The sequence below is a fragment of the Arthrobacter sp. THG-b23 genome (genome assembly GCF_059091265.1).
Map to the genome: position 1 here is coordinate 1 of NZ_JBNHGM010000004.1, position 115,343 is coordinate 115,343.

94 protein-coding genes, 2 tRNA genes and 1 pseudogene (1 of these 97 running past the window's edge) are annotated in these 115,343 nt (G+C 67.8%); 38 read left to right on the forward strand and 59 right to left on the reverse strand.

The features are described from left to right. The 4 genes and pseudogenes from AC5RVD_RS08970 to AC5RVD_RS08985 all read right to left on the reverse strand — a co-directional run. A pseudogene (locus AC5RVD_RS08970) lies at positions 1-903 on the reverse strand (hypothetical protein); the annotation flags it as partial. Positions 904-1,038: 135 nt separating this feature from the next. Continuing rightward, positions 1,039-1,115: transfer RNA gene (locus tag AC5RVD_RS08975), tRNA-Met, on the reverse strand. 45 nt (positions 1,116-1,160) lie between these two features. Further along, the gene (locus AC5RVD_RS08980; RefSeq protein WP_494113541.1) at positions 1,161-4,085 is read right to left on the reverse strand and encodes a UPF0182 family membrane protein; all 2,925 of its coding nucleotides are present in this window, start codon (positions 4,083-4,085) and stop codon (positions 1,161-1,163) included. Between the two features lie 272 nt (positions 4,086-4,357). Further along, positions 4,358-5,491, reverse strand: a complete 1,134-nt coding sequence (locus AC5RVD_RS08985; RefSeq protein ID WP_494126743.1) for a YlbL family protein — start codon at positions 5,489-5,491, stop codon at positions 4,358-4,360. Positions 5,492-5,765: 274 nt separating this feature from the next. Between AC5RVD_RS08985 and AC5RVD_RS08990 the strand changes: the two genes are divergently transcribed. After that, positions 5,766-7,223: a zinc-dependent metalloprotease gene (locus AC5RVD_RS08990; RefSeq protein ID WP_494126744.1), complete on the forward strand. Its 1,458-nt coding sequence runs from the start codon at positions 5,766-5,768 to the stop codon at positions 7,221-7,223. On the opposite strand, the gene AC5RVD_RS08995 is transcribed toward AC5RVD_RS08990, so the two are convergent. Further along, positions 7,220-7,894, reverse strand: coding sequence for a M48 family metallopeptidase (locus AC5RVD_RS08995; RefSeq protein WP_494126745.1), 675 nt, complete (start codon positions 7,892-7,894; stop codon positions 7,220-7,222). The two genes, AC5RVD_RS08990 and AC5RVD_RS08995, sit on opposite strands and share 4 nt — an antisense overlap. A gap of 152 nt (positions 7,895-8,046) precedes the next feature. On the opposite strand from AC5RVD_RS08995, the gene AC5RVD_RS09000 reads away from it, so the two are divergent. Then, complete coding sequence (locus AC5RVD_RS09000) at positions 8,047-9,123, forward strand: TOMM precursor leader peptide-binding protein (RefSeq protein ID WP_494126746.1); 1,077 nt, start codon at positions 8,047-8,049, stop codon at positions 9,121-9,123. Between the two features lie 28 nt (positions 9,124-9,151). Here the strand turns inward: AC5RVD_RS09000 and AC5RVD_RS09005 are convergent, their stop codons facing one another. Next, positions 9,152-11,281: an ATP-dependent DNA helicase UvrD2 gene (locus AC5RVD_RS09005; protein ID WP_494126747.1), complete on the reverse strand. Its 2,130-nt coding sequence runs from the start codon at positions 11,279-11,281 to the stop codon at positions 9,152-9,154. After that, positions 11,278-12,225 (reverse strand): NAD(+) diphosphatase, encoded by a 948-nt coding sequence (gene nudC / locus AC5RVD_RS09010; RefSeq protein WP_494126748.1) that lies wholly within the window; start codon positions 12,223-12,225, stop codon positions 11,278-11,280. Before nudC ends, AC5RVD_RS09005 begins: the two co-directional genes overlap by 4 nt. A 163-nt stretch (positions 12,226-12,388) precedes the next feature. Between nudC and AC5RVD_RS09015 the strand changes: the two genes are divergently transcribed. After that, positions 12,389-13,801 (forward strand): macrolide 2'-phosphotransferase, encoded by a 1,413-nt coding sequence (locus tag AC5RVD_RS09015; protein ID WP_494113440.1) that lies wholly within the window; start codon positions 12,389-12,391, stop codon positions 13,799-13,801. A 34-nt stretch (positions 13,802-13,835) separates the two neighbouring features. Here the strand turns inward: AC5RVD_RS09015 and AC5RVD_RS09020 are convergent, their stop codons facing one another. From AC5RVD_RS09020 to AC5RVD_RS09030, 3 genes are read right to left on the reverse strand one after another with little or no spacing between them, the layout of a single operon-like run. After that, positions 13,836-17,189, reverse strand: coding sequence for an ATP-dependent helicase (locus AC5RVD_RS09020; RefSeq protein WP_494126749.1), 3,354 nt, complete (start codon positions 17,187-17,189; stop codon positions 13,836-13,838). Continuing rightward, complete coding sequence (locus AC5RVD_RS09025) at positions 17,186-20,446, reverse strand: ATP-dependent helicase (RefSeq protein ID WP_494126750.1); 3,261 nt, start codon at positions 20,444-20,446, stop codon at positions 17,186-17,188. Before AC5RVD_RS09025 ends, AC5RVD_RS09020 begins: the two co-directional genes overlap by 4 nt. Further along, a complete protein-coding gene (locus AC5RVD_RS09030) occupies positions 20,443-20,817 on the reverse strand; it encodes an MGMT family protein (protein ID WP_494126751.1) in 375 nt (124 codons plus the stop codon). Before AC5RVD_RS09030 ends, AC5RVD_RS09025 begins: the two co-directional genes overlap by 4 nt. Before the next feature lie 116 nt (positions 20,818-20,933). On the opposite strand from AC5RVD_RS09030, the gene AC5RVD_RS09035 reads away from it, so the two are divergent. From AC5RVD_RS09035 to AC5RVD_RS09050, 4 genes are all read left to right on the forward strand, one after another. After that, entirely contained in the window at positions 20,934-21,632 is a 699-nt protein-coding gene (locus tag AC5RVD_RS09035; protein WP_494113444.1) for a 3'-5' exonuclease, read from the forward strand. 184 nt (positions 21,633-21,816) lie between these two features. Then, the gene (locus AC5RVD_RS09040; protein WP_494113445.1) at positions 21,817-22,809 is read left to right on the forward strand and encodes a methionine ABC transporter ATP-binding protein; all 993 of its coding nucleotides are present in this window, start codon (positions 21,817-21,819) and stop codon (positions 22,807-22,809) included. Continuing rightward, positions 22,806-23,543, forward strand: a complete 738-nt coding sequence (locus tag AC5RVD_RS09045) for a methionine ABC transporter permease (RefSeq protein ID WP_494049678.1) — start codon at positions 22,806-22,808, stop codon at positions 23,541-23,543. The genes AC5RVD_RS09040 and AC5RVD_RS09045 overlap by 4 nt, the downstream gene beginning before the upstream one ends. Positions 23,544-23,705: 162 nt before the next feature. Then, positions 23,706-24,545 carry a MetQ/NlpA family ABC transporter substrate-binding protein gene (locus AC5RVD_RS09050; RefSeq protein WP_494126752.1) on the forward strand — a complete coding sequence of 280 codons (840 nt, stop codon included), beginning with the start codon at positions 23,706-23,708 and terminating at the stop codon, positions 24,543-24,545. A gap of 162 nt (positions 24,546-24,707) precedes the next feature. Here AC5RVD_RS09050 and AC5RVD_RS09055 read toward each other — a convergent pair whose 3' ends face one another. The 9 genes from AC5RVD_RS09055 to hemE all read right to left on the reverse strand — a co-directional run bounded on the left by AC5RVD_RS09055 (position 24,708) and on the right by hemE (position 34,864). Further along, on the reverse strand, positions 24,708-25,958 hold the full coding sequence (locus AC5RVD_RS09055; RefSeq protein ID WP_494126753.1) for an AI-2E family transporter: 1,251 nt from the start codon (positions 25,956-25,958) through the stop codon (positions 24,708-24,710). Positions 25,959-26,084: 126 nt separating this feature from the next. Beyond that, complete coding sequence (hemL, locus tag AC5RVD_RS09060; RefSeq protein WP_494126754.1) at positions 26,085-27,419, reverse strand: glutamate-1-semialdehyde 2,1-aminomutase; 1,335 nt, start codon at positions 27,417-27,419, stop codon at positions 26,085-26,087. An 81-nt stretch (positions 27,420-27,500) separates the two neighbouring features. Next, positions 27,501-28,475, reverse strand: coding sequence for a porphobilinogen synthase (hemB, locus tag AC5RVD_RS09065; RefSeq protein WP_494049675.1), 975 nt, complete (start codon positions 28,473-28,475; stop codon positions 27,501-27,503). Then, entirely contained in the window at positions 28,472-29,392 is a 921-nt protein-coding gene (locus AC5RVD_RS09070; protein ID WP_494049674.1) for a uroporphyrinogen-III synthase, read from the reverse strand. The genes hemB and AC5RVD_RS09070 overlap by 4 nt, the downstream gene beginning before the upstream one ends. A 2-nt stretch (positions 29,393-29,394) precedes the next feature. Next, positions 29,395-30,366 carry a hydroxymethylbilane synthase gene (gene hemC, locus AC5RVD_RS09075; RefSeq protein WP_494049673.1) on the reverse strand — a complete coding sequence of 324 codons (972 nt, stop codon included), beginning with the start codon at positions 30,364-30,366 and terminating at the stop codon, positions 29,395-29,397. After that, a complete protein-coding gene (locus tag AC5RVD_RS09080; RefSeq protein WP_494126884.1) occupies positions 30,363-31,496 on the reverse strand; it encodes a ferrochelatase in 1,134 nt (377 codons plus the stop codon). Before AC5RVD_RS09080 ends, hemC begins: the two co-directional genes overlap by 4 nt. Positions 31,497-31,552: 56 nt before the next feature. Further along, positions 31,553-32,260, reverse strand: a complete 708-nt coding sequence (gene hemQ, locus AC5RVD_RS09085) for a hydrogen peroxide-dependent heme synthase (RefSeq protein ID WP_493989102.1) — start codon at positions 32,258-32,260, stop codon at positions 31,553-31,555. Positions 32,261-32,324: 64 nt separating this feature from the next. Then, on the reverse strand, positions 32,325-33,800 hold the full coding sequence (gene hemG, locus AC5RVD_RS09090) for a protoporphyrinogen oxidase (protein WP_494126755.1): 1,476 nt from the start codon (positions 33,798-33,800) through the stop codon (positions 32,325-32,327). 2 nt (positions 33,801-33,802) lie between these two features. Next, positions 33,803-34,864, reverse strand: a complete 1,062-nt coding sequence (hemE, locus tag AC5RVD_RS09095; RefSeq protein WP_494126756.1) for a uroporphyrinogen decarboxylase — start codon at positions 34,862-34,864, stop codon at positions 33,803-33,805. A 193-nt stretch (positions 34,865-35,057) separates the two neighbouring features. Here hemE and AC5RVD_RS09100 point away from each other — a divergent pair, with 193 nt between their 5' ends. After that, positions 35,058-36,386 (forward strand): glutamyl-tRNA reductase, encoded by a 1,329-nt coding sequence (locus tag AC5RVD_RS09100; RefSeq protein ID WP_494126757.1) that lies wholly within the window; start codon positions 35,058-35,060, stop codon positions 36,384-36,386. Positions 36,387-36,431: 45 nt separating this feature from the next. Here AC5RVD_RS09100 and moeB read toward each other — a convergent pair whose 3' ends face one another. Continuing rightward, the gene (gene moeB, locus AC5RVD_RS09105; protein ID WP_494126758.1) at positions 36,432-37,616 is read right to left on the reverse strand and encodes a molybdopterin-synthase adenylyltransferase MoeB; all 1,185 of its coding nucleotides are present in this window, start codon (positions 37,614-37,616) and stop codon (positions 36,432-36,434) included. Between the two features lie 117 nt (positions 37,617-37,733). Between moeB and AC5RVD_RS09110 the strand changes: the two genes are divergently transcribed. Genes AC5RVD_RS09110 through AC5RVD_RS09120 form a run of 3 tightly spaced genes read left to right on the forward strand, consistent with a single transcriptional unit; the run spans position 37,734 to position 38,943 of the window. Further along, positions 37,734-38,354 carry a TetR/AcrR family transcriptional regulator gene (locus tag AC5RVD_RS09110; RefSeq protein WP_493989097.1) on the forward strand — a complete coding sequence of 207 codons (621 nt, stop codon included), beginning with the start codon at positions 37,734-37,736 and terminating at the stop codon, positions 38,352-38,354. 58 nt (positions 38,355-38,412) lie between these two features. Beyond that, entirely contained in the window at positions 38,413-38,637 is a 225-nt protein-coding gene (locus AC5RVD_RS09115) for a DUF3107 domain-containing protein (protein ID WP_494113450.1), read from the forward strand. A 6-nt stretch (positions 38,638-38,643) separates the two neighbouring features. Next, positions 38,644-38,943 (forward strand): hypothetical protein, encoded by a 300-nt coding sequence (locus tag AC5RVD_RS09120; RefSeq protein ID WP_494113451.1) that lies wholly within the window; start codon positions 38,644-38,646, stop codon positions 38,941-38,943. 19 nt (positions 38,944-38,962) lie between these two features. Here AC5RVD_RS09120 and AC5RVD_RS09125 read toward each other — a convergent pair whose 3' ends face one another. Continuing rightward, entirely contained in the window at positions 38,963-39,286 is a 324-nt protein-coding gene (locus AC5RVD_RS09125) for a 4a-hydroxytetrahydrobiopterin dehydratase (RefSeq protein WP_494126759.1), read from the reverse strand. A 99-nt stretch (positions 39,287-39,385) separates the two neighbouring features. Beyond that, entirely contained in the window at positions 39,386-40,081 is a 696-nt protein-coding gene (locus AC5RVD_RS09130; RefSeq protein ID WP_494113453.1) for a ferritin-like fold-containing protein, read from the reverse strand. Positions 40,082-40,132: 51 nt separating this feature from the next. On the opposite strand from AC5RVD_RS09130, the gene AC5RVD_RS09135 reads away from it, so the two are divergent. The 3 genes from AC5RVD_RS09135 (at position 40,133) to AC5RVD_RS09145 (ending at position 44,575) form a co-directional block, all read left to right on the forward strand. Further along, entirely contained in the window at positions 40,133-41,692 is a 1,560-nt protein-coding gene (locus AC5RVD_RS09135) for an RNB domain-containing ribonuclease (protein ID WP_494126760.1), read from the forward strand. A gap of 307 nt (positions 41,693-41,999) precedes the next feature. Then, positions 42,000-43,637, forward strand: a complete 1,638-nt coding sequence (locus AC5RVD_RS09140; protein WP_494126761.1) for a DEAD/DEAH box helicase — start codon at positions 42,000-42,002, stop codon at positions 43,635-43,637. Further along, a complete protein-coding gene (locus tag AC5RVD_RS09145; RefSeq protein WP_494126762.1) occupies positions 43,637-44,575 on the forward strand; it encodes a DNA-methyltransferase in 939 nt (312 codons plus the stop codon). The genes AC5RVD_RS09140 and AC5RVD_RS09145 overlap by 1 nt, the downstream gene beginning before the upstream one ends. 34 nt (positions 44,576-44,609) lie before the next feature. Here AC5RVD_RS09145 and AC5RVD_RS09150 read toward each other — a convergent pair whose 3' ends face one another. Further along, on the reverse strand, positions 44,610-45,473 hold the full coding sequence (locus AC5RVD_RS09150) for a PHP domain-containing protein (RefSeq protein ID WP_494113457.1): 864 nt from the start codon (positions 45,471-45,473) through the stop codon (positions 44,610-44,612). A 72-nt stretch (positions 45,474-45,545) separates the two neighbouring features. Between AC5RVD_RS09150 and AC5RVD_RS09155 the strand changes: the two genes are divergently transcribed. Beyond that, positions 45,546-47,111, forward strand: coding sequence for an aminopeptidase P family protein (locus AC5RVD_RS09155; protein WP_494113458.1), 1,566 nt, complete (start codon positions 45,546-45,548; stop codon positions 47,109-47,111). A 111-nt stretch (positions 47,112-47,222) separates the two neighbouring features. Here AC5RVD_RS09155 and AC5RVD_RS09160 read toward each other — a convergent pair whose 3' ends face one another. After that, positions 47,223-48,149 carry a YflT domain-containing protein gene (locus tag AC5RVD_RS09160; RefSeq protein ID WP_494126763.1) on the reverse strand — a complete coding sequence of 309 codons (927 nt, stop codon included), beginning with the start codon at positions 48,147-48,149 and terminating at the stop codon, positions 47,223-47,225. Between the two features lie 162 nt (positions 48,150-48,311). On the opposite strand from AC5RVD_RS09160, the gene AC5RVD_RS09165 reads away from it, so the two are divergent. Genes AC5RVD_RS09165 through AC5RVD_RS09175 form a run of 3 tightly spaced genes read left to right on the forward strand, consistent with a single transcriptional unit; the run spans position 48,312 to position 51,336 of the window. Next, a complete protein-coding gene (locus AC5RVD_RS09165; protein WP_494113854.1) occupies positions 48,312-49,589 on the forward strand; it encodes a magnesium transporter MgtE N-terminal domain-containing protein in 1,278 nt (425 codons plus the stop codon). Beyond that, complete coding sequence (locus tag AC5RVD_RS09170) at positions 49,582-50,181, forward strand: DUF1003 domain-containing protein (protein WP_494113855.1); 600 nt, start codon at positions 49,582-49,584, stop codon at positions 50,179-50,181. The genes AC5RVD_RS09165 and AC5RVD_RS09170 overlap by 8 nt, the downstream gene beginning before the upstream one ends. 3 nt (positions 50,182-50,184) lie before the next feature. Beyond that, positions 50,185-51,336 carry an Mrp/NBP35 family ATP-binding protein gene (locus AC5RVD_RS09175; RefSeq protein WP_494113856.1) on the forward strand — a complete coding sequence of 384 codons (1,152 nt, stop codon included), beginning with the start codon at positions 50,185-50,187 and terminating at the stop codon, positions 51,334-51,336. A 61-nt stretch (positions 51,337-51,397) separates the two neighbouring features. Here the strand turns inward: AC5RVD_RS09175 and AC5RVD_RS09180 are convergent, their stop codons facing one another. Genes AC5RVD_RS09180 through sigE form a run of 3 tightly spaced genes read right to left on the reverse strand, consistent with a single transcriptional unit; the run spans position 51,398 to position 53,534 of the window. Further along, a complete protein-coding gene (locus AC5RVD_RS09180; protein WP_494113857.1) occupies positions 51,398-51,820 on the reverse strand; it encodes a twin-arginine translocase TatA/TatE family subunit in 423 nt (140 codons plus the stop codon). Between the two features lie 29 nt (positions 51,821-51,849). Continuing rightward, a complete protein-coding gene (locus AC5RVD_RS09185; RefSeq protein ID WP_494126764.1) occupies positions 51,850-52,920 on the reverse strand; it encodes an anti-sigma factor family protein in 1,071 nt (356 codons plus the stop codon). A gap of 8 nt (positions 52,921-52,928) precedes the next feature. After that, the gene (sigE, locus tag AC5RVD_RS09190) at positions 52,929-53,534 is read right to left on the reverse strand and encodes an RNA polymerase sigma factor SigE (protein WP_494113004.1); all 606 of its coding nucleotides are present in this window, start codon (positions 53,532-53,534) and stop codon (positions 52,929-52,931) included. A 300-nt stretch (positions 53,535-53,834) separates the two neighbouring features. On the opposite strand from sigE, the gene AC5RVD_RS09195 reads away from it, so the two are divergent. Then, on the forward strand, positions 53,835-54,467 hold the full coding sequence (locus AC5RVD_RS09195) for an O-methyltransferase (RefSeq protein WP_494113003.1): 633 nt from the start codon (positions 53,835-53,837) through the stop codon (positions 54,465-54,467). A gap of 51 nt (positions 54,468-54,518) precedes the next feature. On the opposite strand, the gene AC5RVD_RS09200 is transcribed toward AC5RVD_RS09195, so the two are convergent. The 5 genes from AC5RVD_RS09200 to AC5RVD_RS09220 form a co-directional block, all read right to left on the reverse strand. After that, the gene (locus tag AC5RVD_RS09200) at positions 54,519-56,120 is read right to left on the reverse strand and encodes a leucyl aminopeptidase family protein (protein ID WP_494126765.1); all 1,602 of its coding nucleotides are present in this window, start codon (positions 56,118-56,120) and stop codon (positions 54,519-54,521) included. A 12-nt stretch (positions 56,121-56,132) separates the two neighbouring features. Continuing rightward, complete coding sequence (locus AC5RVD_RS09205; protein WP_127511285.1) at positions 56,133-56,312, reverse strand: DUF3117 domain-containing protein; 180 nt, start codon at positions 56,310-56,312, stop codon at positions 56,133-56,135. A gap of 173 nt (positions 56,313-56,485) precedes the next feature. After that, positions 56,486-57,730 (reverse strand): hypothetical protein, encoded by a 1,245-nt coding sequence (locus AC5RVD_RS09210; RefSeq protein WP_494126766.1) that lies wholly within the window; start codon positions 57,728-57,730, stop codon positions 56,486-56,488. Further along, positions 57,727-58,119: a DivIVA domain-containing protein gene (locus AC5RVD_RS09215; protein WP_494126767.1), complete on the reverse strand. Its 393-nt coding sequence runs from the start codon at positions 58,117-58,119 to the stop codon at positions 57,727-57,729. The genes AC5RVD_RS09210 and AC5RVD_RS09215 overlap by 4 nt, the downstream gene beginning before the upstream one ends. Positions 58,120-58,153: 34 nt before the next feature. Further along, on the reverse strand, positions 58,154-58,936 hold the full coding sequence (locus AC5RVD_RS09220) for an LOG family protein (protein WP_494112999.1): 783 nt from the start codon (positions 58,934-58,936) through the stop codon (positions 58,154-58,156). A 163-nt stretch (positions 58,937-59,099) separates the two neighbouring features. Here AC5RVD_RS09220 and AC5RVD_RS09225 point away from each other — a divergent pair, with 163 nt between their 5' ends. The 4 genes from AC5RVD_RS09225 to AC5RVD_RS09240 all read left to right on the forward strand — a co-directional run bounded on the left by AC5RVD_RS09225 (position 59,100) and on the right by AC5RVD_RS09240 (position 62,466). Continuing rightward, positions 59,100-59,918, forward strand: coding sequence for an amino acid ABC transporter ATP-binding protein (locus AC5RVD_RS09225; protein WP_494112998.1), 819 nt, complete (start codon positions 59,100-59,102; stop codon positions 59,916-59,918). A 52-nt stretch (positions 59,919-59,970) separates the two neighbouring features. Continuing rightward, positions 59,971-60,843, forward strand: a complete 873-nt coding sequence (locus tag AC5RVD_RS09230) for a glutamate ABC transporter substrate-binding protein (RefSeq protein WP_494121705.1) — start codon at positions 59,971-59,973, stop codon at positions 60,841-60,843. A 67-nt stretch (positions 60,844-60,910) separates the two neighbouring features. Further along, positions 60,911-61,606: an amino acid ABC transporter permease gene (locus tag AC5RVD_RS09235; RefSeq protein WP_494121706.1), complete on the forward strand. Its 696-nt coding sequence runs from the start codon at positions 60,911-60,913 to the stop codon at positions 61,604-61,606. Beyond that, on the forward strand, positions 61,603-62,466 hold the full coding sequence (locus AC5RVD_RS09240) for an amino acid ABC transporter permease (protein ID WP_494049653.1): 864 nt from the start codon (positions 61,603-61,605) through the stop codon (positions 62,464-62,466). The genes AC5RVD_RS09235 and AC5RVD_RS09240 overlap by 4 nt, the downstream gene beginning before the upstream one ends. A gap of 96 nt (positions 62,467-62,562) precedes the next feature. Here AC5RVD_RS09240 and dapE read toward each other — a convergent pair whose 3' ends face one another. Beyond that, the gene (gene dapE, locus AC5RVD_RS09245; protein WP_494126768.1) at positions 62,563-63,651 is read right to left on the reverse strand and encodes a succinyl-diaminopimelate desuccinylase; all 1,089 of its coding nucleotides are present in this window, start codon (positions 63,649-63,651) and stop codon (positions 62,563-62,565) included. A gap of 79 nt (positions 63,652-63,730) precedes the next feature. Here dapE and dapD point away from each other — a divergent pair, with 79 nt between their 5' ends. Together dapD and AC5RVD_RS09255 are read left to right on the forward strand one after the other, a co-directional pair. Then, positions 63,731-64,702, forward strand: a complete 972-nt coding sequence (gene dapD / locus AC5RVD_RS09250; RefSeq protein WP_494126769.1) for a 2,3,4,5-tetrahydropyridine-2,6-dicarboxylate N-succinyltransferase — start codon at positions 63,731-63,733, stop codon at positions 64,700-64,702. A gap of 15 nt (positions 64,703-64,717) precedes the next feature. Then, a complete protein-coding gene (locus AC5RVD_RS09255; protein WP_494126770.1) occupies positions 64,718-65,578 on the forward strand; it encodes a hypothetical protein in 861 nt (286 codons plus the stop codon). 13 nt (positions 65,579-65,591) lie between these two features. Here AC5RVD_RS09255 and AC5RVD_RS09260 read toward each other — a convergent pair whose 3' ends face one another. Further along, positions 65,592-66,203: a hypothetical protein gene (locus AC5RVD_RS09260; protein ID WP_494112992.1), complete on the reverse strand. Its 612-nt coding sequence runs from the start codon at positions 66,201-66,203 to the stop codon at positions 65,592-65,594. A 185-nt stretch (positions 66,204-66,388) separates the two neighbouring features. Between AC5RVD_RS09260 and galE the strand changes: the two genes are divergently transcribed. Next, the gene (galE, locus tag AC5RVD_RS09265) at positions 66,389-67,402 is read left to right on the forward strand and encodes a UDP-glucose 4-epimerase GalE (protein ID WP_494126771.1); all 1,014 of its coding nucleotides are present in this window, start codon (positions 66,389-66,391) and stop codon (positions 67,400-67,402) included. A gap of 85 nt (positions 67,403-67,487) precedes the next feature. On the opposite strand, the gene AC5RVD_RS09270 is transcribed toward galE, so the two are convergent. From AC5RVD_RS09270 to fdxA, 3 genes are all read right to left on the reverse strand, one after another. Beyond that, positions 67,488-68,771, reverse strand: coding sequence for a citrate synthase (locus AC5RVD_RS09270; protein WP_493989068.1), 1,284 nt, complete (start codon positions 68,769-68,771; stop codon positions 67,488-67,490). 161 nt (positions 68,772-68,932) lie between these two features. Continuing rightward, entirely contained in the window at positions 68,933-70,060 is a 1,128-nt protein-coding gene (dapC, locus tag AC5RVD_RS09275) for a succinyldiaminopimelate transaminase (RefSeq protein WP_494126772.1), read from the reverse strand. 5 nt (positions 70,061-70,065) lie between these two features. After that, positions 70,066-70,389, reverse strand: a complete 324-nt coding sequence (fdxA, locus tag AC5RVD_RS09280) for a ferredoxin (RefSeq protein ID WP_127511272.1) — start codon at positions 70,387-70,389, stop codon at positions 70,066-70,068. A 91-nt stretch (positions 70,390-70,480) separates the two neighbouring features. Here fdxA and AC5RVD_RS09285 point away from each other — a divergent pair, with 91 nt between their 5' ends. Further along, positions 70,481-70,729: a putative acetyltransferase gene (locus AC5RVD_RS09285; RefSeq protein ID WP_494126773.1), complete on the forward strand. Its 249-nt coding sequence runs from the start codon at positions 70,481-70,483 to the stop codon at positions 70,727-70,729. Here AC5RVD_RS09285 and AC5RVD_RS09290 read toward each other — a convergent pair. Beyond that, on the reverse strand, positions 70,717-72,033 hold the full coding sequence (locus tag AC5RVD_RS09290) for an MFS transporter (RefSeq protein ID WP_494126774.1): 1,317 nt from the start codon (positions 72,031-72,033) through the stop codon (positions 70,717-70,719). The genes AC5RVD_RS09285 and AC5RVD_RS09290 overlap by 13 nt on opposite strands. Before the next feature lie 68 nt (positions 72,034-72,101). On the opposite strand from AC5RVD_RS09290, the gene AC5RVD_RS09295 reads away from it, so the two are divergent. Then, a complete protein-coding gene (locus AC5RVD_RS09295) occupies positions 72,102-72,596 on the forward strand; it encodes an ArsR/SmtB family transcription factor (RefSeq protein ID WP_494112988.1) in 495 nt (164 codons plus the stop codon). A 24-nt stretch (positions 72,597-72,620) separates the two neighbouring features. Here the strand turns inward: AC5RVD_RS09295 and AC5RVD_RS09300 are convergent, their stop codons facing one another. The 8 genes from AC5RVD_RS09300 to AC5RVD_RS09335 all read right to left on the reverse strand — a co-directional run bounded on the left by AC5RVD_RS09300 (position 72,621) and on the right by AC5RVD_RS09335 (position 83,293). Further along, entirely contained in the window at positions 72,621-73,115 is a 495-nt protein-coding gene (locus tag AC5RVD_RS09300; protein WP_494126775.1) for a hypothetical protein, read from the reverse strand. A gap of 9 nt (positions 73,116-73,124) precedes the next feature. Further along, positions 73,125-75,047, reverse strand: coding sequence for a translational GTPase TypA (gene typA / locus AC5RVD_RS09305; RefSeq protein WP_493989062.1), 1,923 nt, complete (start codon positions 75,045-75,047; stop codon positions 73,125-73,127). Positions 75,048-75,206: 159 nt separating this feature from the next. After that, entirely contained in the window at positions 75,207-76,898 is a 1,692-nt protein-coding gene (locus AC5RVD_RS09310; RefSeq protein WP_494126776.1) for a dipeptide ABC transporter ATP-binding protein, read from the reverse strand. Next, on the reverse strand, positions 76,895-77,863 hold the full coding sequence (locus AC5RVD_RS09315) for an ABC transporter permease (protein ID WP_494112984.1): 969 nt from the start codon (positions 77,861-77,863) through the stop codon (positions 76,895-76,897). Before AC5RVD_RS09315 ends, AC5RVD_RS09310 begins: the two co-directional genes overlap by 4 nt. Beyond that, positions 77,856-78,782: an ABC transporter permease gene (locus tag AC5RVD_RS09320; protein ID WP_494112983.1), complete on the reverse strand. Its 927-nt coding sequence runs from the start codon at positions 78,780-78,782 to the stop codon at positions 77,856-77,858. Before AC5RVD_RS09320 ends, AC5RVD_RS09315 begins: the two co-directional genes overlap by 8 nt. A 123-nt stretch (positions 78,783-78,905) precedes the next feature. Beyond that, entirely contained in the window at positions 78,906-80,552 is a 1,647-nt protein-coding gene (locus tag AC5RVD_RS09325; protein ID WP_494112982.1) for a peptide ABC transporter substrate-binding protein, read from the reverse strand. A 255-nt stretch (positions 80,553-80,807) separates the two neighbouring features. Further along, positions 80,808-81,344: a hypothetical protein gene (locus tag AC5RVD_RS09330; protein WP_494126777.1), complete on the reverse strand. Its 537-nt coding sequence runs from the start codon at positions 81,342-81,344 to the stop codon at positions 80,808-80,810. A 128-nt stretch (positions 81,345-81,472) separates the two neighbouring features. Next, positions 81,473-83,293 carry an ABC transporter ATP-binding protein gene (locus tag AC5RVD_RS09335; protein WP_494126778.1) on the reverse strand — a complete coding sequence of 607 codons (1,821 nt, stop codon included), beginning with the start codon at positions 83,291-83,293 and terminating at the stop codon, positions 81,473-81,475. Between the two features lie 80 nt (positions 83,294-83,373). Here AC5RVD_RS09335 and AC5RVD_RS09340 point away from each other — a divergent pair, with 80 nt between their 5' ends. Continuing rightward, positions 83,374-83,997, forward strand: a complete 624-nt coding sequence (locus tag AC5RVD_RS09340; RefSeq protein WP_494126779.1) for a PH domain-containing protein — start codon at positions 83,374-83,376, stop codon at positions 83,995-83,997. A 40-nt stretch (positions 83,998-84,037) separates the two neighbouring features. Here AC5RVD_RS09340 and AC5RVD_RS09345 read toward each other — a convergent pair whose 3' ends face one another. From AC5RVD_RS09345 to AC5RVD_RS09370, 6 genes are all read right to left on the reverse strand, one after another. Beyond that, positions 84,038-85,066, reverse strand: a complete 1,029-nt coding sequence (locus AC5RVD_RS09345) for an ABC transporter permease (RefSeq protein WP_494112978.1) — start codon at positions 85,064-85,066, stop codon at positions 84,038-84,040. Further along, on the reverse strand, positions 85,063-86,604 hold the full coding sequence (locus tag AC5RVD_RS09350) for an ABC transporter permease (protein WP_494126780.1): 1,542 nt from the start codon (positions 86,602-86,604) through the stop codon (positions 85,063-85,065). Before AC5RVD_RS09350 ends, AC5RVD_RS09345 begins: the two co-directional genes overlap by 4 nt. A gap of 211 nt (positions 86,605-86,815) precedes the next feature. Next, positions 86,816-88,603, reverse strand: a complete 1,788-nt coding sequence (locus AC5RVD_RS09355; protein ID WP_494126781.1) for an ABC transporter family substrate-binding protein — start codon at positions 88,601-88,603, stop codon at positions 86,816-86,818. Between the two features lie 332 nt (positions 88,604-88,935). After that, on the reverse strand, positions 88,936-90,789 hold the full coding sequence (gene selB, locus AC5RVD_RS09360; RefSeq protein ID WP_494126782.1) for a selenocysteine-specific translation elongation factor: 1,854 nt from the start codon (positions 90,787-90,789) through the stop codon (positions 88,936-88,938). A gap of 1 nt (position 90,790) precedes the next feature. After that, positions 90,791-92,122: an L-seryl-tRNA(Sec) selenium transferase gene (gene selA / locus AC5RVD_RS09365; protein WP_494126783.1), complete on the reverse strand. Its 1,332-nt coding sequence runs from the start codon at positions 92,120-92,122 to the stop codon at positions 90,791-90,793. Positions 92,123-92,158: 36 nt separating this feature from the next. Then, a tRNA-Sec gene (locus AC5RVD_RS09370) sits at positions 92,159-92,253 on the reverse strand. A gap of 42 nt (positions 92,254-92,295) precedes the next feature. Here AC5RVD_RS09370 and selD point away from each other — a divergent pair. After that, on the forward strand, positions 92,296-93,309 hold the full coding sequence (gene selD / locus AC5RVD_RS09375; RefSeq protein WP_494126784.1) for a selenide, water dikinase SelD: 1,014 nt from the start codon (positions 92,296-92,298) through the stop codon (positions 93,307-93,309). A 17-nt stretch (positions 93,310-93,326) separates the two neighbouring features. Here selD and nrfD read toward each other — a convergent pair whose 3' ends face one another. The 4 genes from nrfD to AC5RVD_RS09395 all read right to left on the reverse strand — a co-directional run bounded on the left by nrfD (position 93,327) and on the right by AC5RVD_RS09395 (position 99,175). Next, a complete protein-coding gene (nrfD, locus tag AC5RVD_RS09380; RefSeq protein WP_494126785.1) occupies positions 93,327-94,409 on the reverse strand; it encodes an NrfD/PsrC family molybdoenzyme membrane anchor subunit in 1,083 nt (360 codons plus the stop codon). Further along, positions 94,406-95,404: a 4Fe-4S dicluster domain-containing protein gene (locus AC5RVD_RS09385; RefSeq protein ID WP_494126786.1), complete on the reverse strand. Its 999-nt coding sequence runs from the start codon at positions 95,402-95,404 to the stop codon at positions 94,406-94,408. Before AC5RVD_RS09385 ends, nrfD begins: the two co-directional genes overlap by 4 nt. Beyond that, a complete protein-coding gene (gene fdh, locus AC5RVD_RS09390; RefSeq protein ID WP_494126787.1) occupies positions 95,405-98,704 on the reverse strand; it encodes a formate dehydrogenase in 3,300 nt (1,099 codons plus the stop codon). Positions 98,705-98,806: 102 nt separating this feature from the next. Beyond that, a complete protein-coding gene (locus AC5RVD_RS09395) occupies positions 98,807-99,175 on the reverse strand; it encodes an iron chaperone (protein ID WP_494126788.1) in 369 nt (122 codons plus the stop codon). A 190-nt stretch (positions 99,176-99,365) separates the two neighbouring features. Here AC5RVD_RS09395 and AC5RVD_RS09400 point away from each other — a divergent pair, with 190 nt between their 5' ends. Next, on the forward strand, positions 99,366-100,808 hold the full coding sequence (locus AC5RVD_RS09400; protein ID WP_494126789.1) for an amino acid permease: 1,443 nt from the start codon (positions 99,366-99,368) through the stop codon (positions 100,806-100,808). 26 nt (positions 100,809-100,834) lie between these two features. Here the strand turns inward: AC5RVD_RS09400 and AC5RVD_RS09405 are convergent, their stop codons facing one another. The 3 genes from AC5RVD_RS09405 to AC5RVD_RS09415 all read right to left on the reverse strand — a co-directional run bounded on the left by AC5RVD_RS09405 (position 100,835) and on the right by AC5RVD_RS09415 (position 104,053). After that, positions 100,835-101,122 (reverse strand): hypothetical protein, encoded by a 288-nt coding sequence (locus tag AC5RVD_RS09405; protein ID WP_494112967.1) that lies wholly within the window; start codon positions 101,120-101,122, stop codon positions 100,835-100,837. 242 nt (positions 101,123-101,364) lie between these two features. After that, positions 101,365-103,053: an alpha-amylase family protein gene (locus AC5RVD_RS09410; protein WP_494126790.1), complete on the reverse strand. Its 1,689-nt coding sequence runs from the start codon at positions 103,051-103,053 to the stop codon at positions 101,365-101,367. Between the two features lie 43 nt (positions 103,054-103,096). Beyond that, on the reverse strand, positions 103,097-104,053 hold the full coding sequence (locus tag AC5RVD_RS09415) for a TIGR03885 family FMN-dependent LLM class oxidoreductase (RefSeq protein WP_494126791.1): 957 nt from the start codon (positions 104,051-104,053) through the stop codon (positions 103,097-103,099). Between the two features lie 284 nt (positions 104,054-104,337). Between AC5RVD_RS09415 and AC5RVD_RS09420 the strand changes: the two genes are divergently transcribed. The 7 genes from AC5RVD_RS09420 to AC5RVD_RS09450 form a co-directional block, all read left to right on the forward strand. Then, a complete protein-coding gene (locus AC5RVD_RS09420) occupies positions 104,338-105,615 on the forward strand; it encodes an aspartate aminotransferase family protein (RefSeq protein ID WP_494112964.1) in 1,278 nt (425 codons plus the stop codon). Positions 105,616-105,622: 7 nt separating this feature from the next. Next, a complete protein-coding gene (locus tag AC5RVD_RS09425) occupies positions 105,623-108,703 on the forward strand; it encodes an FAD-binding and (Fe-S)-binding domain-containing protein (RefSeq protein ID WP_494126792.1) in 3,081 nt (1,026 codons plus the stop codon). Further along, entirely contained in the window at positions 108,700-110,190 is a 1,491-nt protein-coding gene (locus AC5RVD_RS09430; RefSeq protein ID WP_494126793.1) for an NAD-dependent succinate-semialdehyde dehydrogenase, read from the forward strand. Before AC5RVD_RS09425 ends, AC5RVD_RS09430 begins: the two co-directional genes overlap by 4 nt. 331 nt (positions 110,191-110,521) lie before the next feature. Further along, positions 110,522-111,175: a GntR family transcriptional regulator gene (locus AC5RVD_RS09435; RefSeq protein ID WP_494113006.1), complete on the forward strand. Its 654-nt coding sequence runs from the start codon at positions 110,522-110,524 to the stop codon at positions 111,173-111,175. Between the two features lie 493 nt (positions 111,176-111,668). Next, positions 111,669-112,814, forward strand: coding sequence for a TMAO reductase system periplasmic protein TorT (gene torT, locus AC5RVD_RS09440; RefSeq protein WP_494126794.1), 1,146 nt, complete (start codon positions 111,669-111,671; stop codon positions 112,812-112,814). Between the two features lie 71 nt (positions 112,815-112,885). Continuing rightward, positions 112,886-114,400, forward strand: coding sequence for a sugar ABC transporter ATP-binding protein (locus tag AC5RVD_RS09445; RefSeq protein WP_494112960.1), 1,515 nt, complete (start codon positions 112,886-112,888; stop codon positions 114,398-114,400). A gap of 7 nt (positions 114,401-114,407) precedes the next feature. Next, positions 114,408-115,343 carry the 5' portion of an ABC transporter permease gene (locus AC5RVD_RS09450; RefSeq protein ID WP_494112959.1) on the forward strand. 123 nt of this gene lie beyond the right edge of the window, so only the first 936 of its 1,059 coding nucleotides appear in the window; its start codon is at positions 114,408-114,410; its stop codon lies off the right edge, out of view.

Sequence of the window (115,343 nt, forward strand, 5' to 3'; positions counted from 1 at the left end):
CCGCGCCTGGGGGACCGCCGGCGCCGGCTGCGCGGCCGGCGCCACGGCAGGAGCAGGGGTGGCGGCCTGGCCACGCCCGGACCCGGGTTCCTGCGGAGCGGGACGCCGCCTGCGCAGCAGGAGCCAGCCGGCCAGTGCAAGGTAGGCGGCCGGAACCAGCCAGGCGGGGACGGCCTGCAGCGCGTCGGTGAGCAACCCATGGACGCCGTGCGCGGCGTCGATCAGCCGGTCCTCCACCTCGTGCCCTGCGGCATTCCGGACAGCGAAAAAGGCGTAGTAGGCGGTGCCCAGCCCGGCGAGCAGCAGCAGGTAACCCTGGGCTTTTTCCAGCAGTGTCCAGGCCTCGGGCCACCGGCGGCCGGCGGCGGCCCCAAGCGACGACGCGGCGGCGCACAGCAGCCCGAAACTGGCAAACAGGCCCAGAACGTAGGCGGCCATGCCGGCGGCAGGGGCTTCGGCTGCGCCCTGCTCCCCGGCCCCGGCCAGCAATTCCGGCAGCTGTGGCGCGAGCGATGCCAGCCCGACCACCGCACCGGCAACAGCCATCCCGCCGAGCCGGACCAGTGATCCGACTCCCGCCGCTGCTGCCTGCAACAGCCGGACACGCCCGCCTGCCACCAGGAAGGACGCCAGCAGGACCAACAGCATGCCGGTCCCGGCCGAAATGTAGGCCAGGACGCCGGCTGCGGTTGCCGGATTTCCTGCCGCCAGCAGCGCAGACGAGAACGACGTCGTGTAGCCGCCGGTCAACACAAGCGCGGACAGTGCGGACCGGCGCACGGCGGCAGCGGGCGGGGCGCGCCAGCTGCCGACGGCGACCATCAGGAGCCATACCGGCAACAGGAGCAGGCTGCATGGATTGAACAGGGCTGCCACTCCGGCGGCCAGGGCGTAGCTGCTCACTGATTCCAGCATGGGACAACAACGATCTTTCCGAGGGAAAATCGGGGACAGGTGAAACCATTCTACCGGTCCGGGTTGTGATCCCGGACACGCAAAAGCCCCGCCCGATGTGACATCGGACGGGGCCTTGGCTCTTGGTTGCGGGGAGAGGATTTGAACCTCTGACCTCTGGGTTATGAGCCCAGCGAGCTACCGAACTGCTCCACCCCGCGGCGCAGTGAATACATTACCGGCCGCGGGGTAGCGAAGCAAATCGGTCAGTTGCCCTCGGTCGCCTCCGGAGAAGGCTGCTCCGTTGCCCCGTCGGCGCCGCCTTCGGGGGTGGCGCCGGAGATCGCTGCCTCGGCGTCGATGGCGTCCTGCAGCGCCGCTTGGAGCCGCTCCTGGGCTTCGCCGTAGGCTGCGAAGTCGCCCTCCGCCAGCGCGGCCTGTCCCTCCTGGATCGCGGTGCGCGCCGCCTGCAGGGCCGCCTGCAGATCCTCCTCGGCACTGGTCTCCGGAGCGTCCGGCGTCGCCGGTGTCTCGCCGACGTTCTCTTCGTCGCCGGTGGTGGCGCCCGAGTCGCCTTGGAACACCTGATCCAATGCTTCCGACAGCGTCGGGGCGAAGCCGACTTCCTCACCGAAGCTCACCAGCACCCGGCGCAGGATCGGGTAGGAGGAAGCGCCCGAGGACTGGACGTAGACCGGCTGGACGTACAGCATGCCCCCGCCGACCGGCAGGCTGAGCAGGTTGCCGTTCTTCACCTCGGAAGCGCCCTGGCGCAGCAGGTTCAGCGCCTGCGATACTTCGGTGTCCGAGTTGAACAGGTTCTGCGCCTGGCCCGGGCCGGGCACCGTGATGTCGCGCGGCAGTTCGAGCAACCGCAGCGTGCCGTAGTCCTCGGACTTCACGCCATCCTCGCCGGTGCCGGCGTCCGCGTTGGCGGACAGGAACCCGTACAGCACGTTGCGTGCCTGCTCGCCGGGAACGGCAAACGGGATGAACGGCGTGGTCAGCGAGAAGGACGCCGCGTCCTGGTTAGGCATCTGCAGTGACAGGTAGTACGGCGGCTGCTTGACGGTCGATCCCTCGCCCAGCGTCGGATCCGTGGGAACACTCCAGGCATCGGAGTTTTCGTAGAAGCGGTTGACGTTGGTCACGTGGTACCTGGTGAGCAGTTCCCGCTGCACCTTGAACAGGTCCTCCGGGTAGCGCACGTGTGCCATCAGGTCGGCCGACATTTCGCTGTACGGCTTGATCGTCGTCGGGAACACGTTCGTCCAGGCCTTGAGCAGCGGATCCTGGTCGTCCCACGCGTACAGGTTCACGGACCCGTCGTAAGCGTCCACGGTCGCCTTGACGGCATTGCGGATGTAGTTGACTTCCTCAGCCGGCAGCGCCACGGTGGCGCCCCCGGTGGTCCCGGAGTCGATGGTGGCCGACTCCAGCTGCTGGGGAGTCGAGTACGGGAAGTGCTCGCTGGTGGTGTAGGCGTCCACGATCCACTTCACGCGGCCGTCAACAATGGCGGGGTAGGCGTTGCCGTCCACCGTCAGGTACGGAGCGACTTTTTCGATGCGCTGGCGCGGGTCCCGGTCGTAGAGGATCTGCGACTCCGAATTGACCGCGTCCGACAGCATCAGGTCGGTCGACTGGAATTTCAGGGCGTAGACCAACCGGTTGAACCAGTTGCCGATGTTGGGTCCGCCGTCACCGTCGAAAGTGTTCCGGGTATCGGTTTCGGCATTGGCACTCTGCGGCCGGTCGATTTCGATCGGAGTGCTGCCCTCGGGCGCACCGACGATCGAGTAGTCCGGAGATGCTTCGCCGAAGTAGATCCTGGGTTCGTAGGTCGAGTCGTCGCCCAACACGCCCTGCGACGGGATCCCGGAGAGCATGAAGGACGGCTTGCCGTCCGGCTCCACGCGGGAGCCGGCGGCCGCAACCACACCGTAGCCATGGGTGTAGAGCAGGTGCTCGTTGACCCAGCCGGCCGGCACGCCCGCGGTGTTCAGTTCGCGGACGGCAATGACGGTGTCCTGCACCTCGCCGTCGACCGTGTAGCGGTCCACGTTGAGCGTCTCGTCGAACTGGTAGTACTGGCGGAACTGTTCCAGCTGCGCGAACGCGTCCGACACCAGGTTTGGATCCAGCAGGCGGATATTGGCCGTCGTTTCGGCGTCCTCGCGCAGCGCGCCGGCTTCCGCGTCCACCGTGGCTTCGTAGTTCATGGTCTGGACGTCGTCCAGTCCGTACGCCAGGCGCGTCAGGGCGATGTTGCGTTCGATGTATTGGGCCTCGACGTCCTGCTCATTCGGGATCACCTGGAAGCGCTGGACGATCCACGGGTAGACCCCGCCGGCGAGGATGGCGGTGACGATCAGCATGGCGGTACCGACGATCGGCAGCCGCCAGCGGCCGATGAAGGCCGAGACGATGAAGAGGATGGCCACCAGCACGGCGGCGACGGCCAGGATGGCCTTGGTGGGAATCACGGCGTTGACGTCGGTGTACAGCGCACCGGTCCAGTTTCCGGCGTCGGACTGCACGGTGGCGTAGCGGTCCAGCCAGTAGTTGACGCCCTGCAGGATGAGGAACAGCGCGGCAAAGACGGCCACATGGATCTTCGCCGCGGTGGAGGCGAAGAACCCCTTGTCCTCCAGCCGGATCCCGCCGTAGAGGTAGTGGGTCAGCAGCCCGGCGATGCCGGCAATCAGCACCACGCTGATCAGGAAGCCGTTGATGAAGCCCAGGAACGGCAGGGTGTTCATGTAGAAGCTGTAGTCCAGGCCGAACTGCGGATCGGTCTGGCCGAACGGCTGCTGGTTGAAGAACAGCAGGACGGTCTGCCACGCCGAGGCGGCGGCGGTGCCGGCGAAACCGGCCAGGACTACCGGGATGCCGATCATCAGCAAACGCCGCACCGGCTCCAGCTGCTGCTGGTAACGGTTCAGGTTGTCCTGCAACGAGCTGTCCGGCGCGTACACCGGGCGCGAACGGTAGGCCATCCGCAGGCTGAAGTAGACCGCAAGGCCCATGATCAGGAAGGCAATCAGGAAGATGGCAATCTTGGTGCCGGTTTCCTTGAGCATGACTTCCAGGTAGCCCAGCTGGTTGTACCAGAGGATGTCTGCGTAGATTTGGGAGAAGAAGACGAAGCCCACTACCAGGACGGCCACCACGATCAGGGTGGGCACCAATGCGGAACGTTTCTTGCCAGGACTGTTAAGCGGTGTTGGCCGGTCGCCGTAAGACCGGTCTTGTCCGAACGTCACTCGTTACCTCGTTGTCTGCATGCGTGGCATCACGGCGAAACCGCCGCTGCTGGGGACACTCCCCCTAGATGCCACGAACGGACGCCTCGGAGGGTTCCGTTCCCATTCTGCCTTGTCAACACCGGCCCCGGCGAACCGCGGCACCGGGACGGGTCGGCACTGTTGCCGGAATGTGACCGCGCCGCTGCTTAAACGAATCAGCTGCAGCCGGGGAGGGCGGATGCGTCTCCGCCCTCCCCGATCGAGGTGACGGCCTCGACGGCGTCGTCCAGCGTCGCCACCGAGACGACCTGCAGCCCTTCCGGGACGTGGCCGGCCACCTGCGCGCAATTTGCTTCCGGCGCCAGGAACACGGTGGCCCCGGCTTCCCGGGCACCGATCATTTTCTGCCGGATCCCGCCGATCGGCCCGACGGTGCCCTCGGCGTCGATGGTACCGGTCCCGGCAAAGTGCTTCCCGCCGGTCATTTCCCCTTCCGTCAGGGTGTCGATGATGCCCAGCGCGAACATCATGCCGGCGCTGGGGCCGCCCACGTTGTCCAGTTGGATCTTCACCTCGAACGGGAAGTCGAATTCGGTGCCCAGCAGGACGCCCAGCTGGTAGTCGCCTTGGTCGTTGGCTTGCGGTGCCACATCCACGGTTTCCTCGCGGCCGTCGCGCGCGATGCCCAGTTCCACCGGGGTGCCCGCACTGGCGTTGAGCTCCTCGCGGAGCACCTCGATACCGGTGACCGGCCGGCCGTTGATGGTCCGGATCGCGTCCTGCAGCTCCAACACTCCTGCCGCCGCCGCGTCCGGGGTGAAGTCGGCGACCGAGAGGGTCTGCGAGTACTCCACGTCCAACTGGGTCAGGGCAGCCGCGACCGACGACTCCTGCGACGACGCCATCAACGCCGCATTTTGCTGCTGGATGTCGTCCTGCGTCACGTCCGGCGGATAGACCAGGTCCGCCGGCGCCACGCTGCGCTGGGGGTGGAGCCAGGCGGCCAGGACCTGCAGCATGTTGACGTTCGAGTTGGGGCCGCCCTCCACGTACACCGTCGTCAGGTCCAGGGCGCCGGAGGTTTTGTAGGTCGGGCGGTCCGGCACCTCGATCAGCGGGGTGCCGGAGACCTCACCGATGGTGTTGATGGCAGGACCGGGTGTTTCGATGACGTAGCCTGCCGGCAGCGCCAGCCCTGCCGCGCCGGCCACGACGGCAACGACGGCGGCGGTCGCCATGACCGGCTGCCTGCGGTTTCGGGCCCGCGGCGCGGCCGGCTGCGGACCGGGAGCGTTGCCGGCCCAGCCGTCCGTGCCGTGCTCGGTGCCGTTGTTGGTGGACTGTGTCACCTGCTGGTTTCCCTCTCGCTGCTGTCCGGGTCGCACACCTCACGCGCTGCCGCCCGACGGCGCTCGCGGCGCCTGCTCTAGCGTACGCCGTCGGCCCGGCATGGGTGGTGCTGCGCCTGCTCGGCCTTGAGCGAACTGCCCTTCTCCGGCGCGACAAGGAATCCCGGCTGCCGGTAACGTGGGACTCACGCAACATCCCGGGCACAGCCCCCGCCGCCTCCCCGGCAGCCGCTCGACCCGTGCCCGCTCCAACCCTCAAGGACCGGTGGTAGTGATGACCCCCAAGCAGCCCGACGACGACCCGCAGGATCCGCTGGCGGAGATGTTCGCCAAGCTCTTCGGTGGCCAGGCCGGGGCAATGGATCCCGCGGAAATTGCCAAGGCGGCAGGACTGCCCTCCGACCCGAATGCCCTGGCGCAGATGTTCCAGCAGGTCCAGGCGATGATGAGTGCCCCCGCCGAAGGTCCGGTCAACTGGAAACTGGCCCATGAAAGCGCCCGCAAGGTGGCGGCATCGGACAGCGATCCGTCGGTCTCTTCGGCACAGGGCCGCGCCGTCGACGAAGCGCTCCGGTTGGCCGAGATGTGGCTTGATCCGGTGACGAGCATGCCCGGCACCGGCCTGATCGGCAGGGCCTGGTCCCGTGCCGAGTGGGTTGAGGCAACGCTGCCGACCTGGAAGCGGTTGACGGAGCCGGTCGCCAACAGCATCGCCTTCGCGCTGACCAGTGCGCTGACCGAGCAGGTGCCGGAGGAGATGAAGCAGATGCTGGGCGGGGCGCATTCCATGCTGCAGAACCTCGGCGGCGCGATGTTCGGCATGCAGCTGGGCCAGGCCGTCGGGGCCTTGGCCAAGGACGTGGTCAATTCCAGCGATATCGGTGTCCCGCTGGTGGAGGGCAAGATGGCCCTGCTGCCGGCCAACGTTAAGTCCTTCGGCGAGGGCCTGGACATCCCCGGGCAGGACGTGCTGCTCTTCCTGGCGATCCGGGAAGCTGCGCACACCCGCCTGTTCACCCATGTCCCGTGGCTGTCCGGCTATCTGCTGGGCGCGATCGAAAGCTATGCCCGCGGCATCCACATCGACATGGGGCGGATCGAGGAAGTGGCCCGCGATCTGGATCCCACCAACCCCGAATCCATGCAGCAGGCACTCTCGCAGGGGGTGTTCATGCCGAAGCGCACGCCGGAACAGGAGGCCGCCCTGGCCAAGCTGGAAACGGCGCTCGCGCTGGTCGAGGGCTGGGTGGACGAGCTCACCGCCAGCGCGGCGGCCAACCTGCCCTCCGCCCCGGCGCTGCGCGAAACGGTCCGTCGGCGGCGCGCCACCGGCGGCCCGTCGGAACACGCCTTCGCGGCCTTGGTCGGCCTTGAGCTGCGGCCCCGCCGTTTGCGGGATGCGGCCGCCCTGTGGTCCGCCCTTACGGAGGAACGCGGGGTCGAGGGGCGCGATGCGATCTGGAACCACCCCGACCTGCTGCCGACCGCGGAGGATCTGGACGATCCTGCCGGCTTCAGCGCCCGCCGGAAACTGCTTGACGCCTCCGAGGCAGAAGTCGACGAGGCCCTGCAGAAGCTCCTGAGCGGCGGATTCGAAGGGCAGCCCGGCGAGGGCGACACCCGGAAGCCGGACGGTACCTCCGACGGCGGCCCGGAAGGTCCCGCCGAGGGTGAGGACTCCGGTACCGCTGACGGCGGTCCGGAAGGTACCGGAGACGGAGACCGGAGCTAGCTGTCGCTGTCGGCGGCGCCGGCGCCGGCGCCGTCCACATCGTCCTCGTCCTGTAGGCCGCGGCCCATGGCAAACGCGGCGCCGGAGAGGAAGGCCTTGGCCCGTTCCAGCTGCGGATAGGCCTGCAGCAGTTGCCAGAAGCGCGGGCCGTGGCCTGCCTCCAGCAGGTGTGCGAGCTCGTGCAGGATCACATAGTCGATGACCCAGGCGGGCATGTCCTTGATCTTGTCCGAGATGCGGATGGTGCCCCGCGCCGGCGTCGCCGACCCCCAGCGGTCGTTCTGGTTGGAAACCCACCGGATGCTGGTCGGGATGGCGTTGCCGGCCAGATACCGCTGCGACAGCTCCGCTGCATGCCGGGCCAGGTCAGTGTCGCTCGCAGCGGTCCGTCCCGCCGGACGGGAGCTGCGCGTTTCGAGCTTGGCGAGCATCCGCTGCACCCACTCCCGTTCCTGCGCCTGCGAAAAATGGCCGGGAATCGAAATCACGGCGGCTCCGTCCCGCCACGCGGCCGAGACGGTCCGGCGCCGGCGCGCGGACCGTTTGACCACCACGGGGGCGCCGTTGGATGTGGTCAGGGCCACCCGCTCCCCCGTGCCGGCCACGAGTGGCACCGGCCGCGAAGGCGTTGCGGTGCCGCGGGATTCCTGGGTCAGTTCTGCTCGGGACATGCGATGAGGTTACCGGGTGGATCCGACCGTCCGCATCCGCGAAGGCCCGCTGCCCGTTTTCTGTGGATAACCGTTCGGCGCCTGCCACCGCCGTGCCAGCATGGAGAACCGGGACGCGCCCGGACCACGGGCCGGCGGCGAGGAGGGTTGCGGTGGCACAGTTGAGGATCAATCCCGGCCTGCGCATGCTCGAAGGCGCCGCGGGCAGCGTCCAGTTCGGCCTGGGCGCCGGCGGACTGGTGATCGACGGAACCGGGGAAGCAGACCTGCGCTTCCTGCGCCGGCTGTGCCAGGGCATCGAATCGGCCGATCTGAACGAGGTGCGGGCAAGCTGCGGCCTGGATAAGGAGCGGGCCGCGACGCTGCTGGCGGCGCTGGCACCGGTCCTGTTGCCGCACTCCGGCGGGGAACGCTTGTCCGGGTTGCGCGCGGACCGGCTCGCGCCGGATGCGCGCCGTTGGTCGGCGGTCTACTCGGCCGATGGTGAAGGACCGCTCGCCGCCCGCGGCCGCTGCATTGTTCAACTGATCGGGCTGGGACGCACCGGCGCAGCGTTGGCCACCGCCTTGGCGGCGGCCGGCGTCGGCACGCTTCTGCTGGAGGACCCGGCGGTGGCCGGCCCCTCAGATGTCGGTTCCGGGGCCTTCCGGGTCGCCGACATCGGCCTGGGGCGCGGGCAGGCCGTGCGGCGGGCGGTGCACCAGATCGATCCCACGGTCTCCTGCCACCTCTTGCCCGGCGCGACCGGGGAGCAGGGCGCTGCCGGCATCTTTCCGCGGGCGCTCAGCCTTGCCGTCTACGTGGAGGGCGACGTGCCCGACCCCCGGGTCGCCGCGGCGCTCATGAGCCGGGGCCACCCCCACCTGAGCGTCCTGGTGCGCGAGCAGGACACCCTGATCGGGCCGTTGGTGGTTCCCGGCCAGACAAGCTGCCTTGGCTGCGTGGAACTGCACCGCGCCGACGCCGATCCGGCGTGGCCCGACGTCGTTGCCCGGTTGACCAGCCGTCCGTTCGCGCCGGCAGCTGACCGGGGCCCTGTCGACGAAGTGTCGCAGTCGGTAGCCGCGGCCGGACTGGCGGCGATGCAGGCCCTGCTGTTCCTGGACGGACGGAACCAGCCCGGCAGTTTTTCCGCCGTGCTCAAACTCGACAGCGGCGATGGCACCGTGTCGCGCCACGCCTATCCGCCGCACCCGGCCTGCGGCTGCGTGCTGGCCCCGGCGTCCTGAGCGCACACTTGCCCCGGCGCCAGCAGGTTCAGTTCGCAGCCAGGACGCGCAGCACATCCTCGCCGTAGCGCTCCAGCTTGGACGGCCCCACTCCGGCCAGCCTGGACAGCTCCTGCAATGACTGCGGCCGGGCTTCGGCGATGGCCACCAAGGTGGCGTCGGTGAAGATCACGAAGGCGGGCATTGAGGCTTCGCTGGCCGTGTCCTTGCGCCATTCGCGCAGCGCCTCAAACGTCGACTCCTCGTAGGTGGGAGGACAACTGTTGCACCGGCCGACCTTGCGTTCCGCCCCGCTGCCGAGCAGGCTGCCGCAGACGCGGCAAACCGCCGGCGCGGCCTGCTTGCGCCGCGCCGGGCGCTGGCCCGGCGCGCTGCGGACGGAGGAGGAAGAGGCCGGCCGCAGCCCGTCCAGGAACCGCGACGGCTTGCGGTTGGCGCGGCCGCCCGGCGTCCGGGCCAGCGACCAGGACAGGGCCAGGTGCTGGCGGGCACGGGTGATGCCCACATAGAGCAGCCGGCGTTCCTCATCCACGGCCTCGTCAGTGTCGGCGAAGGAGATCGGCATCAGCCCCTCGCTCAAACCGACCAGGAAGACTGCGTCCCATTCCAGGCCCTTCGCCGAGTGCAGCGAGGCGAGTGTGACACCTTGCACCGTGGGGGCATGCTGCGAGGCCGCCCGTTCGTCGAGCTCCGCCACGAAGTCGAGCATGGTGAACACACCGCCCGCTGCGGAACCGCGGGCGGTGTCCATCTCATCGGCCAGTCCCACCAGCGCGGCCAGCGATTCCCAGCGTTCCCGGACTGCTCCGCCGGCCTGCGGAGCCTCCCGGGTGTAGCCCAGGTTCGCCAGGACGTCCCGGACCAGCTGGGGCACGGGCTCAGTTCCCGCGGCACGGGACGAGGCCCGCAGCTGAAGGATCGCGTCGCGGACCTCCCGGCGCTGGAAGAACCGCTCTCCGCCGCGCAGCTGATAGCCGATACCGGCGCTGGCCAGCGCCTGTTCGTAGGCCTGGGACTGGCCGTTGGTGCGGAACAGCACCGCTATCTGGGCAGCGGCCACGCCGTCGTCCAGCAGTCCGCGGATGCGGGTGGCCACCTGCGATGCCTCCGCCTCGTCGTCGGCACATTCGGTGAACGAGGGCTCGGGCCCTGCCGGACGCTGGGCGATGAGCTCCAGCGGCGTCGGCCAGCTGTCCGTGCCCCGCGACGGCTGCCGGGTGCGGGCGGCCAGCAGCGAGTTGGCCAGCTGCACGACCTGCGGCGAGGAGCGGTAGTCCCGGACGAGTTTCACGACGTCGGCTCCGGGGAAGCGTTTGGTGAACTCGAGCAGGTGGCGGGAGGTCGCTCCCGTGAAGGAGTAGATGGTCTGGCTGGCGTCCCCGACAACGCAAAGTTCTTCGCGGTCCCCCAGCCAGAGGTCCAGGAGCCGCTGCTGGAGCGGCGAGACGTCCTGGTATTCATCCACCACGAAGTGCCGGTACTGGTCCCGTACGGCGGCCGCCACCTTGGAGTCCTCCTCGAGGATCCCCACGGTGATGAGCAGGACGTCCTCGAAGTCGATGATGTTCCGGTCCGTCTTCACGTCCTCGTACGCCTGGTACAGCCGCGCCACCGTCGTCAGGTCGTAGCCTGCCGGTGCGGCACGGCCGGCCGCCCGGCGGACGTAGCTGTCGGGCGTGAGCATGGAAACCTTGGCCCACTCGATCTCGGCCGCAAGGTCACGGATGGCGGCACGGTCGGTGGTCAGCCGCAGGCGCCGGGCAGATTCGGCGATCACGCTGGCCTTGTGGTCCAGCAGGCCGGGCAACGGACCGCCGACCGCCTGCGGCCAGAAGAACTGCAGCTGGCGCAGCGCCGCGGCGTGGAACGTGCGCGCCTGCACCCCGCCAACACCAAGGTCGCGCAGCCGCGTCCGCATTTCGGCGGCTGCGCGGGCGGTGAACGTCACGGCCAGCACCCGCTGCGGCGTGTACACCCCGGTGTGGACGCCGTAGGCGATCCGATGGGTGATCGCGCGGGTCTTGCCGGTGCCCGCTCCGGCGAGGACACACAGCGGTCCGGCCAGGTTGGTGGCCACCTGCCGCTGTTCGTCGTCCAGCCCGGCCAGGATCTGGTCTTCGAGGCTGCTGTCCGGGAGGGGCCCGGCGGCTGCGCTCATCGTCCGGCCCGCGGCAGCTCGCCGCCGTACCAGTGCTCGATCAGCGCCCGCGCAATCGAAATGCCGCTGGCCACCTGGATCTCGTCGGCCCTCAGCGCCGCGGCCAGTTCCTCCCGGCTGAACCACCGTGTGTCCAAGATCTCCACGCCGTCGGGCACCGACGCCGCGTCGGTCGCCACGGCGGTGAAGCCAATCATCAGCGATGCGGGGAACGGCCACGGCTGCGAACCGAGGTATCGGGGCGAGTGAACCACGACGCCGGACTCCTCCTCGATCTCCCGCACCACCGCGGCCTCGAGCGACTCTCCCGGCTCGACGAAGCCGGCCAGGGTCGAATACCGGCTGGCCGGCCATGCGCTGTTGCGGCCGAGCAGCAGGCGGTCGTCCTCGTCGATGACCGAAACGATGACCGCGGGATCCGTGCGTGGGAAATGCTGGCTTCCGTCGGCGGGACAGCTGCGCACCCATCCGCCCTGCTCGATCTCCGTGCGGTGGCCGCAACGCGGGCAATGGGTGTGGGTCAGGTGCCAATTGGAAATCGCCGCGGCCTCCACAAACAGCCCCGCGTCCTGGGCAGAGAGCTCCCCCGCCACATCGCGCAGGCCCAGCCATTCGCCGTCGTACTCTGCCGCGTCTGCACCGTCCGCCAACACCGACAGCACAATGTCCGTCCCGACGGGCACATCCGCACCTTCCACGGCCCGTCCGAGGTAGATGGACAACGTTGTTGCGGCCCGTTCACTGCTCGGAAGCAACACGATCCTTCCGCCGCGTACCAGCGTCTTGCCGTCGGAAATGAGCATCACGTGCGTGGTGTTCCTGCCCCAGATGCCCTCCACCAGGCCGGGATGGCTGCGTCGCTCACAGCCGCGGTCCATGGTGGTGCGCGCCAACATCAGCTGGCCCAGCGGCGGGAACCCTGCAGCGGCGGTGCTAAGACTCATGCTCTCTACCGTACTCACCACAGCGCCCGGACTGTTATTCGCGCAGCCGCCGCTGTGGACTGCGCGACGGCGGCGCCTGCCGGTGCGGCCTGCGTCACCCTTCCGGCGACTCGCCGCGGCCGTGGCCGGGCTGCCGGTACCGGTTGCACGTACGGTGGACTACGTGAGAAAGACACCTCTGGAGCTGGCGGCGATAGCCAGCGCGGCCGTACCCGGGTTGACGCCCACGGGCGTCGCCGGTTTGCCAGACGATGCGGCGGATTTCCAGTCCGCCGTACTCACCGATGCGGCCGGCAAGCGGTGGCGCGTGCGTTCCCCGAAACACGCCGAGGCCAGCATGCGGCTGGAAACCGAACTGCTGGTGCTCCGCGCCTTTTCCCCGGCCATCCGCGCGGAGCTGCCTTTCCAGGTGCCCACCGTCGCCGGGACCGTCCAGCAGTCCGAGCTGCGCACCTTCGTTTACAACCACGTGCCGGGGAACATGCTGGCGCTGGAAGCGCTGGTCGCCGCCGGCGCCGCCGTTCCGGTATCCATCGGACGGGCAACGGCCGGCATCCACGACCTTCCCCAGCGCATGGTCGATGCCGCGGACCTGCCCAGCTACACCGCCGACCAGTTCCGCCAGCGCAAGCTCAACGAACTGGACCAGGCTGCCACCACCGGCAAGATACCGCCGGCCCTGCTGCGGCGCTGGGAACATGCCCTGGAGGACGTGGCCCTCTGGAAGTTCAACCCGTGCGTGGTTCACGGCGACCTGCACGAAGACAACCTGCTGGTCCATGACGGCAGCGTCAGCTCCGTGACCGGCTGGACCGACCTGCGCATCGGCGACCCGGCCGACGACTTTGCGTGGCTGGTGGCCGTGCACGAACAGTCATTCGCCGACGTCGTGCTGGAGTCCTACCGGAAATACCGCAAGGACCCGGTCGATCCCCACCTGATGCGCCGGGCAGCCCTGTCCGCCGAATTCGCGCTCGCCCAATGGCTGGTCCGCGGACTGGCAGCCGGCGACCAGACCATGGTCGACGAAGCAGTCGACATGCTGAACGAGCTCGAAGCCGACGTCGCCGAACACGGCGGCCAGCCCATCAGTGTGACCGCTCCCCCGCCGCCTGCCGTTCCCCCCACGGTGTCCGCGGCTGCGCCTGCGGCGCCGGCCCGGGAACCGGCAGCGGGTTCCGAGGTCCGGAACCGTGCCGCGGAGCCCGCTCCCGCCGACCAGCCGGCAGGGGACGAGCCGGCGGACGGCGGGCAGGACGGCGCCGACGGGGCGGTTTCCGCGAACGGGAACGGTTCGCCACAGCAGGCGCAGCGGCCCGACGGCACCGCCCGCGTCCATCTCGCCAGCCGATCCGGGAGTTCCAAGGTCACGCTGCTCCCGATTGGGGATCCGGCCGGCGATCCCGCATCTGCGGCATCCCCCACAGCCGGGCAGGACGCCGCGGCGCCTGCGCCGCCGGAGGACAGCAGCGCTGAAGGCGCCGCGCCCGCCGGGAACGAGGCCCGGCCGGCCAAGGAAGCCGACCCCGCGTCCGCGGACACCACCGCGATTCCGATCATCAACCAGCGGCGCTGACCGCTGCTGCCGCGCGGCCTTCTTGTGGCCGGCCCTAGGCGTAGGCCCGCAACACCGCCGCTTCCAGTTCCGCTTCGCCGGCCAGATCGTGCGGGCGCACCAGTTTGTCCTGCCCAACGTAGTAAAAGGCAGCCTTGACCCGGTCCAGGCCGATGCCGTGCAGGCGTGCCCACGCCAGCCGGTAGACGGCCAACTGCACCGACTTCACCGACATTTGCCTGCCCGTCGGCGCCGTACCCGTCTTCCAGTCGATCAGGTCCCAGCTGCCGTCGGCGTCGCGGAACACGGCGTCGATGCGTCCGCGCACCACGACACCGCCGACGCGGGTCTCGACGGGCACCTCAATGGCTGCCGGGACCCGGTCGGCCCATTCGGAGGCCTTGAACGTCTCGACCAGGCCGGCCAGTTCATAGGCCTCGTCGACGTAGGCGTCCGCCGCATCCGGGTAGTCCTCGAGATCGAACATCCCTGTGGTGCCGAAGTATTCCTCGATCCAGCTGTGGAACGCGGTGCCCTTTCGGGCGGCCATGCCGGGTTTCCGGGGCACCGGACGCCGCAGGCGCCGCGTGACTTCGTCCGGCTCGTCGGCCAAGTCGACCAGCAGCGACGCGGAGATATGCGCCGGCAGCTCCACCTCGCCGGCGGTGGGGGCGGCATTGTGCCGTTCCAGGAGCAACCTGGCTTCATGGGCCCACGCGGAGTCCGGGGCCGGCTGCCGGTCCTGTGCCAGCGACTCGAGCACTGCCTGCGCGGCCTGTTCCATGGCCGCGCGGCGGCCTGCACGGCGCCGCTGCGGGATGCCGCTGCGGTAGACCTGCGGTCCTTCCAACGGATCGAAGGGCCACAAGGCTGTTTCCACTTCGGCCCGAAACGGATTCTCCGGCCCGAGTTCCTCGTCCCCTACCCATTGCCACACCTGCACTGCGGTGGGTTCGCCGTCTGACATCTCGTGCAGTTCGGCCAGGAAGGCCGACGCCGCGGTCGGCTTGACCTTGCTGCCGGTCCAGCCGGCTGAACTGCAGACCAGCAGGTGCTTGGCCCGGGTGTAGGCGACGTATGCCAGCCGGCGCTCTTCGTCTTCACCGTGTGCCTGGACTTCCGACTTGTAGTCCGCTTCCGCGTTGAGCCAGGACAACTGGTCCGGCTGGTCGGTATCCCACTGGGGAAGGTCGGACCGGTCTCCGCGCAGCGGCCAGGGCAGGGCGGCGTGGCCGCTGCTCCACCGGTTGTCCGAGGAGGAGGGGAAGGCGCCGTCGTTGAGTCCCGGGACGAAGACCGCGTCCCACTCCAGCCCCTTGGAAGCGTGGACCGTCAGCAGCTGCACGGCATCGTGCCGCACGTCCACTTGGGCCATGTCCAGGCCTCCCTCTTCGGCGGCAGCTGCTTCCAGCCACGCCAAAAAGGCCAGCAGGTCCACGCGCTGTGATGTTTGCATGAATGCGGCCGCTGCATCGTGGAACGCATCAAGGTTGCGCCGCGCCTGGTGGATGCTCTGGCCGGGCTTGGAGGCAACTTCGATGTCCAGCAGCATGGTGCGTTCCACTTCGCCCAGCAACAGCGTGAGGTCATCGCCGACGAAGCTGCGCAGGTAGCGGACCTCTTCGGCCAAGCGCTCCAGACGCTCAAGCGCGACGGGCGTCAGCGACCGTCCGTGGCGCGAGGTCCAGCCCGGCTTGGGCAGCCGGTCCAGTGCCTCGATCAGGGACGCAGCCTCGGCCAGGTCCTGTTCGACGACGGGCTCCCCCGCTGCCTCATCCCGGTCCAGGTCGGCAGCCTCGCCTGCCGCTGCCGAGCGGCGCCGGCTCTCCAGGAACCGGGACCAATCGGCCAGGGCCATCAGGTCGGCCGGCCCGATCCGCCAGCGGGCCCCTGCCAGCAACCGCATCAGCGCGTCGGAGCGTCCCGGATCGGCCAGGACGCGCAGGGTTGCCACGAGGTCCACGATCTCCGGCTGAGCCAGCAGCCCGGCCAGCCCGATGATTTCGTAGGGAATGCCCCGCTCGTCGAGTGCCTTGGCGATGCCGGGAATCTGTGCCCGCCGCCGGCACAGCACGGCGGTGCTGACGGGTTCGGCACGGCCCGTTTCCGGGTCCCGGGCGAAAACCGTCATCCGCGCTCGTTCGATCGCGTCGGCGAGCGCGAGGGTCTCCTCCGCCTCGGTCGCGTAACGTCCCAGTGCCACCGTTCCGTCCGTGGCTCCCGGCCGTGGGCGCAGCGGCGGAACGCTGATCCTGCCGGGGCGCGGCCGGTTCGGGTCTTCCCGGTTCAGCGGTTCCGAAATCCGGTTGGCCATCCGCAGGATATTTTTGCTGTTGCGCCAGGCCACCGTGAGGAAACCGGCCGGAGCCGGGGCCCGGCGGCCGTCGCCGTCGACCAGGGGGAAATGCTCCCGGAAAGCGAAGAGCTGGCCGGCGGAGGCACCGCGGAAGCCGTAGATGGACTGGTTCGGGTCGCCGACCGCCGTTACGGCATGCCCGTCCCCGAACAGTTGGGAGAACAGCACCATTTGGGCGTGGGAGGTGTCCTGGAATTCGTCCAGCAACACCACTTTGTACCGGTTGCGTTCCAGTTGGCGGGCCTGCGGCACTTCACGGGCGATGCGGGCCGCGAGGGAGACGAGATCGCCAAAATCCAGCACCCCGCGTTCCCGCTTGGCCCGGTTGTAGCCGGCGGCCAGATTGGCCACGGTGATCCGGGTCCGCAGCCGGTCCAGCATTTTCCGCACCTCCTGCTTGGCCGGCTTCGTGCTGCCCTCGACATAGGGAAGCGCAGCGATCCGCTCCACCTCTTCCGCCAGATAGCCGGCTGCATGGTCCGGGGTGACCAGGTGCTCGGAGCATTCCCCGGCGAACTGCATCACGGCGTTGACCAGCGTCGATTTGCTGGCCGCCAGGTGCTCGATGGGGCCGTCGTACGCCTCCACGCAATGGCTGGCCAGCTGCCAGGACTGCGCGGTGCCTAAAAGCACCACGTCGCGTTCGATTCCCAGGCGCAGCCCGTAGTCGCTGACCAAACCGTTGGCGTAGGAGTGGTAGGTCGAGACCTTCGGTTCCAGCAGTCCGGCGGCGTCGTCGGCCTCCTGCGGCAGAAGGCCCTTGCGGTCCAGCCTGGCCAGCTGCGCGCGGATCCGGGCGGCCAGCTCGCCCGCGGCCTTGCGGGTGAAAGTGACACCGAGGATTTCATCCGGGCGGACGAGGCCATTGGCCACGAGCCAGACCACGCGGTCGGCCATCGTCGCTGTCTTGCCGGAGCCCGCGCCGGCGATGACCAGCATCGGCTGCAGCGGGGAGCTGATGATGGCCGACTGTTCCGCTGTCGGCAGATGCTGGCCCAGCAACCCGGCAAGTTCTTCCGGGCTGTAGGTGGTGGTGACCGCTCCGATGCTCATTCGGTGACCTGCCTTCCTTCTGCGCACAGGGGACAAATTTCCGGTGCACGGCAGCCGTGGCCGCCGTTGCCGGTACGCTGCGGATCGTGCCGGGCCTCGAATTCCGAGCCCGCCATGAGCGCCGCGGCCTCATGGATCATCGCCGTGGCCCAGTCGTCGCCGTCGGCCAGGCTCTCCTGCTGCTGGACCTTGACCGTTTTCAGGTCCTGTCCCAGTTGGACCAGGGAAGCGCCGCCAGCGGCAGATGCATGCTCGGAGAATCCTCCGGCCTGGACCGCCGCCTGGTAGCTGCCCAGCTGCGGGTGCCGCTCCAATTCTGTCTTGGTGGGGGCAGCACGACCCGTTTTCAGGTCCACGATATGCAGCCGCCCCTCGGCGTCCAGTTCCAACCGGTCCACTTGCCCGCGAAGCCTGGCCACGCGTTCCGGGCCCTGCAGGTCCACGGAGAAGTCCTGTTCCACGCCGACCAGGCTCCGGCCCTCCGCGCGCATCTGGATCACGTACTGGGCAAGCCTCCGGACCATCCCTTCGGCACGGTTGAAGTCCAGCCGCCCCTCCCAGTTCTCCTTCATCCCCAACTGCGGCCAGCGCCGGACCAGTTCGGCAACGTATTCCGTTCCCGTGGCCGCGGGAAAGTCCTGCGCAATTGCGTGGACCAGGGTGCCCAGGCTGCGGGCGAAATCGGTGGCCGCTTCGCCTCCTGCCGCTTGGATGAACCAGTCGAGCGGAGATTTCTGGACGGCCTCCACCTTCGAGGGAGAGACCGGGACGGGTTCCCCGTCCGGCACGACGGGTGCCGTGCTGCTCAGCGGCTGCAGCCCCCACCAGTCGCGCGGGTGCGCCCCCGGGACCGGCACCGGGCTGGCCGCAAGGATGGCGAGCACGGCGGCAGCATCCGCCGCCTGTTCCGGACGGGTCGCGGCCTGCTGCGCGGCTTGCCGGAGTTCCGCTGCCAAAGCACGCACGGTTCGCGGCCGGAGGACTTCGGTCGCCGGCCGGGGGGTTTCCGGGTCCAGCCAGGGGTCAACCAGATCCAGGAACTGGGACGGCTGGGCGTCTTCGGACTGCACTGCCGTGCAGATCAGCCGGCGTTCGGCGCGCGAGATCGCCGTGGAGAAACTGCGCAATTCGTCGTACCGGATGTCCCGCAGCCTGGTCACCGCGTCGATCCGCCGGGCGTCCTCGACGCCGTGCTCCAAAACCTCAACGAACTCCGTGCTGCCCAGCAGTTCCCCACGCAGCCTGGTGTTCGGCCACACTCCTTCCTGGACCCCGGCCACGATGACCAGCGGCCAGCCCCGGCCTGCCGCCGAGGCGGGCGTGAGCAGTTCGACAGCTTCACGCACCTGGGCCCGCGGCGCGAGATTGTCCATCGGCAATTCCTGGTTTAACAGGTACTCCAAAAACTGCCGCGGGCTCGAGCCGGGGAGTTGGTCCACATACCGCTCGGCGGTCTGGAACAGCGCCATCATGGCGTCGAGGTCCCGGTCGGCCCGGACGCCGACCGGTCCGCCTTGCAATGCCTGTGCAGCCCAGCGATCGGAGAGCCCGGCGGTGGACCACAGGGCCCACAGCACGGTCTCGGCGTTGGCCCCCGGCTCGGCCGCCGCGTCCCGACCGGCTTTGAGCATCCGCGCGATCCTTCTGGCGGATCCGCCTTCCCTTCCGAGCGTGCCGAGGAAAACGGGGTCGCCGAGGGCTTCCACAAGCAGCGAGTCGCTGGACCGGCCTCCGCCGCCGAGCAGCTCTTCGCGCCGCAGTGCCTGGCGCAGGCGGCGCAGGTCGATCGCCGTCGCGCCGCCGATCCTGGAGGTCAGGAGGGCGACGGCAGCGTCAGGGGTGAGGAGTTCCGGCTCCAAGGCCATGGCCAACGCGTCCAGCAGCGGCCGGACCGCTGCCTCGTCGCGCACCGCGGTTTCGGCGACCGGGACCTTGACCGCGATGTCCTGGCCGGTGAGGTAGCGCGCGAGGGCCGAGAGCTGGCCGCCGGTCCGGACGATCACAGCCATCTCGCTGAGCCGGTAGCCCTCGAACAGCCTGGCTTCCAGGATCCGCTGGGCCACATAGCGGTGCTCGTGGACCGGCGACGCGACCACGTGGGCGCTGGCGGCGGGCACGCCGTTCCGGTCCGCGGCGTCGTCGGCGGGTTCGGCTCCGCCCCCCGCTTCTGCTTCCGCACCGGGATGGACGAGGTCACGGGCGCGGTGTGCCCCGGCGACCTGGGAAATCCGGGCCGCGGCGGACTGCCAAGCGGTTGCGATCCCGGGCGCCATCCGGTGCGAGCTGGTCAGGACCAGCGTTTGCAGCGGCCTGTCCGGTGTGCCAACCAGCCCGGGCAGCCTGCCGAGGACATCCGGGCGGGCGCCGCGGAACCCCTGGACGACGGTGTCCGGCGAGGCTGCGAGCACGGCATCCTGTCCCTCCACGAGCAAGGCCAGGAGTTCGAAGACAGCGGGATTGGCTTCCTGAAGATCGTCCGCCAGGATCAGCCGGAGGCGGCTGCGCTCCCGGTCCAGCAGGCCGGGATGTTCCAACAACAGCTGGCGGGCCGAGGTGATGATTCCGGCCGGGTCGAAGGCCTCGGGCATTCGGAGGTCGATCACGTCACGGTACTCGCGATATAGCCGGGCCGCCGCGATCCAGTCCGGTCGGCCATACTCGCCGCCCATCTGCTCCAGTTGCCCCGCGGTGCTGCCGTACTCGGTCAGCCGGTCGAAGAGCTGGCGGACCTCCTGCCGGAATCCGCGGGTGGTCAGAGCCTGCTGCAGATCCTCCGGCCAGCCGGCCCCCCGGCCGAAGCCGGCGCGATGGCCGGCCAGCAGTTCGGCAATAATCTGGTCCTGCTCGGGACCGGACAGCAGCCGGGGCGCGCGCTCCACCAGCGGCAGCAGCCCCTCCACCCGTGCCCGGCGGATCAGGTCGAAGGCGTAGGCCGACCAGGTCCTGGTCGGGGACGTGCCCAGGCTGCGGTTCAGCCGCCCGGTCAGCGCGTCGCGCAGGCGCGCGGCTGCCAGACGGTTCGGGGCCAGGAACAGCAGGTTCGCCGGGTCCAGCCCGGTATCCTCCACGCGACGCACAGCGTGCTCCACCAAAGCGGTCGATTTCCCCGTACCCGGGCCGCCAAGGACCAGCACCGGACCGCAGCCGGCGGGCAGGTCGATGACCCGCGCCTGGTCCGGGCTCGGAAGCGGCGCACCGGCGGACCTGGTTTCGGGCCGGACCAGTTTCAGCCCAACGGATGGCTTGGTCTCGATCATGGCCCCATCCCATCAGCCGCTTCGGACACTTTGCGCCGGAGCTCCTCAATCGCCGCAAATTCCTCCGGTCGGGGCGTCCAACGGGCTTGGGCCATGCGCACCCTGGCCGGCCCCGCTGCCGGCTCCGCCAAGGGTGTGCCTTCCCGGCGGTAGTGCGCGACGGCCTGTTCCATCAGCGCATCGGGCAGCGAACCGTCGGCGCGAATGATGCGCCACCAAGGAACCGCGGCCCCGTGCCGGGACATGATCCTGCCGACCAGGCGGGGGCCACCGGCATCGAGCAGCTCGGCGACATCGCCGTACGACAGCACCCGGCCCCGCGGAATGATTGCTGCGAGGTCGAGGACCGCCTCTACTACCGCATCGCGCATTACACCAGTGTAATTTGGTCGTACCGCGCCCTGCACCGGCTGACGGCCGTGCCGGCTTCCCCACACCCCGCGGGGCCTACCCGGAATTGTCGGATCCGCCGGATAGCGTTGCGGACATGAACAGCTGGCATACCGGTCCCCGCGCGGCATTCGATCTCGAGACCACGGGCCGTGATCCCCACAGCGCGCGGATCGTGACGGCGTCGATCGTCCTGGTCGACGAAGCGGGACAGCCGCTGCAGGAGCGGGAGTGGCTCGTGGACCCCGGAGTCGAGATCCCGGCGGAAGCCGCGGCTATCCACGGGGTCAGCACCGAGCGGGCCCGCAGCGAGGGCCTGCCCGCGGCAATTGCGACCGCCGGTATCGCCGAGGCCCTGACAGGTTACTTCGACGCGGGCATTCCGGTCATGGCCTTCAACGCTGCCTACGATTTCACCGTGCTGGCACGCGAATGCTCCCGGTACGGCCTGTCCGCTCCGGTGGCTGCTCCGGTGATCGATCCGTATGTCCTGGACAAGCAGGTGGACCGCTATCGGCGGGGGAAGCGCACCTTGGTGGCGCTGTGTGAACTCTACGGTGTCCGACTCGACGCCGCGCATACGTCGGCGGCCGATGCCCTGGCCACCATTGGGGTCGCGGATGCCCTCGCCCGCCGCTACGCGGGATTGTGCATCGACGCGTCCGAGCTGCATGCCCTGCAGATCGACTGGTGCGCAGAGCAGGCGGCGAATTTCGAGGCCTGGCTGCGGCGCAAGGATCCGGAAGCCGTCGTGGACGGTGTCTGGCCGGTGCGCCTGGTGCCCGCGGCCGTCTGACGCTTCCGGCCCGCGCGCACGCACCGGCCCCTGACTCAGCGCGGCGCTGTCAACTTCGGGTCGCCGTATGACGCAACGTCCCGTCGAATTCTGGCGCGTTGTCGCGGCTGTCATAATTAATCCTTGATGGCAGCACATGCTATGGCGGCTGTCGACGCTCCAGAAATCAATTTCCCGAGGTTCCATGATCACCGTTACCGACCTGCGCAAGGTCTACCGCCAAGGCGGCCGCGAAGTGGTAGCCCTGGACGGCGTCAGCCTGTCCGTCCCCAAGGGCACCGTCCACGGCATCGTCGGCCATTCCGGTGCCGGCAAGTCCACTTTGGTGCGTTGCCTGACCCTCCTGGACAGCCCGACGTCCGGGTCGGTATCGATCAACGGGGCTGAGCTCAGTGCCGCCCGCGACGCCGACCTAAGGTCGGCCCGGCGCCGCATCGGGATGATCTTCCAGCACGCCAACCTGATGGACTCCCGCACCACCGCCCAGAACGTGGCGCATCCCCTGGAGATCGTCAAGACGCCCAAAGCGTCCATCCGCGCCAAGGTTTCGGAGCTGATCAAGCTCGTCGGCCTGGAGGGGTTTGAGGACGCCTACCCGTCGCAGCTCTCCGGCGGACAGCGGCAGCGGGTGGGCATCGCCCGTGCCTTGGCTTCCGACCCGGACGTCCTGCTCTGCGATGAGCCCACGTCAGCCCTGGACCCGAAGACCACCGACGAAATCCTGACCCTGATCCGCGATCTGACCGAGCGGCTCCAACTGACCGTGCTGGTGATTACGCACGAGATGCAGGTCATCAAGCGGATCTGTGATTCGGTGTCGCTGCTGGAGGCCGGCCGGATCGTCGAACACGGCCCGTTGCGCGAGGTCGCCGCGGATTTGGGCGGCCGCCTTTCAAGCACGCTGCTGCCGCTGCCTTCGGCCGAAGCGACAGGCGGCGGCACGATGCTGGAAATCCTCTATTCCGGCGAACGCGCGTCGGAGCCTGTGCTGACCGGTGCCGCCCGTGCCTTCGGCCTGGACTTGAACGTCCTGGCCGGCAGCGTGGAGTCGTTGGCCGGCACCCAGTTCGGCCATTTGCGCATCCAATTGCCGGCCGGAGCGGACACGGCTGCCCTCACCGAACATCTGGTCGGCCAGGGCGTTGCCGTCCGCGTCCTCCAGGAGGATGCGGCATGAACTTCTTCGACGAACTGACGACGAACCCGGGCATCACCAACGCCCTGCCGGAAGCCATCGGCGAAACGCTGCTGATGGTCGGGGTCTCGGGGGCCTTTACCCTGCTGATCGGCCTGCCGCTGGGCATCTTCCTCTACACCAGTGCGCCCGCGGGGCTGCGGCCCATGCCGGTCACGAACCGGATCGTGTCGGACATCATCGTGAACATCACCCGGTCCATTCCGTTCGCCATCCTGATGATCTCGCTGATCCCGCTGGCGCGGGTCATCACCGGCACCTCGATCGGGGCCCTGGCCGCTTGTGTCTCGCTCACCATCGGCACGGTGCCGTTCTTCGCCCGGTTGGTGGAGACCGCGCTGCGGGACGTGAGCTCCGGCAAAATCGACGCGGCCCTCGTCATGGGTTCCACCCGCCTGCAGGTCGTGGCCAAGGTCCTCGTTCCCGAGGCTTTGCCCGGGCTGGTCGCTGCCTTGACGACGACGCTGGTCACGCTCGTGGGATACTCCGCCATGGCGGGCCTCACCGGCGGCGGCGGCCTCGGCCAGCTCGCCTACAACTACGGCTTCCAGCGTTTCGACACCACCGTCATGGTGGTCACGATCGTGATCATGGTGGTCCTTGTCCAGCTGATCCAGTGGATCGGCGATGCCGTGGCCCGGCGGGTGGACCACCGCAGCGCTTCCACCGCCGGCTCACAGAAGCGCCGGCGCCATGAGCCGGAAACCGCTGTCTGAAACGCGGGCGTCACGACCGTGTCGGGACACCGCCGTCCCGCTCCCCACGCTTCCCGACTGCCTTACGGGCAGCGGAAGAATGCAGCCAGTAGCCGCTAGCTGCACCACATCCGGGACGAGCCGCCTTCGGCCGGCCCGGTCATTCGAAAGGAACGCACGCAGATGCGTAAAGCACTAACGCTCATTGGCACCGGCCTGGCTGCGGCCTTGGCGCTGACGGCTTGCGGTGGCTCCGAATCCACCCCCAGCGCCGAGACCACGCTGGATCCGGCCAATCCCGTCACTGTCACCGTAGGCGCCACTCCCGTGCCGCAGGGCCGGATCCTGGAGTTCGTGGACGAGAACCTGGCCCAGGAGGCCGGGATCGATCTGGAGATCAAGGAATTCACCGATTACCAGACCCCTAACATCGCCCTGAGCGATGGTTCGCTGGATGCCAACTACTTCCAGCATCTGGACTTCTTTGAGCAGCAGGTGGCCGACAAGGGCTACGACCTCGAACATGGCGAAGGCATCCACATTGAGCCGTACGCCGGGTTCTCGTCGAAGCACAAGAGCGTCGACGACCTTGGCGAGGGCGCAACCATTGCGATCACCAACGATCCGGGCAACCAGCCGCGTGCGCTCAAGATGCTCGAGACGGCGGGCCTGCTGACGGGTATCGAGGACGATTCGGCGGCCCTGACGCTGACCGAGGAGCAGAACCCCAAGGGCCTGAAGTTCGAGGAGAACCAGCCGGAGATCCTGGTCCAGTTGATCGAGGATCCGAAGATCGACCTGGCCATCATCAATGGCAACTTCATCCTGGATGCGGGGCTGAACACAGATGATGCAGTGGTCGTCGAGTCCTCCGAGAACAACCCGTATGCCAACTTCCTGGCCTGGAACGCCGGTGACGAGAATCCCGGCATCGCCAAGCTCGAAGAGCTGCTGCACACGCCGGACGTGAAGAAGTTCATCGAAGAGACGTGGCCCAACGGCGACGTCTTCCCCGCTTTCTAGCAAGCAGTCCGCGCCGCCGGTGTAGGCGGCAGCAGCCGACGCCAGGAAGGTCCCCGGAAGCTACGGCTTCCGGGGACCTTCCCGTTCCCGGCCGGCTGATCTGGCCCGCTGGTGGCCCGCAGGCGCCTAGGCCCGCACCGCTGGCGGCCCGCCGGCGCCTGGTCAGCTGCCCGGCCGGGCCGGCGCGGGTTCCTCGGCGGTGGTCCTGCCCGACATCACCTGGATCACTACCCAACCGACGGCCGTGACCGGAACGGCCAGGACGGCGCCGATGATGCCGCCCAGGATGGTTCCTGCGGTCAGGGCCAACAGGATCACGAGCGAGTGCAGGTCCACCGAGCGGCCCATCACCACCGGCTGCAGGAAGTTGCCTTCCAGCTGCTGCACGATGATCACGACGGCGATCACCACCAGCGCGGCCAGCGGCCCGTTGGCCACCAAAGCCACCAGGGTGGCCAACACACCGGCGACCGTGGCGCCGACAATCGGGATGAATCCGCCGATGAAGATCAGCACCGAGAGCGGCAACGCCAGCGGCACCTGCAGGATGAACAGGGCCAGGCCGATGAAGAAAGCGTCGACGGCCGCGACGGTGGCCGTGCCCCGCACGTAGCTGCCCAGCACGTCCATGGCGCGCGAACCGGCCAGTTCCAGCTGCGGCCGCCGGACCGCCGGGAACCAACTGAGCAAGAAACGCCAAATGCGCGGGCCGTCCTTGAGGAAGAAGAACAGGATCACAGCCATCAGGACGGCCCCGGTGACGACTTCGGCCGCCGTCGACAACCCGCTCAGCGCGCTGCGTCCAACCGTGGCGCTGGTCAGGAAGTCGAGCACCCCGGCGAGCGCCTCGTCGATCTGCTGCTGGCTGACCGGCAGCGGGAAGTTGGCCAGGAACTCCTGCAGCTGCATCCAGCCCTCGCGGGCGGAGCTGACCAGTTCATCCGCTTCGCTGCGGACCGCGAAGACGATCCCGGTTATCACGCCGCCTAGCACCACAAGGATCCCGAGGAACGCGGTGGCCGTAGCCAGCGCCGCGGACCAACCCCAGCTGCGCAGCAGCCGCACCACCGGGCCCACGGCCGCCGCCAGGATCAGGGCGATCAGGACGGGAATGACCAGCAGCCTCAGCTGCAGCAGCCCGTAAATCACCACCACGGCCAGCAGCAGCGTCAGCAGCAGCTGTGCGGAGCGCGTGGCCGTCCGTCCCAGGCCGTCGGACCACATTGCGCGGGGCACGGGGGCGGGGCCGGGCTCCGGCCGGGACAGCACGGCCGGGCCGGCCTCCGGCTGGGGCGGCACGGCGTCGTATGCCGCCTCTCGTTGGTGCTGCACGCGCACCGGGGCGCCCTCGGACCGGGCGGCCTCGGCGTCGTGATTTTCCTGCGTTTGCCTGCGCCTGGAGAACAGGCCCATCTGCACTCTCCTGGGTTCGCGCGGCGGTTCCGTGTACCGCCGTCAGCATCAGTCTGCCATGCCCGCCTCCCGGGGACCGGACGGCAGCCGGATGCGGACCCCGTCCCGCGGGTCCCGGAGCTGCGGTCAGGCCGGCGGCGTGGCTGCCGCGGCGGCCCGGGCGGCTGCCGGCAACGCGGCGAAGATCTTCTCCATCGCGGCGTCGTCGTGCGCCGCGGAGAGGAACCAGGCTTCGAACACCGACGGCGGCAGGTAGACGCCGGCGTCGAGCATGGCATGGAAGAAGGGGGCGTAGCGGAAGGCCTCCTGGCCCTGGGCATCGGCGTAGTTGTGAACGCCGTTGGCCGAGGTGCCGAAGGCCACGCTGAACAGGTTCCCCGCGGTCTGGATGCTGTGGTCCACGCCGGCGTGGGACAGGGCGGCGGCCAACGCGGCCTGCAGTTCGAGCGAGCGGGCATCGATCGCCGCGTAGACATCCGGCGTCGCGGCGGTCAGCGTCGCCACGCCGGCGGCCATGGCGATCGGGTTGCCGGAGAGCGTGCCGGCCTGGTAAACGGGACCGGACGGCGCCAGGTAATCCATCACGTCGGCGCGGCCGCCCAGGGCCGCCACGGGCATGCCGCCGCCGATGACCTTGCCGAAGGTCAACAGGTCGGGCACGAACGGATCGGCGGCCCCGTCGGCTCCCCCGGTCAGGCCCCAGTAGCCGGCATAGCCGGTGCGGAAACCGGTCAGCACCTCGTCCAGGATCAGCAGCGCTCCGTGTTCCCGGGTGATCCGGGACAGGGCCGCGTTGAAGCCGTCGGCGGGGGTGACCACGCCCATGTTGGCGGGGGCCGCTTCGGTGATGACTGCGGCGATCTGGCCGCCGCGGGCCGCGAAAACTTCCTCGACGGCGGCAATGTCGTTGTACGGCAGCACCAGGGTCTCCGCGGCCGTCGCCTCGGTGACACCGGCCGAACCGGGCAGCGCCAGGGTGGCCACGCCCGAGCCCGCGGCGGCCAGCAGCCCGTCCAGGTGCCCGTGGTAGCAGCCGGCGAACTTCACGACGAGGTTGCGGCCGGTGTAGCCGCGGGCCAGGCGTACGGCGGTCATCGTCGCTTCGGTGCCGGTGGAGACCATGCGCAGGCGCTCGACGGCGGAGACCCTGCCGACGACCAGGGCCGCCAGTTCCGACTCGGCGGGCGTGGAGGCACCGAAGGACAGGCCCCGGTCCACCGCCGTGTGCACGGCCTCGAGGACGGCCGGATGGGCGTGGCCCAGCAGGGCCGGGCCCCAGGAGCAGACGAGGTCAACGTACTCGCGCCCGTCGGCGTCGGTGAGGTAGGCCCCATTGGCGCCGACCATCATGCGCGGGGTCCCGCCGACGGAGCCGAAGGCCCGGACCGGCGAATTAACCCCGCCGGGCATCAGCTGGCGGGCGCGTTCGAAGAGTTCCTCGGAGCGGATGGCTTCAGTCATGGTCTTGGGTCCTTTCGGGACAGCGGAATCCGCTGCGGGCAGGGTGGGTGTGGCGCGGCAATCGGCGGCCAGGGTGAACGTCTACTTCAGCCAGCGGGCGATTTCCGGGGCCCAGTAGGTCAGCACCATGTCGGCACCGGCACGGCGGATGCCCAGGACAGACTCCAGGATTGCCGCCTTCCGGTCGATCCAACCATTGGCTGCGGCTGCCTCGATCATCGCGTACTCGCCGGAGATCTGGTACGCGGCCACCGGCACCGGAGACATCTCCGCCACGTCGGACAGGATGTCCAGGTAGCTCATGGCGGGTTTGACCATGACCATGTCCGCGCCTTCTGCCAGGTCCAGTTCCACTTCCCGGATGGCTTCGCGCCGGTTGGCGGCATCCATCTGGTAGGTCCGCCGGTCTCCGGTCAGCTGTGAGTCCACCGCTTCGCGGAACGGCCCGTAGAAGGCCGAGGCATACTTTGCGGCGTACGCCAGGATGGAGACGTCCTGGTGGCCGGCCTCGTCGAGTGCCTGCCGGATCACCGCGACCTGGCCGTCCATCATGCCGGAGGGGCCGAGCACGTCCGCGCCGGCCGCGGCCTGGGCCACGGCCATCTCCGCGTAGATCGGCAGCGTGGCGTCGTTGTCCACCGTGCCATCCGGGGCCAGCACGCCGCAGTGGCCGTGGTCGGTGAATTCGTCCAGGCAGACGTCGCCCATCACCACCAGGTCGTTCCCGACCTCCGCCTTCACCTCTGCAATGGCGCGGTTCAGCACGCCGTCGGGATCCACCCCGGCGCTGCCGGTGGCGTCGCGCACCTGGGGAATGCCGAAGAGCATGATGCCGCCGAGGCCCAGCTCCACGGCCTCGGCGGCCGCGCGCTTGAGCGTCTCGGTGGTGTGCTGGACCACGCCCGGCATGGACTGCAGCGGCACCGGTTCGCTGAGGCCTTCGCGGATGAAGGCGGGCAGGATCAGCTGGTTCGGGTGGGTCCGGACCTCCGCCGTCATCCGGCGCATTGCCTCGGTGGCCCGCAGCCGGCGGGGCCGGTGGGAGGGGAAGCTCATGGCGTTCCTTCTGGTTCGGTGGGATGGTTTTCAAGCGACCGCGCCAGGGCGTCGGCGATGCCGGGCGGCGTCGGTTCGGCAGCGGTGGCGGCGACCTCCAAGCCCAGTTCGGCGGCCTGCCGCGCGGAACTGGTGCCGATCGCGATCAGCCGCAGTCCGGCCGGCCACGGGTCAAGGAGTCCCGCCAGCCGCCTGGTGACGCTGGGCGAGGTCAGGACGACGGCGTCGATGGTGCCGCTGCCGGCGCGGCTGCGGAAATCCGCGGCGGTGATGAGTTCCAGGTCGTCGGCGGGCTCACGGGCCGCGATCTCCAGTTCCGCGGTCAGGCGGAGCTCGGGACGGGCGGGGTAGTCCACCGTGCGGTAGGCGGTCACGGGCAGCACCTGCCAGCCCTTCGCCATCAGGCCTTCGAACACCGTGGGCGCGGCGATGTCGGCCTGTGGCAGCAGGACCAGCATCCGCTCCGCCGGACCGCCGGCGGTTTCCGGCGGCAGCGGCCAGGCGTCCACCAGGCCGACGGCGTCCATGCTGCCGGGCGGCACCAGGTCGACGGTGAGGCCCTCGGCCTCCAGTGCCCTGGCGCTGGGGCTTCCGACGGCCGCGATCTTCGTGTCCCCTGCCAGCGCCGCCAGGCTGGTGCCACGCTCCAGTGCGCAGGCCTTCAGCGCCCGCACCGTCGTGATGCTGGTGATGACCAGCCAGACGGCCTTGTTCTGCGCCAGCAGGGTCAGCGCCTGGTCCAGTTCGTCCGGCGTGTCCGTCCGTTCGAAGTCGATCAGCGGCAGGACGCTGGGGGACGCGCCGCGGCGGACCAGTTCGGCGGCCATGCCGGCCGCCCGGTCAGGGCTGCGCGGCAGCACCACCTGCAGCCCCTGAAGCTGGTTTTCCGGCGCGCCGCGCTGCCACAGCAACGCCATCGTCAGCGCCCGACCAGGCTCATCAGGTCGCCGGCGCCCTTCCCGAGCAGCTCTTCAGCCAGTCGGGCGCCCAGGGCCACGGCATCTTCGGAACCGGCTGCCTCCACCGTCTTCTCTCCGTGCAGCAGCCGGCTGCCGTCGGGACTGCAGACCACCGCCCGCAGCACCAGGGAGCCGGCGTCGACCGATGCCAGCGCCCCGACCGGGGCGCTGCAGCCGGCTTCCAACCGCGCCAGCAGCGACCGTTCCGCCGTCACGGCCAGGCGGGTGTCCGCGTCGTCGTAGTCGGCCAGCGCGCCGGCCAGCGCCGTGCCGGAAGCGGCGTCGGCAACCCGGCATTCAACGGCCAGCGCGCCTTGGCCGGGGGCCGGCAGCATGACCGACGGGTCCAGCAGCTCCGTGACGTGCTCGGTGCGTCCCAGCCGTGCCAGCCCGGCCGCGGCGAGCACCACGGCGTCGAGATCCGCGTGCTTTCCCTCGTGCCTTTCTTCGCCCGTGAGCCCCTTTACCCGTCCCAGCCGGGTGTCCACGTTGCCGCGGATGTCCACCACGTCCAGGTCGGGGCGGGCGGCACGCAGCTGGGCTGCCCGGCGCGGGGAGCCCGTGCCGACCTTGGCGCCGGCCGGCAGCCCGGCCAGGGTCAGCCCGTCCCGGGCGCAGAGGGCGTCGCGGACGTCCACGCGGGCGGGAATGGCGGCAATCTGCAGCCCGTCGGCCACGCCGGTGGGCAGGTCCTTGAGCGAATGCACGGCCACGTCACAGCGGTCGTCCAGCAGCGCCTCGCGCAGCGCGGCGGTGAAGACTCCGGTTCCGCCGATCTGGGCCAGCGGCCCACGCAGCACGTCGCCCTCGGTCTTGATCCGGACCAGTTCATACTCCAGGGCCCCGCCGGCGGCCAGCGCCTCGGCCACGGTGGTGGTCTGGGTGACCGCCAGGGCGCTGCCGCGGGTGCCGATGCGGACTTTGACGGTCATGGCTGCGGCACCCCCACGGTCGAATCCATGCCGGCCACGGTCGGCTTCTCGCCGCGGCGGTTGGCGCAACAGCCGGGCATGCACACGTCCATCCAGGGTCCCAGGTCGGTCAGCGCAGGACGGTCGGCGCGGTGCTGTTCGACCGTGCGCTCACAGACCAGGTCCACGAGGCCCTCGACGAACTTCCGGTGCACGCCCGGGGTGGGGACGCGGGCGGCGGCCAGCCCGAGGCTGCGGCAGGTCTCCAGTGCCTCCGTGTCCAGGTCCCACATCACCTCCATGTGGTCGCTGACGAAGCCCAGCGGCACGATGACCACGCCCTTCACGCCCTGAGCGGGCAGCTCTTCGAGCGCGTCGTTGATGTCCGGCTCCAGCCACGGCACGTGCGGCGCGCCGGACCGGGACTGGTAGACGAGGGACCAGTCGACGCCGGCCGCTCCCGGCACCCGTTCCAGGACGGCCCGGGCGGTGGCCAGGTGCTGTGCCACGTAGGCGCTGCCGCCCTCGTATTCCACGCCGCGGGGCCCGGCGTTTTCGGCGTCGCCGATGGGGATGGAGTGGGTCGCGAACAGCACGTGGACCGGCGCGTCCGGGGCGGCCTGGGCGGCCAGGTCGGCCCGTACCCGGCCCAGGCCCTCGGCCAGGCCCTCGGCGAACGGTTCCACGAAGCCCGGGTGGTCGAAGTACTGGCGCACCTTGTCCACTTCCAGCTTGCCGGCCAGCCCGGTCTCGACCAGGGCCATGCCGAAGTCCTCGCGGTACTGGCGGCAGCTGGAATAGCCGGAGTAGGCGCTGGTGGTCACGGCCAGCACGCGGCGGTGGCCGGCGTCGTACGCTTCCTTGAAAACGTCGGTGATGTAGGGGTCCCAGTTGCGGTTTCCCCAGAGCACGGGCAGGTCGAGCCCGCGGCGGGCGAGCTCGGCCTCAAGCGCCGTCTTCAGTGCACGGTTTTGCGCGTTGATGGGGCTGATGCCGCCGTTGGCGCGGTAGTGCGTGGCGACTTCTTCCAGCCGTTCATCCGGGATCCCGCGGCCGCTGGTGACGTTGCGGAGGAACGGGATGACATCGTCCTGGCCCTCGGGGCCGCCGAAGGAGGCCAGCAGCAGGGCGTCGTACTTCTTCGGCTGCATCGTCCCGTCGTCGGCGACGCCGGCACGCGGGTCAAAGGACGGTTCGGCTGACTGGTTCACCGCAGCACCTCGGCGATATCGGCAGTGCTGATGCGCTTGCCGGTGTAGAACGGGATTTCTTCGCGCACGTGGTTGCGGGCGTCGGTGTAGCGCAGGTGGCGCATCAGGTCGACCAGATCGATCAGTTCGGGGGCTTCCAGGGCCAGGATCCATTCCCAGTCCCCCAGCGCGAACGAGGCCACCGTGTTGGACAGCACCTGCGGGAAGTCGCGGCCGAGCAGGCCGTGGTCGCGCAGCATCTTGCCGCGCTCCTCGGCCGGCAGCAGGTACCACTCGTAGGAACGCACGAACGGGTAGACGCAGAGCCAGGACTCCGGCTCCTTGCCCAGCGAGAAGGCCGGGGCGTGGTTCTTGCTGAACTCGGCATCGCGGTGGACGCCCATCGCGGACCAGACCATCTCGGTGGGGGCGAACAACTGCGTCCGGCGGATGTCGCGTACCGCCGCCTGGAGTTCGTCCGGCTGCGGGCCGTGCAGCCAGATCATCACGTCGGCGTCCTCGCGCATGGCGGAAACATCGTACGCTCCGCGCAGGGTGACATTGCGGCCGGCGAGTTCGGCAACCGTCTCATCGAACGCCGCGGCAGCGGACGGATCCGCGGGTGCGCCGGTGCGCTTGAAGACCGTCCAGAGGGTGTAGAACAGTTCCTCGTCGGTGCCGCCGGCGGCGGGGATTGCTGACTCTGACCTTGCCGATTCGCTCATGCTTACCAGTCTGCCTTCTGCATCGTAATTAATCGAAAACCATGTTTCTACACATTGTAGAAGATCAGGACGCCGCGGGCCGCAGCCGTGCGGCGAGGTCCCGTGCACGGCGCCGCGCATCCCCCACCACGGCCACCAGCCCGGTGCCGGCCAGCCAGGCCCCGGTGATGCCCAGCCCGGCATGCGGGACCAGCTCGCGGCGCACCGCTGCCACCCGGTCGCGGTGCCCCACGGTGGCGGACGGCAGCGCACCGATCCAGCGCACCACCTTCGAGCCCACCACGTCGTCGTCGCCCACAGCCACCCCCATCAGGAAGCTGGCATCGGCCAGCGCCTGGCGGTAGAGCGTCTCGTCGGCCCAACCGGTAAAGTCCTCGGCCCCCTGCTGCCCCACCGCGCGCCCGTAGGACAGCCGCAGCACGTGGCTTCCCGGACCGGCTTCGTCCGCCAGCCACGGCCATTTGGCGGTGGCATGGGTGAGTGCCTTGGCCTTGACGTCGCGGACCGACGGCGCCACCAGCATCCCGGTGCCCCGCGGCATCGCGTCGAGGTCGGGAAGGTCCACCACCAGCGTCACCAGCGAGACCGCGGGTCCGGTTTCGGGTTCCAGCCCGGCCAGCCCGGGAACGGTGCCGGCCAGCAGCCGGACGGCGGCGGCGCCGTCGGCTGCCATCATCACGGCGTCCGCGCGGAACGCCCCGGCCGGAGACTCGACCAGCCACCCGCCGTCGTGCCGGGTGACGGCGGTGGCTTCCGCCCCGGTGCGCAGTGCCACGTGGCGGGCTTTCAGGTCGGCCAGCAGGGCCTCGGTCAACCGGCCCATGCCGCCGGCGAGGCCGGCCACGTTGGAACCGGCCGGGGCGGCTTTCCGGATGGCACCCACCGCGGCGGTCAGCGACCCGTGGGCGGCCACCGAGGCGCGCAGCCCCGGCATCACCGAGTCCACGTCGAGCACGTCCGGATCCGCCGAGTAGACCCCGCCTGCCACCGGCGCGACCAGCTTTTGGAGCACGGCTTCGCCCATCCGGGCGCGCACCAGCTGGCCCAGGCTGAGCTGCTCGCGGCGCAGCAGCGAACCCAGCGGCATGACCTTGTCGCCCGAGGCCCGCAGCGCTGCCCGGCGGCCGATGGCACGCACCACGTCCGGGTCGGAGGGGTCGGCCGGAATGCCGAGCACCCCCGTCTTGGGCAGCCGTTGCGCACCGTCCGGCAGCTGGATCCAGGCGCCGGCCGGGTTCGGCTGGACAATGTCGCTGCCCAGGCCCAGTTCGCCGATCAGGTCGGAGACCACGCTGGAGCGCGTGGCGAAAGATTCGGCGCCGGCGTCAAGCATCAGCCCGCCCACCTCGTGCCGGGTCACGCAGCCGCCGAACCGGGGAGCGCGTTCCAGCACCGTCACCTCGACGCCGGCCAGCGCCAGCTCGCGGGCGGCGACCAGGCCGCCGATCCCGCCGCCAATGACGACGGCGGTGCCCGGCCGGGGCTTGCGCCCGCCCTGCCGTTCGGGGCGGCGGGCGGGCTGCGGCTGCGGGTGCTGCATGGCTACGGGGCCACGGAATGGACCAGGTCGACCACGCGGGTCAGGACCTGCGGGTCGGTCTCCGGCGGCACGCCGTGGCCCAGGTTGACCACGTGGCCCGGAGCGTCGCTGCCGGCGGCCAGCACCTCGCGGACATGGGCCTCGAGCACCTCCCACGGCGCCGACAACAGCGCCGGATCGATGTTGCCCTGCAGCGGCGTGCGTCCGCCCAGCCGGCGGTTCGCCTCGTCCAGCGGCAGCCGGTAGTCGACGCCGACCACGTCGGCCCCGACGTCGCGCATGGCCACGAGCAGTTCGGACGTGCCGGTGCCGAAGTGGACCAGCGGCGCGCCCAGATGGCGGACGTGGTCCAGTGCGCGCGACGACGCCGGTGCCACGCGCCGGCGGTAGTCCGCCAGGGACAGCGAACCGGCCCAGGAGTCGAACAGCTGCCCCGCGCTGGCGCCCGCTTCCAGCTGGGCCCGCAGGAACTTGCCGGACGCGTCCGCGGCCCAGCCCGCCAAGGCATTCCAGGTCTCCGGGTCGGCGTGCATCATGGTGCGCGGCCCCAGGTGGTCCCGGGACGGCCGGCCCTCCACCATGTACGCGGCGAGCGTGAACGGGGCGCCGGCGAAGCCGATCAGCGGCTTGGCACCGAGCTCCGCCACCGTCAGCCGGACCGCCTCGCGGATCGGTTCCAGCGCCTCGTCGGTGAGTTCCGGCAGGGCGGCGACGTCGGCGGCGGTGCGGACGGGGGCGCCCAGGACCGGGCCGACACCGGGAACGATGTCCACATCCACCCCGGCCAGCTTCAACGGGATCACGATGTCGGAAAAGAAGATGCCGGCATCCACGTCGTGGCGCCGCACCGGCTGCAGGGTGATTTCCGCTGCCAGGTCCGGCTTCAGGCAGGCATCCAGCATCGCGATGCCCTGCCGCGCTTCCCGGTATTCGGGCAGTGAGCGCCCGGCCTGCCGCATGAACCAGACAGGACGGCGGCCCGGCTTCCCTCCGCGGTAGGCGGTAATCAGGTCCGAGTCGGCGGTACGCCCATCCAGCAAGGGATGGGAAGCATTGAGTGTCATGACATAGATTCTGGTCCAGCGGCCATGCTTCTGGCCAACCGCGGGCAGCGCCGGGGTGCGCGGGACGGCGGCGGCCACCGGCCCGAGTGGCCAATATCACCGGCGCCCACGACGCCCGAAACCAGGTTAACGCCGGGTTAATGGGCCAAGCTTGGAGGAGCCGACGCTGGCTTCCCGCTAAGATAGAGGCGCTGTGGTCTTACTTTCACTTGTTGCAACCCATTCCAAGGTCGATCTGGAAACGGTGGCCCGCCTGAGCGCCGGCACCTCCCGGATCGATACCGACGTGCTCGCAGACGGGTCCCCGGTCACCGGCGCGGTGGTCCTGGCTACCTGCAACCGGGTGGAAGTTTACTGCGAGACCGAGAGCGAATCCGACCTGGAATCCGCCCGCGCCGCGCTCATCGAACAGATCAGCCGCTGCTCGGGACTGGACCATGCACTGGTGGCCCGCTCCTTCGACCTGAACACGGGCGAGGATGTTGCACGGCACCTGTTCGCGGTCGGGGCAGGCCTGGATTCGGCCGTCGTCGGCGAACGCGAGGTGGCCGGCCAGGTGCGCCGCGCCCTGATCGAGGCGCAGGAGAAGGGCACCGCGAGCGGGGGGCTGGTCAGGCTCTTCCAGACCGCTTCCCGTACGGCCAAGGACGTGGGCACGCAGACGGCCCTGGGCGGCCGCGGGCTCTCGATCGTGTCTGTCGCGCTCGACCTCGCCACCGATCTGGCCGTCGAGAAGGACTGGTCGGACAAGCAGGTTGTACTCTTCGGGACCGGCGCGTATGCCGGGGCCACCATGGCGCTGCTGCGCGAACGCGGCTGCACCCGGATCAGCGTCTACTCCGCTTCCGGCCGCGCCGCGGCGTTTACCGAGACCCGCGGGGGCGTCCCGCTGACCCACGCGGCGCTGGACGACGCGATCGCCTCCGCCGACGTCGTCATCGGCTGCAGCGGCAGCGACAACCAGATCAGTGCCGAGCGCGTGGCCGGCGTGCGCACCGGCGTCGACAAGCCGCTGACGATCATCGACCTCGCGCTGAGCCACGACTTTGACCCCGCCGTGGGCGCGCTCGAGGGCGTGGAGCTGATCACGCTGGAGTCGGTGCGCATGGCCGCCCCCGAGGAACAGGCCGAATCGGTCCAGCAGGCGGCAGAAATCGTCGCCAACGCGGCCCGCAGCTTCGAGGCCAGCCGGCAGGCCCGCAGCGTGGACTCCGCCATCGTGGCACTTCGCAAACACACCATGCAGGTGCTGGAGAACGAGCTGGAGAAAGTGCGCTCCCAGCACGGCTGCACCGGCCCGGCCCAGGAAGTCGAATTCGCCATGCGCCGCATGGTCAAGCAGTTGCTGCACCTGCCCACCGTGCGGGCGCGGGAGCTGGCCGCCAACGGCGAGCAGGAGCGGTACATTGCCGCCCTGGAAGCGCTGTACGGCATCACGCTCGAAGAACCCGCCCTGCCCGGGGCCGCGGACGCTGCGTCCTGCCCGGTCGCGGGGCACGGCGAAGACGCCGCCACCGCCTGAGGCTGCCGCAGGTGCGAAGCCGGCGGCCGCCGGCGCCGGCCGGGCTTAGTACACCGGTTTCGTGGGCTCCACGTCCCTGACCCACGCCAGGATCCCGCCGTCGAGGTGGGCTACCCGGGTGTAACCCTGCGCCAGCAGGTTCTGCAGCACCTCGGCGGACCGCACGCCCGACTTGCAGTGGAATACCAGGTCCTTCTCCCGCGGCAGGTCGTTCAGGGCCTCGCCGGAAAGGATGCGTCCCTTCGGGACCAGGACCGCGCCCGGGATGTTCACAACGTCGTATTCGCCCGGTTCCCGCACGTCGACCAGCTCGAAGTCGCCCCGGCCGGCATCGCGGTCGGCCAGCATGCGGGCCAGGGTGCGGGCGTCCACCGCGCGGCAGCCCTCGACCTGGGGCACCGGCGCCACGCCGCAGAACGCCTCATAGTCGACCAGCCGGGTGATCGGCTCGGCCTCGGGATCCTTGCGCACCTTCAGCTCCCGCCAGCTCATCTGGAGGGCATTGAAGACCAGTACGCGGCCCAGCAGAGTCTGCCCGATACCGGTGATCAGCTTGATCGCTTCATTGACCATCACGGAGCCGATCTGTGCACACAGCACGCCGAGCACGCCGCCCTCGGCGCAGGAGGGCACGGAACCCGGCGGCGGCGCCTCCGGATAAAGGTCGCGGTAGTTCGGCCCGTGGGCATCCCAGAAGACACTGACCTGCCCGTCGAACCTCAGGATGGAGCCCCACACGTAGGGTTTGCCCAGCAGCGCGGCGGCGTCGTTGACCAGGTACCGGGTGGCGAAGTTGTCCGTGCCGTCCAGGATGACGTCGTAGCCGGCGAAGATCTCCAAGACGTTGCCGGTGTCCAGCCGGACCTCGTGCAACACCACGTCCACGCCGGGGTTCAGCGCCAGGATGCTGTCCCGTGCCGAGGCCGCCTTGCTGCGTCCCAGGTCCGCCACGCCGTGGATGACCTGGCGCTGCAGGTTGCTGGCCTCCACCTCGTCGTCGTCCACGATCCCGATCCGGCCCACGCCGGCGGCGGCCAGATACAGCATGGCCGGCGAACCGAGGCCGCCGGCGCCGATCACCAGCACCTTCGCGTTCTTCAGCCTTAGCTGGCCGGCCATGCCCACTTCGGGAATGATCAGGTGCCGCGAATACCGCTCGGTCTCTTCCCTGCTGAGGGACGCGGCCGGTTCCACCAGCGGCGGCAGCTGCCCGGTCTCCATGGTGCTCATTCTTCCAATCTACGCCCGGCTGGTTGCTGGTGCGTAAACTGGTCGGGACTGACACTTACTGCACCGTGGCGCTGTAAGTTTTCCTGACCGCAGCGCCGGAAGAGGCCGAGTAATACCGTGACGACAGAACCCCGCTCAGCCGCCAAGCCCACCCGACTGCCGCGGGAGGAACGGCGGCGCCAGCTGCTGCAGGCGGCACACGAGGTCTTCGTGGTCAACGGCTACCATGCCGCGGCGATGGACGAGATCGCCGACGCCGCGAACGTGAGCAAGCCGGTGCTCTACCAGCACTTCCCCGGCAAGCGGGAACTCTACCTGGCCCTGCTGGATCACCATCTGGAATCGCTGAACGCTATGCTGATGGCGGCCCTGAACTCGACGACGGACAACAAACAGCGCGTGCACGCCACCATCCGGGCCTACTACCAGTTCATTGCCCAGGACAGCCAGGCGCACCGGCTGGTCTTCGAATCCGACCTGAACAACGATCCCGACGTGAGCGCCCGCTTGGAGGACTTCAATGCGGGGCTGGCCAGCGCCATCGCCGGTGTCATCGCCGAGGACACCAAGTTGTCGGCGGTCGAGGCCACGCTGCTGGGCCGGGCGCTGGCCGGCATGGCGCAGATCAGCGCGCGGCACTGGCTGCGCTCGGGCGGCGAACTGGACCAGGACGCCGCGAGCGAACTGATCTACCGTTTAGCTTGGCGCGGAATTTCACGCTTCCCGAAGGAACCCTAGGATAGATTCGCCGGTAGGGAACCCACCCGGCTTACAGCATTAACCAGGAGGCATCAGCGTGGAAGTGAAGATCGGCATGCAGAACGTCGGCCGTGAAATCGTGCTCGATTCGGCGCAGTCGCCGGACGAAGTGGCTGAGATCGCGAGCCGTGCCATGAACGGCGGCGCCGAGCTGCGCCTGACCGACGCCAAGGGACGCCTGGTCATCATCCCGTCCAATGTGCTGGCTTATGTCGAGATCGGCGCCGAGGGGCCGCGACCCGTCGGATTCGGCGCCCTGTAACCACCCATGGTCCCACTGGTCCTGCTGGTGTTGGTCGCCGCCGCCGTCGGCTTCATTGCCTGGGCGGTGGACCGCCGGCGCCACGCCTACGGGGTGCTGCTGCTGCCCGGGATCGCGGTGGCGGCGGCGGTGCTGCTCTGGTTCGTCCTCATGGCCGCCGGCCTGGGCTCCGAACCGGGAGTGCACTTCCTGTCCTGGCTGCTGCCGATGGCCGTTTCCATTCCGGCGGCGTGGGCCGGTGCCTGGTGGATCGGCCGCCGGCGCGTGCAGCGGGATACCGAACAGCTGACCGCCCTGCTGGGCTGAGCGAGGCTAGTCCGGGTAGCTATCCCGGGTCGGCGTCCGCGGCGAGCTTCCGGGCCAGCACGCTCACCGCCGCCGCCGCGGACACGTCACGGGTCGTGACTTCGGAGTCGGCGTCATGCGATGTGAAGCGCAGGAAGACCTTGTTGTACCGCCAGTCCAGGTCCGGGTGGTGCCGCTGCTCCTCGGCCAGGTCGCCCACGGCGGCAATGAAATTCAGCGCCTCGCGCCCGTTGTCCAGCTTGAACGCGCTGACCAGAGCTCCGCCCGCGTAGCGCCACTCCGGCAGCCCGCGCAGCTGCCGGTCGATTTCTTCACTGTCGAGTACGTCTTTCGCACGTCCCACGATGCCCTCCCGGTCTGCCGCGCGGCCCGGCTGCCCGCAGCATGCGGCCGCCTGTGCCGCCAGCCTACCGGCGAACCCGCCCGCGCTGAAGGCTTCCGCTCAGGCCGTCAGGCCCAGGTCATTCATTCGGCGCGAATGGTTCTGGGTCAGCCGGGCAAACAACTCTCCGGTGGCTTGCGCCTGCCGGTCGGGGTCCTGCCCCCGCATCAGCTCGCTCAGCACGGCGCGCTCAATCCCGATCCGCTGGGCCTGGGTCAAGGCCTCGCCCACCAGCCTGCGCCCCCACAGCGCCAGCCGGGAGGACAGCCGCGGATCGTCGGCCAGCACCTGTTTCAACCGGGCCGCGATCAAGGAGATCTGCTCGCTGTTTTCCTTGATCCGGGCGACCAGCTTCTGCGTCTCGCCGTCGAGGGCTCCGGCGATGTGCAGGTAGAAGTCGCCGAACACGCCGTCGGTGACGTAGGCCTTCATCAGCGACTCGTACCAGTCGGCCGGGCGCGTCCGGTCATGGAAGGCATCGATGGAGGGCTGGAAGGGAGCCATGGCCGTTTCCACGTCCACGCCGAGTTGCTCCAGCTGCGCGGCCACCGCCTCGAAATGTTCAAACTCGGTCACCGCAAGCCGGCCGACCGCGGCCCGGTCATGCAAGGTGGGCGAAAAGCGTGCGTCGGAGGAAAACCGCTCGAAGGCGGACAGCTCGCCGTAGGCCATCACGCCGTACAGGTCGATCAGGAATTGCCGGCGGCGGCCGGAATCCTCTCCAGGCGCTGCGGGAACGGGGCTCACGGTGCTCATAAATCCAAGGGTAGCGTCCCATTTCGGCGCGGCTGCCGTTAGGCTGGCCGTGTGCCGTACCCGCATTTGGATCCGAAGGTCAACGAGTCCCAGCATCTGCTGGCACGGGTGCTGAAGGACCTGCGGACAGAGTTCGACCTGCCGCAGGAGTTCGACGCGGGCGCACTCGCGGAGGCCCGGGCCGCCGTGGCCGCCCATCGGCTGCCGGAGACCGATCTGACGGCACTGGAATTCGTGACGATCGACCCGCCCTCGTCCACCGATTTGGACCAGGCCCTGTACATAGAGTCCAACGACGGCGGGTACACGGTCTGGTACGCGATCGCCGATGTCCCCGCTTTTGTGGAAGCCGGCGGCGAACTGGATGCCGAAACCCGGCGGCGGGGCCAGACCATCTATGCCCCGGACGGACGGATCCCGCTGCATCCCGACGTCATCGGTGAACAGGCCGGGTCGCTGCTGGCGGACCAGCTGCGGTCGGCCTACGTGTGGCGGTTCGAGCTCGACGCCGGTGCTCGCGTCACCGCGGCCAGCCTGGAACGCGCCAGGGTACGCAGCCGGGCCAAGCTGAACTACGAGCAGGTGCAGCAGGACATCGATTCGGGCGACGCGGCGCCCACGCTCCTGCTGTTGAAGGAAGTGGGCAGCAAGCGGGTGGAGCTCGAACGCGAGCGCGGCGGGGCCAGCCTGAATGTCCCCGACCAGGAGATCGCCCACGACGGCCGGCACTATTTCATCGTCACCAAGCCGCCGTTGCCGGTGGAGGACTGGAACGCCCAGATCTCGCTGATGACCGGGATGGCTGCGGCCAAGATCATGCTGGAGGGCAGGATCGGGATTCTGCGCACCATGCCGGGCCCGGACGCGGACGCCGAGGCCCAATACCGCCGGCAGACCGAGGCGCTCGGGTTCCCGTGGCCGCATGAGATGGCCTACGGCGACTATCTGCGCAGCCTGGACACCACCGATCCCAAGCAGTTGGCCCTGATGCACGGGGCGACCGCGCTGTTCCGCGGAGCCGGCTACACGCCGTTCGTCGGCGAACTCCCGCCCGAACGGCAGCAGGCGGCCATCGCCGCACCCTACGCGCACGCCACGGCTCCCCTGCGCCGGCTGGTGGACCGTTTCGTGCTGGTGATCTGCCACGCCCTGTGCGCCGGCGAACCTGTCCCGCAGTGGGCCCGGGAAGCGCTGGACGAACTGCCCAAGCTGATGGCCGCTTCCGACCAGCTGGCGGGGCGCGTGGACCGCGCTGCGCTGGACGCCGTCGAAACGGCGCTGCTCAGCCACCGTGTCGGGGAGGAGTTCGACGCGGTCGTCATTACCGGCACCCGCTACCCCGGCAACGGCAACGGGAACGGCAACGGCAACGGCAACGGCAACGGCCAAGGAAGCCGCAACGGCAACGGAAACGGGAAAGTACTGGTTGCCGGCAGGGGCAAAGGCAACGGGAACGGCGGCCAGGAGCCGTATGGCGTGGTCCAACTCAGCGACCCGCCGGTCACCGCGCGATGCTCGGGAGTCCTGGAGGCGGGGGCCACGGTGCGCGTTCGGCTCATGCTGGCGGACATCGAGGACCGGCGCCTGCACTTCGAACTGGCAGACGGTTAAGGCCCCGCCCGGTGCGGCGAAGGGTTCGGTTTGCCAACGCCCGGTAGACTTAACCGTGTAGTACTGGATGCCCGGTCGTTGATTGAGTGAAGTGAATCCATCAACAGATCCGTCCCTACGCGATCTTTAACCTCCTTGGCTGCCTCGTTGGCCGGCCGGGAAAGCAGTTGTTAGCCCGCGATCGGCTTCCACTGGTTGCGCCACGCTTCCGCCTTGTTCCGCTCCCGCAGCACCTGCAGGACCGTTGAGCACCGCCGGCGTCGGCGCCTGAATGAACGGTATGTAATTGAACACTGAAAATATCCAGGTGGCTGGCGAACAGCTCATCCACGCTGACAACAGCGCCGAAGAGCTGGTCGTCGAGGCTGTGCTGGCCTCCGACGAACGCCCGCACGAGCTGCCCAAGCAGACCTTCGCCGACTTCAACGTCCGCGCGGACATCGTGCGGTCGCTTTTCGACGCCGGCATCACCCACCCCTTCCCGATCCAGGCCATGACCCTGCCGGTGGCCCTCGGCGGCCACGACATCATCGGCCAGGCCAAGACCGGTACGGGCAAGACCCTGGGCTTCGGCATCCCCGCGCTGCAGCGGGTGGTGGGACCGGACGACGACGGCTTCGACAAGCTTCCGGTGCCGGGTGCGCCGCAGGCCTTGATCGTCGTGCCGACGCGCGAACTGGCCGTGCAGGTCGGCAACGACCTGACCACCGCCTCCAAGCAGCGCAACGCGCGCGTCGCGGTCATCTACGGCGGGCGTGCCTACGAGCCCCAGATCGAGATGCTGCAGAAGGGCGTCGAGGTCGTGGTCGGCACCCCCGGCCGGCTGATCGACCTGCACCGCCAGAAGCACCTGAGCCTGAAGAACGTCCGCATCGTGGTCCTGGACGAAGCCGACGAGATGCTGGACCTGGGCTTCCTGCCGGACGTCGAGACCCTGCTGGCCGCCACCCCGGCCGTGCGCCAGACCATGCTCTTCTCGGCCACCATGCCCGGGCCGGTGATCGCCATGGCCCGGCGGTACATGACGCAGCCGACGCACATCCGCGCCGCCGACCCGGACGACGAAGGCATCACCAAGAAGGACATCCGCCAGGTCGTCTACCGGGCGCACAACCTGGACAAGGACGAGGTCGTGGCCCGCATCCTGCAGGCCGAGGGCCGCGGCCGGACCATCATCTTCACCAAGACCAAGCGCACTGCCGCCAAGCTGTCCGAGGAGCTGATCGACCGCGGATTCGCCGCCGGCGCCATCCACGGCGACCTCGGCCAGGGTGCCCGTGAACAGGCGCTGCGCGCGTTCCGCAACAACAAGGTGGACGTGCTGGTCGCCACCGATGTCGCTGCCCGCGGCATCGACGTCGAAGACGTCACGCACGTGATCAACTTCCAGTGCCCCGAAGACGAGAAGGCATACCTGCACCGGGTGGGCCGGACCGGCCGTGCCGGCAACAAGGGCACCGCCGTCACCTTTGTGGACTGGGATGACGTCCCGCGCTGGGGCCTGATCAACAAGGCACTGGGTCTGGACGTACCGGAGCCGCAGGAGACTTACTCCTCCTCCCCGCACCTGTTCACCGACCTGAACATTCCCGAAGGCACCAAGGGCAGGCTTCCGCGGAGCCAGCGCAAGCTCGCAGGCATCGACGCCGAGAAGCTCGAAGACCTGGGCGAGACCGGCAAGCACCCTGCCCGCTCCGGCGGCCAGCGGCAGGACGGCGGCCGCAGCGGTGTCCGCCGCGGCGGGGCACGCCAGGGCGGCCCGCAGGGCCGGTCCGACGCGGGCAACCCCCGGCAGCGCCGCAGCGGCGAGGAGGCAACCGCGGAGAACCCGGCGGCCGCTTCGGCCGAGAAGCCGCGGCGGAAGCGTTCACGCACCCGCCGCCGGAACGGCGAGGTCGTCAACGGGACCGCACAGCAGGTCACCGACGGCGCCAGCGGGGAATAGTGGCCGGTATCCCGTGGAGGCACGACGGCAGCTCGCTGGTAGTCCACGCGGACAACGCCGACTTCCTCCCCACGCTGCCCGACGGCGCCTTCACCATGATCTACCTGGACCCGCCGTTCAACACCGGCCGGGTCCAGGTCCGGCAGCAGACCTCCATGGCGCGCAGCGCCGACGGTGAGGGCGACCGGATCGGGTTCAAGGGGAAGTCGTACCAGACGGTCAAGGGCACCCTCGCCAGCTACGACGACGCGTTCGACGACTACTGGTCCTTCCTGGAGCCCCGTCTCTCCGAAGCCTGGCGGCTGCTGGCCGACGACGGCACGCTGTACCTGCACCTGGATTACCGCGAGGTGCACTATGCCAAGGTGCTGCTGGACATGCTCTTCGGCCGCGAGAGCTTCCTGAACGAGATCATCTGGGCCTATGATTACGGCGCCCGCGCGCGCAACCGCTGGCCCGCCAAGCACGACAACATCCTGGTCTACGTCAAGAACCCGAAGGCCTACCACTTCGACAACGCGGAAGTGGACCGCGAGCCGTACATGGCTCCGGGTTTGGTGACGGCGGAGAAGGCCGCGCGCGGCAAGCTCCCGACCGACGTCTGGTGGCACACCATCGTCTCCCCCACCGGCCGGGAAAAGACCGGCTACCCTACCCAGAAGCCCGAAGGGCTGCTGCGCCGCATGGTTGCCGCAAGCAGCCGGCCGGGCGACTGGGTGCTGGATTTCTTTGCCGGCTCCGGGACCCTCGGCGCCGTGGCCGCCGGCATGGACCGGCGGTTCGTGTGCGTGGACCAGAACCCGCAGGCCATCGACGTCATGCGCAAACGCCTGGGCCGCCACGCCTCCGTGGTTGAGGCCGCCAGCGTCCCAGAACCCGTGGGCGCCGAGGTCACGGTCGGCGCCGGCGAGGTGGCGGCAGCACAGCCCGCGACCTGACCCGGCGGTCCCGCCGTAGCAGACGCGTAACCTGTCACCGGGCGATGCGGCCGGGCAGGTGCGCCGCAGCGCCCGTACCGGCGGCGAGGATGCGGTCCAGCATGGCTGGGTCGGTGGTGTTTTCGCCCAGCCGGTTCGGCTTGCCCGCACCGTGGTAATCGCTGGATCCGGTGACGATCAGATCGTGCTGGGCGGCCAGCCGGCGCAGCTGTTCCCTGCCCTCTTCCGGGTTGTCCCGGTGATCGATCTCCACCCCGGCCAGCCCTGCGTCGAGCATCTCCCCGACCACGGCATCGCCGACCACCCGGCCCCGGCTGCTGGCCACCGGATGGGCAAAGACAGGCACTCCCCCGGCCTCGCGCACCAGGGCGACGGCCGTGGCGGGGTCGGGGGCGTAGTGCGACACGTAGTAGCGCGAGTGGGCGGTCAGGATCCGGGCGAAGGCTTCGCTGCGGTCGGACACAATCCCGGCTGCCACCAGTGCGTCGGCTATGTGCGGCCGGCCGATCGTCGCTCCGTGTCCGGCGCGGGCCGTGACTTCCGCCCACGAGATCGGGAAGTCCTCGGCGAGCAGTTCCACCATTCGCTCGGCCCGGGTCATGCGCGCGTCCCGTGCCTTGTTGATTTCGGCCAGCAAGCCGGGGTGGGCGGGGTCGTGCAGATAGGAAAGCACATGCACGCTGATCCCCGCCACGGTCCGGCACGTGACTTCCATGCCCGGCACGAAACCGATGCCCGACTCGACGGCGGCGGTGCGCGCCGCTTCCCACCCGGCAGTCGAGTCGTGGTCGGTCAGCGCCACGACATCAAGACCGGCGGCTGCCGCGGCACGCACCACGTCGGCGGGCGGTTCGGTGCCGTCGGAAACGGTGGAATGCGCATGCAGGTCGATCTTCACACGACCAATTTACGCCAGGACGCCCGCCGCCCGCGGGATGTTGGCAGCGCCTTTGGCCGATGAGACGATGGGATGGTGAGTACTTACCAAAACGAAGACGCCTCACAGCAGCCCGCCGGGGAGCAGCCGCTGGAAGACCGCGTCAACAACCGTTCCCAGCGTCCCGAATCGGATGCTTTCAAGGAGTTTATGGGCAGCCACTGGGCTCCGGCCGGCTCGTCCGCCGCGGAACAGGCAGCCGTCGCGCCCTTCGCCGCGCGCCGCCGTCGGGCGCTCTCCGAGAAATTCCACGGTGAGCGCCTGGTCATTCCGGCCGGCCCCTTGAAGGTCCGCTCCAACGACACCGACTACCGCTTCCGCCCGCATTCCGGGTTCGCCCACCTGACCGGCCTGGGCCTGGACCATGAGCCGGACGCCGTGCTGGTCATGGAGCCCACCGAGGCGGGCGCGGGTGACGACGGCGGCCATCACCGGGCCACCCTCTACTTCCGCCCGATGTCCGGCCGGGATTCCGCCGAGTTCTACGCCAACGCCCGGTACGGCGAGTTCTGGATCGGTCCCCGGCCCACCCTGGAGGAACTGAACCGGCGGCTGGGCCTGCCCACCCGCGACCTTGGCGAACTCGAAGTCGCCATCACCAAGGACGCCGGGGTGGTCCACGTGGGCGGCATGCGCATCCGGCTGCTGCGCGAGGTTGACCTGAACGTGGACGCCCTCGTGGACACCTCCCGGATCAACACGGGCGTGGACCTGGAGGAATCCGACCAGCTCGACGGCAAGCTCTCCGAAGCGCTGTCCGAACTGCGCCTGCTCAAGGACGAGTGGGAAGTCCAGGAGATGAAGAAGGCCGTGGAGGCCACGGTGAACGGCTTCCATGAGGTGGTCAAGGTGCTGCCGCGCGCGCTGACGCACGAGCGGGGCGAACGCGTGGTGGAAGGCGCGTTTTTCGCCCGGGCACGCGAAGAAGGCAACGACCTGGGCTACGACACCATCGCCGCCAGCGGCAACAACGCGACCATCCTGCACTGGATCCGCAACAACGGACAGGTGAAGGCCGGAGACCTGCTGCTGCTGGACGCAGGGGTGGAAGCCGACTCCCTGTACACCGCGGACGTGACGCGTACGCTGCCGGTCAACGGCACGTTCACCGAGGTCCAGCGCAGGATTTACCAGGCGGTACTCGACGCCGCCGACGCCGGTTTTGCCGCGGCGCAGCCGGGCGTGAAGTTCCGTGACGTCCACACTGCCGCGGTCACCGTGCTCGCCGAACGCCTGGACGAGTGGGGCCTGTTGCCGGTTCCCCTGGCCGAAGCGCTCTCCCCCGAGGGCCAGCACCACCGGCGCTGGATGCCGCACGGCACCAGCCACCACCTGGGCCTGGACGTTCACGACTGCGCGCAGGCGAAGCGCGAGTTGTACCTGGACGGTGTGCTCACCCCGGGCATGGTGTTCACGATCGAGCCCGGACTCTATTTCAAGGACGAAGACCTGGCCGTCCCGGCCGAATACCGCGGCATCGGAGTGCGGATCGAGGACGACATCCTGATGACCGCCGATGGCCCGGTGAACCTGTCGGCGGCCCTGCCGCGCAAGCCCGAGGACGTGGAGTCCTGGATGGCCGGCATCTACGGCACCTGAGCGGACTAACGCCTCCGGCGACAGCCGCCGAGGCAACGCCACACGGGAAGGGATCCGCCGTTTGCAAGCGGCGGATCCCTTCCCGTTGATGTGCGGCTGGTGGGGGTGCGGCTACGTGCCGGGGCGGTCGTCGTCGCGGAAGGAACCGGCATTCCCCTCGCCGGCCCTTGGGCCGGCGCCCGGCTGGGTCTCGCTGCCCTGCGGGCTGCCGCCGGGCTCGGTCTCGGCGGCCGGCACGCCGCCGGGCTCGGTCTCGCTGGCCTGCCGCGGCTGGGCGGGCTCGGGAGTCACACGGATTCCGTACTGCGGGCGGCCGTCCGGCAAATCGGGAAAGCGTCCGCGCACGGGCTGGCCGGTCACGCCGGGCTGGGCCGCGTCGGGCTGGGCCGGACCGGGTTGGGGCTGCTGCGCCGGGGCGTTGCCGCCCTGGCGGTACGGGTCCTCGCCCCACTGGGCCGGGCGCTCCGGGGGCTGCTGCCCGTAGCCGGCAGGAGGCTGCTGCCCGAGGGGTGCCTGGCCCTGGGTTGCCGGCGGGCCGGGGCGCGCGGTGCCGGCCATCGGCAGCTGTGCGGCCAGCCGCCGGGCTTCGTGGGCCACCTCGGTGGACACCACCACGTCGTAACTGGTCGCGATGACCTGGTTGGTGGAGGTGAAGTCCCGCTTGCCGCGCTGCAGCGCGTAGGAAATGATGCCGAACAGCATCCAGAAGGCCGCGCCCATGGCCATCGACGAGATCAGCAGCACAAAGGTTTCGCCGCCGCCGAAGAGCATCAGCAGCAAGCCGACGAACAAACCGAACCACGCGCCGGTGGCCGCGCCGGAGAGGGCGACCCGCGGATAGCTGAGCTTGCCGGTGACCCGCTCGACGGTCTTCAGGTCGTTGCCGACGATGGTCACGTGCTGGACGGGGAATTCCTCGTCCGCGAGATAGTCCACCACCTTCTGGGCATCCAGATACGAGCGGTAGTTACCGATCAGCTCGCCCTGTGGAAGGGTACGGCTGGGGTCCCGGGAATCTGTACGGCCAAGCATCGACATACCCCCATTGTCGCTGATATACGCGGCCAGTGGTCCGGGTATCGCTTCAGGTGAACGCGGGAACCCTCGGCACCCTCCGCCTCCGCCCGGGCGGCGCCTCCGCACTGGTCCAACCGACCCGCCAAATCCCGGATTTCGGGGCCCAGCACGTAGCCTAAAGGGGTGAGCACAAAAACCAACCGCGTCTTCGTAGCCCGGCTGCTCGGCCTGGACGTCTTCGACCCGCTCGGAGACCGCCTGGGCCGGCTGCGCGACGCCGTCGTCCTCGACTACGGCCCGGCCAAGCCGCCCCTGGTGGTCGGCCTCGTGGTCGAGGTCCCCGGTAAAAAGCGGGTGTTCGTCCCGATGACCCGGATTACCTCGATCAACGCCGGGCAGGTCATCTGCACCGGGCTGGTGAACCTGCGCCGGTTCGAACAGCGCGGCGCCGAAACCCTGGTGGTCGCCGAGATGTTCGACCGCCGCGTCACGCTCGCCGACGGCAGCGGCGATGCCACCATCCTGGATATCGGCATGGAACAGTCCCGCGACGGCGACTGGTATGTCTCCCAGCTCTTCGTCCGGCGCGGCCATTCGACCTCGCCGCTGCGCAGCCTGCGCCGCAACGAGACCCTGATCGTGGACTGGCACGAGGCCTACCAGGGAGCCCGCCACGAACCGCAGGCCGCCACTACCTTCGTGGCCAGCCATGAGGACCTTAAACCCGCCGACTTCGCCGAGGCGCTGCACGAAATGACGCAGAAGCGCCGGCTGGAAGTCGCGAGCGAGCTGCAGGACGACCGTCTGGCGGATGTGCTCCAGGAGCTGCCGGACGACGACCAGGTGCAGATCCTGACGTCGCTGGATGTCGAACGCGCCGCCGTCGTGCTGGAGGAAATGGATCCGGACGATGCCGCGGACCTGCTGGCCGAGCTGCCCGAGGAGCAGAAGGAAGAGCTGCTGCAGCTGATGGAACCGGAAGAAGCCAAGGACGTCCGGCGGCTGCTGGAGTACGAGGAGAACACCGCCGGTTCCATGATGACGCCGGTGCCGGTGATCCTGCCCCCGGAAGCCACGGTGGCCGAGGCCCTGGCGCATGTGCGCCGTGAAGAGCTCACGCCGGCGCTGGCGTCGGCCATTTTCGTTTGCCGGCCGCCGCTGGAGACTCCCACCGGGAGATACTTGGGCGTGGTCCATATCCAGCAGCTGCTGCGCTATCCGCCGCCGGAGGCGCTGGGCAACATCGTCGATTCCGACCTGGAACCGGTGCTGGACCAGGCCGACGTCAGCGAGGTGGCCCGCACCCTGGCAACGTACAACCTGAATGCCCTGGCAGTGGTCAACAGCGCCGGCCGGCTGGTCGGCGCCGTGACGGTTGACGACGTGCTGGACCATCTGCTGCCCGACGACTGGCGGGCGCAGGACGACTCCCCCGTAAGCGGAGGTGGACGCTTTGGCTGAGAAGGCAGATCGGAAAATCAAGGTCGCGGGGCTGGACACCCCGCGCGAGACCCGCACGCGCCTGCTGGTCCGGTTGAGGCCCAACCCGGATTATTTCGGCAAGGCCACGGAGTCCTTCGCCCGTTTCATGGGCACCCCGCAGTTCCTGATGTGGATGTCGGTTTTCTGCCTGCTCTGGCTGGCCTGGAACACGTTCGGACCCGAGCACCTGCGCTTCGACAGTGCCGCGCTGGGTTTCACCGCGTTGACCCTCATGCTCTCGCTGCAGGCCTCCTACGCCGCTCCCCTGCTGCTGTTGGCGCAGAACCGCCAGGACGACCGGGACAAGGTTTCGCTGCAGCAGGACCGCCAGCGCGCGGAACGCAACCTAGCCGACACCGAGTACCTGACCCGCGAACTGGCCGCGCTGCGGATCGCCATCCGCGAGGTGGCCACGCGTGACTTCGTCCGCAGCGAGCTGCGCTCGGTGCTGGAAGAACTGCTGGACGACGAGTCCGCGGACGAACGCCGCCGCGGCCGGCGCCGGCCCGCCGATGCCACCACCTCGCTGCCCAAGCTGCCGCCGCCCGGAAGCGGCGGCCAGGAGAACTGATGCATGACTGATCCACACCTGTCGCAACACCCGGATCCGGCCGCCGTAAGGCACGCGCTGGGAACCGTGATCGACCCGGAGCTTCGCCGTCCCCTCGCGGAACTGGGCATGCTCAAGGACGTCCGGATTGACGACGCCGGACGGGTCACCGTCGGCGTGCTGCTCACCATCTCGGGCTGCCCCCTGCGCGGCACCATCACCGCCGACGTCGAGCACGCCCTGGCTGCCGTCCCGGGCGTGTCCGGGGTGGCGGTGGAGCTGGACGTGATGACGCCGCAGCAGCGCGACGACCTCAAGGAGCAGCTGCGCGGTACCGGACGCGGCAATCCGTTCGCCGATCCGGCCTCGCTTACCCGCATCTATGCCGTGGCGAGCGGCAAGGGCGGGGTGGGCAAGTCCAGCATCACGGTCAACCTCGCGTGCGCCATGGCTGCGCAGGGGCTGCGGGTGGGCATCATCGACGCCGATGTCTACGGTTTCTCGGTTCCCGGGCTGCTGGGCATCACCCAGGCTCCCACCCGGGTGGACGAGATGATCCTGCCGCCGGTGGCCCACGGGGTGAAGGTCATCTCGATCGGCATGTTCGTGTCGGGCAACCAGCCGGTGGCCTGGCGCGGGCCCATGCTGCACCGGGCCCTGGAGCAGTTCCTCACCGACGTCTACTTCGGCGGCCTGGATGCGCTGTTCCTGGATCTGCCTCCGGGCACCGGGGACGTGGCAATCTCCGTCGCGCAGCTGCTCCCGTCCTCGCAGATCCTGGTGGTGACCACCCCGCAGGGCGCCGCGGCCGAGGTGGCGGAACGCGCCGGCGCCATCGCCGCGCAGACCGGGCAGCGGGTGGCGGGAGTCATTGAGAACATGTCCTGGCTGGCGCTGCCGGACGGCTCCAGGATGGAAGTCTTCGGCTCAGGCGGCGGAGCTGCCGTCGCCGAGCGGCTCTCCGCCGTGCTGGAGACGCCGATACCGCTGCTGGGAAGCATCCCGCTGGAACCCCGGCTGCGCGCCGGCGGCGACGCCGGCCGTCCGATCGTCCTGGACGGGGCAGACGGCTCCGGGGCCGGGGGCGCCGCGGCCGAACTGCGGCGGATAGCGGCGGAATTGGCAGCGCGCCCGCGCGGCCTGGCCGGACGCACGCTGGGCGTCACTCCCCGCTAGGGCCTGCAGCGGACGCCGCCCTTGGCGGCACCGTGCGACGGCGGATGCCGCGCTTCGCCGGTCAGGTCGCCTCGGTGTCGAACGGCGCCGCCTCGCCCGGGGCAAGCCGTGCCGCGGGCCTGCCCGCCGAACGCGCCGGCGCCCTCGAACCGGTTGACATGCCCGTGCCGGCTGCGGTTGCGGCTGCCGCCGCGACCGCCGGCGCGGCCGGGGCCGGACGCGGCGCCTCGTCGTCGTCCAATAATGCTTCTTTGATGATCCGGCGCGGGTCGTATTGCCGCGGATCAAGCTTCCGCCAGTCCATGTCGACGATGTCGTCGCCGACTTCCTCGCGCAGCTGTTCCTTGGCACCGGCGGCCATGGTTTTCAGCTGTTTGACGAACCTGCCCAGCTGCGCGGCGTATTCGGGCAACCGCTCAGGTCCGAGGATCACCAAGGCAAGGATTGCCAGGATGATCAGTTCTGAGCCGTTGATTCCAAACACGATTGAAGGTTACCCGTTCGCCGGGCCGGTCAGCCACTTGGCGGGCTGACCATCATCCCCAGTCCGCGGATGATGCGGCTGAGCGGGTCGTCGGCCGGAGCCGGCGCCGGGAGCTTCAGGCGGGAGTTCTCCGACAGCACCACGTGGCTGACCGTCTCCGGCATCTTGGCCAGCGGAAGGTCGGACCACAACGTGTACGTCACGTCGTCGGAGTGGAGCACCACGGTCCAGTCCTCACCGCCGCGGACCCATACCGCCCGGTTCAGCCCGGCGACTTCCCGGAACCCGTCCATGGTCACGGGATGGCCCGTGGTGGCATTCACCGGCGGCGCGGAATCCGTCACCCCGGCGGTTCCGTCCGCGCTCCCGTCCCCGCGCCGCTGCTCGGTGACGACCACCCGGTGGCTGCCGTCGCTCAGCTCGAGCCGGACGGCAGGCTGCCCGTCGACGATCGTCCGTTCCGCGCTCTGCATGCGGTAGCCAAGCCCGGGCAGCAGCGGGCAGGTCCAGCCACTGCGCCGGAGCTCCTCGAGTGCCGCGCTGTCCATGGCGATCGGATGGGCGGCACCTGCATCCGCGGCCACCGGCACCCAGGCCGTGCCGGTGGCAGGGCCCCGGCCGGTGTCCGCCTCCGGGGTCTCGCCGCCCAGGACGAAAGCCGCAGACAACGTCAGCACGGCGCAGCCGCCCACGACGCCGCCGGCGACGGCCAGCACCCGCCCGACCGGCCTGCGCGAGGGCACCGCGTCCGTTCCGGGGCCGGCAGCCGGCGGGAGCGCGCCGGCGGCGGCACCGGACACCGTGGCAGCGCCGGGTACGGCAGCGGGCCGGTTTTCCGGGGCCGGGAAGGGCACGGCGGCAGGCGGGGGCACGTCGGGCTCGGCAGCCCCGGGTCGGCTGCAGCGCAACAACCGCGCGGTCAGGTTGTCATCCGGGGGCGGCACGTCCAACGCGCGGAGGCGATCCTGGATCTGGCGGAACTCGTCAACATTCTTGCGGCACCGCCGGCAGCGTTGAAGATGGCGTTCGAGCGCGGGGCGGCGGTCATCGGAGAGTTCGCCGTCCAGATACTCCGCCAGCTCTTTTTCCGGGTGGAGCATGGCAGCGATCAGTGGGCTCCGGCGATTCGGGGCAGTTTCAGGCGCGTGCGTTTGCCGGCGGGATCCCGGTGCGCCAGCTTCTCCCGGAGCATGGTCCGGCCGCGGTGGATGCGGGAGCGGACGGTGCCCAGCTTGACGCCAAGGGCCGCGGAGACCTCGTCGTAGGACAACCCCTCGAGGTCGCAGAGCACCACTGCGGCGCGGAAGTCCGGCGGCAGCTCGTCCAAGGCGGCCTGGACATCTATGTCAAGGTTGTTGTATTCGAAGCTGCGCTCGGGGCCGGGATCCTTGCCGGGCAACCTGGCTTCGGCTTCCTCGCTCAGTCCATCGAACCGAATGCGGCTCTTGCGCCGGGCCTGGTCGAGGAACAGGTTGGTGGTGATCCGGTGAAGCCAGCCGTCCAGCGTGCCGGGCTTGAAGTTATCCAGCGACCGGAAGACGCGGACAAAGACTTCCTGGGTGAGGTCTTCGGCGTCATACCGGTTGCCCGTGAGCCTGAAGGCCAGGCGGTAGACCTTGGCTGAGTGGTTGCGCACCACTTCTTCCCACGTCGGAGCAACCCATCGATCGTTGCCGGCCGCGGCGTCCGACGCGGCGTCCTGAAGCTTCGTCATCTTTGTGCCCCTTCGTCGGCCCGCCCGCCTGCCGCCCACCTCCTGGGCGTCCGGGAATGCGGCTGGCGTGCTGCCGGTCTGGCTATCGGCGTCCCGGGTACCCATCTTGGCCCAAAAAACTGGGAGAATTCTGTAAACGGGCTGCACAAATACCGCTAGATCCACCGGGGATGTCCTTCCGGCCGGCGGCACCTGCCCCGGCGCCGCGGCACGCGCCCGATCCCGTCAACTGTGGCAGTAGGCTTGGCACTGCGGCCCTGCGCCGTTTCCCCCGAACAGCTGAAGAGAAAGTGATGATTCATGAGTGCCGACAAGCAGACGAGTTGGTCCTACACGGAGGGGCTCCCCGCCGAGGATGACGTCTTGCTTCGGGCCCGTGAGCGTTCCCATGAACTCGGCGTTGCGGCCGTCGGCACCGGGGTCGGCGCGGCTTTGACCGTCCTCGCCGCGGGCACCAGAGCGCAGACCGTGGTGGAGATCGGTTCCGGCGCGGGCGTGTCCGGGGTCTGCCTCCTGCGCGGGCTCCCCCCGGCCGCGGTGCTGACCACCATCGACGCCGACGTCGACCATCTGCGCGCGGCCCGCCAGGCGTTCGTCGACGCCGGCATACCGGGCAACCGGACGCGCACCATCTCCGGCCGCGCGGCCGACGTCCTGCCCCGGCTGACCGACAACGCCTACGACCTCGTCTTCGTCGACGCGGACAAGCCGTCGTATCCGCTGTACGTGGAGCAAGCGGTCCGCCTGCTCAAGCGCGGCGGCATGCTGATTGTCAACGACGCCCTGGACCATGACCGGGTATCGGATCCGGCCATCCGCGAAGAATCCACCACCACGCTGCGCAAGGTCGGCCGGGCCATCCGGGAAAACGACCAGTTGCTGTCCACCATCCTGCCGACCGGCGAGGGACTGCTGCTGGCCGTCAAACGCTGACCGTCCTGCTGTGCCGTGCCCGCGGGCAGCCCTGCCGTCCGACCGCCTGCGCTAGCCGCGGTAGGAGCGCAGGAAGGACAGCAGCAGCCGGGCACCGTATCCCGTGGCACCCTTCGTGACCTCGGCCCGGTCGGAGTCCGCGCGAGCCGTCCCGGCGATGTCCAGGTGGATCCACGGGAGGGTGCCGACGAATTCGCGCAGGAACAGCGCTGCGGTGATCGATCCCCCGCCGACCTTCGACCGTTGTGACGCTATGTGCGAGATGTCCGCAATGCCGGATTCCAACGCGAACCCGTACTCGGCCGCCACCTCGTCCAGCGGCATGTGCCAGACCCGCTCCCCGCTTGCCTCGCCCGCGGCTTCGAAAGCGCGCAGCAAGGACGGCCGGTTGCCGTACAGCGCCGCGTGCTGCCTGCCCAGCCCCATGGACGCCGCGCCGGTGAGGGTGGCGATATCCACCAAGACGTCGGGCCGCAGCCGGGCGGCGGCGTAGGAGAGGCCGTCCGCCAGCACCATGCGCCCTTCCGCGTCCGTGTTGCCGATCTCCACCGTGGTGCCGTCGTGGACGGTCACCACGTCGCCGGGCCGGTAGGCGGCGGCGCCGATGGCGTTCTCTGCCAAGGCGAGCAGCCCGGTGACACGGTGCGGCACGCGCAGCTCCGCTGCAGCGGCGAGCACCGCCAGCACGACGCCGGCGCCTGCCATGTCGGTCTTCATCGGCAGCATCGGTTCGCGCGGCTTAAGCGACAGCCCGCCGGTGTCGAAGGTGATGCCCTTGCCGACGATGACGATGTGCCTGGTGTCCTCGCCGGCCTGTGCGGGCGTGTAGTCCAGCTGCACCAGCCTGGGCGGAGTCGGCGACGCCGATCCCACGGCCAGCAGACCGCCAAACCCTTCGGCGGCCAGCTGATGCTCGTCCCACGTGCGAATGCCCAGGCCGCTGGCCGCGGCGAGGCGACCGGCCTGGCCGGCCATCCACTCCGGACTCTTCACGTTGGAGGGCATGTTCGCCAGGTCCCGCGCCAACCACGTGGCCCGGGCGCCGACAGCTGCCGTTGCGGCAGTCCCTGCCGAGATCCCGGTGAGTTCCAGCACCGCGGCCATCGGCTTGGGCCCATCGGACGCGCCCGCGCGCGGCGGCCGGTAGCCGCCCAGCAGGAATCCCTCGATGAAGGCCTGCTGCAACTCGTCCGGCAGGCCGTCGACGGCGGTGCTGCGCACCCGGTCGGTGCCCATCGTCGCCTTGGCCAGGGCGGCTCCGGCCTTGCGCAGCTCCGCCGCGCTGCCACTGCCCAGCCCGATCAAGACCAGGCGCGCCGGCAGCTGCGCGGAGCGTGGCGGCGCCGGTGCCGCCAGCACTTCGCCTGCCTTGCCGGAGATTCCGTGGACCTCCGCCAGGGCCGCCACGTCGGCGCCAAAGTCTGCCGCCGCTTCGCCGGCTCCTTGGCGCGGCTGCGGCGTCGCCTGCTCAGCGTTGGCCTCGCCTGCAGCGATGGGTACCGCCAGCACGGTGACGTCCTCGGCACCTTGGGCCGGCGACTGTCCGCGACCGAGGGCCGGCAGGGCCAGGACGCGCGCCATCCGCGGTTCAATCAGGGCCTGTTCCAGATGACGGGCGGTTTGTTCCTCTGCGGTGGAGGGAACGCGGCTCACAGCAAACGGTTCCTAGCTTGCCACGTCGCTGGTGACGCCGAGCAGGCAGTCCTTGAGGTTGCCCGCTTCTTCGGCGTTCAGTTCCAGCACCAGACGCCCGCCGCCGTCGATGGGCACCCGCAGGATGAGGCTCCGCCCCTCCTTGGTCACTTCCATCGGTCCGTCACCGGTACGCGGTTTCATCGCAGCCATCTGGGAATTCCCTTCCGCCATGGGGCAGTCCGATCCGTGATCGCCCTGCCCGCCAACCTCACATCGGCGGCCTTTGTTCCCCGGCCGCCATGTCCAACCACTACCCATTATCGCGTACATCACAACCGGGTGCTAATTTCCGCGACACGCGGCCCATCGGCAACCCGCTGGCGCTAGGGCGGATAGTCCCCGCCACCGGGCAGCTCGGCCCATGACCAGAGCCAGGTGACCCAGACAATCTGCCCCGCCAGGAACATCACTGCCAGGCACACACGGTAGGCCCGACTGCGCGATACGAAGGCCGCCGCCAAAGCCAGTGGAAAGAGCGGCAGCAACAACCGGAAGGTGCTGGTCTGCGGATGGAGGAAGGCCAGCAGATAGCCCAGGTAACAGGCGCACCACAGCCTCAGGTCTGCCCCTATGTTCCGGGTCGGCGCGCAGCAGAGGAACCAGGCCGCCGCGGCTACCAGCAGCAGCGGGGCGATCATCCCGCCCAGCAGCCCGAACAGGTTCACGCCCATGTCGAACCACGGCCTGAACAGGACCAGGTCTTCGCCCCGCCAGGCGGTTTCCGTTTCGGTGTACGCGGTCATCTCGCCCGTGACCGACCAGGCCAGGACCGGCCAGGCGAGGGCCGCGGCACAGCTGACCAGCGCCAGCGCGGCTGCGCGGAGGAGTTCCGGGGTCTGGAGCGGATCGGTGCGGCGCTGTTTGATCCGCCACAGCAGGTGCAGGCCGGCGAGCGCCGCGAAGGGCACGCCGACGGGCCGGGAGAGGCACATCAGCACGACCACGGGGATCGCCAGCACGTACTTCCGCTGCAGCAGCAGCAGCAGTCCCCCCGCCAGCAGCGCCAGGTTCAGCGATTCGGCGTACGGAACCTGGAGGATCGGCGAGACCGGAAAGACCGCCACGAAGACCACGGCCCACAGCGCGGTGCCGTGGGGAGCATAGCGCCGGAAAATCTTGTAGATGAGCAGCACGGCGGCAAAGCCTGCGAGGGTGGCGACCAACGGTGCCAGCAACTGCCACCCCAGCCCGGTGGCCGTCGCCAGGACGCGGACGATGCCGGGGAAAAGCGCGTAGAACGCCCACTGGTTCTCGTCGACCCGCCCGTCCTGGCCGCGCGGAATATCGGTGGGATAGCCCTCCAGGTAGACCTGCCGGTACCAGGCGCTGTCCCAGATCCCGATGAAGGACAGATAGTCAGGATTCGCGCGCGTCCACGGATTCGGGCCCTGCTGACGGGCCACCGCGAGGAAGACCAGCAGCGAGTACAGCCGGGAAAGGGCGTAGAGCACGGACACCTGGACCCACCACGGCCAGCCGGAGATCCGCCGGCGCCAAAAGGAGAGCTCCGCGTGCACGGCCTCCCGAAGCACCCGTGTCCGCGGAAGGCGGTCCTGCACCCCGGTCATCCTTCCCGCGACGGGTGGGCACCGCCGTCGTGGTGTGGTTGTTCCTGGCTCAGTTGCCGGATCAGGCGCTCCTTGGCTCCCAGCTCTGCCCGCAGGACGTCAAGCACTTCATCCACCTGGTCCATCCGGTAGCCCCGCAGGGCGGTGGAAAACCGGACGCTGTCCAGGTCTTCGGCGCGGGGGTGTTCGGGCAGCAGAACCGCCGGCAGCCGTGCCTCGTGCTCGCTCAGGCCCTGCAGCGCGGCCACGTGCCCTCGCTCCCACGCGGTGCCGGTGCCGCCGCCGGCCGCACTGTCAGCCGCTGCCCTCTTCCGGCCCCACCGCCCGGATGCGGCAACAGCGGCCGCACCTGCAACGGCGATGGCAAGGAAGACGAGGAAAGCGCTCACAGCACCATCGTGCCAGAGAGGACGCCCCGCCGGGTCAAAATCCGGAGCGGGGAGACAGCCCGGAGATGATCTGCTCGACTGCTTCTTCCGCCGTATCCACCACACTGACCAGGTCAAGATCGGTCTCCGCGATCATTGATTCCGCCAGGAGCGTGTTGCGGATCCAGTCGATCAACGGCGACCAGAAGGCCGTGCCCACCAGCACGATCGGGAAGGATGTCACCTTCTTCGTCTGGACCAGCACCATGGCTTCGAACAGCTCGTCGAGCGTGCCCAGCCCGCCGGGGAGCACGATGAACCCCTGGGCATACTTGACGAACATGGTCTTGCGGGCGAAGAAATACCGGAAATTGATGCCCAGGTCCACCCAGTTGTTGAGCCCCTGCTCGAACGGCAGTTCGATGCCCAGTCCGACCGAAACGCCGCCGGCCTCGCTGGCCCCCTTGTTGGCCGCCTCCATCGAACCTGGCCCGCCGCCGGTGATGACCGCGAAATTGTGCCGGACCAGCAGCTGCCCGATCTCTTCGGCTATCGCATAGTGCTTGCTGCCTTGCCGGGTGCGGGCCGAACCGAAGACGCTGATCGCCGGGCCGAGGTCGGCCAGGGTGCCGAACCCTTCGACGAATTCGCTCTGGATCCGCAGCACGCGCCAGGGATCGGTGTGCGTAAACTCCGCCCGGTCCTTGGTGTCCAGCAGGTACTGGTCAGCTTGCGGGATGTCCGCCTGGCGACGGCGCAGCTCCACAGGTCCCTTGAAGCGGGTTTTCGGTGCGCCCGGAAGTTGCGACGGGAGCGGAATGTCTTGCTGGTTTGTCATTTCCCAAGGCTACAGATTCGCCGGCCATCCGTGGCGGTTTCCCCTGATTCCTTGGCAATTCGGCGTTCAAGCGGTGCGGGGTGCAGGTTGCTCTTAAATCACGATTCCGGCGGTTCGGTCGCGAATGCATTGCTTGAAGGGAATCTTTCGCTAGATTCGTTCCATGACCAGTGACGCATCGCACAGTAAAACGCCGCCTGCTGCTCCGGCGGCGGCAACCCGAGCCACGTCCGCCGCGCCGGCGGGCCAGCCGCTGGTGTCCTTGAAGAACGTCAACAAGCACTTCGGATCGCTCCATGTGCTGAAGGACATCAACCTGGAGGTCACCAAGGGCGAAGTGGTGGTCGTGATCGGGCCGTCGGGTTCCGGCAAGTCCACCCTCTGCCGGGCGATCAACCGCCTGGAGACCATCGACGACGGCGAGATCCTGATCGACGGCGAGAAGATGCCGGCCGAGGGCAAGGCCCTGGCCAAGCTGCGGGCCGACGTCGGCATGGTGTTCCAGTCCTTCAACCTTTTTGCCCACAAATCGATCCTGGAGAACGTCACCCTGGGACCGATCAAGGTCAAGGGGATGAAGCAGTCCGAGGCCAAGGAGCTGGCCATGAGCCTGCTCGAGCGCGTAGGCGTGGCCAACCAGTCGCAAAAGCTGCCGGCCCAGCTCTCCGGCGGCCAGCAGCAGCGCGTGGCGATTGCCCGGGCACTGGCGATGAAGCCGAAGGTGATGCTCTTCGACGAGCCCACCTCGGCACTGGATCCGGAAATGATCAACGAAGTGCTCGACACCATGGTGCAGTTGGCCAGCGAAGGCATGACCATGATCGTGGTCACGCACGAGATGGGCTTTGCCCGCAAGGCCGCGGACCGGGTGCTCTTCATGGCCGACGGCCAGATCGTGGAGCAGGCCACCCCGGAAGAATTCTTCACCAACCCGAAGAGCACCCGCGCCAAGGACTTCCTGGGCAAGATCCTCGAACACTGACCCCCACACCTGGCCCTTCACTGACGGAGGGCCGACAACGCAAGGAGAAAACATGCGAAAGACCCGTTATGGAATGGCTGCCATGGCAGCCGGAGCCGCGCTCGTGCTGTCCGCCTGCGGCGGCGGTGGCGGCACCGGCGGCGAAGGCGGCGGCGGCGGCGAGACTGCCGGCGGCGGCACCGGCGGCGGCGAAGGCATCCGCGTCGGCATCAAGTACGACCAGCCGGGCCTGGGCTTTTCCTCCGGCGGCCAGTTCACCGGCTTCGACGTGGATGTAGCCAAGTACGTGGCCAACGAGCTGGGCTACTCGGAGGACCAGATCGAATTCGTCGAGTCGCCCTCGGCCAACCGCGAAAACATGCTCGCCAACAACCAGGTGGACATGATCTTTGCGACGTACTCCATCACCGATGAGCGCAAGCAGACCGTCGACTTCGCCGGACCGTACTTCGTGGCCGGGCAGGACCTGCTGGTCCGGACCGATGACACCGAAATCACAGGCCCGGATGCACTCAACGGCAAGAACCTCTGCTCGGTGACCGGCTCCACCTCCGCCCAGCGCATCAAGGACGAGCACGCTGCCGAAGTGAACCTGGTCGAGCGGCCCAGCTACGCCGAGTGCGTGACCGCCATGCAGGGCGGCCAGATCGACGCGGTGACCACCGACGACATCATCCTGGCCGGACTCGCGGCGCAGCCGAACAACGCCGGCAAGTACAAGGTGGTCGGCAACCCGTTCTCGGAGGAGAACTACGGCGTCGGCCTGCCGAAGGGCTCGGAGCTGTGCGCGGACATCAACGCAGCCATTAACAAGATGGTCGAGGAAGGTGCCTGGGAAGAAGCCCTCAAGAAGAACACCGAGGGTGTGGACTACTCCTACAACAAGGACCTGAACCCGCCGAAGCCGGGCGAAGCCTGCGCCTAGCAACATCCGTTGTGGGGCGGGGCTCTCCCGCCCCACAACATGATCTGCCTCTTCCCACCGAAAGGGGATGGACAGTTTGTCCGAGTATTTCCAGAGCTACCTGACGGCGCTGGAGACCTACGACGTCGTCGGAGCCTTGTGGGTCAATATCCAGCTCGCTTTTTGGGCCGCCCTGGGCTCGTTGGTGCTGGGTACCGTCCTGGCCCTGATGCGTATCTCACCGGTACCCAGCTTCCGCTGGGCCGGCGCGGCGTACGTCAACGTCTTCCGCAACACGCCGCTGACCATCATCATGGTGTTCTGCATCCTGGTGGCGGTCTTCCAGCTCCAGATGAACCTCTCCGGCGATTTCGACTTCAACTTCTTCCTCTGGGCCATCGTCGGGCTGTCCGTCTACCACGCGGCCTTCGTCTGCGAATCCATTCGCAGCGGCGTCAACACGGTGCCCCTGGGACAGGCCGAGGCCGCCCGCGCCATCGGGCTGAGCTTCCTGCCGGCGGCGCGGATGGTCATCCTGCCCCAGGCATTCCGCGGCGCCGTGGCGCCACTGGGCAACACCATGATCGCCCTGACCAAGAACACCACGGTGGCAACGGCGGCGTCGGTCGCCGAATCCGCCGGGCTGATGAAAACCATGATCGAGTTCCGGCCGGATGTCATCATGGCCATTTTCGCGACCTTCGCCATCGGCTTCGTGATCATCGTGCTGCCGATCGGCCTGGTGACCACTTGGCTCTCCAAGAAACTGGCGGTGTCACGATGAACATCAAGCAGAACGTCCTCTTTGACGCGCCCGGCCCGAAGGCCCGTGCGCGGATCATGGTCACCAACATCATCGGCATCCTGCTCTTCCTCGGCGCGGCGATCTTCGTCATCGTCGGATTGAACGACAAAGGCCAGCTGTCATCCGAGCTGTGGACGCCCTTCCTGACCGGCGAGGTCTGGCAGTTCACCATCCTGCCGGGCCTGATCAACACCTTTAAGGCCGCCGCAGTCTCGATCCTCACGTCCGTGGTCTTCGGGTTGCTCTTTGGCGTGGGCAGGCTCGCCTCGAACGGCCCCCTGCGGTGGCTCTGCGGAGTGATCGTCGAACTCCTGCGGGCCGTCCCGGTGCTGCTGATGATGATTTTCTTCTGGCTCCTGTTTGGGCAGCTGAGAATCGGCACCCCCGCCGACATCCCGTTTTACGCGGTCGTGACGGCCCTGACGCTGTACAACGGCTCGGTGATCGCGGAACTGGTCCGCTCCGGCGTGTTCGGCCTGCCCAAGGGCCAGCGTGAAGCCGGGATGGCGATCGGCATGACCCGTGCCCAGTCGTTGCGCAGCATCGAACTGCCGCAGGCCTTGGTGGCCATGCTGCCGGCCCTGGTCAGCCAATTCGTGGTGATCTTGAAGGACTCCGCCCTCGGCTACATCATCACGTACTCGGAGTTGTTGCGGTCGATGCAGATTTACGGCTCCGCCGGCCCGATCCTGCAGTCGCTGACGATTGCGGCCGTCCTCTTCATCGTCGTCAACTTCGCCTTGTCCTGGGTAGCCAACTGGCTCTCCAAGTTCCTGAGCAGCAGAACCGCGGGCGAGACCGCGCCGCTGACCACGCAGCCGATGGCCGTCAAGGTGTGACCGGCTGCCGCTGACCGCCGACAGGGAAGGGGAGGATGCCTGCGCGTCCTCCCCTTCCCTGTTGCCCGGCGGCTGCGCGCCGGCTGCCGCTGACGGTCAGGCCGTCAGCCAGCGGCGCAGCGCCGCCCGGCACTCACGGACGGCCTCCGCGGGCACGTGTTCGTTGTCGGTGTGGGCCAGCAGCGCGTCGCCGGGGCCGAAGTTGACGGCCGGAATCCCGAGCTCGCTGAACCGCGCCACGTCGGTCCAGCCGTACTTGGGCTTCGGCTCCGCCCCCACGGCGGCAACGAATTCGGCGGCGGCGGGATGGTTCAGGCCGGGCCGCGCACCGGCCGCGGCATCCGTGCACACCACCGTGAAGCCCTCCAGCAGGTTCCGCACGTACTGCTCGGCGTCTCCGGGTGTCTTGTCCGGAGCGAACCGGTAATTGATTTCCACCGTGGTGCTGTCCGGAATGATGTTGCCGGCGGTGCCGCCCTTGATCTTCACCGCGTTCAGGCTTTCGCGGTAGTCCAGTCCATCCACCGTGACAGTGGCCGGTTCATGGTCCCGGAGCCGGACCAGGATTTCCGCCGCGGCGTGGATCGCGTTGACGCCCCGCCACGCGCGGGCCGAATGCGCCGCCTGGCCGACCGTGCTCGCCTCGAACCGGGCCGTGCCGTTGCAGCCGCCTTCCACGGTTCCGTCGGTCGGTTCCAGCAGGATGGCGAAGTCGCCCTCCAGCAGCTGCGGGTGGTTGCGCACCAGCCGGCCCAGTCCGCTCAGCGACGCGTCCACTTCCTCATGGTCGTAGAAAACGTAGGTGACGTCGCGGCCGGGCGCCGTCAACTCGGCGGCCAGCGCCAGCTGCACCGCTACCCCGCCCTTCATGTCGGTGGCGCCGCGACCATACAGCACGTCCCCGTCCCACGCCGACGGCACGGTACCGCGGGAGCCGGGCACGGACGGCAACGGTACGGTATCCAGATGGCCGGCCAGGATAACCCGCTCCGGCCGCCCCAGCTGCGTGCGGGCCACTATGGCGTCGCCGTCACGCACCACCTTCAGGTGCGGCAGGGCACGCAAGGCGGCTTCTACGGCGTCGGCGAGGGCGGTTTCGTTGCCGGACACGCTGTTGATGTCGATCAGCGCCGCGGTCAGGTCGGCGACGTCGGCGGTCAAGTCCAGGGCGATGGTGGAAGTCACTCCCCCAGCTTAGCCAGACGTCCGCCTGCGGCCCTTCCCGGCATCACCGGGCCCCGGCGCGCTCGGTAGACTTGCATCCATGACCGCGAGCACCACCGCACAAACCGCGCCCCGCACCGCCCACGGCACCGGCCTGGCCACCGTCACCGACGACGGTACCGTCCTCGACGTCTGGTATCCCGCGCCGGCCCTGGGCCCCGCCCGCGCCGCCCGGGACGCGGCGGATGGCCTCGAGTCCGACGCCGCCGGCGGCGCCGACCCGGACCGTGGCACCCGTCTGGAGGTCCTCACGCGCAGCATCGACCTGGACGCTGCGCCCGCCGACACCGCCGACGCCTACCTCCGCCTGCACCTGCTCTCCCACCGCCTCGTCACACCCAATTCGCTGAACATGGACGGCATTTTCGGGCAGCTGCCCAACGTGGTCTGGACCAACTTCGGCCCGTGCGCCGTGGACGGTTTCGAATCGGTCCGCCGCCGCCTGCGCCGCCGCGGCCAGGTCACCGTCTTCGGTGTGGACAAGTTCCCGCGCATGGTCGACTACGTGGTCCCCTCCGGCGTGCGGATCTCCGATGCCGACCGCGTCCGCCTCGGCGCGCATCTGGCGGCCGGCACCACGGTGATGCACGAAGGCTTCGTCAACTTCAATGCCGGCACGCTGGGCACTTCCATGGTCGAGGGCCGCATCTCCGCGGGCGTCATCGTGGCGGACGGTTCGGACGTCGGCGGCGGCGCCTCGATCATGGGCACGCTCTCCGGCGGAGGGAAGGAACGGATCAGCATCGGCGAGCGCGTGCTGCTGGGCGCCAACTCGGGCGTCGGCATCAGCATCGGCGACGACTGCGTGGTCGAGGCCGGCCTGTACGTCACCGCCGGAACCCGGGTGAGCCTGATCGACGTTGCCACCGGGGACCACCGCCAGGTCAAGGCCGTGGAGCTCTCCGGCATGCCCAATCTCCTGTTCCGCCGCAACTCCACCAGCGGCGCGGTGGAGGTCCTGCCGCGCAAGGGCCAGAGCGTCGAGCTCAACGCGGTCCTGCACGCCAACTAGCAGTTCCGGACCGCCATGTCCCGGCAAGCCCGCGCACGCAGGACACGCAGCCTGCTCAGCCTGATCGTCCTGTTGGCCCTGGTCGGTGGTGCCGCCTACTTCGCCGCCACCTTCATTGACCGTTCCCAAACCCTGGTCCGGGAGCGGTGCACCGCCGTCGTCGGTTCAGACACTTTCGAACTGGCACCGGACCAGGCCGCGAACGCCGCGCTCATCTCCGGGATTGCCATCGGTCGCGGGCTGCCCGCACGCGCCGCGTCGATTGCCCTTGCGACGGCCATCCAGGAGTCGAAGCTGCGCAACATCGACTACGGCGATACGGCCGGTCCCGACTCCCGGGGGCTGTTCCAGCAGCGGCCGTCCCAGGGCTGGGGCACCGAGGAACAGGTGCAGGACCCGGTGTATGCGGCCAACAAGTTTTACGAGGTGCTCGAACAGGTCCCGGGCTACGAGTCCATGCCGGTGACCGACGCGGCCCAGACCGTCCAGCGCAGCGCCTATCCGCTGGCGTACGCAGACCATGAGGCCGAAGCCAAGGCCTTCGCTTCAGCACTGACCGGCCACTCGCCTGCCGCCCTGAACTGTGTGCTCAAGGATGCCGAGGCAGCCGGCGACCCCGCGGCCGTCCTGGCGCAACTGGAGGCAATGCATCCGGGCCTGGACATGGCCGTCGCCGGCCGCGAGGTCCGGGTGGCCGCAGCCGATGAGCGGGGCTGGGCCGTGGCGCAGTGGGCGGTGGCTTCTGCCAAGGAGCTCGGCCTTGAGTCGGTTGCCCATGCGGGCCTGCGCTGGCAGCGTGACGACGGCGGCTGGGTCGGCGCCGATACCGACACCGGCTACGTCGTGATCACCGTGGCGCACGAGTCGGCCACCTGAGCCACCCGCGCGGCTAGACGATGAGTTCGACGATCGGCTGCAGGTAACTGCGGAAGGCACCTTCGTCGTCCATCAGTGTCTGGCACAACAGCACCCGGTCCGGCTCCACAAACCAGGCACGCGGCTCGCACAGCGGCAGTTCGATGAGCTTCAGCTCGAAGGCCCGCGCGGCACGTCCCAGTTCCATTTCCCGGTCCTGGACCAGTTCGCGGATCAACCCGGTAGTGCCCTTGGCCTCACGTTCCTGCGCCAATTTCCCGTACTCGGCCATTCGGGCCCGGGCCCAACTCATCCCGGCGCCGAAGTGGGCCTGCAGCAGCCGCTGCAGCGCGGGGCTGCCGGCGAAGGCGGGAAAGGACGGCGGGGCCAGCTTCGCGGCGTTGCCCGGGCGGTCACGGACCAGGTCCTCCCACCACTTCTCCCACTCGTCCCGCAGCGCCGCCGGGCCGCCGACATGCGCGGTCAGCTGGGTGGGATCGGCGGTGCGGACCGTCGGCAACACCGGCGAGACCCCCGGCCAGCCGGCTCCGGCCAGGCCGGCGACGTCGCGAAGGTAGAGTGCCAGCAGCATATGTCCCGAGGTGTCTGCGGTGATCCGCCACCCCGGCCCACCCGTCTCGTGCATCCTGTCCGCGTCCTTTCGCTCGGACCGACGACGCAGCTCTTCTGCAGTGGCCCCCGCTGCGGGTGCCGCCCGCCGGGTTCCCCCGCTGCCCGTATTTCAACTCTAGACCTTGGTGTCCAGCCCTGTACTGAACCCGCTGCGGACCGTACCGGGGAGACGGGGGGTGAGCTACTAAGCTGGTTGGCATGAGAATTCTGGTCACCGGAGGAACCGGCTTCATCGGCTCGCACACCACGCTCGCCCTGCTGGAGGCGGGGCACGACGTGGTGGTGCTCGACAACCTGGCCAATTCCAGCGAAGAGTCGCTGCGCCGCGTCCAGGAGCTAGCCGGCCGGCAGGCACGGTTCCACCAGGCCGACCTGCTGGACGAGGCCGCGCTGAACCGGGTGCTGGAGGCCGAATCCGTGGACGCCGTGATCCACTTTGCCGGCTTGAAGGCCGTCGGCGAGTCCGTCGAAAAACCCTTGCACTACTACCACAACAACGTGGGCGGCACGCTGAACCTGCTCCGCGCGATGGACGCCCACAACGTCCGCACCATCGTTTTCAGTTCCTCGGCCACCGTGTACGGCGCCACCGAGGAAGTGCCGCTGACCGAGAAGCTTCCGCTGGACGCGATCAATCCCTACGGCCGGACCAAGGAACAGATCGAGGACATCCTGTCCGATCTGGGCGATTCCGACCCGCGCTGGCACGTGGCCCTGTTGCGCTACTTCAACCCCGTCGGCGCGCATGAAAGCGGGCGGATCGGCGAAGATCCGACGGGCGTGCCGAACAACCTGCTGCCGTTCGTGGCGCAGGTGGCCGTGGGCCGCCGGGACAAGGTCCGCGTCTTCGGCAGCGACTACCCGACGCCGGACGGTACCGGCGTGCGCGACTACATCCATGTGATGGACCTGGCGGCCGGACACCTGGCGGCCCTGGACTTCATTGCCGACCGGCCCGGCGTCCGCCGCTGGAACCTGGGCACCGGCAAGGGCTCGTCCGTGCTGGAGGTGCTCGCCGCGTTTGGAAAGGCCGCGGGATTCGACATCCCCTACGAGCTGACCGACCGGCGCCCGGGCGACGCCGCCATCAGCTATGCCGATCCTTCGGCCGCGTTGGCCGAGCTCGGCTGGTCCGCCGTCAAGAACCTCGAGCAGATGTGCGAAGACCACTGGCGCTGGCAGAAGAACAACCCGAAGGGCTACGCCGGCTGACCAAACGGTGTCCGCCTGAAGCAAAACGAACGGCCCCCGGATTGCTCCGGGGGCCGTTGGCATTAAGGCGTGCTCCGCCGTCGTGCTAGCGGGCCGGGTACTCGCGCTCCTGCGCACCCGTGTACAGCTGCCGGGGGCGGCCGATCTTGGTCTGCGGATCCTTGATCATTTCCCGCCACTGGGCGATCCAGCCGGGCAGGCGGCCGATGGCGAACAGCACGGTGAACATCTTCTCCGGGAAGCCCATGGCCTTGTAGATCAGCCCGGTGTAGAAGTCCACGTTCGGGTACAGCTTGCGCTCGATGAAGTAGTCGTCCGCCAGCGCCTTCTCTTCCAGGCGCATGGCGATGTCCAGCAGCTCGTCGTTGCCGCCGAGCTTGCCCAGGATCTCGTGCGCGGTGGCCTTGACCAGGCGGGCGCGCGGATCGTAGTTCTTGTAGACGCGGTGCCCGAAGCCCATCAGGCGCACGCCTTCTTCCTTGTTCTTGACCTTTTCCATGAACTGCTCCGGGGCCTGGCCGCTGGCCTGGATCTGGCGGAGCATGTTCAGCACGGCCTCGTTGGCGCCGCCATGGAGCGGACCGAACAGGGCGTTGATGCCGGCGGAGACGGACGCGAACATGTTGGCGTTGGAGCTGCCCACCAGGCGCACGGTGGACGTGGAGCAGTTCTGCTCGTGGTCTGCGTGCAGGATCAGCAGCAGGTCCAGCGCCTTCACCACGGTCGGGTCCAGCTCGTAGGGCTCGGCCGGCAGGCCGAAGCTCAGGCGCAGGAAGTTCTCCACCAGGTTCATGGAGTTGTCCGGGTAGAGCAGGGCCTGTCCGATGGACTTCTTGTGCGCGTAGGCGGCGATCACGGGGAGCTTGGCCATCAGGCGGATGGTGGAGAGTTCCACCTGCTCGTCGTCGAACGGATCCAGCGAGTCCTGGTAGAAGGTCGACAGGGCGCTGACCGCGGAGGAGAGCACCGGCATCGGGTGTGCGTCGCGCGGGAATCCGCCGAAGAAGCCCTTGAGCTCTTCGTGCAGCAGGGTGTGGCGGCGGATTTTCTGGTCGAAGGCTTCCAGCTCGGTGGGGGTGGGCAGTTCGCCGTAAATCAGCAGGTAGGACACTTCGAGGAAGCTCGAGTGCTCGGCCAACTGCTCGATCGGATAGCCGCGGTAGCGGAGCACACCGGCGTCGCCGTCGATGTAGGTGATCGCGGAGGTGGTCGCCGCAGTGTTCATGAACCCCGGGTCGAAGGTGACCGCGCCGGTCTGCTTCAGCAATTTGGATACGTCGTAGCCGTCGTTGCCTTCGGCGGCCTTGAGCCGTGGGAGTTCGAGTTCGCCGCCGTCGAAGTGCAGCTTGGCACCGGTCTGCTCAGTCATTGAGTCCCCTTCAGGAGGTTTGGAAGCTTACGGCACGCCGGCGCTTGTGGCACTGAGCATGCACATACTCGGGTAAAACGCTACCCGTAGAGTCACGGATATATCTAATCCGGGACATATATTTTTGTTCATATCCACAGTCAGGCGCCGTCGGCCCCGGATCAGGAAAGCCGTTCGACGGCGGCGTCGATCCGTTCGTCGCTGCCGGTCAACGCAACCCGGATGTAGCTGTTTCCGGCCTCGCCGTAGAACACGCCGGGACCGATGACAATGCCCAGCCCGGCAAGACGGCCCACGGTGGTCCATGTATCTTCCCCCGCGGTCCCCCACAAATACAGGCCGGCCTCGGAATGGCGGATCTGCACGCCGAAATTCTCCAGCGCCGGCAACAGCCGCTCGCGCCGGCTCCGGTACAGGTCCTTCTGCTCCTGGACGTGCGCGTCGTCGCGCAGGGCGGCGCGCATCGCGGCCTGGACCGGGAACGGCACGATCATGCCCGCATGCTTGCGGCTGTTGATGATGTTCGGCATCAGCGCCGGGTCTCCGGCCAGGAAGGCGGCACGGTACCCGGCGAGGTTGGACTGCTTGCTGAGCGAGTAGGCGCACAGCAGGCCCTCGTGCGTGCCCTGCGCGACGTACGGATCGAGCACGCTCGGCACGGCCTGCCCGCCGCGGGCGGTGTCCCAGGCGCCCCAGCCGAGCTCCGCGTAGCATTCGTCGGAGGCGACGACGGCGCCCAGGCTGCGGGCGTCCTCCACCAGGGTGCGCAGTTCCGCCCGGTCGCGCACCAGGCCGGTGGGGTTGCCCGGCGAGTTGACCCACACCAGTTTCACCCGGCTCCTGGTCTGCGCATCCAAGTCCGCCAGGTTGTCGGCCGCCACCGGGGTCGCGCCGGCCAGGATGGCGCCGATGTCGTACGTCGGATACGCCACGACGGGGCGCACCACGACGTCGCCGGCCCCGAGTCCCAGCAAGGTGGGCAGCCAGGCGACCAGTTCCTTCGAACCGACGGTGGGCATGACCGCTTCCGGATCCATCCCGGGAACGTTTCGACGGCGCCCGAACCACTCCACGATCGCTTCCCGCAGTTCGGCGGTGCCGTGCGTCGTCGGGTAGCCCGGGGCGTCGGCGGCCGCGGCCAGGGCCTCCCGCACGACGGCCGGAGTGGGGTCAACCGGCGTGCCGATGGACAGGTTCACCGCGCCGCCCGGGTGTTCGGCCGCTTTTTGCGCGTAGGGCGCCATGGCGTCCCACGGGTAATCCGGCAACTGCAGGCCGAAAGAAGCCATCGAGGTCAGTCTTGGTTCTGCGGCGGCAGCGCGGCGATCAGCGGGTGGTCCTTGTGGGTATTGCCCAGCTTGGCGGCACCGCCCGGGGAACCCAGATCGTCGAAGAACTCCACGTTGGCCTTGTAGTAGTCGGCCCACTCCTCGGGAGTGTCATCTTCGTAGTAGATGGCTTCGACCGGGCAGACCGGTTCGCACGCGCCGCAATCGACACATTCATCCGGGTGGATGTACAGGGACCGTTCTCCTTCGTAGATACAGTCCACCGGGCATTCTTCGATACATGCCTTGTCTTTTACATCCACGCACGGCTGTGCGATTACGTACGTCACGTCCGTCAGCACCTTTCTGAACAGTTCCCTCTAGCGTATCGGTTGGGACCATTATCTCCCCAGCCGGGGACGGCCCACCTAAGATGGTCACGTGATACCCGCTACCCCCGCCGCGTTTCTCGCCGCAGCAGCACCGGGAACACGCGTGGTGGTCCGCTACCGAATCGAGGGCGGCTTCACGGACGTGCTCGGCGAGCTGCTGGCCGTCGATGCCGACAGCTGCACGGTGGGCACCCGGCGCGGCGACGTCGTCGTTTCGTTGTCGGCCGTGGCCGCGGCCAAGCAGGTGCCGCCCGCCCCGCCGCGGCACCGCCCGCGCGCCGGCGGTCAGCCCTCGTAGCTGTCTGGCAGTTTCCGCAGCGCCCACAGGGGTGAGAACAGCACGGGCGCCGCGGCGAGCGCGGACCCGGCCGCACCGATCCACAGGGTGGGCACCAACCCGATGGTTTCGCCCAGCACGCCCGCCAGCAGCCCGGAGAGCGGCAACACGCCGTACACCACGAACCGGATCGAGGCGTTCATCCGCCCGAGCAGCCGCGGCGGGCAGACCCGCTGGCGCATCGTCACCTGCATCACGTTGTAGACCAGGGAGCAGAAGGAGACACCGGCCTCGGCGACGATCAGCAGGAGCAGCGCCGAGGCGGTATCCGGCATCAGCGCCGACAACGGCATCGCCGCCAGGAAGACCGCCGACGCGACGCTCGCCAGCGGAATCAGCGCCCCTTCGCCGGTCAGCTTCGCCAGCTTGGGCGCCGCCACCGCGCCCAGCAGCCCGCCGGCCGCGGCGACCGAATAGACCAGCCCCAGCGGGCCCGGGCCCAGGCCCAGTTCGCGCAGCACCAGGATGGGAAACAGCGTGAAGGCCAATCCGGCGAAGAAATTTGTCAGGCCCGTGCACGCGGCTATCCGGCTGATCAGCGGATGCCGCACCACGAAGCCAAGCCCTTCCCTGATTTCCACCACGAGCGGCCGCCGGCCGTGCCGCGGCGCAGGCACTTCGCGGTCTGCGGTGCGGACCAGGAACAGGGCCGAGAAAAGATAGCCGAGCGTGTCCGCGAGGAACAGCAGCGGAGCCGCCATCACCTGCAGCAGGCCGCCGCCCGCGGCGGGTCCGCCCATCCTCGCCAGCTGCGCGGTGCTCTCCAGCTTGGAGTTCGCCGACGCCACCTGGTCGCCGCGCACCAGGACCGGGATGTAGCTCTGGTAGGCCACGTCGAAGAACACCGTGGCGCAGCCGAGCACGCCCGCCACCGCATACAGGTGCCACATTTGCAGCACGCCCATCCACCACAGCAGCGGCACGGACAGCATGGCGGCGGCTCGGACCAGGTCGGCCGTGATCATGACCCGCCGCTTGAGCCAGCGGTCCACCCAGGCGCCCGCGGGCAGGCCGATCAGCAGGAAGGCAGCGGTGGCGCTGGCGTTGAGGACACCCACCTGGAACTCGCTGGCCCCGAGAACGATCACCGCGAGGACCGGGACGGCCAGTTGGCCGACCTGGACCCCGACCTGGCTGATCGTCTGCGCCGACCAGAAGGTGAGGAAGTTCGGGTCCCGCCACAACGACGGCGGCGCGCCGCCCGGGCGGGCAGCGTCGGCTGCCGGGGCGGTTCCGGAGCCCCGTGGAGCGGGTGCCTGAGTCACAGGTCACAGTCTCGGGCAGCGATTGGGGAAAGTCAATCATTAGGCACCTGGTGTCGTATGCTGGAGACATGCCTACGGACCAGGACCTGCAAGCCACCGGGCGGGCGCTCAGCTCCCCGGTACGGCTGCGCATTCTCCGGCTCTGCCTCCACCGGTCGCGGACCAACAAAGAGATCGCGGAACTGCTCGGCTTGAATCCGGCCACCTCGCTGCACCACGTGCGCACGCTGCTCAACACCGGGTTCCTGGAGGCCGAGGAACCGCGAAAGGGCAACCGGGGGGCCAAGGAAGTCCCCTACCGCGCCACCCGGATGTCCTGGGGCGCGAAGATGCCGGACGCGGCACCGGTGCTGGTAGAGACCTTCCTGCAGGAAATCGACGGCCTGGCCCCGGACGAGATCGAAACCACCCGGATGGGCATCAAACTCAACGACGCTCACCGCCAGGAGATGCTGGGAAAGATCCGCGCAATCTTCGAGGAATACGCGATGTTGCCCGCCGACGAGGACGGGACCGCAACCTCGATCTTCATGGCCCACCATCTGGACCAAACGGCGAATTGACGCCCGGCGCGCGGACGGCCCGAATCAGGCCCCGGCCCGCCGCGGCTTGAGCACCCAGGCGCAGGCCAGCAGCGCCACGACGGTGGCGAACACCAGTCCGATCATCCAGATCCGGCCCGCCACGGCGATCGGCAATTCCACCGCCGCGGTGGTCCCGGTGACGATCAGCGGCTCGGCGCCGGGGGCCAGCGCCATCAGTCCGACGAGGACGTACGAGAGGACACCCGTCAGGCCGGCGATCAGGACGTTGTGCGTCTTGAGCCCGGCCCAGACCATCACCGCCAGGGCGAACAGCAGGGCCGCCGCGGCGCCCCACGGATACCCGGACTCCCCGGCATAGAGAATCTGCGAGTGGAGGGCCGTTCCCGCGACCGCCGTCACCACCGCGCCGAAGACAGCCGTGCCCCACCCGTGAAAGGCGGGACGCCGCCGTCGTGCCGCGCGCCGTTCGGGGCCCTGGCCCGAAACAGCGGAAGGCAACCCGCCGTGGTCTCCGGCGGGTTGCCTCTGCTCTGTCATAGGTCCAGTTTATGCCCGGGCGCGCGCACGGGCGGCCTTGAGCCGCTCGTTGGCATCCAGGACCACCTTGCGGATGCGGATGGACTCCGGGGTGACCTCAACGCACTCGTCCTCGCGGGCGAATTCGAGGGACTCCTCCAGGGTCAGGTTCCGCGGCGGGGTGAGGTTTTCGAAGCTGTCGGAGGAAGCGGCACGCATGTTGGTGAGCTTCTTTTCCTTGGTGATGTTCACGTCCATGTCGTCCGCCCGCGAATTCTCGCCCACGATCATGCCTTCGTAGACCTCGGAGGTGGGCTGGACGAAGAAGGAGCCGCGTTCCTGCAGGTTGATCATCGCGAAGGGCGTGACCACGCCGGCCCGGTCGGCCACCATCGAACCGTTGGTGCGGTACTCGATCGGCCCGGCCCAGGGCTCGTAGCCCTCGGAGATGGACGCGGCGATGCCGGCGCCCCGGGTTTCGGTCATGAACCGGGTGCGGAAACCGATCAGGCCGCGGGCCGGGACAATGAACTCCATCCGGACCCAGCCGGTGCCGTGGTTGGCCATGTTGACCATCCGGCCCTTGCGGGCGGCCAGCAGCTGGGTGACGGCGCCGAGGTACTCTTCGGGCACGTCGATGGTCATGTGCTCCATCGGCTCGTGCACCTTGCCGTCGATGGTCTTGGTGACCACCTGGGGCTTGCCCACGGTCAGCTCGAACCCTTCGCGGCGCATCTGCTCCACCAGGATGGCCAGCGCCAGCTCGCCGCGGCCCTGGACCTCCCAGGCATCCGGGCGCTCGGTCGGCAGCACCTTCAGCGAGACGTTGCCCACCAGTTCCTTGTCCAGCCGGTCCTTGACCTGGCGGGCGGTGACCTTGGCACCCTTGACCTTGCCGGCCAGCGGCGAGGTGTTGATGCCGATGGTCATCGAGATGGCCGGATCGTCCACCTTGATGAGCGGCAGCGGCTGCGGGTTTTCGGCGTCGGTCAGGGTCTCGCCGATGGTGATGTCCTCGATCCCGGCGACGGCGACAATCTCGCCGGGGCCGGCGGATTCGGCCGGCACGCGGGAGAGTCCCCGGGTGGCCAGGAGTTCGGAAATGCGCACGTTCTTCAGCTGGCCGTCCTGGCGGGCCCAGGCCACGGTCTGCCCCTTCTGCAGGGTGCCGTTGTAGATGCGCAGCAGCGCCAGGCGGCCCAGGAAGGGTGAGGCGTCCAGGTTGGTCACGTGCGCCTGCAGCACGCCGTCGGGGTCGTAGGACGGGGCCGGGACATGCTCCATGATGGTGGCGAACAGCGGCTCCAGGTCCTCGTCCTCCGGCAGGGTACCGTCGGCGGGCTGGGTCAGCGAGGCGCGGCCGGCCTTGCCGGAGGCGTAGACAACGGGAACGTTGAGGACGGCGTCCAGGTCCAGATCGGGGACTTCGTCGGCAAGGTCGGAGGCCAGGCCCAGCAGCAGGTCCATCGATTCGGCGACGACGCCGTCGATCCGTGCGTCCGGACGGTCGGTCTTGTTGACCACCAGGATGACGGGGAGCTTGGCGGCCAGCGCCTTGCGCAGCACAAAACGGGTCTGCGGCAGCGGGCCCTCGGACGCATCGACCAGCAGGACCACGCCGTCCACCATGGACAGGCCCCGCTCCACCTCGCCGCCGAAGTCGGCGTGCCCGGGAGTGTCGATCACGCTGATGGTGATGGTCTCGCCCTGGGCGGACGGGCCGGAGTAGAACACGGTGGTGTTCTTGGCCAGGATGGTAATGCCCTTTTCACGTTCCAGTTCCCCGGAGTCCATGACGCGCTCTTCGGTTTCGCCGTGGCTGGCGAAGGCACCGGTGTGCTTCAGCATGGCATCCACGAGGGTGGTCTTCCCGTGGTCGACGTGGGCTACGATGGCGACGTTGCGAAGGTCGCTGCGAACGGCGCTCTGCGTCGATGCGGTGGTTTCAGACATGCGGGATTACTCTTCCGTGGATTACATGGAACCTGGGCCTAATATCGGACAGCCAGCGCCGTGCCCGGATGCGGGTAGGCACTCCATTGTAATCCGCAACGCCACCCATGGCCTAACGCGGCCCGGAGCCGGGGCCGGCGGCGGGCTGGAGTCCTGGGGTCAGGCCACCTCCGGCGGCAGCTCCAGGCTCGCGCCGGGAATGGCGGCCAGCAGCTCCTGCGTGTACCGCTGCTGCGGGGAGTCGAAGACGTTGTCCGTGGTGCCGGCCTCCACCACCTTCCCCTTTTCCATCACGGTGACGTGGTCGGCGATCTGCCGGACCACGGCCAGGTCGTGCGTGATGAACAGGTAGCTCAGGCCCAGGTCCTGCTGCAGGCCGGCCAGCAGGTCCAGGATCTGGGCCTGCACCAGCACGTCCAGCGCGGAGACCGCCTCGTCGCAGATCACCACCTCGGGGTCCAGCGCCAGCGCACGGGCGATGGCGACGCGCTGGCGCTGGCCGCCGGAGAGCTCGTTCGGGAACCGGCGCATGGCGGACGCCGGAAGCGCCACCTGGTCCAGCAGCTGCCGGACCTTGGCTTCGCGGCTCTTGCGGTCCCCGATGTTGTGCACGCGCAACGGCTCCTCGATGGTGCGGAAGATGTTGTACATGGGGTCCAACGACCCGTAGGGATCCTGGAAGATCGGCTGGACCCGCCGGCGGAAGGCAAGCAGGGCCTTGGCGTTGAGGGCGGTCATGTCCACGCCGTCGAAGACAATGTGGCCGCTGGTCGGCGACTCGAGGTTCAGGACCATCTTTGCCACGGTGGACTTGCCGGATCCCGACTCCCCCACCACCGCCATCGTGGTGCCGCGCTTGATATTGAAGGACACGTTGTCCACCGCGGTGAAGTCGGCGGACTTCCCAAACCCGCTGCGCAGCTTGAAGACCTTGGTCAGGCCCTTGACTTCAATGACGTTGTCGATGGATGTGGCCTCCTGCCCGACCGGTGCCAGCAGATCCGAGGTTTCGATGCCGGCGGCCTTCGCCGACTGGATACGCCGCGACGCCAGGGACGGCGCCGACTCAACCAGCCGTCGCGTGTAGGGGTGGCGCGGATTCTGCAGAATCTGCAGGGCGGGACCCGACTCCACGACCCGGCCCTTGTACATCACCACCACCTTGCGGGCACGCTCGGCGGCCAAACCCAGGTCATGGGTGATCAGTAGGACGGCGGTGCCGAGGTCCCGGGTCATTGATTCCAGATGGTCCAGGATCTGGCGCTGCACCGTCACGTCGAGGGCTGAGGTCGGTTCGTCGGCGATCAGCAGCCGCGGCCGGCACGACAAGCCGATGGCGATGAGGGCGCGTTGGCGCATGCCGCCGGAAAATTCGTGCGGGAACTGCCGCGAACGGCTGGCGGCATCGGGCAGCCCCGCCTCTGCCAGGACGTTCGCCACCGCGGCATTGTCGGAGGGGAGCCCGTTGGCCCGCAGCGTCTCCCTGACCTGGAAGCCGATCTTCCACACCGGGTTGAGGTTGGACATCGGGTCTTGGGGCACCATGCCGATCGAATTGCCGCGCAGTTCCACGATCCGCTGGCTGCTGGCGCCGGCCAGGTCTTCCCCGGCGAAGACGATCTGGCCGCCGGAGACCCGGCCGTTTTCCGGGAGCAGCCCGATAGTCGCCAGCGCCGTGGTCGACTTGCCCGAGCCCGATTCGCCCACTATGGCCACGGTCTCCCCCGGCATGACCGTCAGATGGGCGTCTTTGACCGCTTCCACGTCCCCGGTGGACGTTCGAAACGTAATCGCCAGGTCCTTGATCTGCAGCAGGGGCGCGGCGTCGTCGACCTCGCGGATGTGCGTCATCGCTTCCTCGCCTTCGGATCGAGTGCATCGCGGAGGGCGTCACCGAGCATGATGAAGCTCAGCACGGTGACGGACAGCGCCAGCGCCGGCCAGAGCAGGCTGGCCGGGTTGGAGCGCAGCGACACCTGGGCCGTGGAGATGTCATTGCCCCAGGACATCACGTCGGGCGGCAGCCCGATGCCCAGGAAGGACAGAGTGGCCTCGGCGACGATGAAGATGCCCAGGTTCACGGTCACCACCACGATGACGGGCGCCAGCGAGTTGGGGATGACGTGCTTGACCAGGGCGGCGACCCTGGAAACGCCCAGCGACCGGGCCGCCGTGACGAAGTCGGCGTTGCGCACGGAAATGACGGCACCCCGGGTGATGCGGGCCACCTGCGGCCAGCCGAAGACCACCAGCGTGATGACCACTGTCCAGACGTTGCGGTTGGCCCGGAACAACGGCAGCTGCATGATGATGATGGCGCCCAGGATCAGCGGCAGCGCGAAGAAGACGTCGCCGATCCGGGCGATCACCGCATCCAGCCAGCCGCCGTAGAAGCCGGCAATGGCACCGAGCGTCCCGCCGATTAGCAGTGCGCCGAGCGTGGCGAAAATACCCACCGTCAGAGATGCCTGGGTCCCGTAGATGATGCGCGAATAGACGTCGCATCCCTGCTTGGTGAACCCCAGCGGGTGCCCGGGCGCCGGTCCGCCGTCGGAATTGGCCAGCAGGCAATTTTGCGCCGGCGGAGTCTGTGTGAAGAGCCCCGGGAAGAGCGCCACGACAATCACCAGCAACAGCAGCAGCGCCGAGATGATGAAGAGCGGTTGGGTCCGCAGGTTGCGCCACGCTTCGGCCCACAGGCTGAGCGGCTGGACATCCTCGTCGACTTTGTCGGTGGCCAGCACCGGAGTTTCGTCCAGGGGCGCAACGAAATGCTCGATGGCCGGGTTGTCGCGTTCCAGCGGTTCTCTAGGCATAACGGATCCTCGGGTCGAGCCAGGCATAGAGCACGTCCACCAGCAGGTTGGCCAGAATGTAGACGAGCACGAGCACGCTGACGATGGACACGATGGTGGGGCCCTCGCCCCGCAGCACGGACTGGTACAGTCGCTGGCCGACGCCGGGGACGTTGAAGATTCCCTCGGTCACGATCGCCCCGCCCATCAGGGCTCCGAGATCGGCGCCCAGGAACGTCACGACCGGAATCATGGAGTTCCGCAGGATATGCACGACGACGACGCGCGGCCGGGATAATCCCTTGGCCATCGCGGTGCGCACGTAGTCGGCGTTCATGTTCTCGATGATCGATGTTCGGGTCAGGCGCAGCACGTAGGCCAGCGACACTAGGCCCAACACGACGGCCGGGAGGATCAGGTCGGACCAGCCCGCTTGGGCGCCCACTGTGGGTCTGGCCCAGCCGAGCTTGACGCCGACGAGGAACTGCAGGACGAATCCGAGGACGAAAATCGGGATCGCTATGACGATCAGCGAGGCGACCAATACGGTCCCATCGAACATCCGGCCCTTCCGCAGACCGGCGATCAAACCGAAAAGGATGCCGAAGACGGCTTCGAAGACCAGCGCGAGGATGGCCAGCCTGACCGTAACCGGGAAGATTTGGGCCAGCACCTCGGCAACAGGCCTGCCGGAGAAGTCGTTGCCGAGATTGAAGGTGACGAGGTTTTTCAGATAGAGGACGTACTGGATGAGGAACGGCTGGTCCAGGTTGTACTGCGCCCGAAGCTGGGCGGCCACCGCTGGGTTGACGGCGCGGTCACCGAACAGTGCCTGGATGGGATCGCCCGGAAGCGAAAAAACGAGGAAATAGACCAGGAACGTGGCGCCAAAGAACACCGGGATCATCTGCAGGAAGCGCCGGAAGATGTACCAGAGCACTAGCTTCCTCCTTGCGCCCTGCGTGCCGCCAAGTGATGGATCATCAACCCTGCCTCTCGCTGGGGGGTCAGGTTTGGGGCGTTGCGGGGCCCGGCCACGGCCCGGCCCCGCAGCGCCTCGGGGTCACTTGCCGGTGATCTGGTGGTAAATCGGCACCCCGTTCCAGGCGGTGTCCACGTCCTGCACGACGGAACTCCAGCCGACCTGCCGGACCTGGTACCACAACGGGACGACAGGCAGGTCCTCCATCAGGATCTCCTGCGCCTCGTTGAAGATCTGGTTGCCCTCTTCCGGCGTGGCCGCCCCCAGCCCCTCGCGCAGCTTCTGGTCGAACTCCTTGTTCGAGTAGTCGCCGTCGTTGGATCCAGCCCCGGTGCCGTACAGCGGGCCGAGGAAGTTGTACAGCGACGGGTAGTCGGCCTGCCAGCCGGCACGCGAGGCGCCGGTCATCTCCTTTGCCGTGACCTTGGTCCTGAGCTCGGGGAAGGTGGCGTAGGACTCGAACTGGGCGTCTATGCCGAGCACGTTCTTCAGGCCGTTAGCGACTGCTTCGATCCATTCCTTGTGGCCGCCGTCGGCGTTGGAAGCGATGGTGAACGTCCTGTCGCCCCACGGTTCGATCTTGTCGGCTTCCGCCCACAGCCGCTTGGCTTCCTCCTCGTTGTACTGCAGCACTTCGTTGCCCGGGATGCTCTCGCTGTAGCCCGTGAGCACGGGGGCCGTGAACTCGGTGGCCGGCTGCCGCCCGCCCTGGAAGATCACCTGGGTGATCTCGTCCCGGTTGATCGCCATGGAGATGGCCTGGCGCCGCAGATGGCCGGCCTCGCCGGTCCATTCTTCCAAGTACTGCGGAATGACGATGGTCTGGTTGCCGGCATAGGGCTTCTCCAACCAGCGGCCCTCGCCGAGGTCGGTCTTGAAGTTTGCCAGCGCGCTCGGCGGGATGGTGTCGAGCACGTCCAGGTTGTCCGAGAGCAGGTCCTGGTAGGCCGCCTCAAAGGACGAATAGAACTTGAACGTGATCCCGCCGTTCTGCGGGGTCCGGGTGCCCTGGTAGTCCGGGTTCGGCACCAGTTCGATCTGCACGTCGTGCTGCCACGCGCCGTCACCGGCCAGCATGTAGGGTCCGTTCCCGACCGGGTTCTCCCCGAAGGCCTCCATGTCCTCGAAGGCCACGGGCGGCAGCGGCGCGAACGCCGTGTAGCCCAGGCGCAACGGCCAGTCCGATTCGGGCTGTCTCAACGTCACGTTGAAGGTCGTGTCATCGACGACCTTGAGCCCGGACATCTCCTTCGTGGTCGCGCCCTCGGAGCTGACCTCGTCGTATCCTTCGATGCTTTCGAAGAAATAGGCGCTCAGCTGGGCGTTCTCGACGGCGGCACCGTAGTTCCAGGCGTCCACGAAGGAGCTGGAGGTGACCGGGTCACCGTTGGTGAACGTCTGGTCCGGCTTCAGGGTGATCGTGTAATTCTGCGAGTCTTCGGTCTCGATGGATTCCGCTACCGCGTTGACCGGTTTGCCCTCGGGATCGTAGCTGATCAGGCCTTCGAAGATGAGGTCTATCACGCGGCCGCCGCCAACCTCGTTGGTGTTGGTGGGGACCAGCGGGTTTTGCGGCTCCGTGCTGTTGGCCGTGATCACCGCTTCGGCGTTGCCGTCGCCGCCGCCCTCCGTGCCACCGCCTCCGCCACCGCCACCGCCGCAGGCCGTCACCGCGAGCGCTGCCGCGGCTGCCAGTCCAACCAGTCGGGATGTTCGAGCGAAACGCATGCCGCCTCCTCAGGTACCGTGCTCCATCCGGCGGCTTGTGACGCCGGACCGGTCCGCGCCGGCATGGTTCGCAGCCGGGCGGGCTCAGGTGGCACCAGCATATGCGCCAACTGTGACGCTGATAACAGGCCTTGCTTCCAATTGGGTTGCAATTTGCCGAAAAGGGATGCTAAAAGCGGCCGCTGCCGAGGTTTCGGTCGGGGACACGGCCACGTACCCGGCGGGGCGCCGGCGACGGCCCGGGTCGCGGGCCTCTCAGGAGAGCTCGGCGAGCTTGGCCTTCCAGTAGGCACGCCAGTGGTCAAGCTGCTCGGTCGACTCGAGCCGTTCATGCTGCACGCCTACCGAGGACTTGCCTGACGGCTTTTCGTAGATATGCACGCTGACCCGGGAGCCGTCGGCCAAGCCGCAGCGCCAGTACCGCCACTTGGCGGTGTCGCTTAACTCTGGCCCGCGGGTGACCGCGATGCCCGAGAATTCCTCCGCGCCGCCAACCACGGCAACCCACTTGTTTCGCGCCTCGTCCATGCTTCCGGTGACGGTCTTGCTCACCGAGGTTTGGAACTCCCCGTCGCAGTCCTGGCCGGGCTGGCGCCGGCCGATCTGCTGTTCGTAGGCGACGGTGGCCGTTTGCGCCCACCAACCGTCCGCGAGCCCCGCCTCGTGCAAGGCAGCGGCGATGTCCTTGTGGCTCAGTTCCTTGGCACCGATGCCGGCCAAGAACTCCTCCACCTCGGACCAGCTGACGCCAATGCCCTTTTCGATCGCCTCGATGTTCATGCTGCGTACCACTAACACTCCTGGATTGCGCGATGGCCGGCCGCGCCGTCGTTGCACCGCGCCGGCCAGGGGCGGCTGAGCCCCCGCCGCCATTTCATCATGGGCGGGGAGCCCGGCACTATGTAGGGCGGAATGGCGGGTCAGTCGCCGCCGGCGAGCAGCTGGGCGCGGAGTTCGCGGCGCTCGCGCTGCTTCTCCGGATCGGGCAACGGTACTGCCGCCAGCAGCCGCTGGGTGTACAGTTCCTGCGGGTTGCGCAGGATCTCGTCGCGGGTGCCCTGCTCAACGATCCGGCCGTGGCGCATGACGCAGATCCGGTCGGCGAGCACGTCGATGACGGCCAGGTCGTGGGTGACAAACAGGCAGGCGAAGCCCAGTTCCTGCTGCAGGTTCTGGAACAGGTCCAGCACCGTGGCCTGGACCGACACGTCCAGTGCGGAGGTGGGCTCGTCCGCCACCATCAGCTTCGGTTCCAGCGAGAGCGCCCTGGCAATGCCCACGCGCTGCTTCTGGCCGCCGGAGAGTTCGTGCGGATAGCGGTTGCGGTACGCGCGCGGCAGCTCCACCTGGTCCAGCAGCGCCTCGATCTTCCGCTGCAGCGTGGCGCCCTTGGCGACGCCGGCGAGGTACATCGGTTCGCCGATGCTCTCGCCGATCGGCAGCCGGGGATTCAGCGAGGACGACGGGTCCTGGAACACCATGCCCACGTGGCGGCGCAGCGCGTGCAGCTGCTTGGGCCGGGCGCCGGCGATCTCGTGGCCCACCACGCGCAGGGAGCCCTCCGCGACCGGCAGCAGCCCGACGGCGGCGCGGCCGATCGTGGTCTTGCCCGATCCGGATTCCCCGACCAGGCCGACCACCTGTCCGGGATAGATGGACAGGTTGGCCCCCTCCACGGCGCGGAAGGCAGGCACCCGGCCCTGTTTGGGATATTCGATGGCCACGTTGGTCAGCTGCAGCACGGGGTCGCCCTTGGTCGACTCATCGCGTGCCTGCGCCAGGGCTTCGGCGTTTTCGCGTTCGCGCCGCTGCAGCTCGGTCTCGTCAATGCTCAACGAGACACCGGTCGCGGCGGCCAGCGCCGCCGTGAGGTCGACTTCCGTTCCGTCCTCGGGACGCCCGCCCAGGTGGGGCACGGCGGCCAACAAGGCCTGCGTGTATTCGTGCCGGGGGTTGTTGAAGATTTCCATCGCGGTGCCGGTCTCCACGATGCGGCCGCGGCGCATCACGGCGATCTTGTCGGCCAGGTCGGCCACCACGCCCATGTCATGGGTGATCAGCACGATGGCGCTGTCCAGCTTGTTGCGCAGGTTGCGCATCAGGTCCAGGATCTCGGCCTGCACGGTGACGTCCAGGGCGGTGGTGGGCTCGTCGGCGATCAGCAGTTTGGGGTCGCAGGAGAGCGACTGGGCGATCATGGCGCGCTGACGCTGGCCGCCCGAAAGCTGGTGCGGATAAGACCGGAAAGCCTTTTCCGGGTCGGGCAGCTCGACCAGCTCGAGCAGCCGCAGCGCCCGCTGCCGGGCCTCATCGGGCGAGATGGCGTTGTGCAGCCGCAGCGTTTCCACGATCTGGAACCCGATCGTGTACACGGGGTTCATCGCCGTCATCGGTTCCTGGAAAATGACGGCGACGTCGTTGCCGCGCACCTGCCGGAGCTTCGCGCTGCTGAGGCCCAGGATCTCGCGCCCGTTGAGCTTGACGCTCCCCGTGACGCGGCTGTTGGACGGCAGCAGGCCCAGCAGCGCCATGGAGCTGGCGCTCTTGCCGGAACCGGATTCGCCCACAATGGCCAGGACTTCGCCTGCCTTGACGTCATAGCTGAGGTTGATGGCGGCGGGCACCCACTCCTTGTCCACGCCGAAGTCCACGCTGAGGTTGGTGACCTCCAGGACGGGTGCTGCGCCGCCGGCCGTCTCCAGATCTCCTGCCGGCAGCGTCGGATCGATGATTTCAGTCATAGCTGGTCTTTCCCTTCCAACCTGTCGCAGTTGGTTGATGCTAGTGGAGAACTGGTACCCGGGCCTGAAACTATGGGGTCATGACAACGTCTGCTGCCGCCGGCTCCAAGGTCTTCCGTCCGCGCTCCGCGACCTGGTTCACGGGTATCGTCTGGGCGATCGTGGCGGTCAGCCTGGCGTCCTCGGTGCTCACGCACGGCCCGGGCAGCCTGCTCGTCTCCTGGCCGCTGCTCACTATCGCCTATCTGACCTGGTGGCTGGCCTGGTATCCCGCCGTCGTGATTGGCGACGACGGCGTGGTGCTGCGCAACCCGGTGCGCACTGCCTCCGTGCCCTGGGCAGCACTGGCGACGGTCGACACCAAGTATGCGCTGACCCTGGTCACCCCGCGGGGGAAGTACACCTCGTGGGCCGCGCCGGCTCCCGGCATGTTCGGCGTCCACCGCGCACGCGCCGACCACGTCCAAGGGCTTCCGGAGACCACCTACGGGCCGGCGCAGTCGGTCCGGCCGGGCGATCTCGCCAACACCGATTCCGGGGCAGCCGCGTACTACGTGCGCAAACGCTGGGCGGAGCTTCTGGCTGCGGGCCGCATCAGCATCGGAGATGCCGACAACGTCCCGGTGGGACGGACGCCGAACTGGGCGGTGCTCGCCGTCGGGACGGTGCTCGCGGTGCTCAGCGTCGTGACGCTGGCCCGCTGAGCCGGGCCCCAAGTGGCCGGGAAGGCGACGGGTGCCCATCCTAGACACCCGTCGTCGCGGTGGTTCCGGTCTCGGGGTGCGCGGAAACCGCCGCCGCCTTCGCCCGCTTGGCATTGAACTTTTTCTGCCGCGGGTCGAACGCGTCACGGAGTCCGTCGCCGATGAAGTTGATGCACAGGCAGATGGCCACGATGAACATGCCCGGCCACCAGAACAGCCACGGACGGGTCTGGAACGCTTCCTGGTTTTGGCTGATCAGCGAGCCCAACGACACGTCCGGTGCCTTCACGCCCATGCCGATGTAGGACAGGCTGGTCTCCAGCAGGATCGCCGCCGACATGCTCAGGGTCACGGAGACGATGATGACGCCCACGGCGTTGGGCAGGATGTGCTTGAAGATGATGCGTGCGCTGGACGCGCCGGCGATCCGTGCGGCATCGACGAATTCGCGCTCGCGCAGGGACAGGAACTCGGCGCGCACCAACCGTGCCAGACCGGTCCACACCACGGCTCCCACGAAGAGGCCCAGGAAGTAAGGCTGGACGTTCGCCCCGACGGCCCGCCCGGCGACCTGGCCGAGCACCGCAGCGATGATGATCAGCGGGATCACGATGACGACGTCGGTCAGCCGCATCAGCACGGCTTCGACCCAGCCGCGGAAGTAACCGGACAGCGCGCCGACCACCACGCCGATGACGCCGCCCACGAGGCCGATGATGAACATCACGGCCACGGAGATCTGCACGCCGCGCATGGTTTGGGCGAACGTATCGCGCCCCAGGCGGTCCTGTCCGAACGGATGTTCGCCCAGGCTGAACGGGAACACCTGCAGGGTGGGCGCTCCCCCGTTCACCATGTCGTTGACCCCGTTGTGGGTGTACTTCCACCAGCCCGGCAGGCCGAACATCCCGCTGGAGGAATAGGCGACCAGCAGGATCAGGCCGAAGACCACGAGGCTGATGACGGCGGCGGTATTGCCAATGAAGCGCCTGCGGACGATCTGGCCTTGGCTGAGGCCGGCCTTATTCTCGTTGGTGGCTGCGACGGGTTTCGTTGCTGTGGTGCTCATGCCTTTACCCTCACTCGCGGATCAAGCGCGGAGTAGACCAGGTCCGCGACAAGGTTGAAGGCCAGTGCCAGGATGCCCGTGATGAGGAAGACACCCATCACCGGATTCGGGTCGACCCTTTGCAGCGCCTGAATGAACAGCTGGCCCATGCCGGCGAAGGCGAACACCTGCTCGGTAATCACTGCGCCGCCGATCAGCCCGCCGATATCGAAGGCGACGATCGTGGCGATCGGGATCAGCGCGTTCCGGAACGCATGGCGCATGACCACGGTGCGCTCGCCCAGGCCCTTGGCCCGGGCGGTGCGGATGTAGTCCATGTTCATGATCTCCAGCATCGAGGACCGCGAGTAGCGGCTGTAGGACGCCAGCGAAATCAGCAGCAGCGCGATGGTGGGCAGCAGCAGGTGCGTGAAGGTGTCAAGGCCGTGGATCCAGTAGTCACCCTTGAGGTTCGGCGTTTCCGAGCCGATGGTGGCGATGGGCCGCTGGTTGACGCGCCCGTTGGTGAAGTAGGTGGGCCATGCCTGCATGTAGCGGTCGAGCGCGATGAGGCATCCGACGAGGAAGGCGGTTATCGCCGCGGCGTTCATGCTCTGGCGGCGGTCGTAACCGCCCATCAACCACCCGACCGCGAGTCCTACCAGGACGGTGGCAAGGGCCAGCAGGAAGATCATCAGCCCGGTGGCCTGGGCCAGCAGCGGCTGGATCGGGAAGTAGATGATGACGCCGATGCCCACGGTGATCAGCGCCGAGTAGAGGGCCTTGCGGTTCTTCAGGCCCGCGGCCAGCATGGTGATGCCGAAGGCGATGCCGGCGCCGCTGATGGCGATCACCACCAGCCCGAGTCCGGGAGTCTTGAACCACTGGGTGACCGACAGCCCCCAGAACACCGCGGCGGCCAGCAGGAACCCAATTCCGGCGGCGCCCAGTTTCCGCTTGTAGCTGCCGTTCGCGCAGACGAACCATACGACCGCACTGACCAATCCGATGATGAGGATGGATTGCAGCGGTATGTCGGGGTCCTTCAGGAAGTTATTGAATCCGATGGCACCGAATTCTTTCAGCAGGACGGCTACCCAGAAAACGGGAAGTGAAAAAAATAGGAACGCCATGAAGGTAATGCCGTAATCCAAGGCGCTGTATTGCCGCAGTGCCGAAACAATGCCCAGGGAAACACCAATGACGATGGCGAGGACTGTTGCCGCCGTGACCAGCAGAATGGTCATGCCCATGGCCCGGCCCAGTTCGACGGTGACCGGCTGGCCGTTGACGGCATAGCCCAGGTCGCACTGCGCCACGAACGGGACGACGCACTTGGCGGCGCCGACCAGCCAGCCGAAGTACCGGATGGGCGCCGGCGTCCCCAGGTCGAGCAGCGCAATGCGCTGCTGCATGAGCTGTTCCTTGTTCGCGGCATTACTCTCCCGGAGGTCATGCAGGGGATCACCCGACAGCGCTGTCAGCTGATAGACCAGGAAGGAGGCACCTAAGAGAATGAGCACGGCGGTGAATAACCGCCGCACAATGTAGGTCACCATAGCGTTTTCAACCTCGTTGATATGTGTTTGCGGATCTTGTGGATCCGGCATTTTCACAGTGAGTGTAATGCAGGTTACACACGAGCGGAATTTGGGAAATCCCAATCACTTATGCGGGAAAAGTCGGTGCTAAATGCCGCAAGGCGCCGGGACCGTGGTGCTCAAGGTCCCGACGCCTTGCATGTTTTCTGCCGAGGAACAGGCGGGGCGGTTACTTAACCTTCCACTCCCAGAAATTCCACCAGACGCCGGTCTGGTTCGGCATGTACTTCACACCGTCGATCCGGTCGCTGTTGTAGGCATCGATGCCGACCGGCTGGAACAGCGGCAGGCCGTAGAACGAGTCCCAGACGATCTTGTCGATCTGCTTGATGAGCTCGTCCTGCTTCGCCGGTTCCGTGGTGACGATCAACTCGTCCATCAGGGCGTCGGCTTCCTTGCTCGAGAAACCGTTGTAGTTGGAGTCGGCACCGGAGCGGAAGATCTGCGGCACGCCGCTGACGCCCACGCCCGGAGAGATCCAGCCGAAGATGGTGGCATCGTAGGTCCCGCCGCCCAGGGCGGAGCCCCAGTCCGAGCCGCCCAAGCCGCCGTCGACGATCTTGAAGCCGGCCTTGGATGCGGATTCCTCGATCAGCGTGAAGGCGTCCACACGGTTGGGGTTGTCCTTGTTGTACATGATCCGAACCTCGGGGGTGGCGCCGGCCAGCAGCTCCTTGGCACCCTCGATGTCGGCTTCCTGGTAGTTCTCGGAGCCGTTGTTGGCGGCAGAGTCCTCGTAGCCGGCCTGAGCGGGCACGAAGAACTGCGAATCCAGCGGCGTCGCCTCCGGATCCAGCGGAGCCATCAGGCGGTCAACGATGGCCTTGCGCGGCACGGCCTTCATGAACGCCTCGCGGACGTTGGCCTCCTCGAAGACGCCCGAGAAGTTCAGGTCGATGTGGTCGTAGGAGAGCTGCTCGCCGCGGTTGACGGTCACGCCGTCCAGGCCTTCGAGCAGTTCCACGGTGTCCGCGGAGGCCTGCGGGGCGATGATGTCCACTTCACCGTTCTTCAGCGCCTGGACCTGGTCCGGAGCGGCACCGATGTAGCGGATGGTGATCTCCTCCACGTTCGGCATCGGGCCGAATTCGTAGGCCTCGTTGCGGACCAGGGTCATGGACTGATCAGGAGTGATGCTGTCCACGATGAACGGGCCGGTGGAGAGGTAGAGGCTGGCATCCGACGGAAGGGTCTTGCTGTCGAAACCGGTATTCCAGAAATCGGCAACGGCCTTCAGTTCTTCGTTCTCGGCCGGCTTGTCCGGGTTGCCCTTGGGGCTCTCGGTGATCAGGTCGACCAGGGCCTGCTCGTCCGCCAGTCCGGCCTTCTCGGCCACCACGTGGGCCGGGCTGTCCAGGACCCCGTAGGAGATCTCCCAGTCGGCGAACGGCTTGGAGTACTTCAGCGTGATGGAGCGGCCGTCGTCGCTGATTTCGGGCTTGTCGGTCAGGCCCAGGCCGGAGGTGTCGCCGGCGTAGGAGAAGTAGGCGGTGCCCTTGTCGACTTCACCCTCGTCGTTGTAGGTGGCATCGTCAAAATGGCCGGAGTAGACGGCCCAGGCCAGCAGCAGGTCGCCGGCGTCGACCGGGTTGCCGTCCGACCAGGCGACGCCCTCGTTAACCGTGTACTTAATGGTCAGCGGGTCTTCGCTGACCTTCTCGTAGGTGCCGAATTCTTCGTTCTTGACCACGTTGAGTTCGTTGTCGATGTAGTTGAAGTCCGCATGGGTCAGGTACGAGATCTTCGAGTTGATATCGACGTTGCCGACGGCCGTGTCCGAGTTGAAGGAGCTGAAGGCGTTGACTTCAGCGACGCTGATGGAACCACCGGCTCCAGCCGCGGTGGAATCGCCTGTGCCTTCGGGGGAGTTTCCGCCACCCGAATTCGCGCAGGCGCTCAGGGCCAGGGCTGCAACAGCCGCGACCCCGATAGCTTTGGAAGTACGTCCGAAACGCATTCCGCCTCCTTGTTTCTGTCTTTGGAAGGCCCCCTGCAGTGCTGCAGGGGACGGACATAGACCGCGTCGCCTGAAGTTCAAGGAGCTTCCCGCCGAACGTGGCATGTCTCACACGCAATAGAGCGTAAACCGGAACCCCCCGGGTTGGGTATAAAAACTTCGCTTCATATCCGGTTGTTACCGAGATGCAACCTTAAAGCCACGGGCCGCCACAGGGAGAAAACTCCGGCCCGGCCCGGACGCAAACAGCCGGATGCCCGGATTCACGGGGTTCTCGGCCTGTTGCAGGGTTCCGGCGCCTCTGGAAAACGGTTGCCTGAGACAAGTTTCAGTTATCGGCCGCTAACTGATTTGTGTCCGCCGTCGTCGCCCTGGCTGCCTTCTCCTGTCGCGTGGGCGCGCTGCACGAGGGTGCGTTGGCCGGAGTCGAGCCGCCGGGTCCAGCCCCGTGCGTCGAGGTGTTCGAGCAGCGGGATGGCCACACGTCTGGTCGTGCCCAGGGCACGGCGTGCCTCGCTGGCCGTGAAGGGCTGGGGCAGGCGGGCCAATTCCCGCATCGCCAGGGCGGGTGCGTGCGGGAGCAGCACAACCCCGCCGGCAAACCGGAGCAGGCGCCCGCTGCGTTCGGCGGCGGCCAGTTCACGGTTCCCGAGACCGAGAGCCCTCAGGTCGTGGGCTTCCGGGGCGGCGAACGGTTCGGACCTGAGGCGGTGCTCCAGCGTGCTGACCCCGGCTTCGGCGGCACCGAGATCGCCAGGCCGGCCCGGGAGGCGGATGTAGCCGCCGACCTGTTCCAGCCGCGCCTCCCGGATAGCCGCGTCGAGGACCGCACGCCCTGCCGGTCCGAGCAGGTCCAGGGCCGCTCCGCGGGACAGGCCGGACGCCAGCGGGTCCCGCTCCCCCAGCTCCAGCACCGCGGCCCGAAGCCGCCGCTGCCAGGCGTCGAAGACGGGTGCGTGCACCCACCACTGACCAAAGGCCCGCACGTCGTCGGGGACCTTGCCGGGCGCGGAAACACCCATCCGGCGCAAGTCTTCAAACCGGACAGCCCCCCGGCGGACCACCTCGATGAGCGCATCGCCCTCGGGAGGCATGGCCGCGAGGCTTTCGGCGCGCCTGGTGCTGTCCCCCCGGCGGTCGAGCGCGGGCGGGTCGACGTCGAGGACTTGGACGCCCGCCAGCACCGACCGGCTGCCTTCGGCCCGAAGCACCAGGCGATCCCCGATCATCAGCGGGAGCTGCCGCTCGAGGGTCAGGCGAGCGTGTTCCTCGTTGAACGGACGCAGCCGGCACGGCACGGCCGCAGTGCCGATGTGGGCGAGCAGATGCCGCGGCCCGTCGAGGAACGCCGCACCCATCGTGCGGCGGACATCGATGCTGTCCACGAGGAGCCAGGCGTCTTCGGACAGGAGGACGTCGCCGCGGCGGATGTCGCCGGCGGCCATGCCGCGCACATTGACGCCGACCCGGCTGCTTGGACCGATGGAAGGAAAGGCTTCGTTGCGGCTGTGCAGGCCCCGCACCGACACCGGCCGGAGGCTGCCGTGGCCCGCGAGCTGCAAGCGGTCGCCTACGGCCAGCGATCCGGCTGTCAGCGTTCCGGTGACCACTGTTCCCGCACCGCTGACGGTGAAGGAACGGTCGATCCACAAGCGCACCCGGCCTGAGGGGTCCGGAGCGGGAACTGACGACAGCGTCGTATCCAGCACCTTGCGCAACTCGTCGAGGCCCGTTCCGGTAACCGCGGACACGGTAACTGCAGGCGCGTCGTGCAGCCCGGTGCCGGCCAGCTCCGCCCGCACCCGAGCGAGGACCTCGTCGGCCCGGCCGGGGGCACGGTCGCTGCGGGTCAGCACCACCAACCCGTGATTGATGCCCAACGCCGCGACTGCGTCGCGATGGTCGCTGGATTGGGCCTGCCAGCCTTCGTCCACGGCGACGACGAAACACACCGCGGGGACGGGACCGAGACCAGCCAGCATGTTGGAAAGGAACCGCTCGTGTCCGGGCACGTCCACGAATGCCACGTCCCTGCCCGACGGAAGCACGGTCCAGGCAAAACCCAGGTCGATGGTCAAACCGCGGCGGCGTTCTTCGGCCCAACGGTCGGGCTCCATTCCGGTGAGGGCGCGCACGAGGGTGCTCTTCCCGTGGTCGACGTGTCCTGCGGTGGCCACCACGAACATGTCAGGAGCCTGTGGTTCTCTGCTGGATTTCGACGTGCACAAGAGCCGAGCGCACGGCGTCAGCCAGCCGTTCGTCGTCGGCCTCGGGCACGCAGCGAAGATCGACCAGGCAGGCACCGCGGTGGACCCGCGGCAACACAACGGGGTCGCCCGTCCGCAGCCGTCCGGCGGCCGGTTCGGGCAGCTCGACGGCCCACCCGGGCAGCGGCACCCCGGGCGCTCCCCCGCCACCGACCCTTCCGTCGTGCTCGACCACACGACCGCCGGCGCTGGCCGCCAAGCGCTCCGTGCGCTGCCGCAGCCCTGCGGGATCGGCGTGCAGGGCGGCTGACACCGGCGTCTGTTCTCCGGTGATCGTCGCTTCCACCGCGGCCAGCGTCAGTTTGTCCGCCCGCATCGCCCGCGCGAGCGGATGGCGGGCCAGGCGGGTGATGACTGCGGCACGGCCCAAGAGCAGTCCTGCCTGGGGGCCGCCCAAAAGTTTGTCACCGCTGGCGATGACGACGTCGGCACCGGCGGCCAGCGCACCGGAGATGTCCGGCTCCTGGGGCAGCATCGGGTCTGGCTGGAGCAGGCCGCTGCCCAGATCGACTATCAACGGGACCTGGTGTTCTTCGGCCAGGGACCGGAGCTGGCCGATGCCGACGTCCGCGGTAAATCCGCTGACCCGGAAATTGCTCGGGTGCACCTTGAGCAGGCATCCGGTCTGCGCACTGATCGCCGAAGCGTAGTCCTCCAGGTGCGTCCGATTGGTCGTGCCCACTTCGCGCAGGCGGGCACCGGTCGACTCGATCAGCTCGGGAAGCCTGAAACCGGCGCCGATCTCGACGAGCTCGCCGCGGCTGATGACCACTTCGCGGGACCCGGCAAGGGCGGTCGTGGCCAGTACCAGGGCCGCGGCACCGTTGTTGACCACCAGCGCCTCCTCGGCGGCCGGACAGGCATCCAGCAAAGCCTTCCGGGCACCTGCCCCGCGCCGGGACCGCCCGCCGGTGGGCAGATCCAGCTCGACGTCGACATAACCGGTCGCCGACAGCACCGCCTGGCGTGCGGATTCGGAGAGCGGAGCCCGTCCCAAATTCGTGTGGACGATGACTCCGGTGGCGTTAAGCACCGGCGTCAACGAGGTGGCAGCCCGGGCTGCCACGGCGGACAGAACCGTCGCCTCGACGTCTTCCGGGGCAAGGTCGCCGCGACGCGCCTGTTCCTGCACGTCCCGAACGGTGGAACGGATGACGTCGTCGCCGAGGCGGACGCGGGCGTGGCGAAGCTCCGGGTGGGCGAGCAGCTGGTCGGTGCGCGGAATGCGTCGGCGCGGGTCGTTCTGGCCCACGGCCCTCCTTCCCGGGTCACCTTCAGCTGCAGCAGCTGGCGGAAGCGGACGGGAATCGAACCCGCCAGGCCGAGGTACTCGGCCTCACCGGTTTTGAAGACCGGGGGGCCCACCAGGACCCGGACGCCTCCACGAGCATGGTAACACCGGCCCGCCGCTCCTATGCTGTGACCATGAACGGGATCACCGGCGTAGCAGAAGAATCCGCCGCAACAGTCCGGCTCACGGGATACGCGCACGGCGGAGGGTGCGCTTGCAAGATTCCGCCCGGTGAGCTCGAGGACGTTGTTCGCGGCCTGACCGGCCAAACCAACCCCGACGTCCTGGTGGGCCTCGACGACGGCGACGACGCATCGGCCGTGCGGGTCCGCGGGGACCTCGCAGTGCTCTCGACGGCGGACTTCTTCCCTCCCGTGGTCGACGACGCGTATGACTGGGGCCGGATCGCGGCGGCGAACGCCCTCTCGGACATCTATGCCATGGGCGGGCGTCCGGTCAGCGCGATCAACCTGGTCGGGTGGCCGCGCGACGTACTGCCGCTGGAGTTGCTGACCGAAGTGCTGCGGGGTGGGCTGGAACTGGCTTCCGAGGCGGGCTGTCCGGTGACGGGCGGGCACTCGGTGGACGACCCGGAACCGAAGTACGGGATGGCGGTGACCGGCATCGCCGATCCCGGCAAGCTGTTGCGCAATGACGCGGCCCGGCCGGGGCTGCCCATTACGTTGACCAAGCCGATCGGCCTCGGTCTGCTCAACAACCGGCACAAGAGGACCGGTGAGGTCTTCGACGAGGCAATCGCCGTGATGACCCAACTGAACCGGGAGGCCGCCGACGCGGCCGTGCGCGGCGGCGTCCGCGCGGCGACCGACGTCACCGGGTTCGGCCTCCTCGGCCACCTCTACAAGATGTGCCGCGCGTCCGGCGTGGGTGCAGTCATCGATCGAAAGGCCGTGCCGCTCATCGCCGGCGCACGGGAGGCGCTGCGGGATTGCTACATCTCCGGCGGCACCCGGCGCAACCTCGAATGGGTCCGCCCGCACCTGCGGCCGGGAGCAGGCATCACGGAGGATGACCTGCTGCTGCTGGCCGACGCGCAGACGTCCGGGGGATTGCTCGTGGTCGGGGAACTGCCCGGGCACCCCGTGGTGGGGCAGACCGTTCCGGGGTCCGGGATCGAGGTGCGCTAGACCCGCGGCCGGCCGGCTTATCCGGCGGTCGTGATCGAATCGTGGACGGTGCCCGCGCGGCGCCGGGCCGCGAGCCGCTTTCTCTGCGGTTCGATCGTGTAGCGGGGGTCCTCGGTCGAGCGGATGCCGGCGCGCAGGATGCCGAACCGCGTCAGCGCCGAGGCGGTCAGCAGCGCCGTGCCGCAGGCCGCCGCCGTCAGCCTGTTTCTGCCACCGGCGAGCACCCCGACACCGGCGGCGACGGCCAGCCGCTGGCTCCACTTGAGCATTTGCCCGGGAGCACCCTCGCGGAGGGGTTCGGCTTCCACCGGGTCCATGCCGTTCTCCAAGGCCCGGGTGGCGATCACATCACCGGCCACGCCGAGGACCGCGAGCGCCCGGGCGGGCCCGGCTTCGTCGACGGGGGTCGTGATCATGGCCAGACCGGCCGCGGCCAGGCTCGCGGAACTGACGAAGACGAAGGGCAGGTTGTCACGCCCCGCGTTCCAGGTCGGGTTCGCGGTGTCCGACAGGAGAACAGCGGTGTATGCGGAGAGCGGTGCCGCGAAGAGCGCGGCCTCTGCGCCCGCCGGCCCCTCAAGCGCGCGCAGCACCGGGCGTAGCGGCCCCAGCGGAAGCCGGGAGCCGGTCAGGCGGTCGATCTCGGAAGCAGCCGAGATCCCGGCACCAGCGCTGAACGCGGCAAGGATCCAGGAGCCCAGGCTCATGGGCGAGGTGGGCTTGATGGTGCGCAGCATGTTGAGGAACCGCTCGGGCCGGCCCAGGTCTTCGACCAGCGCGGCGGCACCGAGCCCGACTGCCGTGAGGGCGGACAGGCGGCTGTTGCGGCACAGCGCACGCCTGCCAGTCAGCTGCCCGCCGAGTCCGAGCAGCGCCGAGCCGCCGGCCACGCCGCCCAGGAAGAGGTAGATGGCTATCGGGTCTCCCCAAGGCGGCGGCTTGACCACGGGCCGGCCGTAGTAGGAGGCGAACTCTGCCTCCGGAACCACCGGCATCTCGCCCGAGCCGTCCCCGGTTCCGGCGCGGCGCCGCTTGCCGCCGCGTCGGGCCAGGCGCGGCGGTTCGGGCGGGCGGTAGCTGTCGAAGTCGGAGACGGTCACGCGCGGCCTCCCGTCAGGAAGGCGGCCGCGGCCGCCGCCAGCATGCCGGCCGCGGCGATGCCCGCCCGCTTGAACATGCGCGGCAGGTCCGCCGTGGGCACCCGCGGGTCCGGCGGCAGTCCGTACACCTCGGGTTCGTCAAGCAACAGGAACACCGAACCGGTGCCGCCGACGCCGTCGGAATCGTTGGCCCCGTAGAGGCGTGCCTCGGTCAGCCCCTGCGAGTGCAGTTCGGCAACACGCTGCTTCGCGGTGGCCACCAATTCCTCGCGCTCGCCGTACTTGATCGACGTCGTGGGGCAGGCCTGGGCGCAGGCGGGCGTCTGCCCGTCGGTGAGCCGGTCATAGCACAGCGTGCATTTCTGGGCGACGCCGAGGTTGCGGGTCGGGGCCTGTTGGCCCGGGGTGAAGTCACGCTGTGTCTTCGGTCCTGCCGTGCCGTCGCTGCGCCGTTCGATCACGCCAAACGGGCACCCTGCCACGCAGGTGCCGCAGCCGTTGCAGACGTCGTCCTGCACCACCACCGTGCCGTGCTCTGTGCGGAACAGCGCACCGGTGGGGCACACATCCAGGCAGCCGGCGTTGGTGCAGTGCTTGCACACATCCGAGGACATCAGCCAGCGAAAATCGGGCGTATCGGGGGGCGTCGTATCCACGCCGGATGGCTTCGCTACTGCATCCGGGCTTCCCGGCGGTCCGATACCGGGCATGCCGAGGCTGACGAGGGCGCGTCCGGAGTCGCGTGCCTGTTCGATCCGCCCGCGGTCCTGCTCGACGAAGGCGACATGGCGCCACGTGTCGGCTCCCAGCGCGCCGGTGTTGTCGTAGGACGATTGCAGCAGCTCGTGCTGCGGGTCGGCGGGATTGCGGTTCCATTCCTTGCACGCCACCTCGCAGGCCTTGCAGCCGATGCAGATCGAGGTGTCCGTGAAGAAGCCCTTTCGCGGGTGTCCGCTGTGCGCAAGATGGCCGGGCGCTTCGGTCAGCCGTTTCATTTAGCCTTCCCTCGTCGTGTCGTCACCCGAGACATGCCCGGGGTCGGTGATCTTGTCACTGCCGGTCCCGGGCGTCACCCCGGCGCGGGCCTGGTAGTCGGCGACCATGGAGAGCAGTTCCGGACCCTGTGGCCGCCGGCCCGGGAGGATGTCGCAGGATCCGACCTTGGATTCCTGGATCTGCACATTCGGGTCGAGTGTCACACCCAGCAGATCGTTGGCTGCGTCCCCGCTGATGACCGCCTCCTGTCCGACGCCCCAGTGGTAGGGCACCCCGATCTGGTGCACGGTGCGCCCGCCCACGACCAGCGGCTTCATCCGTTCGGTCACGAGGACCTTGGCCTCGATGGCTGCCCGTGGTGAGACGATCGTCGCCCAACCGTAGGGTTCCAGTCCCCGTTCGGCCGCCAACTCCGGCGACACTTCGCAGAACATCTCCGGTTGCAGCTCCGAGAGGTACGGCAGCCACCGGCTCATCCCACCGGCCGTGTGGTGCTCCGTCAACCGGTACGTGGTGAACACGTAAGGGTAGATGTCCGAACCCCGCACATTGGCGCTCGGCGCACTGAGATTGTCTGCGCGGGGGAAGGTGATCCTGGCCGGGTTTTGCTGCTGCCGGTAGAGCGGGTTGGCAACCGGAGACTCCTGCGGCTCGTAGTGGGTCGGCAACGGCCCGTCCACCATTCCCTTCGGGGCGAACAGCCACCCCTTGCCGTCGGCCTGCATGATGAAGGGGTCGTCTCCCGCCAGCGCGGCGGCGCCGCCAGCCGTTGGATCCGGTCTGCTTCCGGGAGCGCGGTCCAGCGGGAAGTCGGGGACGTCCTCCCCGGTCCACCGGTTCTGTTCCCGGTCCCACCAGATGTACTTCTTGCGCTCGCTCCAGGGCTTGCCGTCGGGGTCCGCCGATGCGCGGTTGTAGAGAATCCGCCGGTTTGCCGGCCATGCCCATCCCCACTCGGCGGCGACCGGGCCTTGTTCGTGCCCGGGCTTGCGGTCGGCCGCGTGGTTGATGCCGTCGGCGTACACACCCGTATAGATCCAGCATCCGCCCGCGGTCGAGCCATCGGGTCGCATCTCCGTGTACGACGAGAGGGGCTCACCGGCCCGGGGGCCGGTGAGGTGCCGGCCGTTGATTTCGGCGAGTACCGCCTCAGCTTCGGGGTCGCCGTGTTCGTCGGTGGGATAGTCCCACGTCAAGTCCAGCAGCGGCCGGTCCCGTTCATCGGTCGAATCCGCCAGCTTTGCCCGGAGGCGTTTGCCCAGCTCGTAGAAGAAGTGCAGCTCGCTCTGGCAGTCTCCCGGCGGCTGGATCGCCTGGTGCCGCCACTGCAGCAGCCGCTGGGTCTGCGTGAAGGTTCCGGCCTTTTCCACATGGGTGGCCGCCGGCAGAAAGAAGACTTCGGTGCCGATGTCCTCGGTCCGCAGCTCGCCCGTGGCGATCTCGGGACCGTCCTTCCACCACGTCGCCGATTCAATGAGGTTCAAATCGCGCACCACCAGCCATTTCAGGTGGGACATGCCAAGACGCTGCATGCGGCCGTTGGCGGATCCGACCGCCGGGTTCTGGCCGAAGAGGAAGTAGCCCTCGACTTTGTCGTCGAGCATGCCCATGACGGTCTGGTAGGTCCCGTGCGGGCCGTTGATGCGCGGAAGGTAGCCGTAGCCCCAGTCCGAGTCCTCGTGGGCCGCGTCGCCCCACCAGGCCTTGAGCAGGCTGATGGTGTAGGCATCGGCGTCGGCCCAGTAGCCCTTTTGGTCCGGCGACGCGATGGCGCCGAGGTAATCCTGCAACGTCTCCAGCTCGGCCATCGGCATGGGGAGGTAGCCGGGCAACAGGTTGAACAGGGTGGGGATGTCGGTGGAGCCTTGGATGCTGGCATGGCCGCGCAGCGCCATGATTCCCCCGCCCGGCCGCCCCATGTTGCCCAGCAGGAGCTGCAGGATCGCGGCGGTCCGGATGTACTGCGCGCCCACGGTGTGCTGGGTCCAGCCGACGGAATACGCGAAGCACGTGGTCCGTTCGCGGCCGGAGTTCTCCGTCACTGCCCGCGCCAGGTAGTCGAAATCCTCCAGGGAGATGCCGCAGGCATCCCGGACCATCTCCGGGGTGTAGCGCGCATAGTGCCGTTTCAGGATCTGGAACACCGACCGCGGGTGCTCGAGCGTGGGGTCCTGCTCGAAATCAGGGTGGGCCAGGGTCGGCCCTCCGCTGCCGTACTGGTGCCCTGCTGCCCGTTCCGAGGTGTCGGCGCCGTGTTCGTAGCCGCCGGATTCTCCTGCTTCCGACTTCCGTTCGTAGGCCCAGGACGCGAGGTCGTACTGGCCCGTTTCGGGATCGAATCCGGAGAACAGCCCGTCCAGGTCCTCGGTGTCACGGAAGTCTTTGTTCACCAGGGTGGCCGCATTGGTATAGGCACGAACGTAGTCTTCGAACCACAAATCGTTGCTGATCACGTAATTGATCAGGGCGCCCAGAAGCACGATGTCCGAGCCGGCCCGGATGGGCACGTGCCGGTCCGCCACCGCGCTCGTGCGGGTGAACCGCGGATCCACGTGGATGACCTTCGCGCCGCGGGCCTTGGCTTCCGTCACCCACTGGTAGCCCACGGGATGGCATTCGGCCATGTTGGAGCCCTGAATGACAATGCAGTCGGCGTTGGCCATGTCCTGCAGCGATTGCGTCGCGCCGCCGCGTCCAAACGAGGTTCCCAAACTGGGAACCGTTGCGGAGTGTCAAATGCGTGCTTGGTTCTCGAGCTGGATGGCGCCCGCTGCGGTGAAGAGCTTCTTGATCAGATAGTTCTCTTCGTTATCCAGGGTTGCCCCGCCGAGCCCGGCGATCCCCATGGTCCGGCGCAGCGGCCGGCCGTGCTCATCGTTCTGCTGCCAGGTGTTCCGGCGTGCTTCGAGGAACCTGTCGGCCACCATCTCGATGGCAGTGTCCAGGTCCAGGTGCTTCCAGTCCTTGGCATATGGAGCCCGGTAGAGCACTTTCGTCTGCCGGCCGGGCGCGTTGACCAGTTGCTCGCTGGCGGATCCTTTGGGGCAGAGCCGGCCTCGGGAGATCGGTGAATCCGGGTCGCCCTCGATCTGGACAACCTTTTCGTCCTTGACGAACACACGCTGGCCGCACCCCACCGCGCAGTAGGGACACACGCTTTGCACGACGCGGTCGGCGGTGGACGTCCGGGGAGCGATCTCACGGGTCCGCCGCGATGTCACGGCCTCGCCCCGCCCGAGTGAATCACTCGTGCGAAGCTGCCGTACAACCGGCCACTCCAGGAAGCTGAACCGCGACATGGGCCCACCCTAGCCCATCGATTTCACGGACAACAGGGGAAACGACGCCGGAGGACGGCGGTCACCCGATGTGGCGGTGGAGGAGGGCGGGCACGCGCGGCCCTACATCCACAGGACACCGTCTTCCCGGAACTCCCGGACGCGGTGGGCGATCATCCTCCCCAGCAGCTCCGCGGGAACAGGCTGCGTGTAGGGCAGCTGTACCGACCCCTTGCCGGTCCGGAAGTCCGCCAGTTCGTCGGCGAACGCCGTTCGGGTGCTGGGAGTGAAAACGATGTTTGCGTGCTGGCCGTACCCGGCGAAAACGAACATGATGGTCCCGTCGAGAGAGTAGGCCGGCGAACCCCACTTTAAGGACTCTACGGCTTCCGGGACCTGCCCCCGGCTCAGCGCCCGCAGCTCTTCCAGCAGCGTGCGGGCGTCTGCAGGGAACGCCGCCAGGTACTCGTCCACGGTCTTCGGCTTGTCCATGTCTCGAAGCTACCTCGCCACGGGCCGGAACGGGGCCGGTGTTTGCCGGTTTGGCGCGTTAGGGCCGGTTAGGTATTCCCTGCAGGCAGTGCGCGGTCCATACTCGGTCACGTACGGGGCATCGGCAGGGCGGAGCCGCCCCTGGGGCAGGCTCCGGCCGCAGATGCAGGCGCGAACATCGGAGTCTGGCATGGCTACTTGGAGCGGTTCCCAATCCCTCCTCAGGCGCAAGCCGATCACGGAGCTGGTGGAGGAGAGCGGGGAAAGCCATCTGTCCAAAAGCCTGGGCGTGTGGCAGCTGACCGCGATCGGCGTTGGCGGGATCATCGGCATCGGCATTTTCACGTTGGCCGGGCTGGTGGCCAACGGCGGCGTTGACGCGGCTCCGGTCGGCCCGGCGGTGCTCATTTCCTTCCTCATTGCGGGCCTGGCCAGCGCGGCGGCGGCCCTGTCGTATGCGGAATTCGCGGGCATGATCCCGTTTGCCGGCTCGGCCTACACCTATGGCTATGTGGCCCTGGGGGAGGTCATCGGCTGGTTTATCGGCTGGGACCTGCTGCTGGAATATACGGCCATCGTCGCCGTCGTCGCCATCGGCATCTCGGGCTATTTCAGCGCCTTTATGGAGGGCATCGGCGTCCAGGTCCCGGCGTGGATGGAGGGCACCGCCGACACGGTCGAGGGCGGCGTGGTCAACCTGCCGGCCATCGTGGTCTGCCTGCTAATCACCTGGATCCTCAGCCGCGGGACCCGCACGTTCGGCCGGTTCGAACTGATAGCGGTGGGGCTGAAGATCCTGTTGATCCTCTTCATCATCGGGCTGGGGTTCTTTTTCGTGAATCCGGGTAACTACAACCCGTTCATGCCCTCCGGATTCGGTCCGGTGCTGGCCGGAGCCGCCACCGTGTTCTTTGCGGTGTTTGGCTATGACGCGATGAGCACGGCGGCGGAGGAATCCGTAGACGGCAAGAAGCACATGCCGAAGGCGATCCTGCTGTCGCTGGCCATCGCGATGACGCTCTATGTGCTGGCCACCCTGGTGCTGACCGGCATGCAGAACTACACGGACATCAGCCCCACCGCGGGGTTTGCGTCCGCCTTCGAGTCCGTCGGGCTGCCGGTCGTGGCCACGATCATTGCCGCCTTCGCCGTTGTTTCGATCCTGACCGTGATGCTCACCTTCCTGCTGGGCGTGACCCGGGTGTGGTTCTCGATGAGCCGCGACGGGCTGCTGCCGGGCTGGTTCGCGGCGACGGACCGGCACGGCACCCCGCAGCGGGTGACGTGGATCGCCGGCATCGCGTCAGCGCTGCTGGCCGGGGTGTTCCCCATCCGTGCCGTGGCTGACCTGACCAACATCGGCATTTTGGCCGCCTTCGTGGTGGTCTGCGTCGCCGTGATCGTGCTGCGGCGCACCCGGCCGGAAGTACCGCGGACCTTCCGGCTGCCGTGGATGCCGGTGGTCCCCGCCTTCGGTGTCTTGGCCTCGGGGTTCCTGATGCTGCAGCTGGACTGGGAAACCTGGGTGCGCTTCCTGATCTGGCTGATCATCGGCCTGGTTATCTACTTGCTGTACAGCCGCAAGCACTCACTCATGAACCCGAACAGCCCGCGCCACCGGGCCGGACCCTGATCATCCGACCGCCTGTATGCATGCGCTTAGTCGTTGAGCTCGGCGGTGGCGACTTCGTACTCTTCGACTTCGAGGATCTCCAACGCTAGGGAGTTGCTTGCCTCAGAGCGGAGACTTTTCGCCTTTTCCTTGCTTGCAGCCAGGTTTTCTTCGGTGTCGTATAGCGCGATGGATAGGGATTTGCCGTTCCCCTTCCCGTTCAGGAAATAGAAGCCCCGGCAGCCGGGGAGTTCCAGCACCCGTTTGACGAGCTCCTCCGGGGGCCCGCTGGAAGTGTCCTGGCTGCCTCGGTAAGTGCTGACTCGAGCGAACATGTTGCCTCCCATGGTTTATTAGCTGGAGCCTCGCCTGCCGCTGCTTGTTACAGGCGCAATTTCGAGGGTGGACACAACCTCTCGGCAAGCCATCCGCTGGTTCGGGCTCCTCCCACCAGTAGGCACCCCTCAGCGCCTGCGGACAATACCGGGACTCGACAATAATGCCCGCCCTTCGTGAGCGGTAGGTCTACTTGCAGTCGCACAATGGTCAAGTGGGCTTAGTACTCCTTCACGCCTGCCTACGGAAGCCGCCGGTCCTCGGGATGCTGCAGGCGCAGCCACCTGTAGCCGAACCCCTCGAGGGGCAGGGTGCAGGTGCCGTCCTCGGCGATTTTCACGTCCGCGTCGCCCAGCAGGTCCAGCAGCAGCACGGCCCGGAGCATCTCCGCCGGCCGGTCCTCCGTGGCGAGGTCCAGCGCGACGGTGACCGGATCGGGCGAGAGGTTATGCAGCAGGACCATGCTGGACTCCTCCCAGGTGCAGCGATGGGCCAGCACGGACTTTTCCGGCTGCTCGAGGATCTCGAAGTGCCCCCAGCCCAGTTCCGGGCACTCCCGGTAGCGTTTGATCAGCGTAGCCATGAAGTTCCACAGCGAATCCGCATCCCGTTTGGCCTGGGCGGCGTTGACGGACTGCGGGCCGAAGCCCCCGTCCACCATCGGCGAGATTAGCTGTCCGGACTCCGCGGTGGAGAAGCCCGCGTTCGGACCATTCGTCCACTGCATGGGAGTGCGGACGGCCAAGCGGCCTTCCGCGTCCAGGTTCTCCCCCATGCCGATCTCCTCGCCGTAGTACAGCACCGGGGTGCCGGGCAGGGAAAACAGGAGCGAATACACCATCCTGATCCGGCGCGGGTCCCCGCCCAGCATCGGGGGCAGGCGGCGCTTGAGTCCGCGGCCGTAAAGCTGCATCTGTTCCTCGGGCCCGAAGGCCGCGAAGACCTCCTGGCGCTCCTCCTCGGTGAGCTTGTCCAGCGTCAGCTCGTCGTGGTTGCGCACGAAGGTAGCCCACTGGTTGTCCGGGTTGGTGGCCGGCCTGCCCTGCAGGGCCTTCGCCAGCGGGCCCGCGTCCTGCCGGGCCAAGGAGAGGTACATGTTCTGCATGCCGATGAAGTCGAACATCACGTTCAGTTCGTCGCCGTCGCTGCCGCCGAAGAAGGTCAGCTGGTCCTCGTAGGGCAGGTTGACCTCGCCCAGCAGAATTCCGCGGCCCCGGCGGCGGCTCAGGAAACGGCGAAGGTCCCGCAGGAACTCGTGCGGATCCGGCAGCCCGGACCCGTCCTGCCCCGTGGTTTCAAGGAAGAAGGGCACCGCGTCCACCCGAAAACCGTCAAGCCCCAGCTCCAGCCAGAAGCCCATGGCCTTGGCGATATGGTTCCTGACCTCGGGGTTGGTCACGTTCAGGTCCGGCTGATGCCTGTAGAAGCGGTGCAGGTACCACTCCCCCGTGGGCTTGTCCTTGGTCCAGATGGACTGCTCCTGGTCCGGGAACACAACCTCCTTGGAGGTGTCCGGCGGCGGGTCGGACCGCCACACGTAGTAGTCCCGGTAACGACTGTCTGTTGACTGGCGCGCGGACTGGAACCATGGATGCTGGTCGGAGGTGTGGTTGACCACCAGGTCCGCGATGACCCGCATGCCGCGGTCCCGGGCCGTGCGCAGGAACTCCACCAGGTCCCCATGGTCCCCCAGCCGCCGGTCCACGCCGTAGAAGTCCATGACGTCGTAGCCGTCGTCACGCTCGGGCGTCGGATAAAAGGGCATCAGCCAGATGCAGGTGACGCCCAGTTCGGCCAGGTAGTCCACGCGCTGGGCCAGGCCGGCGAAGTCCCCCACGCCGTCGCCGTCGGAATCGAAGTACGTCTCCACGTCCAGGCAGTAGACAACGGCTGTCTTCCACCACAGGTCGGAAGTGTCGGTAATCCTCACGGGCTTCTCCTCACTTTCCGTCCGGGCGGTCCAGGGCAGTCCGTCAGCGCAGCTTCGGCAGGACCTCGCCGGCGAACGTCTCGATGAAGGGCCGCTGCTCCTGGCCCACGAAGTGCAGGTACAGCTCGTCGAAGCCCAGGTCCAGGTACTCCTGGAGCCACTCCACATGCCGGCCCGTGCTGGCCGACACGTTGACCGTCTTGCGCAGCTGGTCCTCGCCGACGTGCTCGCTCACGGCGTCGAAGTGGCCGGCCGTGGCAAGGTCCGCGGCCACGTGCGGGGCGAACGTGTTGGAGCGCCACTGGTCCAAGCCGATTTCGACGGCGGCCTCCTCCGACGGCGCCCAGGACAGGTGCACCTGGAGCGCGGCCTTCCCGCGGCCGCCATTGTCCCGGTAGCCGGCAAGGACTTTCCTGAGCAGCTCCGGCGGCTGGTTGACGGTGATCAGCCCGTCCGCCCAGCGCGCGGCGCGGCGGGCGGTCTCCACGCTGATGGCGGGAGCGATCAGCTCAGGCTTGGGCTCCGGCACCTCCCAAATCCGGGCGTGCTCCACGGTGACCAGTCCGCGGTGGGTGACCTCCTCGCCGTCGTGCAGGCGGCGGATCACCTCCACGGACTCCTCCAGCCGCTGCTGGCGCACGTCCTTGGAGGGCCACCCGTCGCCCGTGATGTGCTCGTTGGAGTTCTCGCCGCTGCCCGGCGCCATCCAGAACCGCCCCGGAAACATGACGGCCAGGGTGGCCGCGGCGTGCGCAATGATCGCCGGATGGTAGCGCTGGCCGGGAGCGGTGACGACGCCGAAGCGCAGCGCGGTCGTGGCCAGCGCCGCACCGAGCCAGGACCAGGCGAAGCCGGAATGTCCCTGGCGCGCGGACCACGGCTCGATGTGGTCCGAGCACATGGCGGCGTCGAAGCCCGCTTCCTCTGCCAGTTTCACGTCCTGCAGCAACTGGGCGGGCGAAATCTGTTCGTGGGATGCATGGAATCCGATGACAGGCACCCCTCCATCCTTACCGTGCCTCCGCGGGCTGTCGAGGCACGGGCGGTCCCCATGTCTGGTTCTGCCCTCGTCTCGAGGGAAACCGGGCAGGGGCGCGAATGCACCCAACTTCTGGCGTGATCTGCAGTCCGAGGGCGGCGGGCAAACTTCGCCGTCTGCAAGGGAAAGCCTGAGCCGCACGCATTACCGGCCGGCCTCAACGAGGCAGGTATCTCAGATGCGGGGCGCGATGTCCGGATCAACCGATTGTTGACAATAGACCGAACGGCCGCCATCATAGGCGCATGACTTCCCTCAGCCCTCTGTTAAAGCAGGCGACCCCATTGGTGGTTGATCACGCCCTTGGCAGCTGGATACACGCCACTGATGGAAAGTCGTATCTTGATTTCACTACCGGCATCGGTGTGACGAGCACGGGTCATTGCCATCCGCGGGTAGTGGAGGCTGCCCGCGATCAGGTGGGGAAAATTATCCACGCGCAGTACACCACCGTGATGCACAAGCCCCTGCTGGCGCTGACCGAGAAGCTTGGAGAGGTACTGCCCGAAGGCTTGGATTCGGTGTTTTACGCCAATTCCGGGTCGGAGGCGGTTGAGGCTGCGATCCGTTTGGCCAGAATGGCTACGGGCCGGCCGAACATTGTAGTGTTCCAGGGCGGTTTCCATGGTCGGACGGTTGCGACGGCGTCGCTGACCACTGCCGGAACGAAGTTCTCCGCAGGGTTCTCCCCGCTGATGTCCGGGGTGCACATGTCCGTTTTCCCGTATGCCTACCGGTACGGCTTGGATGAGGTGGCGGCAGTGGAATTCGCATTGAAGGAACTGGACTACCTGCTCCAGACCCGTACCGCGCCCAACGATACTGCAGCATTCCTGATCGAACCGGCACTCGGGGAGGGCGGGTACCTACCCACCCCGGCGGCGTTCCAGGAGGGACTGCGCGAACGGGCCGACCGGCACGGCATCCAGCTGATCTTCGACGAAGTCCAGACAGGCGTAGGCCGGATGGGAAAGTTCTGGGGACACCAGTACTCCACCGCCACCCCGGACATCCTCATCACCGCCAAGGGCATCGCTTCCGGCTTTCCGATCTCCGCAATCGCCGCCTCCACCGAACTGATGTCAAAGGGCTGGCCCGGGTCTCAGGGCGGAACCTACGGCGGGAATGCGGTCTCTGCCGCCGCTGGCGTCGCCACCCTCGATGTCATCCGTGACGAAGGGCTGGTGGAGAACTCACGGATCCGCGGCGAGCAGCTCCAGACCGGACTTAAAGAAATCCAGGTCCGCTTCCCCGTCATTGGCGACGTCCGCGGCAAAGGCCTGATGCAAGGCATCGAATTCACCACCGAAGACGGCGCCCCCGATGCCGCCACTGCAGCAGCGGTCCAGCAGGCCACCACCAACCACGGCCTGCTTACCCTCACCTGCGGCCCCGCAGCCAACGTCGTCCGCCTCATCCCCGCCCTCACCGTCACCGCCGAAGAAATCACCACCGGCCTCGAACGCGTCGAAAACGCCATTGCCACCGTCGCCCCAGCCGCAGCTGTTTCCGCCGAGTTTTGAGCCCACCATGAAGGATACTGTTCCCTCCCCAGCAGCCCGAGCAACGGGCACCACCAGGACAGGCGCTCCGGATGCCGGTATCCCTGCCGTGCTTGCACGCCTGGCATCGGCAGGCGTGGCCGCCGACAGCTCGCCGCGCCGCCTCGCGGAATACTCCTATGACGCTTCCAATTACCGGGTGGCCCCGCTTGCCGTGGTGTTCCCCCGGACGGTCGAGGACGTGCTCGCGGTTGTTGCCGCCTGCCGGGAAACGGCAACGCCGCTGATCGGGCGCGGCGGCGGGACGTCCATGGCGGGCAACGCCATGGGTCCGGGCGTGATACTTGACTTTTCCCGGCACATGAACGCGGTCCATGAGATCGACGAGCTAACCGGCACCGTGGCCGTTGACCCCGGCGTGGTGCTCGCCGTCCTCTCCCGCGAGGTGGAGAGGGCCACCGGCAACCGCTTCACCTTCGCCCCGGACCCGTCGTCCAAGAACCGTGCCACGGTGGGCGGTTCGCTTGGCAATGATGCGTGCGGCAACCACTCCGTTCGCTATGGCCGGATATCCGACCACGTAGTGGAGATCGACGTCGTCACTTCCGACGGAGCCCGCCTCACGGCCACGGCTACGGGGCTGCGTGCCACCGATCCTGACGACGCTGACTCCGCAGCCCGTGCGGGTGCGCTGACCGCCTCCTGCACAGACTTGGCCCGCAGTCACCTGTACGAGTTTCGCCTGGAACTCGAACGGATCCAGCGTCAAGTCTCCGGTTACCACCTGGCTCATTTGCTGCCGGAAAACGGGTTCAACATGGCCCGCGCACTCGCAGGTTCCGAGGGAACCTGCGCCATCATAGTCGGCGCCCGGATGAAGCTGGTGCCCAAGCCGGCCAGTGCTCTGCTGGTGTGCCTGGGTTATGCGGACGTGGTAGACGCGGCACGGGACATCATGACCATCTTGGAGTTCTCCCCGGCTGCCGTCGAAGGTATTGATGAGGCGATCGTGGACACCATGCGCTTCCGCCGCGGCAAGGGCTCGGTAACGGGTTTGCCCGAAGGCAACGCCTGGCTGTACGTGGACCTCGACGGAGGGGATGCGGGCCAAGTCCGGGCAGAAGCTGACCGGCTGCTGGCCCGGCTCAGGGAAAACGGTCGGTTGGTGGATGGGCACACCGTGCCGGACCTGCAGGAACGAGCCGTGCTTTGGCGGGTCCGCGAGGACGGCGCCGGGCTCTCCGCCCGGCTCGCCACCGGCGGAGAATCCTGGCCCGGATGGGAGGACTCTGCGGTCGCTCCCGAGAACCTCGCGAACTACCTTTCAGACTTCCGCGACCTTTTGGGCCGCCATGACCTGACGGGCGTCATGTACGGACACTTCGGCGCCGGCTGCATGCACATCCGGATCACCTACGACCTGCGCACCCAAGCCGGCCGAGGCGTCTTCCGCGACTTCACAAAAGAAGCTGCCCAACTGGTGGTCCGCCACGGCGGTTCGCTCTCCGGCGAGCACGGCGACGGCAGGGCACGCTCGGAACTGCTGCCCCTGATGTACTCCCCGCGCATGCTGGCGGCCTTCGCCACGTTCCGGCGCAACTGGGACCCTGCAAAAATCCTCAATCCCGGTTCCCTTACCGAGCCTGATCCCATGGACCTCAACCTGGCGCTCGAAGGCATTCCCGAGCGGCAGTGGCGGACCAGCTTCGACCTGCGCCCGATCGCGGCCGGTGGCGGATCGACCATCGAAACCGACAGGCCCGAGACCTCCACCGGCAGCGGTACGGACCCGTGGGTCCACGCGCTTCAAAGCTGCATAGGCGTGGGCCGCTGCCGCACGGACGCGGGTGGCGTGATGTGCCCCAGCTACCGCGCCACGAAGGACGAGAAGGACTCCACCCGCGGCCGGTCCCGGGTGCTCCAGGACATTGTCCGCGGCGCCCGAACCGTGGAGGAAGGCTGGAAGTCCGAGGAGGTCCGCGAGGCGCTTGATCTATGTTTGTCCTGCAAGGCCTGCTCCACCGACTGCCCCACGGGCGTCGACATGGCCACCTATAAGTCCGAATTCTTCTCGCACTACTACAAGGGCAAACTCCGCCCAATGTCCCACTTCTCCCTGGGCTGGCTCCCCCGCTGGCTTAAGATCACGGGCCGTACCGCGCCTCTGATCAACGCCGTGATGTCCACCCCGTTGGCCAAGGTCGCCTCCGCCCTGGCCGGGCTTACCACCCGGCGGGCACTGCCTCGCTTCGCCGGAGCCGGCGAGTGGCGTCGCGAAGTAGCGGCTGCCGGCATCGGGCCAGTAACCAACTACGACGGCGGCCTCGCTCCGGGTGTCGATGGTGTGGTGCTTTTTGTGGACACTTTCACCCGCGGCTTCCGGCCGGAGGTGGCCGGTTCCGCTGCTCGTGTTCTGGCCGGCTCGGGCGCCGTGGAATGCTCAGCTGACGCCTGCTGCGGCCTGACGTGGATTTCCACCGGCCAGCTGGGCACCGCAAAAGGCCTGCTGGCCAAGGCAGCGGTGGCATTGGATGACGGGACCGACCGGCCCATAGTGGTGGTGGAACCCAGCTGCGCGGCAGCGCTACGCAAGGACCTGCCCGAGCTAGTCCACACGGAACAGGCCCGCCGGGTTGCGGCCCGGGTGCGAAGCTTCGCGATGCACATCGAGGAGCTGTCCAGGGCCGGATGGAAACCAGCGCCGATCCACCCCCTTCCGGAGCATGTGGTGCTCCAGACGCACTGCCACGAATACTCCGTCTTCGGAGCCGGTGTCCAGCGCGCGGCACTCGGAGCCGTGGGCGTTGACAGTGTGGTTGATGCCACGGGCTGCTGCGGCGTGGCGGGCAACTTCGGCTTTGAGAAGGATCACTACGACGTCAGCATGCTGGTAGCCGAGCAGGCGCTGGCCCCCGCCGTGCGCCAGGCCGACCCCAATTCGGTGATCCTCACAGACGGATTCTCCTGCGCCATGCAGGTGAATCAGATCGATGGCTCCAGGCCGGGCCGCCACCTGGCCGAGCTGCTAGACCCCGGCGAAAAAGCGGCATGGATCTCGCAGCGGAGCCGCCAGTCACTCCCTTCCAACCAAGAAAAGGACTTCTCATGAGCATTCAGGCAGCCGCCGCCCGGACTTCGCAAAAGGCGCTCAAGGCCGTCGCAAAGGTCAGCGCGAACCTCTATATCGACGGCGAGTGGACCGAAGCATCTTCCGGTGCCCGGTTCAATGTCATCAATCCTGCCACCGAGGAAGTCATCGCCAGCGTGGCTGACGGGGGCCCCGAAGACGCACGTCGTGCGATCGAAGCCGCCGGCCGAGCACAGAAACAGTGGGCACAAACCGCGCCTCGGGAGCGCAGCGAAATCCTGCGTCGCGCCTTCGACCTCATCATGGCCCGTCAAGACGAACTGGCGTTGATCATGACCACGGAGATGGGCAAGCCCCTGGCCGAGGCCAAAGGCGAGGTGGCATACGCCGCCGAGTTCTTCCGCTGGTTTTCTGAGGAAGCCGTCCGCATCGGCGGAGATCTGACCACCGCCGGCGACGGCAAGAACCGCATCCTCGTCTCAAAGGAACCCGTTGGACCTTGCGTCTTGGTGACGCCATGGAACTTCCCGCTGGCTATGGGCACCCGGAAGATCGGCCCCGCCCTCGCGGCCGGCTGCACCATGGTCTTCAAACCGGCCAACCTCACCCCCCTGTCATCGCTGGCACTGGCGGACATCCTGCTGGAGGCTGGCCTGCCCAAGGGTGTTCTGAACGTGGTCACGACCTCCAAAGCCTCCGAGGTGGTCACCCCATGGATGGAAAGCGGCATTGCCCGCAAGGTTAGCTTTACGGGGTCTACCGCCGTGGGGATCCGCTTGCTGGAGCAGGCTGCCAAAAACGTTATGCGTACTTCGATGGAGCTGGGCGGGAACGCTCCTCTCATTGTCTTTGAGGACGCGGACTTGGACCGCGCCGTTGAGGGCGCTTTCGCTGCGAAGATGCGGAACATGGGTGAAGCCTGCACCGCCGCCAACCGAATCTTCGTCCAGCGCTCCGTAGCCGCTGACTTCTCCGTCCGCCTCGCGCAGCGACTGGGCAATCTGAAGGTGGGCGACGGCGCAGTGAGCGGCACCGACGTCGGCCCCCTCGTCGAGGAGAAGGCGCTGAAAAAGGTCCAAGAGCTCGTAGATGACGCCGTTTCGAAGGGAGCCAGTGTCGTCTGTGGCGGCTCCCGCCCGGAAGGCAGCGGCTACTTTTACTCCCCGACAGTGCTTGCCGACGTCAGCCCCGACGCGGCGCTGATGAGCGAAGAAATCTTCGGCCCGGTGGCTCCCGTCATCCCCTTCGACACCGAAGAGGAAGTGGTTAAGTTGGCCAATGACACCCCGTGGGGCCTTGCCAGCTACGTGTTCACCCAAAACCTGGACCGTGCCCTCCGCGTCGGTGAGGGTTTGGAGGTGGGCATGGTCGGCCTCAACACAGGCATCGTTTCCAACCCGGCGGCGCCGTTCGGTGGCATCAAGGCCTCCGGTCTGGGCCGCGAAGGCGGGCGCGTGGGCTTGGATGAATTCTTGGAGATCAAGTACATGGCCATCCCGCGGGTCTAGATATTTTGCAAAGACCACGGTTGTTCTGACCGATTCGTTCTCTGCGTTATGGCCGGGAGTAAAGCATTCCAACAGTTGTCACGGTGCCTCCTGTCCCGGTTGGCCCATCATGGGCAGAAAGGTGTGTCACCGCTGCAGGAATAGCTGCCGTCTGGTCGCCTACAACCGAGACTATCGTCTCCCAAGAATGTAATCCCGGCCGGCTTTTAGGCCAACGCCCGCGGAGTAGTAAACTTTTGAATTGTCAACATGAGACATGTGGCACGGACAGCGAAATTTCGGAGCTCAACCAGATTTTGGTGAAGCTGATGCGGCAAGGATGGAAAACAGGATGAAAAGGGGAGTGCTAGACCCGATCGTGCAGGAGTCTACGCCGGCCATTATTGCCCGCCGTATCCGCAATGCAATCGCGCGAGGTGATTTCGCTCCCGGCATGCAACTCGGTGAAGCCGAGCTTGCTAAAGAACTGGGAGTCAGCCGGGGGCCCCTGCGGGAGGCCATGCAGCGGCTCACCCAGGAAGGGCTGCTGGTTAGTTACCGAAACAGGGGCCTCTTCGTCGTCACCATGGATGAGGACGATTTCCGGGATATATACCTCGCCAGAACCGCAGTGGAGGCTGCCGCCATCCGCCGGGTGGCCGGCACGAACCCCGAGGGCAACGCGGCCGAGCTAATGAAAGCTGTGCATGCCATGGAGGACGCGGCGGAAACCCCAAACAGCGAAGCTATGACCCAAGCGGACATGCGCTTCCATGCCCTCTTGGTTGAGCTCGCCGGCAGTCCCCGCCTGAAGAAGATGCACGACACTCTCCTTACTGAGACGCGGATGTGTCTCAATGCCCTGAAAAGCACGTACGACACGGCTGACAGGCGCATCGCCGAACATAAAGGCATCGCGGAAGCCATCTCCAAGGGAGATTCAAACCTCGCCGAGAAGCTTATGGCCGAGCACATGGAGGACGCACTGACGCGGCTGATCCCGTAGTCATCCTCCGCGTCAAGGCGATTTGCTTGGGCGTGAATCGGCGAATGCTGATCCGGGAAGCCCAGGCTTGCCTGCTCTGCCCGGGCCTCCCGCAGTTGTGGTCCGGCACTGTGCGGGATCTACAAGCCACCGCACCCTTGATCATGTCGGGACGACGACCACCCGCCTTCCCAAGATTCGGGACCGTCAACCAGCACACGGGCAGAACGTTGCCCCCCGCACCCTCGTCCCAGCGGACAGCCCAAGATATCAACCGCTCTTCGCGTGGTCATCGATACGCCGGGTCACCAGTATGTCGTTCAGCCGGGCGTGCTACCTGCAACTGCTGAGCCGGCTGAGTCGGAAATGCCCGCAGCCAGCGCACAAAAGTGTTGATGTGATTCAGCTCACGGGCTATGCTGGCAACACCGACTGCAGATTGTGTACAAAAGGCAATCGACTGGATGGGCATCTGCGGTGCGACCTTCGGCACACGTCGAGCTGGGAGAGACACATGAAGGTGAACAGGAAAGCCAGTACCATCGGAGCGCTTGCGCTGGGTGCGACCTTGGCGGTAACCGGGTGCGGGGCTATGGGAGGCTCCGAGAGCGGTCAGACTGGCGGGGCCACTGACGCCGGGTCGGCACAGGATTGGACCGCGCCGGCCATCCACACGGCCGCGGACGGTCAGACTACGGAATCGGACTACACTCCCATTGCACAAGACCAGGTATCCGAGCAGTGGAAGCTTTGCGTTCTGTTCCCGCATATGAAGGACTCATACTGGGCTGCAACGAACTACGGAACGCTGACCGAAGCGCAGCGGGACAACCTTGAGTACAGCATGTTCGAAGCCGGAGGCTACACCAACCTCGACAGGCAGCTGAGCCAGATGCAGGACTGTATCAACGGCGGTTATGACGCCATTATTCTAGGCGCCATTAACGCTACGGGTGTTTGCCCTCAGGTTGCCGCCGCGCTGGAGAAGAAGATTCCGGTCGTGGATTTCATCAATGGAACCGATTGCCCGGAGTCCGAGGACAACCCGCTCTTTTCGCACGCGCTGGTGAGCTTCCATGATCTTGCGGTGACGACGGCTGAGTACATCATCGAGGACACTGCGGGGTCGCCCGCAAGCGTAGGATTCTTCCCTGGACCCGAGGGCGCCGGATGGTCGGACGCCGCGGTCAAGGGTTTCCGGGACACGATCGAAGGAACAAATGTGGAGATCGCGGAGATGCGCCGCGCTGATCCCGGCTTGGAAATCCAACAGAACTTGATCGAGGATACCCTCAAAATTCACCCGGATATCACCCACATTGTGGGAGTGGACATTGCGGCCGAAGCGGGCGTGAATGCAGTCCGCAGCGCCAACAAGACCGGAGAGATCGATGTCTACGCATTCGACATCATCCCGCCTGTTTACGACGCTATCGTGGCCGGCGACGCCGTAGGTTCCCCGACGGACTTCACAACGATTCAGGGGCGCATGGCGGTCGATCAGGCAGTCCGCATGCTTGAAGGCGAGAAGCTGCAGGCACCCACCTCCGGACCGGTGCCCATGATGATCACCCAGGAGAATGCCGCCGACGTGCCCTATACCGAGATGTTCGCGCCGCGGGATTTCAAGACGGTCACGAGCTGGACACCGGAGAGCTGATGCGGCGACGGAGCTAAGCTGCAGCGGCCCCCGGTGGACCACCACCGGCATGGGAAGGAAGTGAGGCAGGTTTGGAGCAGGAAGCGGTCGTTTCGCTCAGGGACATCGTTAAAACGTTCGGAGCCGTAAAGGCCCTTAACGGCATGTCCCTCGACCTTTACCCCGGCGAAGTCCACATCCTGCTGGGCGAGAACGGCGCGGGGAAATCGACTCTGGTCAACATTCTCCTCGGCAACTACCAGCCCGACAGCGGTACGATCACGGTTCGTGGTTCCAAAGTTGTCCACCATTCGCCGGCCCATGCGCGCAAACTCGGCATCAACGTCGTCCTGCAGGACTTCAGCTTGGCTCCAACGCTGTCGGTGACCGAGAATCTGTTCCTTGGCCGCGAGCTGAAAAAACTCGGTCTCGTCGACAATGGGAAAATGAGGGCCGTCGCCCGGGAAAAAATCGGACAGCTCGGGGGTGCGATAGATCCGGAGGCGGAGTGCGGTTCGCTGCCCAGGGCCGAGCAGCAGCTTGTTGAGATCACTAAAGGACTCTTGGGAACTCCGGGCATCCTCCTGCTCGATGAGCCAACGGCTGCGATTAGTGAGCGGGAAGCCGACAGGCTGTTCAAAATCATTGACCGGCTCCGGGACGAGGGCTGGGCGCTTCTCTATATCACCCACCGGATGGAGGAAGTCCGGCGCCTGGGTGACCGGGTGACGGTGATGCGGGACGGCCAGTTCATTTCGACGAATACTCTCGAGGAGTTTTCCGAGGAGAAGCTGATAAATGACATGGTCGGCCGTGAACTGGCAGCTGTTTACCCGGATAAGGCGGAAACGAACGGCCCACCTCTGCTGGAGGTCGAAGACCTGTCGACAGCCGACGGCAAGGTCACTCAGGCATCCGTGCGGGTGTGCCAGGGCGAAATTGTCGCTGTGGCCGGCCTGGTGGGGTCGGGGAAAAGCGAACTCGCCAAGGCCATCCTCGGCCTCCTGCCCCTTTCAAGCGGGCGCGTATCGGTAGGAGGCAAAAGTTATACTCGTCCGAATCCTCGAAACATGATCCAATCGGGTATCGGTTTCATGCCAGAGGACCGCAGGCGGGAAGCTCTCGCGCTCGATCTCAGCGTCCAGGAAAACATTGCACTTGAAGTTAACCGGGCGAAGAAATACAACACTCTTGGCTTGATCTACGGATCGAAAATCCGTCTCCTAGCCCAGGCTTTGGCCAAGAAGCTCGACATCCGGCCGCGGTCCGTCACGGCAGAAGTCCGGGCTCTGTCCGGCGGCAACCAACAAAAGGTCGTCCTGGCCCGTGCCCTGACCCGCGAGCGCAACGTTTTCGTAGTAGCCGAACCTACATCCGGGGTGGATGTGGGGGCCCGCCAGGAAATCTACGCCAACCTGCGCAAACTGTGCCGCGATGGCGCCGGTGTCCTGATGATCTCTTCAGATCTTGAGGAGGTCGTAGGACTCGCCGACCGGGTCTATGTGATGAACGGGGGGCGGGTGCAGGTCGAGCTCGTTGGAAACCAGATCACGAACGAAGCCGTTGTTGCTGGTGCCTTTGGGCATGCAGCGGGCGCGGCAGCATAGGACCGTCATGTCAGCAACCGAAGTCAAAAGCTCTGCGGCCACTCCCGGCGCGGCAAAGAAAGAAAACCGCCAGTACTGGCTCAGGTTTTTCAGCACCGTCGGCCCGTTGCCGCCGTTGCTACTCGTAATGGTGGTCGTCTTTGCCGTGGCAAACGACCGTTTTCTGCAGCCCGATAATCTGCTCTCCGTATCCCAGCAATCCGTGGCGCTGCTGCTGATTTCTTTGGGACAGATGCTGGTACTGGTCACCGGTGGCTTTGATTTGTCAGTGGGAGCAACAGTTGCCCTGTCGTCGGTCGTTTCCGCGACAATGATGAAACTGGTTTACGGCGGCATGCCTGAATTTGCAGGTCAGTCCATGATCATGGGATTCGTCGTATGCATCGCCGTAGGCGTCGTAGTCGGGCTGGCAAACGGACTCGGAGTGGCTTTTCTGAAGGTCAATCCGTTCATTGTCACACTCGCAACCGCCACAATCGTCGCGGGCGTGACCATGGTCTTCAGCGGCGGGGCAACGGTTTCCGGTCTGCCGCGAGAGTACGTTGTCGGGCTGGGAGCCGGGTTCACCTTTGGCATTCCAAACCTGGTACTCCTTGCTCTTCCGGTCCTGATCCTTGTCTTCGTCGTATTGAAATGGACAACTTTCGGCCGCCACCTGTACGCGATAGGCGGCAATGCCCTGGCGGCGAAGACCGCGGGAATCCAAGTGCGGCGGAACCTGATCACGACTTACGTGATCTGTGCCGTTCTGGCCTCCCTGGCCGCTTACCTCCTGACCGCCCGCAGCGGTTCGGGACAACCGACTTTCGGCGGTGCTTTTGCCCTACAGTCCATAACCGCGGCCGTCATTGGAGGGGCGTCGCTGCAGGGCGGCAGAGGCGGCGTTGGCGGTACGGTCCTGGGCGTCATTTTCATCATGCTGCTCGGTAACGGTATGAACTTC

Coding starts and splice junctions, on each gene's coding strand:
- AC5RVD_RS09270 (WP_493989068.1), bottom strand. CDS start 68,771: ATGACTGAGCAGACCGGTGCCAAGCTGCACTTCGACGGCGGCGAACTC.
- AC5RVD_RS09205 (WP_127511285.1), bottom strand. CDS start 56,312: ATGGCTGCGATGAAACCGCGTACCGGTGACGGACCGATGGAAGTGACC.
- hemC (WP_494049673.1), bottom strand. CDS start 30,366: ATGACCGTCAAAGTCCGCATCGGCACCCGCGGCAGCGCCCTGGCGGTC.
- AC5RVD_RS09040 (WP_494113445.1), top strand. CDS start 21,817: ATGATCACCGTTACCGACCTGCGCAAGGTCTACCGCCAAGGCGGCCGC.
- AC5RVD_RS09130 (WP_494113453.1), bottom strand. CDS start 40,081: ATGAGCACCGTGAGCCCCGTTCCCGCAGCGCCTGGAGAGGATTCCGGC.
- AC5RVD_RS08995 (WP_494126745.1), bottom strand. CDS start 7,894: ATGTCCCGAGCAGAACTGACCCAGGAATCCCGCGGCACCGCAACGCCT.
- AC5RVD_RS09295 (WP_494112988.1), top strand. CDS start 72,102: ATGCCTACGGACCAGGACCTGCAAGCCACCGGGCGGGCGCTCAGCTCC.
- AC5RVD_RS09230 (WP_494121705.1), top strand. CDS start 59,971: ATGCGAAAGACCCGTTATGGAATGGCTGCCATGGCAGCCGGAGCCGCG.
- hemG (WP_494126755.1), bottom strand. CDS start 33,800: ATGCAGCACCCGCAGCCGCAGCCCGCCCGCCGCCCCGAACGGCAGGGC.
- AC5RVD_RS09225 (WP_494112998.1), top strand. CDS start 59,100: ATGACCAGTGACGCATCGCACAGTAAAACGCCGCCTGCTGCTCCGGCG.
- AC5RVD_RS09005 (WP_494126747.1), bottom strand. CDS start 11,281: ATGAGCGCAGCCGCCGGGCCCCTCCCGGACAGCAGCCTCGAAGACCAG.
- AC5RVD_RS09350 (WP_494126780.1), bottom strand. CDS start 86,604: ATGGTGACCTACATTGTGCGGCGGTTATTCACCGCCGTGCTCATTCTC.
- AC5RVD_RS09340 (WP_494126779.1), top strand. CDS start 83,374: ATGACAACGTCTGCTGCCGCCGGCTCCAAGGTCTTCCGTCCGCGCTCC.
- AC5RVD_RS09355 (WP_494126781.1), bottom strand. CDS start 88,603: ATGCGTTTCGGACGTACTTCCAAAGCTATCGGGGTCGCGGCTGTTGCA.
- AC5RVD_RS09020 (WP_494126749.1), bottom strand. CDS start 17,189: ATGAGCATCGGAGCGGTCACCACCACCTACAGCCCGGAAGAACTTGCC.
- typA (WP_493989062.1), bottom strand. CDS start 75,047: ATGTCTGAAACCACCGCATCGACGCAGAGCGCCGTTCGCAGCGACCTT.
- AC5RVD_RS09310 (WP_494126776.1), bottom strand. CDS start 76,898: ATGACGCACATCCGCGAGGTCGACGACGCCGCGCCCCTGCTGCAGATC.
- AC5RVD_RS09080 (WP_494126884.1), bottom strand. CDS start 31,496: ATGCAGCCGAAGAAGTACGACGCCCTGCTGCTGGCCTCCTTCGGCGGC.
- AC5RVD_RS09160 (WP_494126763.1), bottom strand. CDS start 48,149: ATGTCGATGCTTGGCCGTACAGATTCCCGGGACCCCAGCCGTACCCTT.
- AC5RVD_RS09185 (WP_494126764.1), bottom strand. CDS start 52,920: ATGCTCCACCCGGAAAAAGAGCTGGCGGAGTATCTGGACGGCGAACTC.
- dapD (WP_494126769.1), top strand. CDS start 63,731: ATGACCGCGAGCACCACCGCACAAACCGCGCCCCGCACCGCCCACGGC.
- AC5RVD_RS09345 (WP_494112978.1), bottom strand. CDS start 85,066: ATGAGCACCACAGCAACGAAACCCGTCGCAGCCACCAACGAGAATAAG.
- AC5RVD_RS09220 (WP_494112999.1), bottom strand. CDS start 58,936: ATGACAAACCAGCAAGACATTCCGCTCCCGTCGCAACTTCCGGGCGCA.
- AC5RVD_RS09070 (WP_494049674.1), bottom strand. CDS start 29,392: ATGGCGTTGCTGTGGCAGCGCGGCGCGCCGGAAAACCAGCTTCAGGGG.
- hemB (WP_494049675.1), bottom strand. CDS start 28,475: ATGAGCTTCCCCTCCCACCGGCCCCGCCGGCTGCGGGCCACCGAGGCA.
- AC5RVD_RS09050 (WP_494126752.1), top strand. CDS start 23,706: ATGCGTAAAGCACTAACGCTCATTGGCACCGGCCTGGCTGCGGCCTTG.
- AC5RVD_RS09325 (WP_494112982.1), bottom strand. CDS start 80,552: ATGCGTTTCGCTCGAACATCCCGACTGGTTGGACTGGCAGCCGCGGCA.
- AC5RVD_RS09210 (WP_494126766.1), bottom strand. CDS start 57,730: ATGACCGGGGTGCAGGACCGCCTTCCGCGGACACGGGTGCTTCGGGAG.
- AC5RVD_RS09300 (WP_494126775.1), bottom strand. CDS start 73,115: ATGACAGAGCAGAGGCAACCCGCCGGAGACCACGGCGGGTTGCCTTCC.
- torT (WP_494126794.1), top strand. CDS start 111,669: ATGAAGGTGAACAGGAAAGCCAGTACCATCGGAGCGCTTGCGCTGGGT.
- AC5RVD_RS09395 (WP_494126788.1), bottom strand. CDS start 99,175: ATGGACAAGCCGAAGACCGTGGACGAGTACCTGGCGGCGTTCCCTGCA.
- hemE (WP_494126756.1), bottom strand. CDS start 34,864: ATGACACTCAATGCTTCCCATCCCTTGCTGGATGGGCGTACCGCCGAC.
- AC5RVD_RS09420 (WP_494112964.1), top strand. CDS start 104,338: ATGACTTCCCTCAGCCCTCTGTTAAAGCAGGCGACCCCATTGGTGGTT.
- AC5RVD_RS09175 (WP_494113856.1), top strand. CDS start 50,185: ATGACTGATCCACACCTGTCGCAACACCCGGATCCGGCCGCCGTAAGG.
- AC5RVD_RS09240 (WP_494049653.1), top strand. CDS start 61,603: ATGAACATCAAGCAGAACGTCCTCTTTGACGCGCCCGGCCCGAAGGCC.
- AC5RVD_RS09430 (WP_494126793.1), top strand. CDS start 108,700: ATGAGCATTCAGGCAGCCGCCGCCCGGACTTCGCAAAAGGCGCTCAAG.
- AC5RVD_RS09030 (WP_494126751.1), bottom strand. CDS start 20,817: ATGCGCGATGCGGTAGTAGAGGCGGTCCTCGACCTCGCAGCAATCATT.
- hemL (WP_494126754.1), bottom strand. CDS start 27,419: ATGACTGAAGCCATCCGCTCCGAGGAACTCTTCGAACGCGCCCGCCAG.
- AC5RVD_RS09045 (WP_494049678.1), top strand. CDS start 22,806: ATGAACTTCTTCGACGAACTGACGACGAACCCGGGCATCACCAACGCC.
- selD (WP_494126784.1), top strand. CDS start 92,296: ATGAACGGGATCACCGGCGTAGCAGAAGAATCCGCCGCAACAGTCCGG.
- nudC (WP_494126748.1), bottom strand. CDS start 12,225: ATGAGTCTTAGCACCGCCGCTGCAGGGTTCCCGCCGCTGGGCCAGCTG.
- AC5RVD_RS09120 (WP_494113451.1), top strand. CDS start 38,644: ATGGTCCCACTGGTCCTGCTGGTGTTGGTCGCCGCCGCCGTCGGCTTC.
- AC5RVD_RS08990 (WP_494126744.1), top strand. CDS start 5,766: ATGACCCCCAAGCAGCCCGACGACGACCCGCAGGATCCGCTGGCGGAG.
- AC5RVD_RS09055 (WP_494126753.1), bottom strand. CDS start 25,958: ATGGGCCTGTTCTCCAGGCGCAGGCAAACGCAGGAAAATCACGACGCC.
- AC5RVD_RS09405 (WP_494112967.1), bottom strand. CDS start 101,122: ATGTTCGCTCGAGTCAGCACTTACCGAGGCAGCCAGGACACTTCCAGC.
- AC5RVD_RS09435 (WP_494113006.1), top strand. CDS start 110,522: ATGAAAAGGGGAGTGCTAGACCCGATCGTGCAGGAGTCTACGCCGGCC.
- AC5RVD_RS09035 (WP_494113444.1), top strand. CDS start 20,934: ATGAACAGCTGGCATACCGGTCCCCGCGCGGCATTCGATCTCGAGACC.
- AC5RVD_RS09260 (WP_494112992.1), bottom strand. CDS start 66,203: ATGCACGAGACGGGTGGGCCGGGGTGGCGGATCACCGCAGACACCTCG.
- sigE (WP_494113004.1), bottom strand. CDS start 53,534: ATGACGAAGCTTCAGGACGCCGCGTCGGACGCCGCGGCCGGCAACGAT.
- AC5RVD_RS09195 (WP_494113003.1), top strand. CDS start 53,835: ATGAGTGCCGACAAGCAGACGAGTTGGTCCTACACGGAGGGGCTCCCC.
- dapC (WP_494126772.1), bottom strand. CDS start 70,060: ATGGCTTCTTTCGGCCTGCAGTTGCCGGATTACCCGTGGGACGCCATG.
- AC5RVD_RS09255 (WP_494126770.1), top strand. CDS start 64,718: ATGTCCCGGCAAGCCCGCGCACGCAGGACACGCAGCCTGCTCAGCCTG.
- galE (WP_494126771.1), top strand. CDS start 66,389: ATGAGAATTCTGGTCACCGGAGGAACCGGCTTCATCGGCTCGCACACC.
- moeB (WP_494126758.1), bottom strand. CDS start 37,616: ATGAGCACCATGGAGACCGGGCAGCTGCCGCCGCTGGTGGAACCGGCC.
- AC5RVD_RS09400 (WP_494126789.1), top strand. CDS start 99,366: ATGGCTACTTGGAGCGGTTCCCAATCCCTCCTCAGGCGCAAGCCGATC.
- hemQ (WP_493989102.1), bottom strand. CDS start 32,260: ATGAGCGAATCGGCAAGGTCAGAGTCAGCAATCCCCGCCGCCGGCGGC.
- AC5RVD_RS09425 (WP_494126792.1), top strand. CDS start 105,623: ATGAAGGATACTGTTCCCTCCCCAGCAGCCCGAGCAACGGGCACCACC.
- AC5RVD_RS09385 (WP_494126786.1), bottom strand. CDS start 95,404: ATGAAACGGCTGACCGAAGCGCCCGGCCATCTTGCGCACAGCGGACAC.
- AC5RVD_RS09335 (WP_494126778.1), bottom strand. CDS start 83,293: ATGACTGAAATCATCGATCCGACGCTGCCGGCAGGAGATCTGGAGACG.
- AC5RVD_RS09235 (WP_494121706.1), top strand. CDS start 60,911: ATGGACAGTTTGTCCGAGTATTTCCAGAGCTACCTGACGGCGCTGGAG.
- AC5RVD_RS09025 (WP_494126750.1), bottom strand. CDS start 20,446: ATGATCGAGACCAAGCCATCCGTTGGGCTGAAACTGGTCCGGCCCGAA.
- AC5RVD_RS09315 (WP_494112984.1), bottom strand. CDS start 77,863: ATGCCTAGAGAACCGCTGGAACGCGACAACCCGGCCATCGAGCATTTC.
- selB (WP_494126782.1), bottom strand. CDS start 90,789: ATGTTCGTGGTGGCCACCGCAGGACACGTCGACCACGGGAAGAGCACC.
- AC5RVD_RS09155 (WP_494113458.1), top strand. CDS start 45,546: ATGGTGAGTACTTACCAAAACGAAGACGCCTCACAGCAGCCCGCCGGG.